Consider the following 115,343-nt stretch of genomic DNA (forward strand, 5'->3'; position numbering starts at 1 on the left):
ATGAGATACGGCCGGAACAAGACCTCTCCCTGAGCGGTTGAGCCCCCCATGAGCACCCTGCAGCCGCCACCGCCGTCCCTCGACGTACGACGTGCGGCGGACCGGTTCACGACGAGCGCGGGATGGCTCGACTCCAAGCACTCGTTCTCGTTCGGGCGGCACTACGACCCGAGCAACACCGGCCACGGCCTGCTGCTGGTGAACAACGACGACGTCGTGACGCCGGGCTCCGGGTTCGAGACGCACCCGCACAAGGACATGGAGATCGTGACCTGGGTGCTGCGGGGGTCGCTCGTGCACCAGGACTCGACCGGGCACTCCGGGATCATCTACCCCGGCCTGGCCCAGCGGATGAGCGCGGGCAGCGGGATCATGCACTCGGAGAAGAACGACTCGTGGCGGCTCGAAGGGGCCACCCACCAGGAGCCGGTGCGCTTCGTGCAGATGTGGGTCGTGCCGGACGAGAACCGGATCACGCCGGGCTACGAGCAGTTGGAGATCGACGCCGAACTGCTCGGCGGCGGACTGGTGCCGGTCGCGTCCGGAATGGACGCCCACGACGGGGCGTCGGCGATCCGGATCAAGAACAGGTACGCCGCGCTGCACGCCGCCCGGCTCCAGCCGGGCCGGTCGGTCGAACTGCCCGACGCGCCGTACCTGCACCTGTTCGTGGCGCGCGGAGCGGTGACGCTGGAGGGCGCAGGCCCACTGGCCGAGGGCGACGCGGTCCGGTTCACCGCGACGGGCGGCCAGCGCGTCACGGCGACCGAGGACGCCGAGGTGCTGGTGTGGGAGATGCACGCCACCCTGGCGAGCTGACTAGCCTTCGCGGCATGGTGAGGACGCGGCTGTACCGCCTGGGTGTGCTCGTGGCGTCGGACTTCCCGCTGGACGAGGTGTCGGACCACGTCGGGGACCCGGACTCGGTGGTGTGGGTGGACTTCCACCGCCCCACCGAGTCGGACCTGGCGACGGTCGCGGGCGAGCTGGACCTGCACGCCCTCGCCGTCGAGGACGCGCTGACCAAGCACGAGCGGCCCAAGTTCGACCAGTACGACGGCCACGCGTTCCTGACGGTGAAGGCCGTCCGGTCCGACGGCGAGGAGCGGCTCGCGCTGACGGAGGTGTCCGCGTTCATCACCGAGCGGGCGCTGATCACGGTGCGGGACGAGTTCGACGTCGACGACGTGGTGCGGCGCTGGGACGAACCGGGCGGTGTCGAGGCGGTCGGCGTCGGCTACCTGCTGCACGGGCTGCTGGACGTGGTCGTGGACGGCCACCTCGCCGCGGCGCAGCGGTTGGACGACGAGGTCGAGGCCCTGGAGGACGCGCTGTTCGAGGAGCGGCCGGACCACGGGGCGGTGCAGCACCGGACCCTGGGACTGCGCAAGGACCTCGTCGCGCTGCGGCGGGCCGAGCTGCCGATGTCCGACGTGGTGGGCAGGCTGCTGCGCGCCGACGGACCGCTGGTCACCGACGAGCTGCGGCCGTACTTCCAGGACGTCCACGACCACGTCCTGCGGGTGGCGGACTGGACGGAGTCGCTGCGGGAGATGACGGCGACGCTGCGCGAGACCCAGCTGACCGCGCAGGGCAACGTGATGAACATGATCATGAAGAAGGTGACGAGCTGGGCGGCGATCATCGCCGTCCCGACCGCCATCACCGGCTTCTACGGGCAGAACCTGCCCTATCCGGGCTTCGAGCGGGCGTCGGGCTTCTGGGTGTCCACAGTGTCCATACTGGTGCTGTCCGGGGTGCTGTACCTGACGTTCAAGAAGCGCGACTGGTTGTGAGTCCACAGTGGAGGAATTGATGAAGACGCTGGAGCTGGCCGTGGTGTCGGCCGGGCTGAGCACCCCGTCGTCGACGCGGCTGCTGGCGGACCGGCTGACCGGGGCCGCCCGCGCGCACCTGCCCGGCGCGCGGGTGCACGTGGTCGAGCTGCGCGACGTCGCGACCGACATCGCCCACCACCTCACCAACGGCTTCGCGAGCCCGAAGCTCCAGGCCGAGCTGGACGCGGTCACCGGCGCCGACGGCGTGATCGCCGTGACCCCGATCTTCACCGCGTCCTACAGCGGCCTGTTCAAGTCGTTCTTCGACGTGGTCGACACCACCGCCCTGGTGGGCAAGCCCGTGCTGATCGGCGCGACGGGCGGCTCGGCGCGGCACTCGCTCGCGCTGGAGTTCGCCCTGCGCCCGCTGTTCGCCTACCTGCGCGCCACCGTGGCGCCCACGGCCGTGTTCGCCGCTCCCGAGGACTGGGGCTCGGGCGACCTCGCGCGGCGCGTCGACCGGGCCGCGGGTGAGCTGGCCGCGCTGGTGGCGGGACGGCCCGCACCGTCCACACCGGACGAACCGGCCGTCGTCCCCTTCGAGGAGCAGCTCGCCGCGCTGCGCGAGCGCTAGTCAGCCCAGGACGAACGGGAGCCCGGCCGCCAGGTCGCCGAGCTCGGCGCGCTCGGCCGCGGTCGGCTCGCGCCGCCCGGTGCCGATCCGCAGCACGTCGGCGTCGGGGAGCGACGCGGGGAACGCGCTCCCGGCGATCTCCTCCAGCACCTCCCGCGAGCGTGCCAGCCCTTCGGCGGGCGGCGGGTCGACGTCCGGCAGGTCGAGGTGGTGCAGCGTCCACTCCACGACGTACGCGGACAGGAAGTCCCGCACCGTGAGGACCTGGTCGCGGGTGCCGACTCGCGAGTCCGGGTCGGCGAGCCGCGCGGCCCGGCCCGCGGCGGAGCCGACGTCGTCGAGGTGGAACTTGAGCAGCCACGGCTCGCCGTACGCGGCGGCCAGCCGGGTGGTCAGCGCGTCGAGCGGGTCGTCACCCGTCGGCGGCACCCCGGAGACCTCCCAGTAGGTCACCGCGTTCCGCGTCGGCTCGGCGTCGGTGGGCGTCGCGAGGGTGATCAGGACGTCCTGCGCGTCGATCACCAGGTGGCACACCAGGTCCCGCACGAGCCAGCCCGCGCAGCCGGACGGCCGGTTGAAGGCCTCGTCCGGCAGGTCGGCCACGGCCGCGAGCAACGCCGTCCACGATCGCGAGAACTCCTCCACGGCCCGCAAACTAGCAGTGCGCGCCGATCGGTGGAACAACGCGGACGCCGGAACGCGGGTGGGGCGTCCCACCCGCACCTGACCAGCCGGCGGAGTCCGCAACCCGGCCTCGTCGACGAGGACCGAACCGGTCATGACCCGCATCGCGAGAACATCGCTGATCACGGCCTCCGCCCTGCTGCCGGCGGCCTGCTCGGGCGGCCGGGGCACGACCGGCTCAGCCGCCACGGCCCCGCGGGCCGGGTCCACCGCCGCGAGCCCGACCGCCGCGGGTTCCGCCGCGGGGACGTCGGGCGCCGACGTGTGCGGCTACCTGCGCGGCCGGACCCCGGCGTTGCGGGGGACCGGCTCCGAGGTGGGCGCCACGGCGAACCTGACCACGAACCTCCACTCGTGGTACGAGGAGCGGGGCGCCGCCCCCGGCGGCGCGGTGATCGACCGGCAGCTCGCGCAGGAGTGCCCCGACGTCGCCACCCGGGTGCACGAGCTGGCGGGCACCACGGGCTTCGCCACGCCGTAGCGGGCGGCGGCCGTCAGAGCCAGCCCCGTTCGCGGGCGATCGAGGCGGCCTCGGACCTGTTGCGCGCGTTGAGCTTCGCCATCGCCGTGGACAGGTAGTTGCGCACGGTTCCCTCGGCGAGGTGCAGGCGGCGCGCGATCTCCGCGTTGGACGCGCCGTCCACGACCTCGCGCAGCAGCTCGCGCTCGCGGTCGGTCAGCGGGTCCGCCGAGTCCCACGCCGCCACGGCCAGTTCCGGCGACACCACCCGCTCCCCCGCGTGCACCCTGCGCAGCGCGGCGGCGAGCTCGGCGATCGGCGCGTCCTTCAGCACGTACCCGAGCACGCCCGCCTCCAGCGCCCGCCGGAGGTACCCGCCGCGGGCGAACGTGGTCACGATCAGCACCCGCGTCGGGTCCCCCCTGCGGTGCAGCTCGGCCGCCACGTCCAACCCGGACCGGCCGGGCATCTCGATGTCGGTCAGCAGCACGTCGGGCCGGTGCTCCGCGACGGCCGCGAGCGCCGCGTCCCCGTCGGAGACCCCGGCGACGACCTCGACGTCCGGCTGGAGGTCCAGCAGCGCGGCGAACGCCCCGAGGACCATGCCCTGGTCCTCGGCGAGCACGACCCGGATCACGTGGCCACCCGCAGCGGCACGGCGATCGTCACGGTCGTGCCCTCGGTGCCGGTGCGGTGCACCCGGCCGCCCAGCGCGGCGATCCGCTCCCGCATCCCCGACAGCCCGTTGCCGTCGACGTCCTGACCGCCCACGCCGTCGTCGGCCACCACGACCCGCAGCTCGCCGTCGACGGCGTGGATGCCGACGTGGCACTCGCGGGCGCCCGCGTGCCGGGCGACGTTGGTGATCGCCTCCCGCACGGCCAGCGCCAGCTGGTGCTCGGTGGAGCCCACCAGCTCCAGGTCCGGGTCGCGCGTCACGCGCAGCTCGACCCCGGCGCTCGCGAGCGCCCCTCGTGCGGCGTCCAACTCGGCCTCCAGGCTGGCCTGCCGCCAGCCGCTCACGGTGGCCCGCACCTCGGCCAGGGCGTCGCGGGCGGTGCGCTCGATCTCCAGCACCTCCGCGCGGGCCCTGACCGGGTCGAGGTCCACCAGTTCCTTCACCAGCTGGGCGCGCATCACCACGGCGGTCAGCGAGTGCCCGAGCAGGTCGTGCAGGTCCCGCGCGATCCGCTCGCGCTCGGAGACCGTGGCCAGGTGCTCGATGCGGGCGTTGGCCATGCGCAGCTCGGTGTGGTCCCGCGACCGGGCCGCCTCGGCGATCTGCACCAGCCCGATCACCCAGATGAAGATCACCGGCGGGATGACGTTCCACAGCAGGTACGGCATCGGCACCGGGGAGATCGTGGCGGAGAACAGCGTCAGCGCGGTGAGGAAGCCCATCCACCGCAGCGCCGTCCGCCGCGTCTCCGTCAGCCCCGCGCACGCCGCCGCGTAGACGAACAGGATCGCCGCGCCCGCGTTGAACAGGATCGTGGCCGCACCGAGCGCGGTCGCGGGCACCGTCAGCCACCAGCGGGCCTGCCACGGGCGCAGCAGCGACATCGCGTACATCGGCAGGAAGCCGCCGATGATGACGCCCACCAGCACCCAGTCGCCCACGCCCGCGTCCGGGTCGAACGCGGGCTGGAACGCGGGCAGCACGAGGTAGACCAGGTGCACCCAGGTCCACACGCGCAGTCGTGAAGTCGTCATGGTCGAGCGAAACGATAGGACAGCGCGGCCAGCGCGCCGGTGACGGCCGTCGTGCCGAGCAGCACGAGGGCGTGCGGGAGCACCTCGCCGGGGCCGATCTGGGCCAGCGCGAGCCGGGCCAGGTGGTACGGCGGCAGGAACGGGGCCACGTGGCCGAGGAACGCGGGCAGGAACTCCAGGGGCATCCACAGCCCGGAGACGACGGCCGACGGCATCAGGATCGCGTTGAGGATCGCCGCGGCGGCGTTGGTGCTCGCCTGGAACCCGATCGCGAGCCCGAGCAGGGCGAACGGGAACGCCCCCAGCACGAGCACCACGCACAGCCGGACGAGCTGCCAGGGCGTCACCACCAGCGATCCGGTGGCCGCGGCGGCACCGGCCATGGCGACCAGCACGCCGACCGCGTACGGGAAGGACGCCACGACCTTGGCCGCGAGCGTCACCCCCAGCGGCACCGCGGAGACCTGCTTGGCCCGCAGCCAGCCGCGCTCCCGGTCCTTGGCCACGCCCATGCCGGGGTTCATCAGCGTCACCGCCAGCACGCCGAAGGTGCCGAACGTCGCGAGCATGCCGCCGTTCTGCCTGCCGAACACGGACACGAAGAGCACGAAGAACCCGACCGGCATGACGATCGAGAAGAACAGCGCCGCGGGCTCGCGGACGACACCCCTCAGGTCGTCCGCGAGCTCCACGGCGAAGACGCGGGGCAGGGACACGCGACGGGGTCCCCCGACGGGCACGGGCGGGGACGGGACGGTGGTGGTGGTCATGGCGCGGCTCCTGGGAGAACGGGGGTCGGGGACGGACCGGTCGGTCTTCACGCGGCGGACGCGAGGCTCAGCACGGCCTCCTCCAGGCCGGCGTGCTCGACCCGGAGGTCGGCCAGCGCCGGGTCCTCGGCGAGCAGCACGCGGAGGGCGTCCTCGGGCGCACGGGTCCGCAACCGCACCCGGTCGCCCTCGCGGCTCATCGACAGCACCCCCGGCAGCGCCAGCAGCCGGGCGTCGTCCAACGCCGTGGTGGCGATGACGGTCCGGTCGGGCAGCAGACCGATCAGTTCGTCCGGCGTCCCCGACGCCACGACCCGGCCCCGGTCCACCACGACGACCCGGTCGGCCACCGCGGCGGACTCCTCGATCAGGTGGGTGGTCACGAGCACGCCCACGCCACGGGCCCTCCGGTCGGCGACGGTCGCCCAGAACGCCCGCCGCGCGGCCACGTCGAGCCCCACCGTCGGCTCGTCCATCACCAGCAGCGCGGGCGCCCCGACGAGCGCCATCGCGAGCTGCAACCGCTGCCGCTGACCGCCGGACAGCTTCACGGCCCGCCGCCCGGCCAGCTCCACGAGCCCCAGTTCGGCCAGGACCGGCCCCGCGGCGGACCGGGGCACCCCGGCCCTGACCGCCGCTCCCACGACCAGTTCCCGCACCTTCGCCGTCGTCGGGAACCCCAGCGACTGCTGCACCACCCCGAGCGAGCGCCGGGTGGCCGCCACCCTCGGGTCGCCCCCGGCCAGGGACACGGTCCCGCCCTGGCGGGCCAGCAGCCCGATCACCAGGTTGACCAGCGTGGTCTTCCCCGCCCCGTTGGGCCCGAGCAGCGCGACGCACTCCCCCGCGTCGACCGCCAGGTCCACCCCGTCCAGCGCGACCGTCCCGCCGTAGCGGTGGCGCGCCCCCTGAACCTCCAGCACCGGTGTCATGCGCAGAGCCTGGCCGGACGCCTCCGCGGGCAGTAGTGCACGCGCGTCACCGAACCCGGATGACAAATGTCAACTCAAGATCGACAGTGGTCCAAGCACCAGGACACGGCTCTGCATCGTAAAAGGCCGAGGTCGTGCGAAGTCGGGAATCGAAGTGGTACGAAGGAGGGGTGCGGTGCTAATTCCACCCGGCATCCCGATCACCATCGGTGAATTGAACTCCGAAGTAGCAATAAATAAAACTTGCTTGATCCTTAACGGCACTTTAAATGCCCACTCCGGGGCCCGCGGGACCGCTCACGATCCGTAGTTCCGCCATCTGGAGCGGTCCGAGGACCAAGAACCCCGAGACAGCTCGTTGCTGAGTCGTTACAGTGCTATGGCCTCAGCGATCCTGGAGGCCGCCGACACCCGTCGACCGCTGCGGAGCTACTGATGAACGACTTCCGGGTCCGTCCCTACGCCCTCACGGGTGGTCGTACCCGCTCGGCCATCACGCTGGACATCGAGACCATCGTGACCACGAACGAGCAGGTCTCCCCCGACCCCCTGACCGGCACCGCCGAGCACAGGAGCATCTCCACGCTGTGCCGCGACCCGCACTCCGTCGCGGAGGTCTCAGCCCGTCTGAGGCTGCCGCTGGGGGTCGTCCGGGTCCTGCTGGCCGACATGTCCGACCTGAGCCTGATCACCGTCCACCACAACGACCAGGTGCAGGACAACCGGCCGTCGACGGCGCTGATGGAGCGGGTGCTGGTCGGTCTGCGGAACCTCTGAACTGCGGGAAGCCGCAGTCCTAGGTGGGGATGTGGAGCAGCGTCGCTCCACCGGCGTCGCGGACGACGAAGGCGCTGATCTCGTTCCAGCGCATGCCGACCCCCGCGTTGAGCTCGACGGCGGGCTTGTCGCCGTTGAGCGCGGGGGCTCCCACCAGCCACGACGTGACGGGCATCGTCCCGCCGTCGCGCGTGAGGGCCACCAGGTCGCACCGGCCGGGGCCCTTGGCGCCCGCGACCTCGAACTCGATGGACGTGCCCCACGCCTCGGGACGCGCGTGGATCTTCGCGGTCAGCCCGGTCTTGGGGTCGGAGCGGCTGAGCTCCTGGAACACGTCGGTCTCGTTGTTCGCCACGTTCGACTGCTTCGGCGCGCTACCGGTGTTCGGGCTGGTCTGGGCCACCGTGGAGGCGGTTCCCGAGGTGAGCTTGACGGTGGCGGCGGCGGTGCCACCCATCAGCAGCACGGCCACGGCGGCCGCGGCGAGCGCGTAGTTGCGCCGCTTGCGACCGCGGTCGATCGACACCGAGTCCAACATCGCGCGAACCGAGCGACCGTCCGGGCGTTCACCCGCGGTCCCCCGAAGGAGTCCTGCCTGGTCAGCCTCGTCCAAGAGGTCCGGCAGCACAGCGAAGTCCTTCAGGTCCAGCGCGCACTTCCGACACTGGGCGAGGTGGTTCTCGAAGGCGTCTACCTCGTCCTCGTCGAGGACACCGAGGACATACGCCGCCACGTCGATGTGGTCCGGCAGCGCTGTCACCTGGTCAGCCCCGATCCTGCAGTGCCCGCCGAAGGGCGCGAAGTGCGTAGTAAACCCTGGACTTCACCGTACCCGCGGGCACGCCGAGCACCTCGGCGGCCTCGCCGACGGTCCGGTCGCGCAGGTACGTCTCGAGGATAGCCTCCCGGTGCTCCTCGGTCAGTCCGCTCATCGCCTCGGCGACCACGATCGCGGACAGCGTGCGGTCCGCCTCGTCGCGCACCGGTGCTTCGTCCGAGGGCGTCAACTGGGACTCCTGGGGTCGCACGCTGCGCTTCCGCCGGTCGTCGATGACCAGCCGTCGCGCCACCGTGAACAGCCACGATCGGAGCAGCACGGGGTCGCGTTCGAGCTTCTCCGCGTTGCGCCAGGCCCGCACGAGGGTTTCCTGAACGATGTCCTCTGCCCATTGCCGGTCGTGACCGGTCAACCGCATGGCGTGTCCCAGCAGGGGACTGCCGAATTCTTGGTAGAGCCGCCGGATCAGTTCGTCTTCCAGACTTCCGTCCGGTTGCCACATCTGATCGCGCTCAGTTTGCGTACGTCTGTGCCGCGCCACGTCACGCATCTTGGCTTGAGTTCGCCTTCTAGTCGAGAGTTTTGACGGAAGAAAAGTTTTCTAATCGTTTGTGAACCTTCATCCGAGGCGGACCGTACTCCTCTGTATCCGCTCCTTCGGGTTGGGGTGACACATGTCGCCACTGCTCCGAATGGCGGATCCTGACAGGAGAGAAAGGTTCTACGTGATGCTGAGCAAACGCACAGGGCGGGTTCTGGTCCTCATCCCCGCCGCCGCAGCAGCCCTCGTAGCGACCTCGGCCTGTGGCGCGGTCACAGCGGCCCCTCCCACCCAGGCCGCCGTCGAGGCGGGCTACGCGCAGGCGGGCAACGGCACCGGCACCGGCAACATCGCGGCGGCTCCCCCGACCGCCGCTCCCCCGGACGCCGAGACGCCCGCCGCGGACGTCCCCGCCGTCGAGCCCACCAACGACTCGGCGAACCGGATGCTGTCGGCCTTCGCGTCCGCGCAGCTGGGCACCGTGGTCGTCAACGCCCACGGCTTCGCGGTCTACCGGTTCGACAAGGACACGACGAAGCCGTCGAAGTCGAACTGCGAGGGCGAGTGCGCGAAGACGTGGCCGCCCGTGCTCGCGACCAACCGCACGATGGTGTCGGAGCTGGACGCGGCCCTGGTGGGCCAGGTCGCCCGCGCCGACGGCAAGCTCCAGGTGACGTTCGCGGGCTCGCCGCTCTACACCTACACCGGCGACCGCGCGCCCGGCCGCACCAGCGGCCAGGGCAAGGGCGGCACCTGGTGGGCCGTCACGCCCACCGGTGCGAAGGCCGCGGGCACGGCGGGCACCGGCACACCGCCCTCCAGCGCGCCCGCCTCCGGCCCCGGCACCGAGAACTGAGGAGCGCGAACCCGTGACGGTCACCCGCTTCCTCGGCGTCCTCGGCGCGCTGCTGTTCGCGTTCGCGGTCGGCACGACCGGCTCCGCGACCGCGCAGGGCGAACCGGACCAGCGCACCCCGCTCGGCACGATCACCGCGGCGGACAAGGACTTGCTCATCAAGGTGAAGCAGGCCAGTCTGTGGGAGGGTCCGGTGGGCGAGGAAGCCCAGACCCGTTCGCAGAACCAGCGGGTCCGCGAGGTCGGGCTCCAGCTGGCGGCCGACCACCGCAAGCTCGACGAGCGCCTGGCCGCACTGGCCGGGCAGATGGGCGTCGCGCTGCCCGCGACGGTCAACCCGACCCAGCAGGGCTGGATCGACGAGCTGCGCGGCCTGAACGGCAAGGCCTTCGACACCGCGTTCGCGAACCGGCTGCGGGCCGCGCACGGCCAGGGCTTCGCCGAGGTGGCCGAGGTCCGGATGGGCACCCGCAACCAGGCGATCCGCGACTTCGCCCAGGCCACCAACGACATCGTCGCCAAGCACATGACGATGTTGGAGAGCACCGGTCTGGTGACCCAGGCCGGGATGTCCGACCCCGTCCCGGCGGGCGGGATGCCCGGCATGGCGGGGGATCCGGCTCTGGCGTCGGCGCGGACGGGGCTGCTGGGCGGCCTGTCCTCCGGCGGCGGCCCCGACCTGCTGATGATCGGGTTGATCGTCCTGGTCGGAGTGATCGTCACGGTCACGCTGCTGCGCCTGGTGAAGCCCGAGCACCCGGCGGACTGACCGGTCCACGTCGTCGGGGTCACGACCCCGGCTCTCCCTCTACCGAGGAGGAGGTGGTACTAGAAGCACCAACGACTTCCATCGCGGAACTGTTTCCACCCGCCCGTCCGTCCTGGCGTGAACACTCCTGCACGCCAGGCCGGGCGGGTCCCCCCACCACGATCAACCAGCACCACCCGAGGTCTTCTCCTCCTCGCCGTTCTCGGAGGTTTTCCGTGTTCAACCAGGTCCCGCTCCTGCTCGCTCAGGCAAGCGCCGACCAAGACGCCGGGGTGAAGAGCGTTGCTCAGCTCTCGGCACGTCTTGCCTACGCGACCATGTGCGCGACCCTCGCCTGGGGCGTGCTCATCGCCACCGGCTGGGCGCACAAGATCACCGGCACCCAGGGGCTCCGCAACACCCACATGGTGCTCGCGACCCTGGCGCTGGCGTTCGGCAGCCTCCACGCGATCTGCTTCACGCTGTTGAAGACCGTCGACTTCGGACTGCTCAAGGTCCTCGTCCCGTTCGCCAACGGCGGCCTGGTGCGGCACGCGCTCGGCATCGTCGGGCTCGAACTGATGATGGCCATCGCCTTCACGGTGGGGTTGAGGAAGAAGGCCCTGTACCGCAAGTGGTTGCGGTTCCACCAGATGGCCTACGTGGCCGTCACCCTCACCGTCGTCCACTCGTGGTTCGGGGCCATCGCCAACGGCAACCTGGCGATCCTGTGGCTCGCGGGACTGACGATCCTCATCCCGACCGCTACGATCGCCATCGCGCGCTTCCTGCCGCCCGATGTCCTGATGCGACTGGGGATGATGGAGCCCGAGCCCGGCTTCGAACCCGAGCCGACGGGCGGCGGAAACGCCATGGATGTCAGCGTCGACAACCACCGGTGCCACAGGTACGGCGTGTGCCAGGCCGAGGCGCCGGAAGTGTTCCAACTCATCGAGGACAACAGGCTGACCTACGAGCGCAGGCCTTCGCCCGAGCTGTACGCGAAGGTCCGCACGGCGGCCAGGTCCTGCCCCATGCGGGCGATCGAACTGCGGGAGCGTGTGCGGTGAAGGCGGAAGAACGGGTGGTCATCGTCGGCGGTGGCCTAGCTGGGCTCCGGGCCGGAGAACGCCTGCGGGAGCTGGGTTTCAACGGCGAGCTGATGATCCTGTCGGCGGAGCGGCACAAGCCGTACCACAGACCCGCACTGTCGAAGGAGGTCATCACCGGCGAGCTGAACCCGCGCGAGCTGGGCTTCAAGATCAGCGACGAGATGGACGCGACCTGGCGGCTGGGCGTGCCCGCCGAGTCCCTGGACACCAGCAGGCGCGTCGTCGGCCTCCCCGGCGGCGAGGAGGTCCGCTACGACGGCCTGATCATCGCGACCGGCGTGGAGTCGCGGCACATGCCCGGCGCCCCGCGCCAGGACGAGCGCGTCCACGTGCTGCGGACCGTCGACGACGCCATCGCGATCCGCAACTCCATCGCCTCGACCCAGGGCCTCGTCGTCGTCATCGGCGGCGGCCTGATCGGCTGCGAGATCGCGGCCTCCGTGCGCGGCATGGGCCGCGACGTGGCCATCATCAACCGGAGCGACACGCTGCTGGGCGGCGCGACCGGCAAGGTGATCGGCGACTACATCACCGACACGCACCGCGCCAAGGGCACGCGCCTGGCGATGGGCGTGAAGATCCTGCACTGGATGCGCCAGGCCAACGGCATCGCGATCCACCTGTCCGACGGCCAGGTGCTCTTCGCCGCCGTCGTGGTGCTCGCGGTCGGCTCGGTGCCCTCGATCTCGTGGCTGCGCGGTTCCGGCCTGGTGCTGGAGGACGGCGTCATGTGCGAGACGAGCTGCCACGTGGTCGGCGGCACGGACGTGGTGGCCTGCGGTGACGTCGCCCGCTGGCCGAACCTGCGCTTCGGCGGCGTGCAGCGCCGCGTCGAGCACTGGCTGAACGCGGTGGAGATGGGCCGGGCGGCCGCGGAGAACCTGCTGGTGGGCCGGGAGAGCTCCCGCCCGTACACGCCGGTGCCGCGCTTCTGGACCGAGCAGTACGGCATGCGCATCCAGGGCGCGGGTCTGGCGTCGCTGGCGACGGACACGACGACGTTGTCGCAGCCGACCGGCGACCACCGCACGATCACCGGCTTCATCAAGGACGGCAAGCTCGTCGCGATGGTCGCGCTCGACTCCCCCGGCGCCCTGATCCGCCTGTCGCCCCAGCTCTTCCAGCAGAACACCGTCACCCGGCCCGACCGCCAGGAGACGCTCACGCAGCACCTCCAGCGGCGCGAGCAGCCCCAGCCGGTGGCCGAGCAGCCGCGCCAGGAGGTGCCGAGGCCCGCGCCGCAGCCCGTCGTGCAGGAGCCGCCGAGGCGCGAGCCCCCGCCGCGGTACGAGCCGCAGCCGGAGCCCCAGTACCCGCAGTACGCCGCCCCGGCGGCGGAGTACCACCCGGAGCTGGAGGACCAGGAGCAGGAGCGGGAGCTGGAGGCCGCGATGGCCGAGGCGTTCCTGCCGAGGCGCACGCAGGCCCCGCGCTCCCGGTCCGGCGGGCAGCCGAGGCTGCTGGTCCGCTCCGGCGGCGGAGGCGGTCGCAGCAGCGCCCGTCCACCCCGCTAGCACCACCGCCCGCCCGCTGCCCCGTGCCCCCGGTTCGTCCAGGGGCACGGGGCAGCGGTGTGTCCGGACCGGGCTGCGGCCGATGTGGACCGTGCCGCCCCCTGCGCGGCTCCGAGCCGCGCGGCCCACGATGATGGTGGACGGCGGAGGGACGCCGGACCACGCCGGTGCGGACACTGTTCACCCGCACGACCAACCGGGGTAATGAGGGGTCCTCAGCATTCCGGGGAACACTTGGCGCCGAACAGGCGAACGACCGCGGGGAGTTGTGGTGTTGATGCGGACGAACAGGACCGGGGCAGTCACCGTCGTGGGGATTCCCGCGCGCGACGAGGCGGCCACCGTCGCCGCGGTCGCCCGAGCCGCCGACGCGGGCCTGCGGGCGGCGTTCCCCGACGGCCGCAACGTCGTGGTGCTGGCCGACAACGGCAGCACGGACGGCACGGCCGAGCGCTTCGAGGCGACCGAGCTGGCCGTCGAGAAGGTCGTCGTCCGGTCCGGCGGGATCGGCACCGGCAAGGGCACCAACGTGTTCGAGATCCTCGACCAGGGCGCGCTGCACGGCGCCGACCGGGTGCTGCTGCTCGACGCCGACGTCCGGTCGACCGAACCGGAGTGGATCGACCGGCTGGCGTGCGCCGTGGACGGACCGGAGCCGACGATCGCCGTGCCCGCGTACCGGCGCAACCGGTTCGAGGCCAACACCACCAACCACCTCGCCAGCCCGCTGCTGGCCGCCGTGTACGGCGTGCACGTGCAGCAGCCCATCGGCGGCGAGTTCGCGTTCAACCGCGCGTTCGTCGAGCGCGCCAGGACGTGGGCGCGGCCCGCCAGCTCCTACCTGTACGGCATCGACGTGTGGCTGACGGCGAACGCGCTGCGGGAGGGCCTGCGCGTGGTCGAGGTCCCGCTGGGGCGCAAGCTGCACAACTCGCCGTTCCCGAAGATCCTGCGGCTGCCCCAGCAGGTGCTGGACTCGCTGTTCCACGTCCTGCGGCACACCGACGGCGTCCGTCCGCCCGAGCGGCGCGACCCGGTCGCCCGCGCGGCCGTCGACAGCGCGTCCGTGCGCCCCGATCCGGTCGTGGTGGCGCACGTGACCCACCAGGTCGGGCGGTACCTGGGCGACCACTGGGCCGGCGTGCGCGACCTGTTCCCGGCCGCGCGGGACCTCGGGGCCGCGCCGTGGGGGCTGCGGGTCGGCACGGACGAGTGGCCGCTGCTGCTGGCCGACGCCGTCGTCGGGGTCGCGGCGGGCGACCTGGAGTCCACCCGCGACCACCTGGTGGCGCTGTACGTGAACCGCGTGCTGACGTTCTGGGACGAGATCGAGGGCCTGGACGGGCCCGGGATCGACGCGCTGCTCGACCGGCAGGCCGCGGCGACGGTCGAGGCGGTGGGGGCGAGGGCCGTCGTGTTCGACCGAACGGCCGTGCCCCCGGTGTTCCACGAGAACCACTGGGTGGGGTACAACGAGGAGTCCGGGCGGCCCCTGGGGTGGAGCGTCCCGGCCTGACGTAACGGACCGGCGCGCGGAAGCGCTCAACAGGCATGAGCCAACGCGGCGGCCTGCCGAGCAGCGGGCGATCGAGGTGGCCCGTGGCCCTGCTGCTGCTGGCCGCGGTGTTCCTGGCGCTGGCCGTCTGGAACGGTGTGCTGGCCGTGGGCGACTCGGCTCTCTGGCGCAGCGTCACGGCGGCGGCGTGCGGACTGTGCGCCGTCGCCCTGGTGGTGATCGCCGTCAACGATCGGCGGAGGTGGCCCGGCGACCGATAAGGTCGACGGCATGGTCTTCTTCGGCGCCCTGCTGGCCCTGCTGGGCTTGGCGACGCTCGCGTTCCGCGACGCCGACGTCCTCGGCGTGCCCCCGCTCGGACTCGGGCTCGGGCTGCTCGTGATCGGCGCGGTCTCGATCGGGCTCGGCTTCCTCCGGCGCGCGCGAGCACGCCGCAGGCGCGTCGCGCGCGGCGAACCGGAGCCGATCGGCACCGTGTTCGACCGCGCGCGAGCCCTGCCCCGGCTGTTGAGGGCGGCGCGCAAGGACGGCTACCAGGGTCTGCCGAAGGGCCGCATGGCCCTCTGGGGCTTCGCGCTGGTGTACCTGGTCTCCCCGATCGACGTGATCCCGGAGCTGCTGCCGATCATCGGGGTGACCGACGACGCGGGTGTCGCCGTGTGGCTGCTCACCAGCGTGTCGGCCGCGACCGGGGTGTACCTGCGGTGGGAGAAGGACCGCAAGGGGCGGGCGGGGCTGCCGCCGAGCTAGTCGGCTCCCCGCTGTGCCCGCCGTCCGTAGACGGTGGCCCACTGGGAGAACACCCGGCGTGACCGCTCGACGTCGAGCGCCAGTTCGTCGAGGCACGCGCTCTTGTGCCGGAAGCGCTCGACGGCCCCCTCCTCCTCCGCGAAGACGGCCGACACGTCGTTCTCGGTGTAGACCACGGGAGCCAGCCCCCGGCCGAACGTCATCAGGTTGTAGGAGTGCCCGAGCGCCCAGTGCCCGCCCGCCGCCAGCGGGACGACCCTCGGGTGCAGGCGCTTCCACCCGCACATGAACACCAGCCGCATCATCTGGTCGTGCATGACCCGGTCGCCGCCGACGACCGACCGCAGCGCGGTCTCGTGGATGTAGCACGTCGTCTCGGGCGAGCGCTCGCCCGTGAGGACCGCCTGGCGCTCCACGCGGATCCGCACGACCGCGTCCAGTTCGGCGTCCGACAGGGCACCGGACGTGGCCACGACCGCGCGGGCGTACGCCTCGGTCTGGAGCAGACCGGGGACCACCATCGGGTCGTACCCCTGCATGGTCAGCGCGGCCCGCTCGTGGATCGTCACGCACGTCAGGCGATCCGGGACCCGGTCCTCCAACGGCCGGGCGAACAGCCCGACGTCCTGTTCGGAGGCGATGCGCCGGACCCGGTCCCTGGTCCGCCGGTCAGCGCCCAGCCTCCCCAGCAGCGTGCCGTAGTCCCAGGGGTCGGCGCCGCGCCACCCGTTCTCCAGCTTGGAGAGCTTGCCCAGCGACCACCCCAGTTCCTCGGCGACCGCGGTGGCCGTCAGGTTGGCGCGCTTGCGGGCCAGGTGGAGTTCCCAGCCCAGTTCCCTGCTGCGCGCGGTGGTCGGCCGGGCGTGGCGCTCGGCGTCGAGAGGTGCGTCCATGGCAGCCGAAGTTAACGCCAGGTGCGCCCGGAACCGTTGTCCAGAGCGACATTCCACTCCAAGGGGTCACTTTCAGGGGGTGTGTGGCCACCGGCCAAGAGTTGTCGGAGCACCCCGATCCACCAGATGACCGTCAGCGCGATCACGGTGGGGTTCTTGACGAACAGCAGCAGCGCCAACCCGTCCCGCCCGACGAGCGCCTCGGCGGCGACGTCGAACACCAGGAACGCCGCCGAGAGCAGTCCGGCCTGGAGCACGAGCGCCCGCCACCGGGTCCGGACGAACCGCCGAGCGTTGCCCCACCTCCACTCCAGGCCGCGGAAGGCGACCCGCCACACCAGGACGACGAGCAGCACGCGCGCGACCACCACCACCCCTTCCGACACGAGCGCCCACGGAGCCGGGAGCGGGGTAACGACTCCCGCCATCGGCCTCAACACGAGAACCCACGGCACCCGGAGCGGCGCCAGGAACGCAACCGGGAACGCAACCGGGAGCGAAGTCGGGGACGGGAGCGGCAGCGATGCCAGGAGCGAGAGCGAGGTCGGGAGCGGCAGCGAGGTCGGAAGCGGCAGCGAGGTCGGAAGCGGGAGCGGGAGCGGCGCAAGTGTCCACAGCGCGGGGATCGGTGTGTCCCAGCCGATCACCAGCAGTCGTTGCACGGACGCCACCAACGACAGGCCCACGATCGGCGCGAAGTGCCGGAGGTAGCAGTGCCACACCCACCTCGGCACTTCCGACGACCGCCGGACCTCCTCACCCCAGGTGCTCGCCATGACCTTTCACCCCTCTCAAAGTTTTAGTTGAGTATAGTAAAATGTCGACCTGGGTAAAGTACTGGTTCATGGACAGGGACGCGGAGGCCGGACGTGAGCTGAGCACGGCGGTGGTGATGTTCCACGAGGCCGTCGGTCAGCGGCTCGGGGTGAGCGCGGGCGATCAGCGGGCGCTGACGCTGCTGCGCGGCGGCCCGATGTCCGCCGGGGCGCTGGCCAAGGAGATCGGCCTCACCCCCGGCGCGGTCACCGGCATGGTCGACCGCCTGGAGCGCGCGGGTCTGGTGCGGCGCGAGGTGGACCCGGACGACCGCAGGCGGGTGGTGATCACCCCCACCGAGTCCGGTCGCGGAGGGCACAGCGGGGTGTTCGCCGACCTGGGTGCCGCGATGGCCGCGATGATGACCCGCTACTCCCCCGAGGAGCAGCGGGTCATCTCGGACTTCGTCTCCCGCACGGTCGACGTGCTCAAGGAGCAGACGGCCAAGCTCACCAGGGATTCCCCGCCGAACTGACCGACTCCGGCAGGTCGCGCCGACCGACCCCGGCAGGTCGCGGAACGACCGGGCAACCACGCCGATCACCCCGACGACCCGGCGGGCCGCACTGCCGGCCCCGGAAGCCGCCCCGGCCAACCGGGGAACCACGCGACGACGCCACCGCAGCGGTCGCTCGACGACCGCGCTCACCCGCAACCGGCCGAAACATCCACTGTGGACAGTCACGTCGGGGGTTTCGCGGCCAGCACGTCCACCGACGTGATGACCGGTCGCGCGCTGAACAACCCACCGCCCCTGGCCACGATCGCCTGACGCACCCCACCCCGCGGAAGAACTTGGCGCGCCTCCCCCGCCTCGACCGCGCCGAAGATCCGTCCCACCACGAAACCGGAGCCGGAACCGGAGCCGGAACCGGTGCTCGTCCGCCGCTCGGACGAGCACCACCCGCCGGGAAACTCGACCAGCCGACCAAGGCCTCCCAGCGCCGCCACCCGACCGTCACGGGGCGTGGACACCCCCGCACGGGACGCGCGGGGTCGTTCGAGCAGCTGCTCACGGCCCCACGCACCAGACGGCCGAACGAGCCGGGATCGCACACATCGCGCCACGATCCGCACGCCGAACGCCAACCCCGCCAACGCGGCATCCCCACCAACGCGCCAACCCCACCGACGCGCCAACCCCGCCAACGCGGCGTCCCCGCCCACACCGTGCCCCCGCCCACACCGGGCCCCGTGCCGTCCAGCGACCGCCCCGACGCCGCACTACCGTCGACCGCGTGACGGTGACGGGTGCGGTGGACTGGGTGATGGACCGGACGATCGGTCCGGGGTACTCGCGGCTGGGGTTCGAGGCCCGCAGGCACTTCTGGCCCGCCGACCCGCCGGAGGGCGCGCTCGCGGGCCGCGTGGCGCTGGTGACCGGGGCGAACTCGGGGCTGGGCAAGGCGGCGGCCGAGGGGCTGGCGCGGCTCGGCGCGGTCGTGCGCCTGGTGGTGCGCGACGCGGCCAGGGGCGAGCGGGCGAAGGCGGAGATCCAGGCGGCCGTGCCCGGCGCGGAGCTGCACGTCGACCGCTGCGACCTGAGCGACCTGACCGACGTGCGGAAGTTCGGGGAGGCCTTCACCGGGCGGCTCGACGTGCTGGTCCACAACGCGGGTGTCCTGCCGCCCAGGCGCGAGGAGACCGCCGACGGCCACGAGGTGGCCCTGGCGACGGCCGTGCTGGGCCCGCACCTGCTGACCGGGCTGCTCTCCCCCGCGCTCACGGCGTCCCCGGACGGCCGCGTGGTCTTCGTGTCCTCCGGCGGCATGTACAGCCAGCCGCTGCGGGTGGACGACCCGGAGTACCGCGAGGGCGCGTTCTCGGGCGCGAAGGCCTACTCCAGGGTCAAGCGGATGCAGGTCGTGCTCGCCGAGCTGTGGGCGGACGAGCTGGGGGGCGACGGCGTGGTCGTGCACAGCATGCACCCCGGCTGGGCGGACACGCCCGGTGTCACCACGTCGCTGCCGACGTTCCACCGGCTCACGAAGCCGCTGCTGCGCTCCCCGGAGCAGGGCGCGGACACGATCGTCTGGCTGGCCGCGTCGGTCGAGGCGGGCCGGGAGAACGGGAAGTTCTGGCACGACCGCCGGGTGCGGTCGACCCACTACCTGCCGTGGCGGCGGGAGTCGGAGGCCGACCGGCGGGCGCTGTGGGCGTTCTGCGAGTCCGCTACCCGGTAGCCCGCCGCCGGTACCGGCCGGGCGCCAGGCCGTACTCGCGCTTGAACGCCTTGGCGAAGGCGAACTCCGAGCCGTACCCCGCCCTGCTCGCCACGGCGCTGAGCGGCGCGTCCGTCTCGCGCAGCAGCCTGGCCGCCCCGGTCATGCGCCAGCGGGTCAGGTAGGTCAGCGGCGGTTCGCCGGTGAGCGCGGTGAACCGCCGGGCGAACGGGGCGCGGGACAGGCCGGAGAGGGCGGCCAGCGACCGCACGGTCCACGGCGCGGCCGGGTCGTCGTGCATGGCCGCCAGGGCCGGTGCGACGGCCGGGTCGCGCAGCGCGGCGGCCCAGCCCGCCGCCGCGCCCTCCGGCCGCCCCTCCTCCAGCCACGCCCGCAGGATGTAGAGGAGCAGCGAGTCGACCAGTGCCGTCACGATCCCGTCCGAGCCGCCGCGCGGGTGCTCCAGCTCGGAGCCGAGCAGCGCGACGGCGGCGGTGAGCTGCGGGTGCTCGCCGGTCCGCAGGTGGATGACCGTGGGCAGGTGGCCGACCAGCGGGTGGGGTCGGGCCCGGTCGAGGTGGTAGGTGCCGCACAGCAGCCGCGTCCGCGGCCCGTCGGCGCCGACCCGCAGCGAGCGGATCGGCGAGGGCCCGTCGAACCGCTCCTCGGCGACGTGCTCGCCGGGGGTGCGCGGGTCGTCGGCGAGCACGTGGTCGCTCGACTCCGACAGGAACACCACGTCGCCCTCGGCCAGCCGGACGGGCGGGGCGCCGCCCAGGTCGACCAGCCAGCAGGAGCCGTGCAGCACCACGTGGAAGCCCGTGCCCCGCATGTGCAGGCCCCACGGCGCGCGGGCGTCGGTCCGCACCGACGACGGACGCCCGGTCCGCACGGACTCCACCACCTCGGTCAGGACGTCCACGGTCAGACCACCAGGACGATCTTGCCCCTGGTGTGCCCGGACTCGACCAGCTCGTGCGCCGCCGCGACGTCGGCCAGCGGGAACGTGCGGCTCACGTGCGGCCGGACCAGCCCCCGGTCGACCAGGTCGGTGATCGCCTCCAGGCCCGCTCGGTCCGGGGCGACCGTCAGGCCCTCGAACCGCCGCCCGGCCGCGACGACCCTCTCGGCGAGCGCCTGGTCGTGCTGCTCGTTGACGGTGACGAGGACCCCGCCGGGCCGCAGCACGGTCAGGGAGCGGTCGGACTGGCGGACCGAGTCGAACACCACGTCCAGGCCGCTCAGGACGGTGGTGAAGTCGGTGGCCCGGTAGTCGACCACCTCGTCCGCGCCGAGGCCGCGGACGAACTCGTGGCCGGACGCGCCCGCGAGGGCGGTCACGTGCGCCCCCAGCGCCTTCGCGATCTGCACCACGAGGTGCCCGACGCCGCCCGCCGCGCCGTGCACCAGCACCCGCTGCCCCGCCGCGAGCCCCGCCCTCGACAGCGCCTGCCACGCGGTGAGCGCGGCCATCGGGAGGGCCGCGGCGTGCACGTGGTCCAGCCGGGCGGGCTTGGGCGCCAGCTCGTCGGCCCGCGCCGCGACGTGCTCGGCGTAGGCGCTCGCGGCGGCGGGGAACGCGGGCATCCCGTAGACCTCGTCGCCGACCGCGTACCCGGCGTCGGGACCGACCTCCTCGACCTCGCCCGAGACGTCCCAGCCGACGGTGAACGGCGGCGTGCCGAACGACGGGAAGTCACCTCGGCGGACGATCGCGTCAGCCGGGTTGACCCCGCTCGCCCGCACCCGCACCAGCACCTCTCCGGGACCGGGCACCGGCCGGGCCGCCTCCACCAGCCGCAGCACCTCGGGACCGCCGAACTCGGTCTGGACCACCGCGCGCATGACCTGCTCCTCCGTCGTCGTCGTTCTCGTCGAGGACAACGCTAGGCACGGGTTCGGAGACGAACAATGTCCTGTCGTCCGCCGCACATGTCCGATCGTCTCGCTCACGGCGCGGCGGCCGGGCCACTGCGGGGACCGCCGAGTTGTCCACCGGTTGTCAGGCATCCACCGCGCGGCGGCGTTCGGACACGACCGTGCACTACAACGGGTAGCGGTGACCGGTGCGCGCCGGCCGGGTGGTCCGGTCACCGGTCGGGCCCGACCTGGAGCGGCCGGAGGCCGTGCAGGGGGGTCTCCAGGTCGGGCTCGACCGCTCACGCGGCCCGGATGCCCGCCAGGAGGTCGGTGATCGCGGCCATGATGCGCGCGGTCGCCTTGTCCAGGACCTCCTTGGACAGCGGCAGGTCGTAGAGGTCGGACAGGTCGACCTCCGGTCCGGCGACGACGTCCACCCGCTTGCGGGGCAGCGGCCGGGGCAGGAAGGAGCCCCTGGGCAGCAGGCGCTGGGTGCCCCACTGCGCGACGGGGACCACCGGCTTGCGGCTGATCAGGGCCGCCCGCGCCACGCCGGACTTGCCCGCCATCGGCCACCCGTCGGGGTCGTTGGTGAACGTGCCCTCGGGGTACACGGCCACGCACTCGCCCCTGGCGACCGCTCCCCGGGCGCCGCTGAGGGCCTCGCCCGCGCGGTTCGTGCCGCGGTCGACGGGCACGTGCCCGCCCGACCGCATGATGGACCCCACCAGCGGCAGCCGCCACAGGCTCGCCTTCGCCAGGTAGCGGGGCACCCGGCCGGACACCAGGGCGAACACCGTCGAGCTGACCGGGTCGGCGAACGAGATGTGGTTGAACGCCAGCAGCACGCCACCGGTCTTCGGCACGTGCTCGTGACCGGTCATCCGCATGGGGATGAACAGCACCACGACCGGCCACAGGACGTCGATGGCGAGCCCGAACCAGAACCCGCGGCCACGCCTGGGCAGGGTGCGGGTCAGCGCGGCCATCCGGCGCACGGTCAGCGCCTCCGAGGACTCGTTCACACCAGGATCTTCGGTGGTGGTCAGGAAGCGGTTCCAGCCGGGTCCTGGTCAGGCGCTTGCCGGGGCGCCACGGGGGGTAGTGAACGCTCGCCTTCGCGGCCCCGCTGATCTCGGTCGACTACTCTCCCCGCTCGTGCCCAGCCTCACCGAAGCGGAACCGGTCGCCATCGCGACCCGGCCGGTCCGCGTGCTGCTCGTCGAGGACGACGAGGGGGACGCGGTCCTCGTCGAAGCCCTGCTGGAGGACGTCGACGCACCGGTCGAACTGTCCCGCGCCCGCAGCCTCCAGGAAGCCGAGAAGCTGCTCCCGTCGGCCGACTGCGTCCTGCTCGACCTGGGCCTGCCCGACACGACCGGGTTGGACGGCCTGCGCCGCCTGCTCGTGCTCTCCGCCCCCGCGGCGATCATCGTCCTCACCGGCCTCACCGACGAGCAGCAGGGGACGCGGGCGGTCGCGGCGGGCGCCCAGGACTACCTGGTCAAGGGCCAGGTCGACGGTGAGATGCTGATCAGGGGCATCCGCTACGCCGTCGAGCGCAAGCGCGCCGAGGAGGTCACCCGGCAGCTGCGCGACGAGCAGCTCCACGCGGCCGAGAAGACCCGCCTGGAGCGCGGCCTGCTGCCGTCGCCGATCATGCACGGCGAGGACCTGGCGATGGAGTCCCGCTACCGGCCCGGCGGCAGCCGGATGCTGCTGGGCGGCGACTTCTTCGACGCGGTCCGGATGCCCGACGGCACGCTCCAGCTCATCATCGGCGACGTCTGCGGCCACGGGCCCGACGAGGCCGCGCTGGGGGTGTGCCTGCGCATTGCGTGGCGCGCGCTCGTGCTGGCCGAGCAGGAGCCGTGGAAGGTGCTGCGCACGCTGCACCAGATCCTCGTGCACGAACGCCACCAGCCCGGCCTGTTCACCACGGCCTGCATGGTGACGATCTCGCCGGACCGCCGCTGGGCGCGCGTCTACCTCGCGGGCCACCCGGAACCGATGCTGCTCGTCGGCGACAGCGTCGTGGAGCTGCCGCGCGACCGCGCGGGCCTGCCGCTGGGCGTGCTCCCCGACAGCACGTGGAGCGGCCTGGACGTGCCGCTGCCGCCGAACTGGACGCTGATGCTCTACACCGACGGACTCGTCGAGGGACGGGTCGTCGGCGACACCGAGCGGCTCGGCTCGGAACGACTGATCTCGATCATCGAGGGCATGGCCGGGAACGACCCGGACTGGCCGCGTCGGCAACGCTGGCTCCTCGACACGCTCATCTCGCGCGTCGAGGACCTCAACGGAGGCGAGCTCGACGACGACATGGCCGTCCTGCTGCTCTCGGAAAGGACCTGATGACCTCGCCGGACCACACCACCCGGTGGCCAGCCAAGCGGTTGCTGTTCGCCGCCGTGGCGATCCTGATCCTCGTGTCCGGCGGCGCCGTGGGCGCCATCGCCCTGTCGCTGTCCCAGCTGACCGACGCGCGCGTGCTCGTGCTGGAGCAGATCGGCCCGGCCAGGCGGCACGTGCAGGAGCTGTCGACCGCGTACGTCAACCAGGAGACCGGGGTGCGCGGCTTCGCGCTGAGCGGCCGGGACGAGTTCCTGGCCCCCTACCTCTCCGGGCAGGCGGACGAGCGCGCCGCCTTCGGGTCGGCCCGCTCCCGCCTCGGTGACGCGTTCCCCCGGTACTCCGCCGAGCTGGACCGGATCCAGGGGCTCGCGGTGACGTGGCGCACGTCCTACGCCGAGCCGGTGGTCGCCCAGATCCGCGCCACGGGCCCCAGCCTGGAGTCCGCGTCCACCGAGCAGGGCAAGACGCTGTTCGACGGTGTCCGGACCGCGGCCAAGGACCTGGAGTCCAGGCTGGCCGTCGAGGTCGACGGCGCGCGGGCCCGGCTCGACCGGGCGGCCGACACGCTCCTGTGGCTCGCCATGGGCGTCGGCCTGCTGATGGTCGTGCTCATCGCGGGCGTGGCCGTCGTGCTGTACCGGATCCTGATCATGCCGCTGGCGGGCCTGGCCGAACAGGTCCGCACCGTGGCCTCCGGTGAGTTCCAGAGCGAGGTCGACGTCACCGGGCCGCGCGAGATCGTGATGCTCGGCCACGACATCGACGGGATGCGCCGCCGGATCGTGCAGGACCTGGACTCGGTCAGGACGGCCCACGAGCAGCTGGACGCCCAGTCCACCGAGTTGCAGCGGTCCAACGCCGAGCTGGAGCAGTTCGCCTACGTGGCCTCGCACGACCTCCAGGAGCCGCTGCGCAAGGTCGCGAGCTTCTGCCAGTTGCTGGAGCGCCGCTACGGCGGCCAGCTCGACGAGCGCGCCGACCAGTACATCGGCTTCGCCGTCGACGGCGCCAAGCGGATGCAGGTGCTGATCAACGACCTGCTGGCGTTCTCGCGGGTCGGCCGCATGGCGCGCGAGCACACCCTGGTCGACGTCGGGGAACTGGTGGACCAGGTGGTCGGCACGCTGTCCCCCGCCATCCAGGAGTCGGGGGCGGTGATCGACGTCCCCGAGGACCTGCCTACTGTGCGCGGTGAGGCGTCGCTGCTGGGCGGGGTCTTCCAGAACCTCGTGGGCAACGCCCTCAAGTTCCGCGGCGACGAACCGCCGGTCGTGACGCTCACCGTCGAGCGCACGGACGACCTCTGGACGTTCACCTGCCGCGACAACGGCATCGGGATCGACACGGAGTACGCCGAACGGATCTTCGTCATCTTCCAGCGGCTGCACCACAAGGACGCATATCCGGGTACGGGTATCGGCCTGGCCATGTGTCGCAAGATCATCGAGTACCACGGTGGCACCATCTGGCTGGACACCAGCCAGGACACCGGCACCACCTTCAAGTTCACGTTGCCCGTCGTCGAGGAATCCGAGACCCCCCATGAGTGACTCACTGAGCGTGATCGACGTCCTGCTGGTCGAGGACGATCCCGGCGACGCGTTGATGACGCAGGAAGCCTTCGAGCACCACAAGATCCGCAACTCGCTGCACATCGTCCGCGACGGTGTCGAGGCGCTCCAGTTCCTGCGCCGCGAGGGCGAGCACGCGAACGCCCCCAGGCCGGGCCTGATCCTGCTCGACCTGAACCTGCCGCGCATGGACGGCCGCGAGGTGCTGGCCGAGGTCAAGGCCGACGAGCGCTTCCGGTCCATCCCCGTGGTCGTGCTGACCACGTCGGAGGCCGAGGAGGACATCCTCCGCAGCTACAACCTGCACGCCAACGCCTACGTGACCAAGCCGGTGGACTTCGACCGGTTCATCGAGGTCGTGCGGCAGATCGACGACTTCTTCGTCACGGTCGTCAAGCTTCCTCGTTGACCCTGGTTTGGCCCGTCGCCGCGTCGGGTAGTTGACCTTCATGAACAAGGGGTCCAGCGCGCGCGGCAAGTTCGACACCCTCCGTCCTCCGGGTCGGTCGCGACGGGGACGGCCGTCGCAACCGGCCCCCCGTCGCTGACCCCTCAGCGCAGCCGGTGGACGCTGACCGCGTAGTCACCACCGGTGTACGGCTCGCGGTCCCACGTGGACCAGCGGTCCTCCCGTTCCAGCCCGGCCTCGGCGCACCACGCGTCGTAGTCGGGCAGTGACGGCCAGGTCGGACGCAGGCTGAACCCCGCGACCAGCCTGCCGCGGGGTTCGAGGTGCGCGGCGCAGGACGCGACCAGGGCCGCGCGGACGTCGGCCGCCGCGTACGGGATCACGTTGCCCGCGAGCACGACCACGTCGAACCGCTCGCCGAGGTCCATCACGTCCAGGCCCACGTGCTCCCAGCGCAGTCCGGGGGCCTTGGCGCGGGCGGCGGCGACCATGTCGGCGTCCACGTCCACACCGACCACGCGCACCCCGCGCCGGTCCAGCTCGACGCCGACGCGGCCGGTGCCGCAGCCGCCGTCGAGCACCGCCGAGGGCGCGTAGGCCATGACGAGCGCGACCTCGCCGTGCGGGTCCTGGCCCGACTCGGCCATGCGCGTCCAGCGGTCGTCGTAGGTGCCGAGGTCGACCCGGTCGCGCCAGCCGGACCAGTCCTCGGGCGGTGTGGTGGTCATTCCGGCGAGACTAGTGCCGCGACCGGCGGCCTGATGCGACCACGAGCGGCAGTTGTCGCACACGACTCGTCACGACCCGCGCTTCCGTTCGCGGGTTCCAGCGCTGTCCACCGCCGTGTGCGGGTCCTGCTCGTCACCTGGCCTCGGCGCGGACGTGGTCGTCACGAGGTCGAGCGGTGACGGTGCGGGCCCTTCTCCGGACCGAGCCGCCACTGCTGACCGGAAACGACATCAAGAACGCTCCGACGACCGCCTTGAGCACGACCACGTCCTGGCTGCACCCGATCACGTCGCGTGCCGCCGTGCCACGGCGGCACGCGGTCGGGGTGACGGGTCAGCGGTGGGTGGCGGTGCCTCCGGGGTTGGTGCCGTCGCCTTCGACGTCCTCGTCCGTCCTACTGGCTCGGGGAGACGTTGGTCTGGTAGCCACCCGCCATGTTGCCGGGCGGGGAGAAGACCAGGGCGATGTAGGTCTCGTACCAATCTCCGCCCTTGCCGTACACGCGGCCGGCACCGACCTTGGTGCTGCCCTTCCAGACGAGCTGGGTGAAGTGGCCGGTCTTGGAGGAGTCGGTGGGGGCGGGCAGGGTGAAGTCGTAGTCCTTGATCTCGCCGTACCAGCTGCCGGTCGCGCCGGTGGCCGCTCCCACGGTGGGCGCGGAGGACGCCTGCCAGGACAGGTTCTCGCCCAGCCCGTCGCGCAGGCCGGCGTGTCCGTGGTTGAGGTAGGGCTCGGTGGAGACCGCCGCGGCGCGGGACTTGGCGTACTCGACCAACTCCGGGTCGAGCTGGACGGGCGGCGCGCCGTGCTTGGCGCGGTACTGGTTGACGCTCTCCAGGATGCTGTCGAGGAATTCCTGGTCGGTGTGGTCGGGGAACGCGGCTCTGGATCCCATGGCGGTGTTGTCCTCTCCTTCAGCGGTGCGGCCGTCGGACGGCGATGCCGTCCGGGGAGCGGTGAGGTCGATGCCGGTCCGGGTGTTGACGAAGATCGTCGGCTCACCCACCGGCGGGCAACGGGTTCGGGCGGTCCTGGATCGCGAAGCCCTGGCCGGAGAGCGGCCCTGCCCAGACGGGTGGCGCGCCCCCGACGCGGGCCTGCACCAGGAACGGCACCGGAACCACACGACGCCGGGAAAACACGGTTCGACTTCCTTTCGGGTCGGTTCGAAACGGCAGGCGAAGACGGCGGAACGCGGTCGCGTCGCGCGGTGGTCGGCATCAGGCTTGCTTCTGTGAGGTCGACCACTGCGGTCGGCGCGTTACTCCCGAGAACTCGCTGGACGCACGCAGGACGGAGTTGTCCAATACCTCCCATCGCCCTGATCAATGGCGCGCTCGGCATCGCCAGCAGGCAAAACGGCCAACCGGACATGCCTTGACCACGCACGAACAACCAGGGCGCCGCCATCCAGTCCCGTCGACGTCGCCCGATCGGCGCTTTCCTGACAAATGTCGCGAAAATTGCGGATATCTAGATCGATGCACTCACTCCCACGCAGTCCGAATGGCTCAACTCTTTCCGAGTCGCGCATTTTCTGACACGGGGTTGGCGTTCTCCGGCGACGTTCCGAACCGCTCCCCGGTGGCCGGGACGACGCTCAAGCGGGCGGACCCGAGAGCCCGCGGCCGCCGTTCCGCGGCGCGCGGCTGTACGCGGAAGCCGGTGCCGTGCGGTTGCCGGACTTCTTCCCGATGGCGCTGGCGGACGAGCTCGGTCTGCGGCGCAGGCTGTTCTTCAACGCCGACGTGGGTGAGCCACCGGTCGTTCACCGGCGAGGTGTGGCGCAGCGGTCCCGCGAACGACGACGCGAACTCGGGCACGCCCAACCGCGAGGTCGAGACGTTCACCGCCGACGTCGCCGTCGCCACGATCCCGTTCCCAGCCCTGCGGCACGTCGCCGTCGAGCCCCTGATGTCCTCCCCCAAGCGGCGGGCGGTCATCGAACCGCGCTACGACTCGGCGACCGAGGTGCTGCTGGAGTTGGCCGCGGGCGTGGGACCCTGCTCTGAGCGCCGAACACGGGGCGCACCGGATCACACCTTCAGCGACGCGCTCAGCCTGGTGTCTCCGTAGTCGTGGCCGACCTCGACCGTGTAGCCGCCGGTCATCGTCACCCACGCCCCGTCCTCCCACGCCTCCACGGCGCGCCTCGGCAGCTCGACCACGGCCTCCGCGGTCTCCCCCGCCCCGGCCTCGACGGAGGCGAAGCCCGCCAGCCAGCGGGTCGGGCGGTCGGCTGCGGGCGCGTCCGGCACCAGGTACACCTGCACGACCTCCCGGCCGGACCGCGTCCCCGTGTTGCGCAGGAGGACCGTCACGGTGGCGAAGGCGTCCGACGGCGTGACGGTCACCGACGTGTACTCCCACGTCGTGTAGCCGAGCCCGGCGCCGAACCAGAACGCGGGCGCGACGGGGCGGCCCTCCCACGCCCGGTAGCCGATGAACAGGCCCTCCCGGTAGGCCAGGACGCCGTCCACGGGGTCGACGTCGAGGACGGGGCAGTCGTCCATGCGGGCTGGCCAGGTCGTGGGCAGGCGGCCCGCGGGTTCGGTGCGGCCGAAGAGGACGTCCGCCAGCGCGGCGCCCGCCTCCTGGCCGGGGAACCACGTGAGCAGCACGGCGGCCACCTCGTCGATCCACGGCATCTCCACCGGGGAGCCCGCGTTGACGACCACGACGGTGCGGGGGTTGACCGCGGCGACGGCGGCGACCATGTCGTCCTGCCTGCCGGGCAGCGCGAGGGAGCGGCGGTCGAAGCCCTCGGACTCGACCTCCTCGGTGGTGGCGACGACCACGACGGCGACCTGGGCCGCCGCCGCGGCCACGACGGCCCGCTGGATCAGCTCGTCGTCGGTGGGACCGGGTTCGGCGTGGCCGAGGGTGATGCCGACGACCGCGCCGATGCCCTTGCGGACCCAGGTCTTGTGCTTCAGCGTCACCAGGACCGGGCCCTCGACGACGGTCGCCACGCGCGTCTCCGGGTGCAGCAGGATGCCCGCCGCCGGGTCGTCGTCGTAGGCGACCTGCCTGTCGTCGTGGAGGACCTCGCCGTCGACGGTCAGGACGAACTCGCCGACACCGCCGACGCCGAAGCTGTGCTCGCCGAACACCAGCGGGCGGAACCAGGCGCTCAGTTCGACCGAGTCGAGCAGCGCGCCGTCGACGCCGTCCGGCATCTTGCCGGTCCAGCCCGTGACGGCGGCCTCCAGCAGCAGCCTGCCCAGCTCCGCGCCCGAGGCGTCGCGGAAGACGATCCGGAACCCCGCCTCGCCGGTCTCCGGGTCCGTCCACTCCGGACCGCGGGCGGGCGGGAGCTTGGTGCGCGGGTCGACGCCGGGTTCGTAGGTCAGCTCGACGCCCCGTGCGCGCAGACCGTCCAGCGGGGACACGACGTGCGGCGGGAACACGGTGACGCTGCCGCCGCCGAGGATGCGGGCCTCCTCGGCGGCCACGCCGATGAGCGCGACCGTCGGCGAGGCGAGGGGCAGGGTGCCGTCGTTGCGCAGCAGCACGAACGAGCGCTCGGCGACCTCCTTGGCCAGCGCGTCGCCGTCGACCACGGCCTCCGGCCGCACCGGCACGGCGGGCTCGACGCCCTCCAGCAGCCCGACGCGGCCCGCCAGGCGCAGGACGCGGCGGACCATCTCGTCCACGACGGACTCGGGGACCTCACCCGCGCGCACCGCGTCGACCAGCTTGGCGCCCCACGGGTTGCCGGGGCCGGGCATGGCGACGTCGAGGCCGCCCAGCGCGGTGCCGACGGTGGTCTTCGCGGCGGTCCAGTCCGACACGACGACGCCGTCGAACCCCCACTCCCCCTTGAGCAGACCGTTCTGGAGGGCGTCGTTCTCGGACATGGTGCGGCCGTTGACGCCGTTGTAGGCGCACATGACGGCCCACACGCCGGCGCGGTGCACGATCGCCTCGAACGGCGCCAGGTACACCTCGCGCAGGGTGCGGTCGTCGACGGCCGCGTCGAGGACGAACCTGGCGGTCTCGGAGTCGTTGGCCACGAAGTGCTTCACGGTCGCGCCGACGCCGCCGTCCTGCACGCCGAGGACGTAGCCGACGCCGATCTCCGCGGTCAGCAGCGGGTCCTCGGAGTAGCACTCGAAGTGCCTGCCGCCCAGCGGGGTGCGGTGCAGGTTCACGGTCGGCGCGAGCAGCAGGTGCGCGCCCTTGCGCCGGGCCTCCTGGGCCAGCAGGCGGCCGACGCGGCGGGCGAGGGCCGGGTCCCAGGTGGCGGCGAGCGCGGTCGGGCTGGGGAGCACGACGGCCGGGTCGTCGGGACCCCAGCCGGTGCCGCGGACGCCGATCGGCCCGTCCGACATGACCAGCGAGCCGAGGCCGATGGCGGGCACGGCGGGCAGCGACCACACGTCCTGGCCCGCCAGGAGGCTCACCTTGGTCTCCAGGTCCAGCGCGGCCAGGGCGGTCTCGATCGGGCTCACTTGTTCTCCTACCGAGCGGGCGGTCGGTTCGTTATCCGCACGTTACCCGCAGCAGGCGGCCAGCGGTACCGGTACCGCCGAGGCCAGCAGGGCCACCACCGGCTCGGGGTCGAGCGCGGTCGACCGGACGAGCCGGGTGGCGTAGTCGCGGAACGCGGCCACCATGTCCACCTCGTCCGGCCGCAGCAGCCACTGGAGCTGGAGGCCGTCCATCACCGCGACGACCTCGGTGGCCAGCAGGGCGCAGTCGACGCCGGGGCGCATCGCCGCGGCGCCCGCGAGCAGACCGGCCTCGACGGACGCCGTGACGCGCCCGTACCGGTCGGTGAACCAGGCCCTCGCCGGGTGGCCGTCGGTGACGCTCTCCCCGGACAGCGCGGTGTAGATCTGCACCAGGCCGCCGAGCCTGCGGTTGCGGTCGACCAGCCGGAGCAGGCTCACCAGCAGCCGGGGCCCGGTGCGGCCGTCCGGGTCGAGTTCGGCCAGCCACTCCCGGTCCAGCCGGTCGCGGGCCTCCAGCACGGCCGTCAGCAGGTGCCGCTTGGTCGGGAAGTGGTGCAGCAGCCCGGTCTGGCTGATGCCCACCTGTTCGGCGATCCCGGCCAGCGAGGCCCGGTGGTAGCCGTGGTCGGCGAAGACCACCATCGCCGCGTACAGGATCTGCTCACGGCGGGCGTCGCCCCGTGTCACCATCAGGCCAGCGTAGCGCTGTAGTGCCCGACTCCGTCCACAGTGGACGCGGTGAGCCGTCCGTCGCGCACCAGCACGTCGAGGTGCGCCGCCGTCTCGCCCACCGCCAGCACCTGGTTGAACAGGTTCAGCTCGTCGAACCTCCGCTGCCTGCCGGTCCAGCCGAGCCGGCGGGCGGTCTCGTGCGCGGTGGCCGTGCCGCCCGCGACCGACTCGACCGTGGCGTCCAGCCGGTCGGCGTGGTGCTGGAGCAGCTCGTCCACGCGGGCGTGGACGCTGCCGGTCACGGGGCCGTGCGCGGGCAGCAGCCGCAGGTCCGGGTACTCGCGCACCAGGCGGAGCGAGTCGAGGTAGTCGCCGAGCGGCAGCGCGGGGCGCGCGGGCTCGAAGCCGATCGACGGGGTGATGTGCGGCAGGACGTGGTCGCCCGCGAACAGCAGCGACGACTCCCGGTCGACGAACACCACGTGCCCGGCCGTGTGGCCCGGCGTCGGCACGGTCTCCAGCACCCGCTTCGACAGCTCGACCGGGGTCGCCCCGGTCAGCCACTCGTCCGGTGCCTCGTAGTCCGCGGACGCCCTGACCTCCATCGGCACGGCCAGCGCGGCCCACCGCTCGGCCAGGTCGGGAGCGCCCCAGCGGCGCAGGTTCCGCACCTGCCCCCCGGCCCGGCCCGAGATCACCCGTTCGATGGACGGCTGCTCGCCGAGCCCCAGCGCGACGTGCGTGCCGAACCGCCTCCGCAGCGCCACGGCCATCGTGTAGTGGTCGCGGTGCATGTGGGTGACGAGGAACCGGCGGACGTCGGCGAAGTCGTACCCGAGGGTGCCGAGCGAGACCTCCAGCAGGTCGGTGGCCTCGTCCAGCGCCCACCCGGCGTCGATCATCACGACGCCGTCCCCGTCGTCGATCGCGTACACGTTCACCGTGTGCAGGCCGTCGTTCGGCAGCGGCAGCGGGATCCGGAACACGCCCGGCGCCACCTCGAAGACACCCGGCTCCGTCCAGTCAGTCATGGTTACCGGACGGTAGCACGTGGTCAGAGGCCGAAGTGGGCCCTGCGCCCCTCGGGCACCAGGTCCAGGTACTCGGGGTGCTTCGCGATGTAGCCCTTCACGAACGGGCACTGCGGCAGCACGGCGACCCCCGCGCCGCGGGCGTCGTTCAGCACGTGCTTGACCAGCGTGGACGCGAGCCCCTTGCCCGCGAACGCGTCGTCGATCACGGTGTGCGTGAACATGATCGAGCCCTCGGAGCGCCGGTACTCGGCGTACCCGGCGAGCGCGCCGTCGTGCACGACCTCGTACCGGTGCAGTTGCACGTTGTCCACCACGGTCGCCATCGGTTGACCTCCACCTCGTCGCGGATACCTCGGAGCTGTACACGCGACCCGTCGGCGATCGGGTCGACGGTGTGACGGTGATCATCTCCACTGGCCGGTCCGCCCACCGTAGTCCGGCGGGGCAGGATGGCACGATGGACGTCTACCTGCTGATCCTCGGCGACCACCTGCCCGACCCGGTGACCGGGGTCGTCGTCAGCGAGGCCTCCCGGCTCCAGGCCGTCGTGGAGCAGGCCGTCGTGGCGGAGGGCGCGGGCTTCACCGGTGTCGCGATCGGCGAGCACCACTTCACCCGCTACATCGTGTCCGCGCCGGAGCTGCTGCTCGCCACGATCGCCGCCCGCACGACGACGCTGCGCCTGTCGACCGGCGTGACCCTGCTCGCGCACCGCGACCCGGTGCTCGTCGCCGAGGAGCTGGCGACGCTGGACGTGCTGTCGCTCGGCCGCGCGGAACTGGTCGTCGCGCGGGGCGTGTCGCCGCGCACGGACGCGGTGTTCGGCATCCAGTCCGACGAGCTGCGCGTCCGGTTCGACGAGAACCTGCGGCTGCTGCTGCGGCTGCTCGCGGAGCCGGACGTCACGTGGGAGGGCCGGTTCCGGCCGCCGTTGCAGGGCGTGACGACGACGCCGAGGCCGTTGCAGCGCCCGCACCCCCCGGTGTGGATCGGCAGCGGCTCCGCGGTGTCGGCGGACCTCGGTGCCGAACTCGGGATGCCGCTGATGCTGCCGAGCACGCTGCGCGACCCCGGCACGCACGTGCCGGTCGTGCGGCGGTACCGGGAAGCCATGGGGGACAACGGTCGCGTCGCGCTGCCGAGCCACGTGTTCGTCGCGCCGTCGTCGGCGGACGCCCGCCGCCGGTGGCGGCCCTACCTCGGCGGCTACGCGCGCTTCGCCGACCCGTGGCGCGGTGACGGCGACGTGGACGTGGACGCGCTGATGGAGGGCGCGGCCGTGTGCGGCGACCCCGGCGAGGTCGCCGACCGGCTCAACGAGCTGGCGGGTCTGCTGGGCCTCGACGCGCACCTCGTGATGGTGGACGTCGGCGGTCTGCCGCACGGCGAGGTCCTCGACGCCATCCGCCTGTTCGGAGCCGAGGTCCTCCCCCGTTTGCACCGCGCTGCTCCACCGGACGGAAGGACCAAAGACTCTGTGGCACAAGGCTTTCCGGGAGGAACATAGCGCGCGGAGCGTCCCTCGGCCGAGGAGGTTCGTCTCTGCCCTGCGTCACCTCCTCGTACCGGGACGCCGAACCTCCGTCCCGAGGAGCTGACGCAGATGACCGTGATGGAACCGAACGCCGCGTACGCGGGCCAGGAACTCCCGTACGACCTCCAGGTGGGCGCCGACGAAGCGGTCAGGGAACACCACCAGTCCCCGGTGGTGACGGCGGACCCGAGTGCCCCGTCATCGGCCGCCGGACTGGACGAACGACCTCCCGAACCGCACCTCACCGCCGACGAGGTGCTGCAGCGCATCGAATCCCGGACCCTCGAACCCGAGGCCGCCCCCACGCCGATCGTCCTGCCCACCAGGGCGGCCAGCGGCCGGTACCGCTCCCCCGCCCTCGGGTTCCAGCTGGAGATGCGCGTCGACATCGACGGCAGGCGCCCGCTGCGCAAGCTGAGCGGCGACTACTACAGCGTTTCCGGTGCCACGACGACGTACTTCGGCTCGTGGACGGTCGACGCCGTGACGATCACGTCGACCCCGACCCTGGTGACCGTCGTCGGCACCGCCCGCACCACGTGGACCACGACCTACACCGTCGCGAGGGTGACCATCCCGCGCGTCACCATCTTCCAGCCCGCGCCCGCCGCGACCATCCGCTGGTCGACCCCGACCGGGACGGCGGGCGCAACCTACGTGTGCGCGTGGGAGTCCGGCGCCTTCCGGACCGTCGAGCTGGAGCAGGACTGCGAGGCGGGCGTCACCGCCTTCACCTCGTACAACACGGGTTCGCTGCCCAGCGGCGGGCCCGCGCGCACGCTGAGCGTCGCGGGCGCGTACGCCGAGGCGGGCGTGCAGATGGTCGACACCGGCGCGACGAACGCGATCGCCACGTCGAGCAGCCACATCTGGACGAACGCGAGCCTGCACAACGCGATGGTCACCCACTTCTCGCGCTACCAGGAGCAGTCCCAGTTCAAGGTGTGGCTGCTGCACGCCATGCGGCACGAGCTCGGTGTCGGGCTTCGCGGCATCATGTTCGACCAGCAGGGACTCCAGCGCCAGGGGTGCGCCAGCTTCTACCAGGCCATCTCGGCGGGCACGGCCGCGAACCTGCGCGAGCAGCTGTACGTGCACACCCACGAGCTGGGCCACTGCTTCAACCTGTTCCACTCCTTCCACAAGACGTTCATGACGCCGCCGCTGCCGAACCGGCCCGGCAGCCTGTCGTGGATGAACTACCCGCAGAACTACGCCCCCGGCGGCGGAGCCCCCGGCGGTTCCGCGGCGTTCTGGGGCGCGTTCCCGTTCCAGTTCGACGACCTCGAACTCGCGCACGTGCGGCACGGCTTCCGCAACAACGTGATCATGGGCGGCAACCCGTTCGGCACGGGCGCGGCGCTGGAGGTCGACAACGGCTTCGCCGACCCGGTCGTGGACACCAGCGGGCTGGAGCTGCGGATCGCGGTCACCCCGGACCGGCCGGTGCTCGGCACGCCGGTGGTGCTGGAGATCAAGCTCGTCGTCGAGCGCAGGCAGCTCGTGCACGAGCGCCAGCAGCTGCACCCGAAGTACCGCTTCGTGCAGGTGGCGATCAGCAGGCCGCGCGGCGACGTGGTCGTGCACCAGCCGCCCGTCAGCCACTGCGCGCTGCCCGACCTGGTGGTGGCCGCGCACGGCGAGGTGCAGCCGATCAGCGCGTACATCGGCTACGACGCCGCGGTGGGGCAGGTCTTCGAGGACCCCGGCACCTACCGGATCCGCGCCTCCTACGTGGCGCCCGACGGTTCGCTGATCGTGTCGAACGCGACGTCGGTGCGGATCGCCGCCCCGCGCACCGAGCAGTCCGAGCAGGTCGCCGACCTGCTGCTCACCGACCAGGCGGGCATGGTGATGACGCTGCTCGGCTCCGACTCGCCGCACCTGGAGGAAGGCAGGCGGGCGCTGGAGGTCGTGTCGTCCGACCACCCCGACCACCCGGCCGCGCTCTACACCAAGCTGGCGATGGGCATCAACGCGTCGAGGCCGTACACCGAGGTGCTCGACAACGGCGAGGTGCGCGTGCGGGACCGCGACGTCGCACGGGGCGAGAACCTGCTGCGGCAGGTCGTCGACGCCTCGCGCGGCGACGAGGGCGTGGACGACCTCACGGTCTACCAGGCCCTGGCGTACCTGTCCGACGCCTACCTGGCCGAGGGCGACGACGGCCGGGCTCGGGCTCTGCGCGACGACGCGAGGCAGCTCGCCGAGTCCAAGAACGAGCCCGCGTCGGTGCTGAGGTCGTTGGGGTGACCGGGCAGGTCGAGGTCGAGCTCGGCACCGGGTTCAGCGACGACGCCGTCGTCGTGCTCCTGGACGGAGCGGAGGTGTGGCGGAGCGACGGGGTCACGACGAACTACTCGGTCGGACTGGCCGGCGTCGTGCGCCTGCCCGACGACGTGGCCGGGACGCTGGAGGTCCGCGTGCGGAACGAGGCGCGGAGCACGCGGATCGAACCCGGTGAGCACCGGCTGCGCGTCGACCTCGACCCCTCCGGGGCGCCGCGGTTGCGCGACGCCCCGGAAGGCCCGGTCTTCTAGCCGGGTCTCACGGGCGCGGCTCGGTCGCCGCGCCCGTGAGACCCTCGGCGGTCCGCCGCGCCCGCGGGCGCGGCGGCCGTCGGGCACCGCTCACCGCCGCGCGAGACCGCGCAGCGGTTCCGGCAGCGGCTCGGTGTGCAGCACGCCGAGCCGCTGCGTCGCGCGCGTGAGCGCCACGTACCGCTCCCCCGGTGTCATCCGGTGCGGCTCCACCACCAGGACCGTGTCGAACTCCAGCCCCTTCGCCTCGCGCGGCGTGATCACCGGGCCGTCCAGCTCGACGTCCTCCGGCGCGATCACGGTGACCGTGCCCTCGTGCGGCTCGGCGAGAGCGCGGGCCACCGCGGCGGGCAGGTCGTCGACGAGTTCGGCCCAGGGCGCGATGCCGTTGTGCCGCACGGACTTCGGCGGGATCGCGCTCGGGTCGACCTCGGCCAGCGCGGCCGTGGCGACGTCCATGATCTCGGCGGGCGTGCGGTAGTTGACCGCCAGCCCGCGGTAGACCCAGCGGTCGGCGGCGTACCGGTCCAGCGCCTCCGACCAGCTCCGCGCGCCCGCGGCGGACTGCCGCTGCGACAGGTCGCCGACGATCGTGAAGGACTTGCTGGGGCAGCGCCGGAACAGCAGGCGCCAGTCCATTTCGGACAGTTCCTGCGCCTCGTCGACGACGACGTGCCCGTAGGTCCACTCGCGATCGGCCGCGGCGCGCTCGGCGAGGTAGCGGTGGTCGCGCTCGGTGTGCCGCCGCGCCAGGTGCTCGGCGTCGATGAGGTCGACCGCGCGCAGCAGGTCCGGGTCCATCGTCGGGTCGGTGTCCAGGATCTCCAGCACGCCCTTGGCGTACTCCTCCTCGGCCTTCTCCTCCTTGGGCTGCAACGGCTTCTCACCCAGCAGCTCGGCGGCCTCGCCCAGCAGCGGCACGTCCGACACCGTCCACGCCCTGCCGATCTCGCGGTGCAGCTCCGGCACGCCCAGCTCCGCGCAGCGCTCGGCCGACTCGTAGAACTCGGCCAGCAGGCGGCGCGGGGTGAGCGCGGGCCACAGCACGTCGACCGCGGCGCGCAGGTCGCGGTGGGCGAACAGCTCCCGCCGCACGTCGCGCCGGACGGCGTCCCACGGCTCGTCGATGGCGGCCAGCGCCACCTCCAGCAGGACGTCCACCAGCGCCTCGTGGAACACCGCCCTGGTGTGGTTGTGCAGCATCCCCGCCGCGCGGGCCGTCGCGCGCGCCTTGGCCGTCAGCTCCGCGTCCAGGTCGACGACGGCGTGCTCCAGCTCGATCGGGATCGGCTCGTCCGGCAGCTCCTGCCGCTGCGCCACGGCCGCGGCCAGCACCTCCAGGACGTCCAAGCTGCCCTTGATCCGCTGGATCTCGGGCACGTCCTCGCGCACGGTCCGCAGCTTCGGCATCAGGTCGCCGGGCGAGGCGAACACCACGTCGGTCTCGCCGAGCGACGGCAGGACGTTGCCGATGTAGCTCAGGAACCCCGAGTTGGGGCCGACGATCAGCACGCCGCGCTTGGCGAGCCGGTCGCGCTGGGTGTAGAGCAGGTACGCGACGCGGTGCAGCGCGACGGCGGTCTTCCCGGTGCCGGGGCCGCCCTCGACCACCAGCACGCCGGGGTGGTCGAGCCGGATGATCTCGTCCTGCTCGGCCTGGATCGTCGCGACGATGTCGCGCATGACCTCCGCGCGCGGCGCGTCCAGCGCGGCGTTCAGCGCGACGCCGTCCAGTGCCAGCTCGTCGTCGTGGAAGTCGTGCAGCCGCCGACCGCGCGTGTGGAAGTGCCGCCTCCTGGTCAGGCCTTCCGGCGCGGCGGCCGTGGCCACGTAGAACGGCCGTGCGGCGGGAGCGCGCCAGTCGGTGAGCAGCGGCTCGTACTCGTCGCCCTCGTCGAACAACCCGATCCGGCCGATGTAGGTGCGACCGCCGTCGGCGTGGTCGGTCCGACCGAAGCACAGCCCGTCGTCGGCGATGCGCAGCCTGCTGAGCTGGTCGGACAGCGTCCGCACGGCGACCTCGCGCCCCCAGCGCTGGGCGGTCGTGTCGGAGAGCGCCTCCTCCAGCGCACGCAGGGCGACGGCCCTCTGCGCGTCCAGCTTCTCGTACAGGAATGCGACGCGTTCGCGTTCCGCGAGCAATTCCTCCATGTGCCGCCCGATCCTTCCGTGCTACAATGAATGCATAAGTCGACGGATTTCAAAAATGAGCCGACTTTCTATTCTCTCCCCTTTGTCAAGCGAGCACGGGCATCGTGAGAACGCCGCGCCCGGCGGTGGCGGGGGCAGGTCAGCGCGGTCGTGGGGCGGTGCCCGTCACAGGGCGGTCAGGGATTCGGCCACCGGTACGCGCTGGCGCTTGAGCGGCACGATCAGCGGTGTCCCGGTCTCCGGGTCGGGCACGACCCGGCACGGCAGGCCGAACACGTCCTCCACCAGGTCGGCCGTGACGATCTCGGACGGGTCGCCCTGCGCCACGATCCCCTCGCCCGGCTTCATGGCGATCAGGTGGGTCGCGTAGCGGCACGCCTGGTTGAGGTCGTGCAGCACCGCCACGAGCGTGTGGCCGTTCTCCTCGTGCAGGTCGGCGCACAGGTCGAGCACCTCGATCTGGTGCGCGATGTCGAGGAACGTCGTCGGCTCGTCCAGCAGCAGGATCGCGGTCTCCTGCGCCAGCACCATCGCGAGCCACACCCGCTGCCGCTGGCCGCCGGACAGCTCGTCGAGCATCCGGCCGGCCAGGTCGAGCACGTTGGTCAGCCGCATCGCCTCGGTGACCACCTCCTCGTCCCGCACCGACCACTGCTTGAGCAGCCGCTGGTGCGGGTACCGGCCACGCGCGACCAGTTCGCCGACGGTGATGCCGCCGGGCGCGATGGACGTCTGCGGCAGCAGGCCGAGCCTGCGCGCGACCTCCTTGGACCGGTAGGTCGTGATGACCTCGCCGTCGAGGTACACCGCGCCCGAGGTCGGCTTCAGCATCCGCGCCAACGCCTTCAGCAGCGTCGACTTGCCGCACGCGTTCGGGCCGACGATGACCGTGAACGACCCGTCGGGGATGACGACGCCGAGCCCCTCGGCGACCGTGCGCTCGTCGTAGGCGAGCGTCAGGCCCTCCGCACGCAGTCGCGTCATCGTGCGATCCCCCTTCGCCATTCGTGCGCCAGCAGCCAGATCAGGTAGAGCCCGCCGATGGCTCCGGTCGCGATGCCGACCGGGAGCTGGGCGGGGGAGAAGAGGCGCTGCACCGCGAGGTCGCCCGCGACGAGCAGCAGCGCGCCCATGAGCGCCGCCGGGACGAGCCCGGCGCCCGCGGACCCGGTGAGCCTGCGGGCGAGCTGCGGCGCGGCCAGCGCGAGGAACGACACGGGCCCGGCGGCGGCGGTCGCCACGGCGGCCAGCCCGACGCTGATCGCGATCAGCGCGAACCGGGTGCGCTCGGCGTCGACGCCCAGGCCGCGCGCGGTGGCGTCGCCCATCTCCAGCAGCGCCAGCCGCCGCCCGAAGTACAGGGCGAGCGGCAGCAGCACGGCGACGGCGGAGCCGACCACCCGCACGTGGTCCCAGCCGCGGCCGTTGAGCCCGCCGACCTGCCACGCCTGGGCGGCGATGGCGTCCGACAGCGACGCGCGGGTGATCAGGTACTGGTTGAGCGACAGCATGATGAAGCTGACCCCGATGCCGATGAGGATCAGCCGGAAGCCCTGGACGCCCTGCTTGAACGCCAGCAGGTAGACGACGACCGACGTGGCCACGCCGCCGACCAGCGCGCCCGCGCCGACCTCGGCCATGCCGCCGTCGACCAGGACGATCACCAGGATCGCGCCGGTCGCCGACCCCTGGACGAACCCGAGGATGTCCGGGCTCGCGAGGGGGTTGCCGGACAGGCCTTGCAGGATCCCGCCGCTGACCGCGAGCGCGATCCCGACCAGGATCCCGGTCAGCAGCCGGGGCAGCCGCAGCGTGAGGACGATGAAGTCCGACGCGCCGTCGCCCCGGCCGATCAGGGAGTTCGCCACCTCCGCGACGGTCAGCTCGAAGTCGCCGCTGGTGAGCGTCACCAGTCCGACGCCGATGACGGCGAGGAGCAGGGCGAGGCTCACCAGGACGGTGCGGTCGGCGAACCGGAACGAGACGTGCCTGGTCCGGACGACCCTGCCGCGCACCTTCACGGGCGCGCTCACAGGTGGGCCAGCTTGCGGCGACGGCACAGGGCGATGAACACCGGGGCGCCGAGGAACGCGGTGACGATGCCCACCTGGAGTTCGGCGGGCGCGATGACGACGCGGCCGACGACGTCCGCGCCGATCAGCAGGATGGGCGCCAGCACGATCGAGTACGGCAGCACCCACCGCTGGTCGGACCCGGCGATCATCCTGGCCACGTGCGGGATGGTGAGCCCGATGAACGCGATGGGGCCCGCGGCGGCCGTGGCCGCGCCGCACAGCAGGGTGACCGCGAGCGCGCCGAGCGCGCGGGTGCGGCCGAGGTTCGCGCCCAGCGCCTTGCCGGTGTGGTCGCCGAGCGCCAGCACGTTGAGGGACCTGGCGAGGCCGAGCGCGAGCCCGACGCCGACCAGGATGAACGGGGCGACCTGCGTGACGGCGTCCATCTTGCGGCCCGCCAGCGCGCCGACGTTCCAGAAGCGGAAGGAGTTGAACGCCTCGGCGTCGAGCACCAGCACGGCGGAGACGAACGCCACCAGGACGGCGGTGATCGCCGCGCCCGCCAGCACGAGCCGTTCCGGCGTCGCGGCGGAGCGGCCGGACGAGCCGAGCACGTAGACGACGACCGAGGCCGCGGCGGCACCCGCGAAGGCGAACCAGATGTAGCCGGTGACGCTCGTGACGCCGGTGAACGCGATGGCGACCACGACGGCGGCCGACGCGCCCATCTCGACGCCGAGCAGGCCGGGGTCGGCGAGCGGGTTGCGGGTCAGCGCCTGCATCAGCGCGCCCGCCAGGCCGAGGGCCCCGCCGACGAGCAGCCCCATCAGTCCGCGGGGGACGCGCAGGTCGTGGATGATGACGGCCTCGTCGGAGCCGTCGTCGTGCAGCAGCACCTGCCAGGTCTCGGCGAACGGGATGTCGCGCGTGCCGACCCACAGGCTCAGGACGAAGACGAACACCAGCACGCCGACGGCGACGAGCAGTCCCGCCGCGCGAGCCACGTGGCTGGTGCCACCTCGTGGCCGGACCTGCTCCGCGGTGCCCACCGCACCTCCCCTGTGTCGAGGCCGACCTCCTGGCCACCCGCCAGATTAGCGTAGCCTTACCTACCGTCCCGTTCGGCCGTCCGAATGCATGAGGTGGGGTAGTGCGCGCCGGAGAACCTACGGGTCGCGACGTCCTGAAGTCCGCGATCAAGGGCCAGTGGCGCAACGTCACCGCGGCGTCGGTGGCCGGAGCGGGCCACCAGGCGGGTGAGGCGCTCGTGCCGGTGATCATCGGCGTGGTGATCGACCGCGCGGTGTCGACCGGCGCCACCGCCGAGCTGGTGTGGTGGCTGGTGGCGCTCGGTGTGGTGTTCGCGGTGCTGTCGTTCAGCTTCCGCGTCAGCCTGCACGCCGGGGAACTCGCCTCCGAGCAGGCCGCGCACGCACTGCGCCTGCGGGTGACCGAGCGGGTGCTCGACCACCGCGGCGGCGCCGAGACCGGGAGGCTCGCGGGCGGGCTGGTCACCATCGCGACCAGCGACGCGCTGCGGGTCGGCCACGTGAACCGCGCGCTGCCCACGGCCGTCGCGGCGGGCACCGGCCTGCTGGTCGGCGCGGTCGCGCTGCTGCGGGTCTCCCTGGTCCTGGGCCTGGTCGTGCTGATCGCCACGCCCGTGCTCCTGGGTCTCGCGCACCTGCTCGGCAAGCCCCTGGAGCGGCGCAGCGAAGCCGAGCAGGAACGGGCCGCGAACGCGTCCGGCATCGCTGCCGACCTGGTCGCGGGCCTGCGGGCGCTCAAGGGCATCGGCGCCGAGCGCGCCGCCGTCGACCGCTACCGCGGCACCAGCCAGGGCTCGAAGAGCGCGGCGATCCGCTCGGCCACCGCGCAGGCGTGGCTGGACGGCTCGATGCTCGCGGTCACCGGGCTGCTGCTGGCGCTGATCGCGCTGGTCGGCGGCACGCTCGCCGCCAACGGCTCCATCACGGTCGGCGAGCTGGTCGCCGCCGTCGGCCTCGCCCAGTTCCTGCTGTGGCCGCTGAACGTCATCTCGTGGGTCAACGGCGCGCTGGCGATGGGTCGGGCCTCGGCCGACCGGATCGCCTCGGTGCTGTCCGCGCCCTCCGCCCTGGGGGCCGGGTCCGCCGACGTGGCCACGCCGGTCGCGGGCGGCGTCCGGCTGCGCGGCCTCACGCACGGCACGCTGCGCGGTGTCGACCTGGACATCGCGCCGGGTGAGCTGGTCGGCGTCGTGGCGGCCGACCCGGCCGACGCCACGGCGCTGCTGCACTGCCTGGGCCGCGAGGTCGACCCGGTGTCGGGGTCGGTGGAGCTGGACGGCGTCCCGCTGTCCACGGTGGACCCGGCGAACGCGAGGGCGGCGATCCTCGTGGCCGCCCACGAGGCGGACCTGTTCTCCGACAGCGTGGTGGACAACATCCGCGCCGTGACGGCCCGGCAGGCCGACGTCGAGCTGGCGATGACCGCCGCGGCCGTGGACGACGTCGTCGAGGCGCTGCCGCAGGGCGCGGACACGGTCGTGGCCGAGCGCGGCAGGTCGCTGTCCGGCGGGCAGCGCCAGCGGGTCGCCCTGGCCCGCGCGCTGGCCGCCGCTCCCCCGGTGCTGGTGGTGCACGACCCGACGACCGCGATCGACGCGGTCACGGAGATGGCGCTGGCGCGGGGGATCCGCGAGGTGCGGCTCGGCCGCACCACCATCGTCGTGACGACCAGCCCGGCGCTGCTCGCCGTCGCGGACCGGGTCGTCGTGCTGACCGGCGGCGAGCTGACCGCCGAGGGCACGCACGCGTCCCTCGTGGCGCACGCCGACTACCGCGCCGCGGTGCTGTCGTGACCCCTCCCACCGGACCCGAGACCGAGGCGGCACCCCGCATGGACGACCGCGAACTCCTGCCCACCGCGAGCGCCGCGCGGACGTGGGCCGCCGTGCGGGCCCTGCTGCGCGAACGCCGCCTGCTCGCCGCCGCCACGATCACCGTGCTGCTCGCGGGCACAGGCGTGGGCCTGGCCACCGCGCCGCTGCTGGGCGACATCGTCGACCTGGTCGCCACCCGGCAGCCGTCGACCGCGATCACCGCGCCCGTCGTGCTGCTGGCGCTGGTCGCCGTCGCCCAGGGCGTCGCGACCGCGGTCGGCGCGGCGCTGATCTCCCGCCTCGGGGAGGGGATGCTGGCCCAGTTGCGCGAGCGGTTCATCGACCGCGCGCTGAACCTGCCGCTGGAGCAGGTCGAGCGGGCCGGGTCGGGCGACCTGACGGCGCGGGTGACCGGTGACGTCACGAAGATCGCCGAGGCCGTGCGGCAGGCGCTGCCGCTGATGGCGCGGTCGGCGCTGACGATCGTGCTGACGCTGGGCGCGCTGGCCGTGCTGGACTGGCGGTTCGCGCTGGCGGTGCTCGTCGCCGCGCCCGTGCAGGTCCTCACGCTGCGCTGGTACGGCCGCGGCGCCAGGACCATGTACGGCGCCGAGCGGATCGCGATCGGCGAGCAGCAGCAACAGCTCCTGGAGACCATCGGCGGCTCGTCGACCGTGCGCGCCTTCGGGTTGGCCGACGACCACGTGCGGCGGGTGACCGAGCGGTCGAGCCACGCGGTCGGGATGACCATGCGGTGCATCAGGCTGCTGGGCGGGTTCTTCAGCAGGCTCAACCTGGCCGAGTACGTCGGCCTGTCGGCGCTGCTGGTCACCGGTTTCTTCCTGGTGGGCAACGGCTCCGCGACCATCGGCACCGCCACGGCCGCCGCGCTGTACTTCCACAGCCTGTTCAACCCCATCAACGCGGCCCTGTCGCTCGCCGACGACGCCCAGTCCGCCGCCGCCAGCCTGTCGCGGCTCGTCGGCGTGGCCGACCGGCCCGAGGTGGCGCCGGACGACACCGGCGAGGCGCTGACCGACACGACCGTCAAGGTCTCCTCCGTCAGCCACGCCTACGAGACCGGCCACGAGGTGCTGGTGGACGTCTCGGTCGACGTGGCGCCCGGTGAACGGGTCGCGCTCGTCGGCGCGAGCGGCGCGGGCAAGACCACCCTGGCCAAGCTGATCGCGGGCGTGCACCAGCCGACGCGCGGCACGATCACGTTCGGCGGCACCGACATCGTCGACCTCGGTCCGGCCACGACCCGGCGGGCCATCGCGCTCATCACGCAGGAGGTCCACGTCTTCTCCGGTCCCCTCAGCGACGACCTGCGCCTGGCCAAGCCCACCGCCACCGACGCCGAGGTGGACGCCGCGCTGGACCGCGTCGGCGCGCTCGCGTGGGCGCGGGCGCTGCCCGACGGCCTGGCCACCGTCGTCGGCGAGGGCGGCCACCGCCTCACCGTCGCCCAGGCCCAGCAGCTCGCGCTGGCCCGCCTCGTGCTGGCCGACCCGCCGATCGCCGTGCTGGACGAGGCCACGGCGGACGCGGGCAGCGCGGGTGCGCGCGTCCTGGAGACCGCCGCCACGGCCGCCCTGGAGGGCCGCAGCGGCCTCCTCGTGGCCCACCGCCTGACGCAGGCGGCCGGCGCGGACCGGATCGTGGTCCTGGACCACGGCCGCGTGGTGGAGAGCGGAACGCACGCCGACCTCGTGGCGGCGGGGGGCCGGTACGCGGAGCTGTGGGCGGCCTGGTCGGACCAGCGCTAACCGGCCCTCGGGTCCGCGAGCTGCCGCGGCCACGCGTGGGACACGTGCGCGGCGAGCACCGGCACCTCCCGCCGTGCACGGCCCGAGCGGCTCGGGTCTCACCACCAGCGCCACGCCGTGCCCGCCCGCGACGGGCGCTCGCCGCCCCGAGGCGGACCTCGACCCGCTCGACCAGGGCGGTGACGTTCAGCCCGACCACCCTGGCCGGCAGGCGCAGCAGCAGCACGACGTCGGAGGGAACCTCCGGGTGTCGTCCACTAGCCGCCCGCGATCCTGGTCGCCAGCTCCGTGGCGGACGTTCGGTCCATCGTGCCCGAGGAGATCTCGAACGTGGTGCCGCGCAACGGCTCCCGCACCACCGGTGCGGACACGACGGCGCCGTCCACGAGGATCGCGACGCGCTGGTCGACCGCGGACCCGGTGAGCGCGGCCCAGCGGTTCGCGCCCTCCCCGGTCAGCACCACCTCGACGACGAAGGCCGAGCCCGTCCCGCCGAAACCCACCTCGGCGGTCTCGACGTCGACCCCGGTCAGGGCGGCCGGTCCGAGGACGAACCTCTCGCCCCCGCCGACGTCGCAGGCGGTGCGGTGCTCGGTCGGCCCGGCCGGGGCGGTGGTCGCGCAGTCGAAGTCCAGCGCGGGGTCCGCGGTGCTGTCCCGGACGACCGCGCGGATCTCCAGCGTCGACACGCCCGCGCCCGCCCAGTGCCACAGGCCGAAGAGCCCGACCGCCGCGACCACCACGGCCGCGGCGGCGGGCACGGCCGCTCTCGGCTCGACCACCCGAGGGCCCAGCGCGGTCACCGCGACCACCACGAGCACGAGGACCGGCGTGACGCCGAACGCGAAGTCCTCGCCGACCGACCGGGCGACCGCCGTCGGCGAGCACGGGTCGTCCGCGCAGGACGTCAGGCGCACCACCCACGCCCACAGCACGGCGAACAGCCAGCCGCCGACCAGGGCCGCGGCGGGCACGGCGTAGGCGAGGAAGCCGGGCACCCGCCGGGCGCGCGGGTCGACGCGGTACCGGGCCCGGCCCACCGCCGCGAGCCACAGGCAGAGCAGCACCGCCCCGAGGACGAGCGCGACGAGCGGTGACGGCCGCAACGGGACCGCGCCCGCGCCGAAGGTGAACACGGCCGGGAACAGGGCCAGGTAGCTGCCGAGCACCAGCCCGACGGCCAGCGCGGCGGCCGACCGGAACGGGCGGGCTCCGCCGAGCCAGGTCGACCGCCAGATCCCGAACGCCGTGAACAGCGTCACCAGGAGACCCACGACGGCACCGGTGACGACGGGCGTCGAGTCGGCCGGTCCCAGGATGCCCCGCAGGGTGACCAGCGCCGACCCCGCGGCGGCGGCACCGAGCAGCAGCCGGGTCGGGGCCGCCACCAGCAGGCGTCCCGGATCGGCCAGCACCGCGGCGCGCGCGGCCCCGCCGGGGTGGCGGCGCAGCCACGGCCGCACGCCGGGGGCGTCCCCGACGGCGGTGAGCAGTCCTTCGACGCCGTACCGCGCGGCCAGCAGGTCGGCCTCGTGCTCGCGCGCCCGCAGGAACGCCCGCGCCACCAGCTCCACGACCAGCACCTGGCCCAGCACGACGAGCGCGGCCAACGCGGACGAGCCGGTGGAACGGTTGCCGTGCACCAGGTCCAGCACGACGGCGAACAGCACGAAGAACCCGATCGGCAGGTTGCTCGTCCGCAGGAGCCTGCCCAGCTGGGCCCAGCCGACGTCACCCGCGCGCAGGTGCGCGAGCTCGTGCCGGACCACCGCCGTGAACACGGTCCGGCCCTCGTCGCTCACGGTGCACAGGCCGAGCAGTTCGGGGCCCAGCAACAACAACGGCCTGCCGCGACCGCTCGCGACGAACGCGCGACTGCCGAGCCCAGGACCGAGCCGGACGTCCGGCGGATCGTCCAGCCGAGCCTCGCGCACCAACCGGTCGAGCAGGCGCGCGGCGTCGGTGAACGGTGTCCCGCCCACCGGCACCGACCGCCGCAGCCGCCACCAGATGCCGAGCGACCAGCCCGCGAGTCCGGGCACGAGCACGATCTCCAGCTTCCAGACGACGCCGAGGACCGTCACGCCGCCCGCGTCGAACCCGGCGAGCCAGAACGCGGTGAAGACCGCGTTCAACGACACCACCGCCGTCAGCAGGAGCAGCAGGAGCGTCGTGTCCGAGGGGAACGCCCGGACGTCGACGCGGCGCGGGGCACTCACCGCGGGTCGTCGCGTTCGAGCAGCAGCGCCACGACGATCGCGTCCGCCAAGGCCTCCGCCCGTCGCTCCTCGACACCCAGCGCCTTGGCCCGCACCAACGCCGTCGCCCGAACCCTGGCCAACTCGTCGGCGGACCACTCCTGCACGGGCGCCTCGACGGCGCGGCGCTTGACGAGCTTGCGGAACACCTTGCCCGCGCCGTTCTTCACCGCCTCACCGACGCCGTCGGACAGCGCGGTGATCACGCTGCCCGAGACGAGCGCGACCACGGGCGTGATCATCTCGACCGCGTCGCCCAACCCGAAGCCGAGGGGGTCGTCGTGCGAACGGCGGAACGCGCGCTCGGCCCTGGCGGGGTGGTCGAGGTACGGCGCGGCGACCAGGGCGAAGGAGGGGAGTTCGGCGGGGGCGACGGCTTCGACCACTCGTTTGGCCAGGTCGTGGACGGTCACGGTGGTCATCGGCGGCTCCCCTGTGCGGATCAGCGCTGTCGTAGGGGAGACGGTAGCGGGCCGACGGGTCCGGGCCGGGTGCTTCGCGAAGTTCGGGACGGGTCTGGTCCCACCGGCCGTCCGGTGTTGGGAAGCTCTCGCTCGCCGTCGTGCTGTGGCCGGTTTGGCACGGGGCCCGACAAATGTCAGGGGGCGAACCCCCCGAGTAGAATCGGCCACGTTCTCGAACCTCGCCCACGCGGGCAGAAGGTCGGGTGCGGAACTCGGTTCCTGGGCGCCTGCTTTTGTCGACGCGACCGCCGAACGCACTCAGGTGTTCCCCCGGACCCAGCTCCACCCCGTCCGCCAGCAGAGTCCGCACGACGGGGAGCCTGAACGGACGACGACCGGTGTCGCCGAGCGCGTCCACCCGCACGTGGCGGTCTAAGTGACCGGGACCTCGCCGACGGCGCACCGGCAGACCTCCTCGGGACGCGGCGGGACCCGCCCGGTGCTACGTGCGACGCCCGAGCGGCGCCCCGACGTCCCGCTCACGCCGCCTCAGGCGGGGTGCTGCCGCGCGCCCGGCACGTCGACCAGTTCACGACCGGGCAGCCAGCCGTTCGGGATGTCCGTGGCCCGCCACGCCGACACCCTCAGCCGCACGGCCTCGATCGGCGCGTCGAGGAACGGCTCCGCCTGCGGCACCTTCGCGAGCAGCACCCGGCGCACCTCGTCGGCCTCCTCGCCCGTCACGACGCGCGCGGTCGCCTGCGCCTGGAGGAACGGCTGCGCGGGCGAGCCGGTCGAGATGATCACCGACACCAGCGGCTCCCGCCGGATCGCGGCGAGCGTCCGGCCGCGCTGCTCCAGCACCAGCGACAGGGTGAACAGGCCGGTCTCGGCGAAGTAGGCGCCGTTGACCCACGGGCCCCGGTCGCCGCTGGTCGCCAGGAAGAAGGACTGGTGCGCGGCCAGGGTGTCGCGGACCAGGTCCTCCACCTCGGACGTCGTCTCTAGGGTCGTCATGCCGCGAAAGGTATTCACCGGCTTTCGCGAGATCCCCCCGGTGAGCCGGTTCTTGCCCGTTCGAGGGACACGATCCCGCTCGAACGGGTGTCAGGCGTTCATCGCGTCCCGCAGGCTCTTGGGCCTCAGGTCGGTCCAGGTGGACTCGACGTAGGCCAGGCACGCCTCGCGGGTGTCCTCGCCGAACACCCGGCGCCAGCCCGCGGGCACGTCGACGAACGACGGCCACAGCGAGTGCTGCTCCTCGTCGTTGACCAGCACGAAGAAGCGGCCCTCGGTGTCCTCGAACGGGTTGCTCATGACTCGATCCTCCTGACGTGAACGGACGGGTCGGCGCAGGCGGCGGCCAGCACCTCGACGAGTTCGGCCGCCAGCCCCTCGACCGTCGCGCGGTCGAACAGGTCGGTGGCGTAGATCAGTTCGCAGGGCACGGGTCCGTCGCCCCGCGGCTCGTACAGGCTGAGCACCAGGTCGACGTCCGTGGTCGTGATCGGGACGGCGTCGAACGTGCCGATCCCGCCGTCGAGCACGTCGGCGCGGGCGCGCTCGTGGTGGATCAGCATCACGCTCGGCCGGGGTGCTCCGGCGGCCAGGACGTCCGCGAACGGCACGTCCTGGCGGTCGAACGCGCCGAGGTCGGTCTCGCGGACCCTGGCCAGCAGCTCCGTGAAGCTCGGGTCGCCCGCGGTGTCGGTGCGCAGCAGGACGGTGTTGAAGAAGCAGCCGACCAGGTCGGCCAGCGCCTCGTCGCCCCGCCCCGCGACCAGCGTGCCGATCGGCAGGTCCTCCCCGGCGCCGTGCCGGGTGAGCAGCACGGCCAGCGCGGCCTGCACGACCATGAACAGGCTCGTCCCGGTCTCGCGGGCCAGCCGGTCGATCCCGTCGTGCAGCACCGGGTCCAGCTCGAACTCGACGATGCCCGCGCCACCGGTCGGCGACGCCGGACGAGGCCGGTCGAACGGCAGCGCCAGCGTCTCCGGCGCGCCGCGCAGGACCGTGCGCCAGTGGTCGAGCTGCTGCGCCGCGGCGGTGTCGAGCCAGGCCCCCGCCCACGTCGTGTAGTCGGCGTAGGTGACGGGCAGCGGCGCCCATCCCGGCGCGCGCCCGGCGAGCCGGGCGGTGTAGGCCGTGGTCAGGTCGCGGAGCAGCGGCACGACCGACCACTCGTCCAGCACGAGGTAGTGCGCGGTGAGCAGGAACGCCTGCGCGCCCCCCTCGTCCGTGACCAGGGTGGCCCGGAGCGGGAACGCGCCGTCGCGCGCCAGTTCCGCGAGCCGGGTGTCCAGGTCGCCGGTCACCCGCTCCAGCGCGGGCACGGCGCCGGGGCGCTGCTCGGTGGCCGAGTAGGCGGTGCGCAGCGGCTCGTGCCGCTCCACGACGTCCGCCCACGCCCGCGCCAGCACCTCGGCGTCGAAGCCGTCGGGCGAGCGCAGCGAGAGCGCGTGGTCGTTGGCGCGCCCGCGTTCCCACTGCCAGCGCTGCGGCGGAGCCAGCGGCAGCACCTCGGGTCGGGCCGAGGGCACCAGCGGCGGGCGGGCGTCCGACGCGCCGTCGAGCCGCGCGGCCAGCCCCGCCACCGTCGGCGAGTCGAAGACGTCCCGGATGGACAGTTCGACGCCGAGCGCGGCGCGCACCTGGCCGACGAGCCGCATGGACGACATGGAATGCCCGCCCAGGGCGAAGAAGTCGTCGTGCACGCCGACCGACGGCAGTTCCAGGACGTCCGCGAACAGCTCCGCGACCACCCGCTCGTTCGGCGTCGCCGGGCGGTCGTCGCCGGTGAGCGCCGACCAGTCGGGCCTGGGCAGCGCCTTGCGGTTCAGCTTGCCGTTCGGGGTGAGCGGCAGCGGGCCGTCCAGGGTGAGCACGGTCGCCGGGACCATGTACTCGGGCAGCCGTTCCGCCACGAAGGCCCGCAGTTCCACCGGGTCCGCCTCGCCGACGACGTAGCCGACGAGCCGGGTGATGTCGCCCTCGCGGTCGGCCAGCACCGCGGCCTGGGTGATCGCCGGGTGCCGGGTGAGAGCGGCCTCGATCTCGCCCAGCTCGATCCGGAACCCGCGGATCTTGACCTGGTCGTCCACCCGGCCGAGGAAGTCCAGCGAACCGTCGGCGCGCCACCGCGCCCGGTCGCCCGTGCGGTACATGCGTTCGCCCGGCTCGCCGAACGGCGAGGCCACGAACCGCTCCGCCGTCAGGGCGGCGCGGTTCAGGTAGCCGCGGGCGAGGCCGCGACCGCTGACGTACAGCTCCCCCACCACACCGGGCGGAACGGGCCGCAGCGCGTCGTCCAGCACGTAGACCGTGGTGTTCGGGTCGGGGACGCCGATCGGCACCGCTCCGGACCAGCCGGACCTGGCGCGCCACAGCGTGGAGTTCACCGTCGCCTCGGTCAGGCCGTAGGCGGCGAGCAGGTTGAGCCTGCCCGCCCAGCGGCCGATCACGTCCGGCGGCACGGTCTCGGTGCCGACCAGGATCGTGGACCCGGCGGGCAGTTCGCAGTCCTCCGGCAGCGCGGCGACCAGCGACGGCGGCAGGATCATGTGGGTGATCCGCCGTTCCCGCAGGAAGTCCGTGAGCGCCGGGCCCGCGACCCTCACCTCGTCGGGCGCGAGCACGAGCCTGCCGCCGACGGTGAGCGCCATGGTCAGCTCGAACACCGCCACGTCGAACCCGACGGAGGCGAACTGGAGCACCCGGCTGTCGGTCCTGAGGTCCATCCGGTCGATCGCCGTCGCCGCGAGGCTCGCGATGCCCTCGTGCGGCACGACGACGCCCTTGGGCTTGCCGGTCGACCCGGACGTGTAGATCACGTACATCGCGGAGTCCAGCGCCACCGGCCCGGTGTCCACGGTGGACTCGTCCAGCCCCGCCAGTTCCGCCGCGGTCCCAGGGTCGTCCAGCAGCACCCTCGGCAGGCCGTCGACGGACGGCACCCGCGCGGCCTCGTCCGCCGTGCCGACCAGCAGCGCGGCGGCGGAGTCGGTGAGCATGAACGCGATCCGGTCGGCCGGGTGGGACAGGTCGAGCGGCAGGTAGGCCGCGCCGAGCTTGAGCACGCCGAGGATCGTGGCGACCATCTCGATCGACTTCGGCACCGCGATGCCGACCACGCTCTCCGCACCGACCCCGCGAGCCGCGAGCAGCCGGGCGATCCGGTTGGACAGCGCGTCGATCCGCGCGTAGCTGATCGACCGCGACCGGTCGACCACGGCGACGGAATCCGCGAACTCGGCCACCCGTCGGGCGAACAGGGCGGGGAACGTCTCCTCGGGCACGTCCCGGACGGTGGCGTTGAAGCCGTCCACGACCAGCGCGCGCTCGTCGGCCGACAGCACCTCGATCGCGCTGACCGGGGCGTCCGGCGCGGTGGTGACGGCCTCGACCACCGCGGTCAGCCGTTCGCCGAAGCGGGCGGCGGTCGCCGGGTCGAACAGGTCCGTCGCGTACTCCAGCGCCAGCACCACCGCGCCGGTGTCGACGTGCTCGGTGAAGCTGAACACCAGGTCGAACTTGGCCGAGCGGGTGGTGACCGGCTCCCAGTCGACGTCGAGGCCGGGCAGCTCCAGCCAGTCGCCGGACCGGTTGTGGTAGCCGACCATCACCTGGAACAGCGGGTTCCGGGCGGTCGACCTGGTGGGGTTGACCCGCTCCACGACGGCCTCGAACGGCACGTCCTGGTGCGAGAACGCGGCCAGGTCGGTCTCGCGCACCCGTGCCACCAGCTCGGTGAAGCTCGGGTCGCCGGACAGGTCCGTGCGCAGCACCAGGGTGTTGACGAAGAACCCGACCAGGTCGTCCAGCGCCTCGTCGGTGCGGCCCGCGATGGGCGCGCCGAGCGGGATGTCCACGCCCGCGCCGAGCCGGTGCAGCATCGTGGCCACGGCGGCGTGCAGGACCATGAACATCGACGCGCCGGTCCGCTGGGCGAGTCCGCGCAGGTCGTCGGCGAGCGGGCCGAGGTCGACCTCCAGCTCCGCGCCGCGGAACGACGGCCGCGCCGGGCGGGGTCGGTCGGTCGGCAGCTCCAGCTCCTCGGGCACGCCGTCCAGCGCGGTGGCCCAGTGGTCGAGCTGCTCGGTGGCCAGGTCGCCCTCGCCGAGCAGCTTCCGCTGCCACAGCGCGTAGTCGCCGTACTGCACGGCCAGCGGCGGCAGTTCCGGGTCGCGCCCCTGCGACCTGGCCGCGTAGGCGGCGGCGAGGTCGGCCAGGAACGGCCGGTCGGACCACTCGTCGGTGGTGATGTGGTGCAGCAGCAGGACGACGACGTTCTCCCGAGCCGACAGCCTGCCGACGGTGGTGCGCACCGGCAGTTCGGTCGACAGGTCGAACGGGCGGTCCACGGTGGACGCCACGAACTCCTCGACGTCGAGGACGTCCACCACCTCGACCACCGGCTCGGCGACCGGCACGACGCGCTGGAACGGCACGCCGTCCCGCTCGCCGAACACGGTCCGCAGCGCTTCGTGGCGGGCCATCACATCACCCAGCGCGGCTCGCAGCGCGGCGATGTCCAGCGCGCCCCTGAGCCGCAGCACCAGCGGGAAGTTGTACGCGGAGGATGAACCCTCCAGCTGCTGCACCAGCCACAGCCGCCGCTGCGCGAACGACAGCGGCAGCTCGTCCGGCCGGTCGAGCGGCACGACGGCGGGTCGGGCCGCGGCTCGTGACCCGCCCGCCCGCACCGCGAGTTCCGCGACGGTCGGGGCCTCGAACAGGTCGCGGATCGCGAGTTCGGTCTCCAGCGCCGTCCTGGCCCGGCTGATCAGCCGGGTCGCGAGCAGAGAATGCCCGCCCAGCTCGAAGAAGTTGTCGTCCACCCCGACCCCCGGCACGCCGAGGACGTCCGCGAACAGCGCGCACAGCACGCGTTCCTGGTGCGTCTCCGGGTCACGACCGCTCGCGGCGGAGGTGATCTCCGGCGCGGGCAGCGCCCGCACGTCCAGCTTGCCGTTGACGGTCAGCGGGAACGACTCCACGGCCACGATCGCGGTCGGCACCATGTACTCCGGCAGCCTCGCCTTGAGGGCGGCCCGCAGCGCGGCCGGGTCGGCGGTGCCGACGACGTACCCGATGAGCCGCTTCTTCCCGTCCACCACGACGGCCGCCTGCGCCACGTCCTCGTGCTCGCCCAGCGCCGACGAGATCTCGCCCAGCTCCACGCGGTAGCCGCGGATCTTGACCTGGTCGTCGGTGCGGCCGAGGAAGTCGATGATGCCGTCGGGACGCGACCGGACCAGGTCGCCCGTGCGGTACATCCGGGTGCCGGGCTCGCCGAACGGGTCGGCGACGAACCGCTCGGCGGTCAGGCCGAACCGCTCGTGGTAACCCCGCGCCAGCCCGATGCCCGCGATGTACAGCTCACCGGGGGTGCCCGGCGCGGCCGGTCGCAGGTTCGCGTCCAGCACGTAGGCGCGGGTGTTCCAGATGGCCCGGCCGACCGTGGGCGTCGCGCTGTCCTCCGTGGACGCTCCCAGGGTGTTGATCGTGTACTCGGTCGGCCCGTACAGGTTGTAGCCGTAGGTGCCGGGGGTGTCGCGCAGCCGGTTCCACACGGCGTCGGACACGGCCTCGCCGCCGAGCAGCACCAGCGCGGGCACGTGCCCGTCGAGCAGGCCCTCCTCGATCAGCAGGTGCGCGTAGGTCGGCGTCACGTTGACGACGTCGATCCGGTGCTCGTCGCAGTAGGCGACCAGCGCTTCGGCGTCCCGCCGCAGCTCCTCGTCGCACACGTGCACCTCGTGGCCCTCCACCAGCCACAGCAGTTCCTCCCACGACATGTCGAACGCGAACGACACGGTGTGCGCGATCCGCAGCCGCCGCCCGCCCGCCGCCTCGATGGCCGGGGCGAAGATCGCGCCCTGGTGGTTGAGGTGCATGTTCGTCAGGCCGCGGTACGGCGTGACGACGCCCTTCGGCTTGCCCGTCGAGCCGGACGTGTAGATCACGTACGCCGGGTGCTCCAGGCTGAACGAGACCCCCGGCCGCGTCGTCGGGTACTCCTCCGTCACGGCGGGGTCGTCCAGCCGCACGGTCGGCGCGGTCAGCGCCGCCCCCGTGGACAGCAGGACCACCGGGTCGGTGTCGTCGATCATCAGCTGGAGCCGGTCCAGCGGGTGGTCCAGGTCGAGCGGCAGGTAGGCGGCGCCGGTGCGCAGCACCGCGAACAGCGCCACGACCATCTCGGTCGACCGCGGCAGCGCCAGCGCCACCACGCGCTCCGGGCCCGCGCCGCGCGCGAGCAGCAGGTGGGCGAGCTGGTTGATCCGCCCGTCCAGCTCGGCGTAGGTCAGCCGCTGCTCGCCGAACACCAGCGCGACCGCGTCCGGGGTGCGGGCGACCTGGGCCGCCAGCAGGTCCGCGATCGTCTCGTCCGGCACCGGGTTCGCGCTCGCGCCCCACTCGGCGGCCAGCAGCGCGTTCTCGTCGTCGGTCAGCAGGTCCAGCGTGCCGACCGGGGCCGACACGTCGGCCAGCAGCCGTTCCAGGGCCGTGGTGAAGCGGGTCAGCGCGGTCGACGCGCGGTCGGCGTCGATCAGGTCGGGTCGGTGGTCGAGCGCGATCCGCACCCGGCGCCCCGGCGTGACGACCAGCGTCATCGGGTAGTGCGTCGAGTCGACGCTGCCCACGGCCGTGATGCCGTGGCGTGCCTTGAGCTGTCCGAACCCGTCCTCGTCGGCGAAGTTCTGGAGCACGTACAGCGTGTCGAACAGGGTGGTGTGCCCGCTCTCGCGCTGCACGTCGCCGAGCCCGAGGTACTCGTGGCTCATGAGCGCCGCGCGCTCGGACTGGATGCGCCGCAGCAGCTCCAGCACGGACTCGCGCGGGTCGAGCGCGACCCGCACCGGCACGGTGTTGAGGAACATGCCGATGGCGTTCTCGACGTTGCGGACCTCGGCGGGCCGTCCGGCGGCCGTGGTGCCGAACACGACGTCCTGCCTGCCGACCTCCGCCGACAGCGCCAGCGCCCACGCCGCGTTGAGCACGGTGTTCAGCGTGACGCCGTGCCTTCGTGCCTCGGCCCGCAGCCGATCGCCGACCTCGTCGGACAGCTCGACGTGGCACCGGTCGGGGATCGCGGGCCCGGCGCCGCGGTTCGCCGGGCCGACCAGCGTCGGCTCGGCCAGCCCGGACAGCGCCCGGCGCCACGCGGCCCTGGCCTCGGTGACGTCCTGCTCCCCCAGCCAGGACAGGTAGTCGCGGTAGGTGCCGGGCTCGGCCAGGCTCGTGGCGTCGCCGCCGGTCTCGTAGAGGCCGAGCAGCTCCTCCAGGAACAGGCCCTGCGACCAGCCGTCCCACAGCACGAGGTGGTGGCTGAGCATGAGCCGGTCGCGGTCCGGCCCGAGCCGGATGACCTTGAGCCTGCACAGCGGCGGGTGCGCGAGGTCGAACCGCCGCCTGCGGTCCTCGGCCTTGAGCTCCTCCATCCGCCTGTCCACATCGGACAGTCCGGTGAAGTCGAGCACCTCGATCGGCACCACGGGCGCGCGGCCGACGAACTGCACCGGGCCGGGCAGGCCGTCGCTGGTCAGACCGGCCCGCAGGCTCGGGTGCCTGGCCAGCAGCGCGGCGCACGCCGTCCGCAGCCGGTCGACGTCGAGCCGGTGGTCGAGGTCGAACGTGTCCTGCGCGGTGTAGACGTCCAGCTCGCTCGTGTCGTAGCTGGCGTGGAAGTAGATGCCCTCCTGCAACGGGGCCAGGGGCCAGACGTCCTCCACCGGCACCGGGCTGACCTCGGCGATCCGGTCGATCTCGGCCTGGGTCAACGTGATCGTGGTCAGGTCGGACGGCGTGAGCCCGGCGGACGTGCCCGCCAGCTCGCGCAGCGCGACCACCCACCGGTCCACCAGGCCGTCGTCCACAGCGGACGGACAGAGCCAGGTCGCGACCAGTTCGGGACCGCGCGGCGTCTCCTCGCACACGACGTCGAGCTGAACCTGGTACGGCAGGGCCAGGTCGTCGTCGTAGCGCGTGGACACGGTCTCGCCGGACGGCCGCCAGTCGGCGGCCTGACCGGCGCTGAACCGGCCGAAGTAGTTGAACAGCACCTGCGCCTGGGCCGAGGTCGCCAGCAGCGGGGCGACCTGGGCGTTGAGGTAGCGCAGCATGCCGTAGCCGAGACCGTTGTCAGGCGCGGCGCGCAGGCGTTCCTTGATGGTCCGCAGGTCGCCGTCCGCGGGCAGCCGGACGGGTTGGACGCTGGTGAACCAGCCGACCGTGCGGGTCAGGTCCACGTCGGGCGCGATCTCCTCGCGGCCGTGGCGCTCCACGTCGACCAGCAGGTCACCGCCCGCCGCGCGGGCCAGTGCCGCCAGCAGGGTCTCGGTGATCTCCGCGCCCAGCAGCGGGGTCGTGTCGGCGGTCGACAGCCTGACCTCGCGGCGGTGCGCGGAGCCGACCGTGCCGGTCCGCGGAGCACCGGGCACGAGGTCCGCGCCGGGCTTGAGCGTCTCGACCCAGTGGGTCAGCTCGCCGAGCCGCTCCGGGCTCTGCGCCTGCTCGGTGACGGCCTTGGCGTAGCGGCGCAACGACGTCCGCACGGGTTCCAGGGGCACGCCGTTCCACGCAGCTTCCAGGTCCTCGAACAGGATCCGCCACGAGACGCCGTCGACGGCGAGGTGGTGCGCGGCCAGGAACAGCCTGCCCGGCTCCAGGGGGCCGCCGTCGAACCACACGGCCTGGAGCACCACGCCCGCGTCCGGGTCCAGCCTGCCGACGGCCGCGTCGGACTCGGTCTCGTAGTCCTGGGTCTCCACCCGCCGCAGCAGGTCCGCGGCGCGCACCGAGCCCACGGGCTGGGTCTCCAGCGACCACAGCACCCCGGCGATGCGGGTCAGCTTGAGCCGCAGGGCGTCGTGGTGGTCGACCACGGTCTGCAACGCGGCGGTGAGGCGGTCCACGTCCGCGTCGACCGGCGTCCGCACGATCATGGACAGGTTGAAGCGGCCGATGGACCCGCCGTCGGTGCGCAACTGGTGCACGATCGGCAGCTGCGGCACGTCGCCGACACCGTCGGACACCACGGCGGGCGCGGCTTCGGCGGGCACGAGCGCCGCCAGCGCGGCGGGCGTGCGGTGCTCGAACACCTCGCGCGGGCTGATCCTCAGCCCGTCCTTGCGGGCCCGGCTCGACACCGAGATGGACAGGATGCTGTCGCCGCCCAGCGCGAAGAAGTCCTCGTCCGCGCCGACCTCCGACAGGCCCAGCACGGCCGCGAAGACGTCGGTGAGCTTCCGCTCGCGGTCGTCGCGCGGGCCGGTCAGCGCGGCGCGCTCGACCACGGGCTCCGGCAGCGCCGTCACGTCGACCTTGCCGCCCACCGTGAGCGGCAACGCGTCGAGCACGACGATCGCGCTCGGCACCACCGGCTCCGGCAGCGCCGCGATCAACGCGGTCCGGAGCTGTTCGCCCCCGACGGTTCCGACCACGTACGCGACGAGCCGCTTGCCGCCGCGCTCGTCCTCGCGGGCGACGACGAAGACGTCCACGACACCGCTCTGGCGACGAACGGCGGCCTCGACCTCGCCGAGTTCGACGCGGTTGCCGCGGATCTTCACCTGGTGGTCCGTGCGACCGAGGTAGGTCACCACACCCGGTTCGGCCCACCTCACCAGGTCGCCGGTGCGGTACATGCGCGAGCCGGGCTCACCGAAGGGGTCGGCGACGAACCGGTCCGCGGTCAGGTCGGGACGGCCGTGGTAGCCGCGGGCGAGCTGGGAACCCGCCAGGTACAGCTCACCGGGCACCCCGGCCGGAACGGGCCGCAGCGTCGGGTCCAGGACGTAGAGGCGGGTGTTCCACACCGGCCGCCCGATCGGCACGGCGGTGTCGGTCGACCCGTCGTACTCCCACGACGTCACCTGCACCACGGCCTCGGTGGGCCCGTAGACGTTGACGATCGGCACGCCGGTCGCCGCGAGCCAGCGGCCCGCGAGGTCACCGGTCAGCGCCTCGCCACCGCTGAACGCCCGGCGCAGGCTCGCCGCCCACCCGGACGGCGGTTCGGAGCGCAGCAGGGCCGCGTACATCGACGGCACGAGGTCGACCGTCGTCACGCGTTCGCGGCGGACCAGCTCGGCCAGGTAGCCGGGGTCGCGCTGACCGCCGGGCTTCGCGACCACCACGGTGCCACCGCTGAGCAGCGGCCCGAAGACCTCCTGCACCGACGGGTCGAAGCTCGCGGAGTACTGGTGCAACACGCGTTCGCCGACGTCGAGGGAGAACCGGTCGCGCAGCCAGGCCAGCTGCCCGACGACCGCGCGGTGCGTGATGAGCACGCCCTTCGGCCACCCGGTCGAGCCGGAGGTGTACATCAGGTACGCGGGGTGGTCCGGCCCCGCCGGACGAGGCTCGCGGTCCGCGGGCTCGGCGCCCAGGTGAACCCGCCGCGCGCCGCCGACCGCGGGCAGCACCGCGTCGGCCGTGGTGAGCACGGTCCGCGCGCCGGAGTCCTCCAGCAGGAACGAGATCCGGTCGGCCGGGTGGTCGAGGTCGATCGGCAGGTAGGCGGCACCGGCCTTCAGGACGCCGAGCAGCGCCACGACCAGGTCGGCCGACCGGGGGACGGCCACGGCCACGACGTCCTCGGGCCCGACGTCGAGCGTCCGGGCCACGGCGTCGGCCCGCCGGTCGACCTCCCGGTAGGTCAGGGAAACGCCGTCGTCCACGACGGCGACCGCGTCCGGTGTGCGGGCGGCCAGGGCCTCGAACGCGGCGGACAGCGTCGTCGCCGGGACGTCACGGGTCTCACCGGCCAACGACTCCAGCGCCCGTCGGGCCCGCGCGCCGCCGATGTCGCCGACGCGCTGCGCGGGATCGGTGGCCAGGGCTTCCAGGACGCCGACCAGGTGCTCCCCGAGCTGGTGCACCAGCTCCGTGCCGAGCCGGGTGGCGTCGTGCTCGAAGACCAGCCCGATCGTGCGGCCGGGCGTGATCGTCAGCTCGACCGGGTAGTGGCCGGTCTCCGACGTCCCGGTGCCCACCACGGACAGCGTGCCGCCGGGCGCGGTGGGCGTGCGGTCGAGCTGGTAGTTCTCCACCACGACCAGGGTGTCGAACAGGTCGCCGGCGCCCGCCGCGCGCTGCACGTCGGACAGCCCGAGGTGCTGGTGGTCCAGGAGTCCGGCCTGCTCGTCCTGGAGCCGGGCGAACACGGCGGCCACGGACTCGTCGGCCCGCCAGCGCACGCGCACCGGCAGCGTGTTGATGAACAGGCCGACCATGGACTCGATGCCCGCGACGGCGGCCTCGCGACCGGACACCGTGCTGCCGAACACCACGTCGTCGCGGCCGGTGAACCGGCCCAGCACCAGGCCCCACGCGCCCTGCACGATCGTGCCGAGCGTCAGCCCGTGCTCGCGTCCCCGTGCCACGACACCGCTCGTGACGTCGGCGGGCACCTCGACGCGGACGAACTCCTGCCGTGCGGCGGACACGGCCTCCGGCGCCAACCGGGTCGGCTCGTCGATCCCGCGCAGCACCGCGCCCCACGCCTCGCGGGCCGCGTCGCGGTCCCGTTCGGCCAGCCAGCCGAGGTAGTCGCGGTACGGCGCGACCTCGGGCAGCCGCGGCAGGTCCTCGCCCGGCGCGTACAGCGCGAGGAGTTCCTGGAACAGGATCGGCTGCGACCAGCCGTCGGCGACGATGTGGTGGACCGTGAGCAGCAGCCAGTGCCGCTCGGGGCCACCGCGCACCAGCGTGGCGCGCAGCATCGGCGGGCGCGCGAGGTCGAAGCGCTGGGCGCGTTCCCCCGCGACCAGCTCGGCCACGCGGGCGACCTGCTCGTCGGCGCCCAGCGTCGAGACGTCCAGCTCGCGCCACGGCAGCTCGACGTCGGCGACCACCTGCACGACCCGGCCGTCGGGGAACTGGCGGAACCCGGCCCGCAGCGGCGCGTGGCGGTCCAGCAGCCCCTGCGCGGCCCGGCGGAGGGCGGCGGGGTCGACCGGTCCCGCGAGTTCGAGGTGCTGGCCGACGACGTAACCGTCCACGGCGGACTCGTCGAACACCGAGTGGAAGAAGAACCCCTCCTGCAACGGCGACAGCGGCAGCACGTCGACCAGGCCGGGAGCGGACAGCTCGTCCACCTCGGCCTGGTTCAGCGACACCAGCGGGAAGTCCGACGGCGTGTGCCCGCCGACGCCCTCGTGCCGGGCCAGCGCGTCGAGCGCTTCCAGCCAGCACACGGCGAACCGGGACACCTCGTCCTCGGCCAGCACGCCGCCGGGCCAGGTGAAGGTGGCGCTGAGCCGGGGCCCGGCCTCGTCGTCGCGCACGACGGCGTCGATCTCCAGCGCGTGCCCGAACGGCATCCGCGGGTCGCGGTCCTCGCCCAGCGGCGGCGCCTCCGGCGCGGTGCCCCAGTCGGTGCCGCCGGTCGCGGTGAACCGGCCCAGGTAGTTGAACAGCAACTGCGGAACGGGCGCGTCGGCCAGCCCGGAGCCGGGGTCGAGGTAGCGCAGCAGGCCGAAGCCGATGCCGTTGTCCGGGATCTCGCGGAGCTGCTCCTTGACCCGCTTCAGGGCCTCGTCCAGGTCACCCGTGCCGGGGTCGAGCCGGACGGGGAAGATGCTGGTGAACCAGCCGAGGGTCCGGGCCAGGTCCACGCCGGGCACGATCTCCTCGCGGCCGTGGCCCTCCAGGTCCAGCACGAGTTCGCCGCCACCGCGCCACTTCGCGGCGGCCAGGGCCAGCGCGGTGAGCAGCACGTCGTTGACGGACCCGTGCACGGCGGCCGGGACGGTGGTCAGCAGCGGCGCGGTCTGCCCGGCGGGCAGCGTCACGGTCAGCCGCCGCGCGGTGGACACCAGGTCCACGGCGGGGTCGAGCGGACGGCGGGTGAACGGCGTGTCGACGCCGGACAGCATCCGCCGCCACACCGGGAGCTCCGCGCGCCGCGAGACCCCGGGCAGCGCGGCGGCCCAGCGCTGGAACGACGTGCCCACGGGCGCGAGGTCGCCGCCGGACCAGGCGCGGGCGAGGTCGGTGGACAGGACGCGCCACGAGACGCCGTCCACGATCACGTGGTGCAGCACCAGGAGCAGCCGCCGCTCGGGCGCGAACCACACGGCCCGCAGCATCCCGCCGTCGTGCGGCGCGAGCTGTCCGGCGGCGCGGGCGGTCCAGGCGTCCACGTCGAGCCCGGTGTCCACGCGCTCGACCACGTCGGCCGCGCGCACGCTGCCGGGCGCCGAGACGTCGAGCGTCCAGTCGGGGGTGATCCTCGACCGGAGCAGGTCGTGGTGGTCGATCACCTTCCGCAGCACGGTGTCCAGGCCGGGGCCGTCCAGGTCGGCCGGGACCTGGAACAGCATCGACTGGTAGAACGCGTCGACCTCGCCGCCGAGTTCGGCCAGCCAGCGGATGATCGGGGTCGCGGCCACCTCGCCGGTGCCGGCGTCGTGCGTCCGCGCGGCCTCCCGCCGGGCCACGGCGGCGAGCGCGGCGGGCGTGCGCAGGCGGAACACCTCGCGCGGTGTGATGGCCAGCCCGGCGGCGCGGGCGCGGCTGACCAGGCCGATGGCGACGATGCTGTCGCCGCCCAGCTCGAAGAAGTTGTCGTGGACGCCGACGGTCGGCAGGCCCAGCACGTCGGCGACCAGCTCGACGAGCGTGCGCTCGGTCGGGGTGCGCGGCTGGGCGTGGCCGGCCAGCGCGGTCCAGTCGGGCTCGGGCAGCTTCGCCCGGTCGAGCTTCCCGTTGGGCGTCAACGGGAGCGGCCCGTCGTGCACGATCACCACGGACGGCACCATGTACTCGGGCAGCGTGTCGGCGACGTGCGCGCGGGCGGTGGCGGGGTCCCCGCCGACCACGTACCCCACGAGCCTCTTGACCCGGCGGTGGTCCTCGCGCACCACGACGGCGGCCTGCGAGACGTCCGGGTGGGACATCAGGACGCTCTCGACCTCGCCGGGCTCGATCCGGTACCCGCGGATCTTGACCTGGCCGTCCGCGCGGCCCAGGAAATCGAGGACGAGTTCCCGCGTCCGATTGTCGGCTCCGCCGACGGAAGCCCGCCACCTCGCCCGGTCGCCCGTGCGGTACATGCGCGATCCGGGTTCGCCGAAGGGATCGGCGACGAAGCGCTCCGCGCTCAGGCCGGGGCGGCCGAGGTAGCCGCGGGCCAGGCCGCGACCGCCCACGTACAGCTCGCCCTCGACGCCGACGTCCACCGGCCGCAGGTCGGGGTCCAGGACGTAGCAGCGGGTGTTCGGGTCGGGGACGCCGATCGGCACGGGGCCGACCCAGTCGGCCTCGGCGCGCCACAGCGTGGAGTTCACCGTCGCCTCGGTCAGGCCGTAGGCCGCGACCACGGTCAGCCTCTTGGCCCAGCGGGCGATCAGCTCGCTCGGCACGGTCTCGGTGCCCACGACCAGCACCGCGCCCTCGGGCAGTTCGCAGTCCGGCGGCAGTGCCGCGACCAGCGACGGCGGCAGGATCATGTGCGTGCCGCCGTGGTGCGCGATGTACTCGGTCAGCGCCTCGCCCGCGACCCGGCGCTCGGTCGGCACCACGATCACCCGGCCGCCGACGCCCAGCGCCATCGTCAGGTCCCACACCGCCACGTCGAAGCCGACCGACGCGAACTGCACGACCCGGCTCTCCGCCGTGACGCCGATCCGGTCGGTGGCCGTGGCGATCAGGCTGCCGATGCCCTCGTGCGACACGACGACGCCCTTGGGCCTGCCCGTCGAGCCGGAGGTGTAGATGACGTACGCGGCCTGGTGCAGGCCGATCGGCACGTCGAGGTTCTCGGGAGACCCGTCGGAGGACTCCCGGTCCAGCAGCACGACGTCGTGCCCGGAGGGCAACTCGCCAGCCGTGTCCGACACCGACAGCACGACCCGCGCCCCGGCGTCGGCCAGCATGAACGCCACCCGCTCGCGCGGGTGGTCGAGGTCCAGCGGGAGGTAGGCCGCGCCCGCCTTGAGCACCGCGAGCAGCGCCACGACGAGGTCGACCGACCGCGGCAGGGCGACGCCCACCACGTCCTCCGCGCCCACGCCGCGAACCGCCAGGGCACGTGCCAGGCGGTTCGCGGCGGCGTTCAGCTCGCCGTAGGTCAGCGAATCGGACTCGCAGACCACGGCGACGGCGTCGGGCGTCCGACCGGCCTGCCTCTCGAAGACGGCGGGCCACGACAGCTCGTCGACCTCGCGCACGGGCCAGGTACCGGTCGGGATCATCACGAACGCCTTTCGGGGTGTTCTACTTCGCGGACAGCAGGGGGAGCATCTGGTCGAGCGCGTACGGAATGCTCAGGACCGTGTTGAACGACATGGCGGCACCGACCGGCGGCTCGTCGTAGGGCACGAACAGGTCGCGCTTCTCCTGCACCACCTTGAGGTTCTTGTAGAGCGCCTCGTTCTTGATCTGGTCGGTCGAGGCGGGGTCGGCGATGAGCCAGACCAGGCGGTCGACGTCGATCACGTCGAAGCGCTCGTAGGACAGGTCGACGACGTTCTCCGTGCCGACGGCCTCCTTCAGCTTCTCCGGCACCGTGAACCCGAGCTGCGTCAGGAACAGCATCTTCGGGTCGTTGGGCGAGAACACCGAGTAGGTGCCGGGCTGGTAGGCGTCGGCCACGACCGCGGTCTTGCCCGCGAACTCGGGGTGCGCGGTCTTGGCCGCGGCGAACTTGGCGTCGACGTCCGAGATCAGCTCGTCGACCTGCTCGGCCTTGCCGAGGGCCTTGCCCGCCAGGCGGGCGCTGTCCTGCCACGGCGCCTGGTAGTCCTCGAAGCCCTTGGGCTGCGCGACGACGGGCGCGATCTTCGACAGGGTGTCGTACTGCTCCTGCTTCATGCCCGAGTACTGGGCGAGGATCAGGTCGGGCTTGAGGCCCGCGATCTTCTCCATGTTGTACTCGTCGCGCTCGCCCACGACCTCGGGCGGCGTGTCGCCCCACAGGGACTTGGTCCACGGCCACTTGCCGTACGGGGTCTCCTTGAACCAGTCGATGGCTCCGACGGGCTTGGTGCCCAGCGCGAGCACGACGTCCTGGTCGGACAGCCCCAGCGTGACGACGCGCTCGGGCTCGGCCTTGACCTCGGTGGTGCCGTACTTGTGCTCGACCCGCACCGGGAAGGCGCCACCGCTGGACGCGGGGGTGCTCGATCCGCCTGCGGTCGTAGCACCGCCGCCGCAGGCCGCGAGCAGCAGCGTGGCGACGAGCGCCACCGCTGCGAGCGGCAGACGGCGCACGGCACCGGCCGTGGGCATGGACATGCTGGACATCGGGGTGTTCCCTTCGGGGGGTTCCTGTTCGGGCGAAACCGGGCGGATGATCGCTGACCCGTTCTGGTGCGTCAGTGCGACGCGGTGGCGCTCACGGCGTACTCCGGCTGCGCGGGGATGCTGGGGCTCCTGCGGCCGACGACCGATTCCAGGATCTCCCCCACCCGCACGGCCAGGTTCGACAGCAGCGACGAGGTGATGCCGTGGGAGTGCTCCGTGCCGCCCTGCAGGTAGATCCCCCCGAGGACCTGCCCGTCGGTGTCCAGCCGGTAGTCGCGGCCGACGCGCAGCCGCTGCCGCTCGTCGCGGCGGCAGTGCTCGGCGACCTCGCCCAGCACCTCGGTCGGATCGGCCTCGCGGTACCCGGTGGCGTAGACGACGGCGTCGGCGTCGAACACCGTGAGCTCGCCGGTCGTCAAGGACTCCACGGTCACCCGCACGCCGTCCTCGGTCTCCACTACCTCGGCGGGGCGGGACACGTTGACCAGGCGCAGCCGCTGCGTGCCGAGGACCTTCTCCTGGTACACGCGGCGGTACAGCTCGGCGATGAGGTCGTGGTCGACCACGGCGTAGTTCGTGTTGCCGTGGTACGCCATCAGCTTGTGCTTCACGGCCTCGGGCGCGTGGTAGAACTCGTCCACGGCGGCCGGGTCGAAGATGCGGTTGGCGAACGAGCTGTCGTCCGCGGGGCTGTAGCCGTAGCGGGCGAAGACCGCGCACACCTCGGCGTTGGGGAAGCGCTCGTGCAGGTGCGCCGCCACCTCCGCGCCGCTCTGCCCGGCCCCGACGACGACGAACCGGCGCGGCGCCTCGGGGTCGAGCCCGCGGACGCGGTGCAGGAAGTCGCTGTTGTGCCAGATGTGCTCGGAGGAGGAGATGCCCTCCGGGAGGTTGGCCCGCAGACCCGTGGCCAGCACGAGGTTGCGCGCGCGGCGGACCTCGACGGTGCCGTGCGCGTCGCGCGCGCTCACGTCGAAGTAGGTGATCACGCCGTCGTGCAGGACCGGCTGGACCGAGACGACCTCGTGGTCGTAGGACACGACGTCGTCGACCTTCGCCGCCGCCCACTCGAAGTAGTCGTGGAACTCCACGCGCAGCGGGTACATGTTCTTGTGGTTGATGAAGTCCACCAACCGGTCCCGGTCCTTGAGGTAGGACAGGAAGCTGAAGCCGCTGTTGGGGTTGCGCATGGTGACGAGGTCCTTGAGGAACGACACCTGCATGGTGGCGTCGTCCAGGAGCATGCCCCGGTGCCAACCGAAGGTCTTCTGCTTCTCGAAGAAGTGGGCCGTCACCACGTCGTCGGCACCGGCGATGGCGTTGTGCTCGGCTACCGCGATCGCCAAAGCCAGGTTGGCGGGTCCGAAACCCACTCCGACGAGGTCGTAGACCGGAACGTCACCATCGGTTCGTGCCTGTGGCATAGCAGTCCCATCACGCGGCAGGAGGAAGGTCGACTAAAGTTAGCCTAACTTAACTTAGGCGATACTCAACCGGCTACTGGCGTGACGTGATCTGCGCCGCTCTGAACCTAGCCTGCCCTAACCTGTGGTGGGAAGCCCTTTCGCCTCAGACCGGCCGCTCGTCGATCACCCTCAGCGACTTCCCGGTGCGCGGGTTGGCGGCCGGTTCCGCCCGGTCGACCGCGACCGCAGGCGCACCCCCTGCCGGACCTGATCGGCGAACCGGGGGCCGATCCCGTCCACCCCGGTGGCGATGACCTGCTCGATCGCCGCGCGGCCGGTGGCATCGCACGCCAGCCGCAGCACCAGTTCGCCCAGCGCGCCCCGGCGCCGCAGCACCACCCGGAACCCCGCGAAGCGGTGTCCCCGCGTCGCGGCGTCGACCACGGTCCGCAACGGGTCGAGGTGCAGGGTCACGCACCCCCTCCCCGGCCCGTCCCAGCAAGCGGAACGCGCCCGCGTCGAATTCCACCCATTCGGCCAAGTCCCCAACGGGGTACCGCGGCACCGGGAGCAGTCCGCGGGTCAGGTCGGCGACCAGCAGCCCGCCCGGTTCGTCCGGTTCCCCGATCGGCCCGCCGGGCCGGAAGGCCCGCACCAGGACGTCGTGGCCGAGCCCGTGTCCCGCCTCCACGCGCAGCACGAGCCGACCGAGGTCGCCGACCGTAGCGGTCCGAGCGGACGCACGCGACCACTCCGACACGGACCCCCTCCGCCACCCCGATCCGAAGCGCCCTCCTCTTCGAGACAATCGCGCGAGCGGGGTGTCGGAGCACCCACACCCACCCCGCACCCACGACCCCCCGAACGCACACCGCCCGGCGGACCGAAGTCCACCGGGCGGCGATCACCGAACGAGCGTCCCTACTTCTCCCTGGTGCTCGCGATCGTGTCGCGGTACCACTCAGCGGACCGCTTCAACGTCCGCACCTGCGTGTCGTAGTCGACCCGCACGATCCCGAACCGCTTGTCGTACCCGTACGCCCACTCGAAGTTGTCCATGAGCGACCACGCGAAGTACCCGCGCACGTCAGCGCCCTGCGCCACGGCCCTGCCCACGGCGGCGATGTGGTCGCTGATGTAGGACAGGCGGTCCTCGTCGTCCACCACGCCGTCGGTGTCGACGGAGTCGTCGAACGCCGCACCGTTCTCCGTGATCACCATCGGCAGGCCGGGGTAGTCCTTCGAGATCCGCACGAGCAGCTGCGTGAACCCCTCCGGCACGATCTCCCAGTCCATCGCCGTCACGGGCCGGTTCTGCGACACCGCCACGGGCGCGTGCGGCTCCTCACCGCCCTCGAACACGTGCGACGAGTAGTAGTTCACGCCCAGCACGTCGATCGGCGTGGAGATGATCTCCAGGTCACCCGGCTCGACGGGCAGCAGCGCCCCGCGGGCCTCGATGTCCGCCACGACGTCCTCGGGGTAGTGCCCCTTCACCAGCGGGTCGAGGTAGATCCGCGTGCCGAGGCCGTCCGCGCGGCGAGCGGCGTCGACGTCCTCGGGCTTGTCCGAGGCGGGCGAGGCCGTCCCCATGTTCAGCGTGATGCCCAGCTCGATCGGCTCCGCGGCGGCGGCGCGCAGCGCCTGCCCCGCCAACCCGTGGCCCAGCAGCAGGTGGTGCACGGCCCGCATCGACGCGCCGAAGTTCTGGATGCCCGGCGCGTGCTTGCCCTGGTCGTACCCGAGCATCGCCGAGCACCACGGCTCGTTCAGCGTCGTCCACGTCTTGACGCGGTCACCGAGACCCGCGTGCACGAGCGACGCGTACTCCGCGAACCGGTAGGCCGTGTCGCGCTCCGGCCAGCCGCCCGCGTCCTCCAGCTCCTGCGGCAGGTCCCAGTGGTACAGCGTGACCCACGGCTTGACGCCCTTCTCCAGCAGCTCGTCCACGAGCCGGGAGTAGAAGTCGAGGCCCTTGACGTTCACCGGGCCGCGACCGCCGGGCTGGACGCGCGGCCAGGAGATGGAGAACCGGTAGGAGTCGACACCCAGACCGGCGATCAGCTCCACGTCCTGCGGCATCCGGTGGTAGTGGTCGCACGCGACGTCGCCGTTCTCCTGCCGGATCACGGCTCCCGGCACGCGGCAGAAGGTGTCCCAGATGGACGGTGTGCGCCCGTCCTCGGCGACGGCTCCCTCGATCTGGTAGGCAGAAGTGGCCACTCCCCAGAGGAAGTTCGCCGGCAGCTCGGCGGTCGCTTCGGTGGCACGTTGCCCGACAATCGTCATGTCGCTCCAACTCCTGGATGTCCCGATAGGGAAGGGGTGTTCAGCCAGCAGGCGACGCTGCGGCTGCTGTCGCCGTTGGCGCCCGAGAGCTTTTCGAGGACCGGGATCTCCCGCTCGCACACGTCGAAAGCACTGGGGCACCGCGGGTGGAAGGGACAACCGGACGGCACTGTCCGCATGTCCGGCGGTGAGCCGGGGATACCGGTCAGCGGACGGCGAGGGCCGTGCAGCGCGGGGAACGACCCGAGCAGGCCCTTGCTGTACGGGTGGCTGGAGGCGCGGTACATGTCCTCCGAGGCCGCCTGTTCGACGATCCGGCCCGCGTACATGATCGCGATCCGGTCGGAGAACTCCACGAGCAGCGAGATGTCGTGGGTGATGAAGAGGACGGAGAAGCCCAGCTCCTCGCGGAGCCGCATCATCTGCTCCAGGATCTGCCGCTGCATCACCACGTCCAGCGCGGTGGTCGGCTCGTCCATGATGATGATCTCGGGGTCCAGGGCCAGCGCCATCGCGATCATCACGCGCTGGCGCATGCCGCCGGAGAGCTGGTGGGGGTAGCTGCCCAGCCGGTCGGCGGAGATGCCGACCAGCCGGAGCAGCTCCGCGCTGCGCTTGGTCCGCTGGGCGCGGGACATCTCCGGGCGGTGGGCCCGGTAGATGTCCTCCAGCTGCGCGGCCACCGTCGAGACGGGGTTGAGCGAGTTCATGGCGCCCTGGAACACGATGGCGATGTCGTTCCAGCGGAACGAGCGGAGCTGCTTCGGCGTCAGGCCGAGCACGTCCACCGGCTCCGGCTTGTCGCGGCCGTGGTGCAGCACCTCGCCGCCGGTGATGAGCCCCGGCGGCGGGAGCAGCCTGGTCATCGCGTAGGCGAGCGTGGACTTGCCGCTGCCGCTCTCCCCCGCGAGGCCGAGGACCTCGCCGCGGTTCAGCACGAGGTTCACCGAGCTGACCGCGTGCACCGCGCCCTCGCCCTGCCCGTAGTCGACCGAGAGGTCGCGGATCTCCAACACGGGGGTCACGACCGCCCGCCTTCCTGCCTCAGCACGGGCGTGAAACCGACGCGCATCTTGACCTTGCTGCCGCCGGCGGACGTCCGCAGCCGGGGGTTCACGTACTCGTCGATCCCGAAGTTGATCAGTGCGAGGGCGGTGCCCAGGAGGGCGATGCACAGACCGGCCGGGATGAACCACCACCACGCGCCCTGGGCGAGCGCCTGCGCGTTCTGGGCCCAGAACAGGATGGTGCCCCAGTTCCAGTTCGACACGCTCGCGACGCCGATGAACGACAGCGTGATCACCGACAGCACCGCGAAGATGACCGTGCCGACGAAGCTGGACGCGATGATCGCGGTCAGGTTCGGCATGACCTCGAACACGATGAGCCGCCACGTGCGCTCACCCGTCGCCCGCGCCGCCTCGACGTAGTCGCGCTGGCGCAGCGACAGCGTCTGGGCCCGCAGGATCCGGGCGCCCCACGCCCAGCCGGTCGCGCTGATCACGAAGGCGATCAGGAAGTCGCCCGCGTCCGGCAGGAACGAGGTCACGATGATGATCAGCGGCAGAGCGGGCACCACCAGGAAGATGTTGCTCAGCGCGGAGAGGAACTCGTCGGCCACACCGCCGAGGAACCCCGCGGTGACGCCGATGAGCACCGAGAGCAGCGTGGCGATGGCACCCGCCACGAGCCCGACGATCAGCACGCCCCTGGCCCCGACGAGCACCTGGGAGAAGATGTCCTGACCGGTCTGCGTCGTGCCGAACCAGTGCGCGCCGGACGGCGGCGACATGATGTCGCCGCTCATCGCGGACGGGTCGTACGGCGCGATCCACGAGCCCACGATCGCGATCAGGACGAAGAAACCCATGATCGACAGACCGGCGATCGTCTTGCCGTTCAAGGCAGACTTCATGATCAGGCCGCCTTTCGGGTGCGCGGGTCGAGGACCAGGTAGACGACGTCGGCGATCAGGTTCGCCACCAGCACCGCCATCGTGATGATGAGGAAGATGCCCTGCATCAGCGGGTAGTCCTTGGCGTTGACACCGGTGAAGAGCACGTAGCCGATGCCGGGGTAGGAGAACACCATCTCCACCAGCAGCGTGCCGCCGACGATGAAGCCCAGCGACAGCGCGAAACCGGAGATGCTGGGCAGCACCGCGTTGCGGGCGGCGTAGCCGAGCATGACGCGCTTCTCGGGCAGGCCCTTGGCGTGCGCGACGGTCACGTAGTCCTCGGAGGACACCGTCACCATCATGTTGCGCATGCCCAGGATCCAGCCCGCGATCGAGCTGATGAGCACGGTCAGCGCCGGCAGCACCGAGTAGTACAGCGCGCTGGAGATGAACTCCCAGCTGAAGCTCGGGATGAGGCCGGGCTCGTAGCCGCCCGCCGCCGGGAAGGCACCCCAGCTGACGGCGAACACGGAGATGGCGATCAGGCCGAGCCAGAAGTACGGGATGGCCGAGAAGAACGTGGTGATCGGCAGCAGCGAGTCGATCCACGAGCCGCGCTTCCAGCCCGCGTAGACACCGATCATGGTGCCCAGCACGAAGCTGATGATCGTGGTGACGCCCATGAGCGCGAGCGTCCACGGGATGCTCTGCGCGATCACCTCCGACACGGGGGTCGGGAAGTAGGTGAACGACAGACCCAGGTCGCCCTGGAACAGGTTCCCCCAGTACGTGACGTACTGCGAGAACATGCTCGACTCGGTGTCCAGCCCGAAGAGGACGTACAGCGAGGCGATGGCGTCCGTGCTCAGCCGACCCTGGAACCGGGCGATCATGGCCTGGACCGGGTCGCCGGGCAGCATGCGCGGGAGCATGAAGTTGATCGTGATCGCGGCCCAGGCCGTGACCAGGTAGAACAACGCCCGCCGGAGCAGGAACCTCATGCCCCGACCTCCACGGTGTCGCGACGCGGGTGCTCGTCCGAGGTCTCCGCGTCGTAGAGCCAGCAGGCCGCGTAGTGCGACTCGGTGAGGTCGAACCTCGGCGGGGTCGCGGTGCGGCACTTCTCCGCGGCGTACGGGCACCGCGGGGCGAAGCGGCAGCCCGGTGGCGGGCTGATCAGGCTGGGCGGCTCACCGGGGGCCGTGGTCACCGCGGGCACCCCGTTGTGCGACCGCTCCGGGTCCGGGGCGGACCTGATGAGCAGCTGCGTGTAGGGGTGGGCGGGCTCCTGGGTGACGGTCTCGCTGTCACCGCCCTCGATGACCTGGCCCGCGTACATCACCATCGTCGTGTCGGCGAAGTAGCGCGCCGACGCGATGTCGTGGGTGATGTACAGGATGGCCAGGTGGAGCCGTTCCTTCAGGTCCCGCAGCAGGTTCAGCACGCCGAGCCGGATCGACACGTCGAGCATCGACACCGGTTCGTCGGCCAGCAGGACCGTCGGGTCGGCGCCCAGCGCCCGCGCGATGGCCACGCGCTGGCGCTGGCCGCCCGACAACTCGTGCGGGTACTTGTCCAGGAAGCGCTCCGGAGGGGTGAGGTTGACCCGCTCCAGGAGCGAGGCCAACCCCTTCTCCAGCTCTTCTCCCTTGACCCGCCCGTGGTGCACCCGAAGTGCCCTCGTGAGGTGGTAGCGGATGGTGTGCACCGGGTTCAGCGACGCGAACGGGTCCTGGAAGATCATCTGGACCTGCTTGCAGTAAGCCCGGAACGACCTCCCCCGCTTCACCTTCGTGGGCACGTCGTTCAGAACGATATCGCCCGAGGTCAGCGGGTACAGCTGCGCGAGCAGCCTGGCCACGGTGGATTTTCCCGAGCCCGACTCGCCGACCAGCGCGGTCACGTGTCCCCTGCGCAGGTCGAACGAGACGTCGTCCACCGCGTGTACCGCGCGCGGCTGGCGGGTGAGCACTTGACGGCCCTTGCGAGCGACCGGGAAGTGCTTGGTGACACCACGTGCCGCCAGCACGACCTCGCCGGTCACGCGGTGGCCGGCTTCAAGCGGAGGACCACCTGCAGCGCGTTGGTCTGCGTCGGCTGCGGCGGCGCGTACGGGTCGGCCTCGGTGGGCCAGCCCACCCAGCTCTTCGTGCTGTACTCGGCACCCACCGGCGAGGAGACCAGCGGGATCGCCGGGACCTGCTCGACGAAGATCTTCTGGAGCAGGTCCAGGTTCGTCTTGCGGGCGGCGTCGTCCGGCGCGGAGGCGTAGGCGGCCAGCGCGGCGGTCGCGGCGGGGTCGTTGAAACGGCCCTGCGCGTTGGCGGCGGGCTCTCCGAGCGGCTTGCTGGCCGCGGCGTCCATGATGTTCTGGTAGCCCTCGAACGGCGTCGCGCCGCTGTTGGTCCAGTGCATCGTGGCGTCGAACGCGCCCGCGTTGAAGTCCGTCGTCCACTGGTCGACGGTCTGGGTCTTGACCTCGGCGGTGATGCCCAGCGCCTTGACGGCGTTCTTGATGATGTCGAGGTCGGTCAGGTAGTCGGACCAGCCCGCGGGGTCGGTCAGCGCGAAGGTAACCGGAGCACCGGACGGGTCCTTCAGCACGTCGCCGTCGAGCTTGTAGCCCGCCTCGGCCAGCAGCTTCTTGGCGCCCTCGACGTCGACCTTGGCGGTCTTGCCCTTGTACTCGGCGGCGATGAACGGGTCACCGGCCGGGCTGGGGATGCCCGTGACGTTGTCGACCTTCGGGAACAGCTTCGAGTGGCCCTGCTGGAAGATGACCTCGCGGTCGATCACCATGTTCAGCGCCTTGCGCAGCGCGACGTTGTTGAACGGCGCCTTCGCGGTGTTCAGCCACAGGGCGTGGATGCCGAGACCGGCGGGCATCCAGATCTTGTGGTTCTGCGGGTCCTTGTTCACGTACAGGGTCTCGAAGTTCGGCATGAACACGTAGGACCACTGCGCCGCACCGCTCGCGAGGGCGGTCGTCTGCGCGCTGTTGTCGTTGTACGACGTGTACTGGATCTCCGGAACCTTGGGGAGTTCCTGCCAGTAGCTGGTGCGCACCGACAGCGTGACCGTCTGCGGGGTGAAGGTCTTCAGCGTGTACGGGCCGGTGCCGACGGGCTTCTCGTTGGTGAAGGTCGTCGGGTCCGGCACGTCCTTCCAGATGTGCTCCGGCACGATGAACGAGTTGAGGATCTTGTTCTCGTTCACGAACTGGGGCTTGCTGAAGGTGATCTCGGCGGAGGTGTCGCTGACCTTGCTCGCGCCCGCGATCGGCAGCCCGTTGGTGTTGAGGGCCGACTTGTCCTTGAGCAGGTTGAACGTGTAGGCGACGTCACCCGCGGTGAAGGGCTTGTCGTCGTTCCACTTGACGTCGGCCCGCGTGGTGAGGGTGAGCTTCTGGTAGTTGTCGGCCCACTCCCACTTCTCGGCCAACCACGGCGTGCCCTTCTCGGACGGCGCGATGGGGTTGGTCTGGACGAGGGGCTCGTAGATCATGAAGCGGTAACCCAGCGACGCGCCCGCCGAGGTGGCGAGGAACGGGTTGCTGTTGTTCGTCTGCGGCCCGTTCGGCATGCCCACCGTCAGGACGCCGCTCGCGGCGGTCTTGGTGGCACCACCCGATGAACACGCAGCGGCCACGAGCGCGACGGCCATGGTGCCGATCAGCGCGAGTGTGGTCCTGCGGCGTATGCCTTGCATGGAATTCTCCCGGCGGGTTATGAGAGAGCGCTCTCAGGAAGGTAGAACGGGTGGCCCACCCTAAACAGCGGGCACGGTGGAAAACAGGGGTGTTGGCCTAGATCTGTGGAGCTGACTGTCGGACCACGAGCGAGGTCGGCAGCACGAGTGGTTTCTCCGGCAGCGCTTCGCCGCCGAAGTGGGAGAGCAGCATCCGCGCGGCCGCCACGCCCATCTCCTGCAACGGCTGCCGAACGGTGGTGAGCGAGGGCTCGGCGTGCGAGGCGATCGGCACGTCGTCGAACCCGACGACGGACACGTCGCCCGGCACGTCGCGGCCCGCTTTGCGCAGTGCGCGCAGCACACCCATCGCGGAGAGGTCGTTGTGCGCGAAGACGCCGTCGAACGGGATGCCCGCCGCCAGCAGCTTCTCGGTGGCCACCGTACCCCCGTCGGTGGTGAAGTCGCCGTCGACGACGAGACGGGGGTCGACGGACAGCCCGGCGGAGGCGAGGGCGTCGCGGAAGCCGTCGAGCCGTTCCCTGGTGCAGCCGAACTGCATCGGGCCCGTGACGACGGCGAACTTGGTCCGCCCCGCGGCGAGCAGGTGGCGCGCGGCGCCCTGCGCCCCCTCGCGGTTGGTGGTGGCAACCGAGGGGAACTGCGGGTGCGAGCCGCGGTCGTCGATCATGACGACCGGCAGGCCCTGCGCGTAGAGCGTGGCGATGTAGTTGAGGGTGTCCGGCGGCTCGATCACCAGCAGCCCGTCGAAGGCGTTGGCCGAGACGTGGCTGGCGAACTGGCTGAGCGAGTCGGGACCGCGGTTCACGGTGTAGAGCAGCAGGCCGTAGCCCTCGGCCTCCAGCGAGTCGACGACCCCCTGGAGCACCTCGCCCATCCACGGCCAGGTCAGCGACGGGGCCAGCATCCCGACGGTGCGCGCCCGGCCGCGAGCGAGTCCGACGGCCCGAGCGCTGGGCACGTAGCCGATCTCGTCGATCACCTGCCGGACCCGCTCCGCCGTGGTCACGTCCACATCGGGCTTGCCGTTCAGCACGCGGGACACAGTCGCCTTGCTCACCTGGGCGCGGAGGGCGACCTCGGCGATCGTGACCCGCATCTGGCACTCCCTCGTCATGCGGTCCGCTGTCGTCTGCTCCCCTCGCGGAACCGGTACCGAAACCGGTTCCGGGAGAGGTGTGGTGCAGTTAACATGGCCGAAACCCCAGGGGTCAATACCTCGTTCGGTAACGAAAAGGCGACGCACGGTCGACTACGTCAAACGGCCGCTGGCCTGCGGCGGACATGGGTAGGGTCGCCTCCATGGGGATTGTCGAAGCGGTCAGCCGCAGCTCGGAGTACACGTTCACGAAGCCCACCCGAACCGAAATCCGCTTGCTCGCGGGCCTCGGCGTCGAGGGTGACGTCCACCAGGGCACGACGGTCAAGCACCGGTCGCGGATGCGGCGCGACCCGTCCGCGCCGAACCTCCGCCAGGTCCACCTGATCCACGGCGAGCTCCAGGACGAGCTGCGCGCCGCCGGGTTCGAGGAGGTGCGGCCCGGATCGGTGGGCGAGAACGTCACCACGCGGGGTGTCGACCTGCTCGGCCTGCCGACCGGCACCCGGCTCCACCTGGGCGGGGAGGCCGTCGTCGAGGTGACCGGACTGCGGAACCCGTGCGCGCAGCTCGACGGGTTCCACAAGGGACTCATGAAGGCCGTGCTGGACCGGGACGCCGAGGGCAACCTGGTCCGCAGGGCGGGGGTGATGGCGGTCGTGCTGGTCGGCGGCCCGGTCCGACCCGGCGACGCCATCCGGGTGGAACTGCCCGCCGAGCCGCACAGCGCGCTGGAACCGGTGTAGTGCTCCTACCGATGGGAGCGCTCTCACGGTAACCACGTCCATGGGCACCTCTTCGTGAACTCGGGTGCTGGAAAGGTGCCACGGGTCACAGGCCTCGGTCAATGGGAGCGCTCTCACGGTTAGGTCACGGTCGTGACGACGGCGTTACCGGCAGAAGTCGACCTCGATGGCCCGAGCCGTCGAAGTCAAGTGCGGCAACAGGTCCTCGCGGATGGTCGCGGCGTCGCCCCGACCGACGTGCGCGGAGAGGTTGACCGCGGCGACGACGCGGCCGTCGGCCCGGCGGATGGGCACGGCGATGGACCGCAGCCCCTCCTCCAGCTCCTCGTCCACGAGGGACCACCCCTGCTCCCGGACCACCCGCAGCTCCTCGCGCAGCGCCTCCGGGTCGACGATCGTGTTGCGGGTCAACGGTCGCAGCCGCGCCGACGCGAGGTAGGAGTCCAGCCACTCCCCCGGACGGCCCGCGAGCAGCACCCGGCCCATCGCCGTGGCGTAGGCCGGGAACCGGGTGCCGACGCTGATCGACACCGCCATGATCCGCTTGGTCGGCACGCGCGCCACGTACACCACGTCCCCGTCGTCCAGGACCGACACCGACGACGACTCGTGGACGGTGGCGACGAGGTTCTCCAGGTGGGGCAGGGCGATCTCGGGCAGGCCGAGCCCGGACAGGTAGGCGTAGCCGAGCTCCAACACCTTGGGGCGCAACGTGAACAGCCGCCCGTCGGTGCGGACGTAGTCCAGCTCGACCAGGGTGCGCAGGAACCGCCGGGCGGCGGCGCGGGTCAGCCCGGTCCTGCGCGCCACCTCGCTCAGCGTCAGCTCGGGGTGCCCGGCGTCGAACGCCCTGATGACCGCGAGGCCCCGCTCCAGCGACCGCACGAAGTCGGCGGAGCGCCCCGTCCCGGTCACGGCTCCAACGTGGCGAACGTCCGCTGCGCCACGGCGAACGCGCGGTTGGCGGCGGGCACCCCCGCGTAGACGGCGACCTGGAGCAGCACCTCGCCGATCTCCTCGCGGGTGAGCCCGTTGCGCAGCGCGGCCTTCACGTGCATCGCCAGTTCGTCGTCGTGGTGCAGGGTCGCGAGCACGGCCAACGTGATGCACGACCGGGTCCTGCGGTCCAGCCCCGGCCGGGTCCACACCTCTCCCCACGCGTAGCGGGTGATCAGCTCCTGGAAGTCGGCGGTGAACTCGTCGGTGCGCTCCACCGCGCGGTCGACGTGCTCGTCGCCGAGGACCTCCCGGCGGACCGCCATGCCCTCCTCGAAGGACATCAGCGGGCCCCCGCGGTGGTCAGGTGCCCGTGCAGGATCACCGAGACGGCGTCGGCCGCCTCGACGTTGGCCAGGTGGGCCGCGTCGCCGACGATGTACAGCTCCGCGTCCGGGATCGCCTCGGCGATCACCCGCAGGAACTCCGGCGGCGTCGCCTCGTCCTGCGCCCCGGCGATCACCGCGGTCGGCGCCTGGATCGCGGGCAGCAGCGGCGTGAGGTCCATCGTCGCGAGGGCGTCGCAGATCCCGGCGTAGCTCTCCCGGTCGACAGCCGAGAGCCCGTCGCGGTAGTCCGCCACGAGTTCGGGATCGCGTTCGGCCATGCCGTGGGTGAACCACCGGCCGACGACCGCCTCGGCGATGGCCGCCGTCCCGTACGCCCGCACGGTCGCCGCGCGGTCGAGCCACGGCCGCGGCGACGGGAACGACGCGGTCGTGCAGCACAGCGCCAGCCGGTCGACCCGCTCCGGCGCGCGGGCGGCGAGCCACATGCCGATCATGCCTCCGAGCGACAGCCCGCAGTAGGAGAACCGTTCCACGCCAAGGGAGTCCGCCAGGTCCAGGACGTCGTCGCCCAGCTCGTCGATGGTGAACGGTCCGGTGGCGGTGGGGCTGCCGCCGTGCCCGCGGTGGTCGTAGCGGAGCACCCGGAAGAACTCGTGCAGCACGGGGAGCTGCGGCTCCCAGAGCGAGGAGGTCGTGCCGAGTGAACTACCCAGCACGAGAACGGGGGCGTTCTCCGGTCCGCTCAGTTCGTAGTGCAGTCTCACCGCTCCGCCTTTCGTTGGTGTGCGGTCAGCGCGCGGTCCACGAACGCGGCCGCGCTGCCGACGTACCCCGACGGGTCAAGTGCCTCATCAATCTGCGCGGTTGACAAGTGCTCCAAGACCCTGTTGTCGGCGGCGAGAGCGTCCCCCAGTTCGACCCCGCCCGCCACCGCGGCGCGGCAGACCTCGGCGACGAGGTCCTGCGCCGCGGCGCGCCCGAGCGCGGGTGCGAGCCTCGTCGACACGTTCTCCGCGAGCGGGAGGCCCCCGGTGAGGTCCAGGTTGCGGCGCATCACGTCGGGGTGGACCTCCAGGCGCTCCAGCAGCTCGCGCGTCCCGTGCACGGCTCCGCCGACGAGCCGGAGCAGGTCGGTGGACGTCTCCCACTCGGCGTGCCAGGCCCCGGCGGCGCGCTCGTGCTCGTGCGCCATCGACGCCAGCACCGTCGCGACCAGTCCGGGCACCCGGCGGGTCGCCGCCGTCACCAGCACCGCCCGGACGGGGTTCCGCTTGTGCGGCATGGCCGACGACGTGCCGCCGTCGGCCTCGGTCACCTCGGCCACCTCGGTCTGCGCCATCAGCAGGACGTCCTGCGCGATCTTCGCCAGGACGCCGGCCGCGGACCCGAGTGCGCCCGCCAGTTCGGCGAAGCGGGTGCGGTCGGTGTGCCACGGGAGCACGGGCGCCACCAGGCCCAGCTCGTCGGCGAGCCGCTCCACCAGCGGCGCGCCCGCGTCACCGAGCGGGGCCAGCGTGCCCGCCGCTCCCCCGAACTGCACCGCCAGGCGTTCGGCGCGCACCGCGTCGAGCCGGTCGCGCACCTCGTCCACGGCGACCAGCCAGCCCGCGCACTTGAGCCCGAACGTGGTCGGCACGGCCTGCTGCGTCAGCGTCCGCCCGGCGATCAGCGTGTCGCGGTGCCGGACCGCCAGCCGCTCGCACTCGTCCGCGACGCCGGCGAGCCCGTCCAGGATCGGCCGCAGCGCCCGGAACGCGACCAGCGACGCCGCGGTGTCCAGCACGTCCTGGCTCGTCGCGCCGTGGTGCACGTACGCCCGCGCCGACGGGGGCACCACGTCGACGAGGTCGCGCACCAGCGGCACGACCGGGTTGCCGGACGCCGTGGCGCGGGCGCCCAGCGACACCGGGTCGAGCACGGCGGAGTCGATCGCCGCCACGACGGCGCGGGCGGCGTCGAGCGGCACGAGCCCCGCTCGCGACTGGACGACGACGAGCGCGCGCTCGAAGTCGAGCATGGCGCGCAGCCACGCCCGGTCGCCCAGCTCCGCGTCGACGATCGGGTCGCCGAACAGCGGGCGGAACAGCTCAGAGGTCGAAGAAGACGGTTTCATCGTCGCCCTGGAGGTGGATGTCGAAGCGGTAGCCGAACGGGGTGGGCTCCGCGACGAGGGTCCGGCGCCGCTCCGGGTCGCGGATCGAGGCGAGCACCGGGTCGTCGGCGTTGGCAGGCTCGTCGGCGAAGTAGATCCGGGTCACCAGCCGCACCAGCAGACCCCGGCAGAACACCGACACGTTGAGGTGCGGCGCCTGCTCGCCGTCCTCCCACGGCAGGGGGCCGGGCTTGGCGGTGCGGAAGCGGAACCGGCCGCCCTCGTCGGTCGGGCACCGGCCGAAGCCGCGGAAACCGGGGCGCGCCACCGCTCCGCGCGGGTCGTCCGGGTGGTCGAACCGGCCGTCCGGGTCGGCCTGCCAGACCTCGATCAACGCGTCCGGCACCGGGTCGCCCGCACCGTCGAACACCTCGCCGACGAGGTCGAACGCGCCGGGCGTGCCCTCGTCGACGACGAGGTGGCCGTCCTCCCACGGCAGGCCGATCGCGAAGAACGGCCCCACCGTCTGGGACGGCGTGGTGCGCTGGTCACTCATCGTCGTGGTCCTCCTCGTCCTCGAACGGCGTCGGGTCGGTGCCGCGCAGGACGATGTCCCAGCGGTAGCCCAGCGCCCACTCGGGGACCGTGCTGTCGAGGTCGAAGTCGGCGACCATCGCCCTGCGCGCCGCGGGCCTGGCCGAGTTGAAGATCGGGTCCTGGTCGAACAGCGGGTCGCCGGGGAAGTACATCTGGGTGATCAGCCGCTGGGTGAACGCGGTGCCGAACACCGAGAAGTGGATGTGCGCCGGGCGCCAGGCGTTGTGGTGGTTCCTCCACGGGTACGCGCCGGGCGCGATGGTGATGAACCGGTAGTTGCCGTCGCCGTCGGTCAGTGCGCGGCCGACGCCGGAGAAGTTGGGGTCCAGCGGGGCCGGGTGGCGGTCCAGGTCGTGCCGGTACCGGCCGCCCGCGTTGGCCTGCCAGATCTCCACGAGGGTGTTCGGGATCGGCCGCCCGTCGCCGTCCTTGACCTTGCCGGTCACGATGATCCGCTGCCCCAGCGGCTCCTCGGGGTGCTGGACGGTGAGGTCGTGGTCGGTGCGGCCCACGCGGCCCTCGCCCAGCAGCGGGCCGGTGATCTCGCCGAGGCGCTGGGGCAGCAGGACGAGCGGCTGCTTCGGGGCGCGGGCGACGTTCGACCGGTAGTCCGGGTAGGACACCGGCGGGTGCGATTCGGGGTCCGGCCGGTAGTGCGCCAGGCGCTTGGTGTCGGCGGGCACTGCTACTCCTTCAGGCGGTGAGTGCGCGGAGGGCGGCGAGTTCCTGGTCCGTGGGTCGCTCGGTGGTCGTCAGGTCCGGCGAGACCTTCAGGTCCCAGCCGGTCTTCGCCTTCGCGGTGGCCAGGTCGACGCCGGGGTGGAGCTGGGTCAGCGTGAGCTCGCAGGTGTCCGGGTCGGGGCGGAGCACGCCGAGATCGGTGATCACCAACCGCGGCCCCCTCCCCTTGAGGCCGAGCTTCTCCCTGTCGCCCCTGCCTCCGCCGAAGCCCATCGAGGTCACGAAGTCCACGCGCTCGACGAAGGCCCGCGGGTTCTGCCGGACGATCATGTAGACCTCACCGCAGGACGCGGCGATCTCGGGGGCGCCGCCCGCGCCGGGGAGGCGGACCTTCGGGTCGCGGTAGTCGTCGCCGATGACCGTGGTGTTGATGTTGCCGAACCGGTCGAGCTGGGCGGCGCCGAGGAAGCCGACGTCGACGCGGCCCGGCTGGAGCCAGTAGTTGAAGATCTCCGGGACGCTGACGAGGCTGTCGGCCGAGTCGGCGAGCACACCGTCCCCGATGGACAGCGGCAGCGTGGCGGGCTTCGAGCCGATGGTGCCGGACTCGTAGACGAGGACCAGGTCCGGGGCGTGGGTGCGCCGCGCGAGGTTCGCGGCGGTGCTGGGGAGGCCGATGCCCACGAAGCAGACGGTGCCGTCGGAGAGGGCTCGCGCGGCGGCGATCGTCATCATCTCGTCGGCCGTGTAGTCGGCGGGAGGGTGGTCGGCGGGAGGGTGGTCGGCGGGGGTGCGGTCGGCGGGGGTGTCGGTCATGCCACGGTCTCCAGCCAGGTCCGGAAGGACTCGCGGTCCTTGCTGATGGTGTCCCAGCGCTGGTAGTAGTCGTTGTCGCGGGTCGAGTAGTCGTGGGCGTAGGACGGGTGGGCGCCGCCGGGCACCTCGGCCACGTAGTCCACGACCCAGGACGGGAGGACGACCGCGCCCGGTCGGGGTTCCAGCTCGTCGACCACCTCCTCCACGGTGACCAGCGATCTCCTCGCCGCCAGGACCGCTTCCTTCTGCACGCCGGTGATGCCCCAGAGCTGGACGTTGCCCCTGCGGTCCGCCCGCTGCGCGTGGATCACGGCGGAGTCGAGGTCCAGCGCCGGGACGGCGGTGAGGACCTCCCCGGTGAACGGGCAGGTGATGGGGGCGATGGTGTCGGTCTGCTTCGGCAGGTCGGTGCCCACGTAGCCGCGCAGGACGGCGAACGGGAGGCCCGACGCGGCGGCCACGTACCTGTTGGCCATGCCCGCGTGGCTGTGCTCCTCGATCTCCAGCGCGTTCGGCCAGCCGTTCTGGACGGCGTCGCGGAAGCGGTGCAGGGAGCCGACGCCGGGGTTGCCTCCCCAGGAGAAGACGAGCTTGCGGGCGCAGCCCGCGCCGATGAGCTGGTCGTAGATGACGTCCGGGGTCATGCGCACGAGGGTGAGGTCGCGCTTGCGCTGGCGGATCACCTCGTGGCCCGCCGCGAAGGGGATCAGGTGGGTGAAGCCCTCGAAGGCGACCGTGTCCCCGTCGTGGACCACCTGGGAGACGGCCTGCGCCAGGGGCGCGATGGTTGCCATGGGGTGCTCCTCCGTGGCGGGTGCCTTGTGTTCGCTGAGCGAACTTGTATCCGTAGGGCGAACGCTACCTGGGGTCGGGTGGGGTGGCCAGTGGTGTATCCGCTGAGTGGAAGGGTGGTTGGGGCATTTGTTGGTCGACGGGGTTGCTGGGGCGTTCCGCTTCCGGCGGTCCCGGCGGTTCCGGCGGTCCCGGCAAAGGCTGCTGCCGGTTCCAGCGCATACCTCTCCAGCGAGTTCCAGCGCACAGCGATGCTGTTCGTCCCAGCGCAGCGATACTGCGAGTCCCAGCGCACACCGCTGTCTCAAGTCCCAGCGTGCTGTGGCCGATTTGACTTGGGGACCCCTCTTTTGAGCCTTTGATCGGGCTAAAAGGGCAGTCCGAAGGCCTACCCGATCACTAATTTTAAGGCTCAAAACCCCAAGTCAAATCGGCCACGTTCCGTGTCCGGTCGGGTTGGGTCGGGTTGGGTCGGGGTTGGGGCTGGGTCAGGTTTGGCTGGGCTGGGCTGGGCTGGGTCAGGTTTGGTTGGTTGGGCTGGGTCGGTTTGGTTGGTTGGGTTGGGCTTGCTGGTTAGCCCGTTGGTGCTGCTTGTAGTGCCAGGAGGGTGATGTCGTCGTGTTCTGACGGGCCCAGCCAGTCGAAGACCGCTCTGCGTATCGTGTCGATCGTGGCGTCTGCTCGTTGGCCTGCGCATTCGGCCAGTACCGCTTGCAGGCGTTCTTCGCCGAAGAGTTCTTCTCGGTTCGATTCCGCTCGCGCTTCCGTTATTCCGTCGCTGTAGAGCAGCAGGGTTTCGCCTGGTTTCACCGTTGTTGTTGTTTCTTGGAAGCGGACGTCCGACAGCACGCCTACGATGCCGCCGCGTGCCACTACTTCCTCGACCGTGCCTGCCGCGTGCAGGAGCATGGGTGGGGGGTGGCCGCCTGAGGCGATCGTGAGGTTGAGGCCGCCGTCCGCCAATTGGGTCAGGGTGCCCACCACCAGGGTGGTGAAGAGCTTGCTGCCCGCCGCCACCAGTGCGGCGTTGAGCAGGTAGAGGAGTTGGGCCGGGCGTTGTTCCACCAGCAGGAGGGTGTGCAGCGACCTGCGGACTCGACCCGAGTGGACCGCTGCTTCCAGGCCGTTTCCGCAGACGTCGCCCAGCACGAAGGTGGCGGTGCCGTCTTCTCGCAGGTGGACGTCGTAGAAGTCGCCGCCCACCTCCGTTCGCCTCGCGGCCGGGTGGTAGGCCGTTGCCAGCAGGGTGCCCGGCACGTCCGGTAGCGGTTTGGGGAGCAGGTCGGCTCGGAGCACGTCCACGACCCTGGACTGCTCGCCGTGGCGGATGGCCGTTTCCAGGGCGCGGGCGGCGTGGTCGCCGTAGCGGCGGATCGAGTCCAGTTCCACCGCGGTGAAGGGTTCGCGCGGTACTCGGCGCACGATCACCAGCGCGCCCAGTGAGGTGCCGCCCTTGATCAGCGGTACGGCGTGGGCCGAGCCCGGTTCGCCGAAGTCCACCGGGAGGTCCGGGGTGCTCTCGCCGCCGAACTCCGCGTGGGTGGTGGTGCCGTCCAGGACGTCCAGCAGGCCGGTGACCACGCCTGCCGACTGGCGGGTCGTGCGGGAGCGGACGACCTCCGTCGAGCCCTTGGCCCCGTGCCACCACTCGACCCTGCCGCGCGGGGCCGGGACGATCACGGCGCACTGGTCGCCCAGGTGGGCCAGGGCGAGTTCCACGATGGCGCGCAGGGTGTCCGCGCGGTCCGTCACCGCGGACAGGCGGTTCAGCGCCTCGTCCAGGAACGCCGCGCCCCAGGCCGAGGGCGGGTCGAGGTAGCAGGCGGTCCAGCCGTCGCCCAGCGCCTGGCGGCGGGCCGGTGCGGTCAGCGCGGTGCCGGGGAGCAGGGCCGGGTAGAGGGACCGCGCCGCGGGGTTGACCAGGACGACCGTGTCCGCTTCGTCCACGATGGCCACCGCCTCCTGGAGGCCGTCGACCAGGCGGCGCCACGCGGGCAGCGCGATTCCCGGTGCCTCCGTGTCCACACGGTGCCCCTGGGCCATCGGTTGCGCTCCTGGAGTTGGGGGACGGTGGTGGCGCGGCCTTCAACTTATCGGACCGGCTCGTGGGAGGCTTGGGGTAGATCGCCGATTCTCGCGGAGGCTGTAGTGACGACGGGGCTGGACGATACCGACGTGACGGGCGACGCGGCGCTGGAGCGCGTGCTCGCCGCGATGCGGGACATGCGCGACGGCAACTTCCGCCGCAGGCTGGTGCCCGCGGGCGGTGGTGTGGCGGCGGAGCTGGCCGAGGTGTTCAACGAGATAGCCGGGCGCAACCAGTGGCTGGTGGGCGAGCTGGTGCGGGTGCGGCAGGCCGTCGGGCAGGAGGGGCGGCTGGACGAGCGGATCGCGCCCGACGACGGGCAGGCCGGGTGGGCGATGGCCGTCGAGTCGGTGAACGGGCTGCTCGAAGACCTGATGCGCCCGACGACGGAGCTGAGCCGGGTGCTCGCCGCGGTCGCGGACGGCGACCTGACGCAGCAGATCCAGGTGACCGCGCGCGGTGACCTGGCGGCGCTGGCCGAGACGTTCAACTCGATGACGGCCACCCTGCGGACGTTCGCGGGCGAGGTGACGCGCGTGGCGCGCGAGATCGGCACGGACGGGCGGCTGGGCGGGCAGGCCGAGCTGCCGGGCGTGGCGGGCATCTGGAAGGACCTGACGGACTCGGTCAACTTCATGTCCGGCAACCTCACGGCGCAGGTGCGCGACATCGCGCAGGTCGCGACGGCCGTGGCGCAGGGCGACCTGACGCAGAAGATCACCGTGACGGTCGCGGGCGAGATGCTGGAGCTGAAGGACACCCTCAACACGATGGTGGACCAGCTCTCCTCGTTCGCGGGCGAGGTGACGCGCGTGGCGGTCGAGGTCGGCACGGAGGGGCGGCTCGGCGGCCAGGCCCAGGTGCCCGGCGTCGGCGGCACGTGGCGCGACCTGACGGACTCGGTGAACTTCATGGCGGGCAACCTGACCAGCCAGGTCCGCAACATCGCCCAGGTCGCCACGGCGGTGGCGCGGGGCGACCTGTCGCAGAAGATCGACGTCGACGCCCGCGGCGAGATCCTCGAACTCAAGACGACGCTCAACACGATGGTCGACCAGCTCTCCTCCTTCGCGGGCGAGGTCACGCGCGTCGCCCGCGAGGTCGGCAGCGACGGACGGCTCGGCGGTCAGGCGACGGTGCCCGGTGTCGCCGGGACGTGGCGCGACCTCACCGACTCGGTGAACTCGATGGCGGGCAACCTGACCAGCCAGGTCCGCAACATCGCCCAGGTCGCCACGGCGGTGGCGCAGGGCGACCTGTCGCAGAAGATCACGGTGAACGCCAAGGGCGAGATCCTGGAGCTGAAGACGACCCTGAACACGATGGTCGACCAGCTCTCCTCGTTCGCCGACGAGGTGAACCGGGTCGCGCGCGAGGTCGGCACCGAGGGGCGGCTGGGTGGGCAGGCGCAGGTGCCCGGTGTCGCGGGCACGTGGAAGGCCTTGACGGACAACGTGAACTCGATGGCCGACAACCTCACGGCCCAGGTGCGCAGCATCGCCCAGGTGACGACGGCGGTCGCGGGCGGCGACCTGTCGCAGAAGATCACCGTGGACGCGCGCGGCGAGATCCTCGAACTCAAGAGCACGATCAACACGATGGTCGACCAGCTCTCCTCGTTCGCCGACGAGGTGACGCGCGTGGCGCGCGAGGTCGGGACGGACGGGCGGCTCGGCGGGCAGGCGAAGGTGCCGGGCGTCGCGGGCACCTGGAAGAACCTCACCGACAACGTGAACTCCATGGCGGACAACCTGTCCGGGCAGGTCCGCAACATCGCGACGGTCGCCACGGCGGTCGCGAACGGCGACCTGTCGAAGAAGATCACCGTCGAGGCCAAGGGCGAGATCGCCGCCTTGGCCGAGACGATCAACGGGATGGTCGACACGCTGCGGTCGTTCGGCGACGAGGTGACGCGCGTGGCGCGCGAGGTCGGCACCGAGGGCATCCTCGGCGGCCAGGCCCGCGTGCCGAACGTGGCGGGCACCTGGAAGGACCTGACCGACAACGTCAACTTCATGGCGGGCAACCTGACCAACCAGGTCCGCAACATCGCCCAGGTCACCACGGCGGTGGCGCTCGGCGACCTGTCGAAGAAGATCGACGTCGACGCGCGCGGCGAGATCCTGGAGCTGAAGACGACCATCAACACGATGGTCGACCAGCTCTCCTCGTTCGCGGGTGAGGTCACGCGCGTCGCCCGCGAGGTCGGCACGGAGGGCCGCCTCGGCGGTCAGGCCGAAGTGGACGGTGTGTCCGGCACGTGGCAGAAGCTGACCGAGAGCGTGAACCAGTTGGCCAGCAACCTGACCACGCAGGTGCGCGCCATCGCGGCGGTGGCGACGGCGGTGACGGCGGGCGACCTGACCCGCCAGATCACCGTGGAGGCGTCCGGTGAGCTGGCGGAGCTCAAGGACAACGTCAACCAGATGATCGGCAACCTCAAGGAGACGACCCGCACCAACCAGGAGCAGGACTGGCTGAAGACGAACCTGGCCAGGCTCTCGGGGTTGATGCAGGGCCACCGCGACCTGGACGCGGTCGCGTCGCTGATCATGAGCGAGCTGACGCCGCTCGTGTCGGCGCAGCAGGGCGCGTTCTTCCTGTTCCAGCAGGAGGGTTTCGAGCTGACCGCGAGCTACGGCTACGGCAGGCCGGACGGCCGCGTGGTGCGGTTCGCGCCGGGCGAGTCGCTGGTCGGCCAGGCGGCGCTGGAGAAGAAGACCATCCTGGTGACGGGGGTGCCGCCGGGCTACCTGACCGTCTCGTCGGGACTCGGCTCGTCGACGCCCGCGAACCTGATCATCCTGCCGGTGCTGTTCCAGGGCGAGACGCTCGGCGTGATCGAGCTGGCCACGGTCAACGAGTTCACCGACGTGCACCTGGACCTGTTGGAGCAGTTGAAGGAGAACATCGGCGTCAACGTGAACACCATGCTGGCCAACGCCCGCACGGACGCGCTGCTCGCCGAGTCGCAGCGCCTGGCGCAGGAGCTGCGGGCCGGGTCGGCGGAGCTGGAGGACCGGGCGAAGCAGCTGTCGTCGGCGTCGAAGTACAAGTCCGAGTTCATGGCGAACATGTCGCACGAGCTGCGGACCCCGTTGAACAGCCTGCTGATCCTGGCGAAGCTGCTGGCGGACAACCTCGACGGCAACCTCAACCCGAAGCAGGTCGAGTTCGCGCGCACGATCCACTCCTCGGGCAGCGACCTGCTCCAGCTGATCGACGACATCCTGGACCTGACGAAGGTCGAGGCCGGGCACATGCAGGTGCAGGCCGAGCCGGTGCGGGTGGCCGAGCTGGTCCGCTACGTCGAGGCGCTGTGCCTGCCGCTCACGGCGGAGAAGGGCCTGGAGTTCCACATCAGCGTGGAGCCGGACGTGCCCGTCACGCTGCACACCGACGAGCACCGGCTCCAGCAGATCCTGCGCAACCTGCTGTCCAACGCGGTCAAGTTCACCCACGAGGGCGGGATCGACCTGCACATCCGGCACGCGCAGCCGCAGGAGGCGCCGGACATGGCGTGGCCGCGCACGACGTCGATGCTCGCGTTCGACGTCCGCGACACCGGCATCGGCATCCCGGCCGAGAAGCTGTCGGTGATCTTCGAGGCGTTCCAGCAGGCCGACGGCACCACGAGCCGCAAGTACGGCGGCACGGGCCTCGGCCTGTCGATCAGCCGGGAGCTCTCGCAGCTGCTCAACGGCAGGCTCAACGTGCGCAGCGAACCCGGCGTCGGCAGCACGTTCACGCTGTACCTGCCGCTGACGAAGACCGGGCAGCCCGCCGAGATCCCGGCACCGCTGCCGGACCTGACCTCGCCGTCGGTGTCGGTGACCCGCGGCAGGCCCGCGCAGGCCGCCGTGGCCACCGCGCCCGCGACGCTGGTCGCGCCGGACCCGCTGCCCGCGGCGCCGACCCGGTTCCACGGCGAGAAGGTGCTGGTCGTGGACGACGACCTGCGCAACGTGTTCGCGCTGACGAGCGTGCTGGAGCTGCACGGGCTCCAGGTGATCTACGCGGACAACGGCATCGCGGGCGTGCGGGCGCTGGAGCAGTACGACGACGTGACGCTCGTGCTGATGGACATCATGATGCCGGAGCTGGACGGCAACGCGACGATGGCCGCGATCCGCGCGATGGAGCACTACGAGGACCTGCCGGTCATCGCGGTGACCGCCAAGGCCATGAAGGGCGACCGGGAGAAGAGCCTGGCGTCGGGCGCGACGGACTACGTGACCAAGCCGGTCGACACCGACCACCTGCTGCGGCTGATCGCCTACTACCTCGGCATGGGCGAGGGGGCCTAGTGCGGTGACCGCAATCCTCACCGGGTCTCGCGCGGCTCAGGTGGATCCCCCGCCCTGAGCGGCACGAACCCCGGCAGGGGTTCGCGGCCACTAGACCGCTTTGAGCGGGCCGGTGGTGGCGTCGGTGATGACCACCAGGAGCTTCGCCACGACCGGCACGAGGTCCGGCGGGACGTGGTCCAGGACGCGGCGGCGGGCGATGGCCAGGTGAGCGGGCGCGGCTGAGGCGAGCCGGGCGCGGCCCGCCTCGGTGAGCACGGCGACGTTGCCGCGCGCGTCCGCCCCGTGCCGCTCCTTGTCGACCAGGCCGTGGGCGCGCAGGGCGTCCACGACCCTGGTGACGCGCGACGGCGTGAGCCCGATGGCCGTGGCCAGCTCCGACATGCGCAGCCGCCGGTCGGGGGCCCGGTCGAGGGTCAGCAGGGTGGCGAAGTCGGTCATGGACAGGCCGGTGGCGCGCCCCATGTCGTCCTCCAGCACCCTCGGCAGCGCGTGGACGAGCCGTCCCAGCGTCGCCCACAGCAGCATCTCGTCCGCGGCCAGCGGCTCCTCGTCGGTCACCCGGCCATTCTGCCCTTCTTTGCTTGACCAGGCAAAGTTTTTCGACTACTACTTGCCTGGGCAAGCAAAGTTCACTGCTGGAGGAGGACGTCATCACCACACCACCACCGGGCGGCCCCGTCGCGGGTCTCCCCGGTTTCACCCACCGCTACGCCGAGGTCAACGGGGTGCGGCTGCACCACGTGGTCGGCGGCAGCGGCCCGGCCGTGCTGCTCGTGCACGGCTGGCCGTTCACCTGGACCGGGTGGCGGCCGACCATGCCGCCGCTCGCCGCCGCGGGCTTCACCGTGATCGCGCCGGACCTGCGCGGCTCCGGCGACTCGGGCAAGCCCGCGGGCCGCTACACCAAGCGCGACGAGGCCGAGGACCTGCACCACCTGGTCGCGCACCTGGGGTTCACCGAGGTCGACCTGGTGGGCACCGACATCGGCTCGATGGTCGCCCACGCCTACGCCGCGGCCCACCCGACCGAGGTCCGCCGCCTGGTGCTCAGCGAGGCGGCCCTGCCGGGGTTCGGCCTCGAACGGCTCATGGACGTCGCCGCGGGCGGCTCGTGGCACTTCGGCTTCCACGCCCAGGTCGACCTCGCCGAGATGCTCACGGCGGGCCGGGAGGACGCCTACCTCGACGGCTTCTGGTCGATGATGACCGCCGGGCGGATGACCCCCGCGCACCGCGAGGAACTGCTGCGCGCCTACCGCGCGCCCGGCGGGATGCGGGGCGGGTTCGAGCACTACGCCACGCTGGTCGAGGACGGTCGGGCGGCCCGCGCCGCCGCACGGCTGGAGATGCCGGTCCTCGTCCTCAACGGCGAGCACGGCCTGCCGCAGCGGATCCTGCTCGACGGCGCCCGCGAGGCCGCGACCGACGTGCGCGCGGACGTCGTACCGGGCAGCGCCCACACCATCGGCACCGACAACCCCGGCTGGCTCGCCGAGCGGCTCGCCGACTTCTTCCACGGGAGCGGAGCATGAAGGTCCTCGTCACCGGCGCCACCGGCTACGCCGGTTCCCGGATCGCCGCCGCCCTCAGCCGCGACGGGCACACCGTCCTGGGCCTGACCCGCTCGTCGGCGGGCGAACGCGCCCTGGAGGCGGTCGAAGTCACGCCGGTGCTCGGCGACCTCGCACAGCCGGACTCCTGGCGCTCGCACCTGCGCGACTCGGACGCGGTCGTGCACACCGTGCTCGACCTCGGCGACCCCGTCGGCAGCGACCGGCGGCTGTTCGCCGAACTGCTCGCCGCGCGGCAGGACGACGGCCGAGGGCGCCACCTCGTCTACACCACCGGCATCTCCGCCTACGGCCGCACCGGTCTGCCGCTGATGGACGAGACCACACCCGGCAACCCCGCCAGCCCGCTGCACTTCCGGTTCCAGCTCGAACGGGAACTCGCCGACTCGGGCCTGCCCCACACGGTCGTCCGGCCCGGTTTCCTCTACGGCGGGGCGGCGGGCACCTCGATGCTCGGCCAGTGGTTCGCGGGGCTGACCGCCTTCTACGGCGACACGGCCAAGCGGTGGAGCTGGGTGCACGTCGAGGACCTGGCGGACGCCTACACCGCCGTGCTGCGCGACCCGGCCCGCTACGACGGCGAGACCTTCGTCCTCGCCGACGACCAGCGGCTGCGCGCGATCGACGTGCAGCGGGAGGCGCTGCGCGCGGCCGGGCACACCGCGGAGGTCAGCCTGGAACCCGCCGAGGCTGGCGGGGTGCTCCAGGTGGCCGCCGACCAGGACGAGCTGGTCACCAGCGCGAAGGCCCACCGCCTGCTGGGGTGGCGACCGCGCCACCTCTCCCCCACCGACGCGATCGAGGTGCACTTCCGCGCGTGGCGGGCGGCCCGGCCGGTGGGCTAGTGCGGTTCGGCGGTCGCGTCGCCGACGGTCTCGTGGATGCTCATCACGCCCGTGAGGTCGGTCAGGCGGAACAGCTTGTGCACGGCGGGGCGCATCGAGGCCAGGCGGAGCCCGCCGCCGAGCCTGCGGTGCCAGTCGACCATGAGCGCCAGTCCCGTGGAATCCATGAACTGGAGGTCGGCCAGGTCGAGGACGACCCGGTCGGTCCGGCGGACGGGGCCCGCGACCGCGCGTTCGAGGTGTTCGGACAGGGTGGGCACGGTCTCGGCGTCGAGTTCGCCGGACACCACCACGACCTCCCACTCGCCGCGGGCCTCACTGCGCACCTGCAAGTCCATCGTCCCGAGTCCTTCCGCACGACCGATGCCGTGACCCAGAGATCGTGCAGCAAGGACCGGCCCGGCGCGAGCACCGGGTGGCCGAAGCGGCGGACCGTCCGGTGGATGTGCGACGATGCGGTCCGGCCGATCAAGGGCGAGCGGGGAGCGGGATGTGCTGAACGAACCAGCGACACCCGTCGCCGTTGAGCTCCCGGCGGAGTCCGGTTCGTGCTCGCGGGCTCGACGTCTGGTCGACGAAGCGGTCACGAACTGGGGCCTGCCGGAGGAGTTCGCGGACGACGCCGCGCTGGTGGTCACCGAACTGGTGTCCAACGGCGCGGACCACGCGGAGGGGCCGCTGCGGCTCACGGTGAGCCGCACGGACGACGGTGTGCGCATCGAGGTGCACGACCGTTCCTCCGCCCTGCCCGTGGTGAGACCGGTCAGCCCGGAGTCCCCCAGGGGTCGGGGGATGATCATCGTGAACGCGCTCAGCGAGAGCTGGGGCGTCGAGCCGGACGGGAACGGCAAGACCGTCTGGGCCGAGCTGGCCGTCGCGCGCTGACGGGGCGCCCCGCACCGGGGCCCTCGGCCGGGGTGCGTCCGCTGGTCGGCGTCGCGCGCGGATCTCCTCCTGCTCGGCGTCCCCGCTGCTCCCGTCCCGCGCGCGGGAGGACGTGGCCGGTTCGCCGTCGCGCTCCGCGTAGGCCGCCGGACGGGCCCCGGTCCGTTCCGCGCGGGTCGTGGGTCGGACCGCGGCACCCGTCGGACGGGTGCCGGACCGCGTCACGGACGGTCCAGTTCGCCCTCCTCCCAATGGCCCAGTGCGCTACCGCCGCCACGGTGACATTTGCCCTACCTGGGACACTGTGGGTTTGATCGAGTGCCCCAGCGGGCATGAACCCGGTCCCCGCACGACTTCAGGAGGCGCAGGAATGCCCGGTAGACCCGAGCGGGTCGGAGTTCTCGACGTCGGCTGTTTCAGCGCTCAGCTCGTCGTGGTGGACCGGGCACAGGGGTCGCTCCTGCACCCCGAGGTGTCGCACAAGGTGCGGCTGCGGATGGACCGGACGCTCGACGACCGGGGGCGCATCTCGAAGGCGGGCGTGGACCAGTTGGTGTCCGCGGTGCGCGAGGCCCGGCGGCTGGCCGACCGGGCCGAGGTGTCGACGCTGGTGCCGTTCGCGACCTCCGTCATCCGCGACGCCGCCAACGGCGCCGACGTGATGGAGCAGGTCGCCGTCCGCGCGGGCGTCGGGCTCGGCGTGCTGTCCGGGCCGGAGGAGGCGCGGCTGTCGTACCTGGCCGCCCGCCGCTGGTTCGGCTGGTCGGCCGGGCCGCTGGTGGTGCTGGACGTCGGCGGCGGCACGGTGGAGATCGCCGCGGGCGTGGCGGAGACGCCGGAGTTCGCCCGGTCGCTGCCGCTGGGCGCGCGCACCCTGACCAGGGAGTGGCTGGACGACGCCGCGACGACGCCGCGCAGGCTGCGCGAGCTGCGCGACCACCTGGTCGAGCGGATCGAGACGGTGCTGCCCGTGACGGCCGAGGGCCGCGCGGTCGGCTGCTCCAAGGTGTTCGAGCAGCTCGCCAGGCTCGCGGGCGCCCGTCCCCAGCGCGAGGGCCCCGCGGTGGCGCGGCAGTTGACGCTGGCCGACCTGCGCTCGTGGATCCCGCGGCTGGCCTCGCGGTCGGCGCGGCAGCGCGCGCGGCTGCCGGGGATCTCCGCGCACCGCGCCCGCCAGTCGCTCGCGGGCGCCGTCGTCGCGGAGGCGCTGATGTCGACCGCGGGGCGCGACGTGGTCGAGATCTGCCCGTGGTCCACCAGGGAGGGCCTGTTGCTGAGCCTGATCGAGCACCGCGGCCGTTCCGACGGCCGGGTCAGGGTCGCCTGACGTGCCTCGCGAAACGATGACGCTCGCGGTCGAGACCGACCGCGCGGGGCGCGTGGTGGTGGCCGTGCGGGGCGAGGTCGACCAGGCCGCCGCGGTGAAGCTGATGCACAAGCTGGACCGGTTGGTCACCGAGGGCCGGGCCAGGATCGTGCTGGACATGTCCGGGGTCAGGTTCTGCGGCGCGCAGGCGTTGAGCGCGCTGGTGCGCACCCGTGCCCGCGCCGACCGGGCAGGCGGCTGGCTGCGACTGGCGGGCACCCCGCCGCACGTGCGGAAGGTGATCGCCGTGACGGACCTCGACCGGCTGCTGCCGAACCACGAGGACGTGGCGTCCGCGCTGCTGGGCAGACGGGCCCCGGCGGACACCAAGAAGTAGTCGCGGGCGTGCGGGGGCGGGGGCGGCGTACGTTGCCCCCGTGGAGATCCGCCTCGCACGCCCGGACGAACTCGTCGCGCTCCAGGGCATCGAGATCGCCTCCGGCGAGCCGTTCCGCGCGATCGGGATGCCGGAGATCGCCGACGACGACCCGCTCCCCCTCGCCGTGCTCACCCACCTGCGGGCGCTCGGGCAGGTGTGGGTCGCGGCCGACCCCGAGCCGGTGGCGTGGATCGCCGTGGAGGAGGTCGACGGCTTCGCGCACGTCGAGCAGGTGAGCGTCCACCCCGACCGCGCGCGGCGGGGCGTCGGGCGCGCGCTGCTCGACCACGTGGACCGGTGGGCGGCCGAGCGGGGTCTGGGCGGCCTGACGCTGACCACGTTCCGGGACGTGCCGTGGAACGGGCCGTACTACGAGCGGCTGGGGTTCCGGCCGGTCGAGGACCTGACGCCGGGGCTGGCGGAGGTCGTGGCGCGGGAGGCGGCCCACGGGCTCGACCCGAGGACGAGGATCTGCCTGCGCCGCAAACCATGACGAGCGTCTCAGATCATTGTGGTTTCACGGCCACCGCGAGCGGGAACCACACCGGTGACCCGCCACGGGAGGTTGCTCGATGGTCGACTTCGTACACGAAGCGCTGTTCTACCAGGACCGGGACCAGTACCTGGCCGCGACGGTGCCGTTCGTCCTGGACGGACTCGCGGGCGGCGAGCCGGTGCTCGTGGCGGTGCCGTCGTACAACGTCGACCTGATCCGCGACGAACTGGGCGCCAAGTCCGAGCACGTGCGCTTCCTGGACATGACGCAGGGCGGTCGCAACCCCGGCCGGATCATCCCCGGCGTGCTGACCCCGTTCTCGAACGAGCACCCGTCGCGCGTGCGCATCATCGGCGAGCCGATCTGGGCCGGCCGGTCGGTGACCGAGTACCCGGCCTGCGTGCAGCACGAGGCGCTGATCAACACCGCGTTCAACGGCGTCGACGCGACGATCCTGTGCCCGTACGACACCTCGGGGCTCGCACCGGACGTGCTGGTCGACGCCGAGCGCACCCACCCGGTGCTGCTCGCCGACGGCGACCGCCGCCCCAGCCCCCGCTACGACGACCCCCGGCGGATCGTCACCGACTTCAACGTGCCGCTGCCCACGCCCCCTCGTTCGGCGGTGGCGTACTGGTTCGACATGCACAGCCTGCCCGCGACCCGCAGGCTCGTCACCGACTACGCGACCACCGCGGGCCTGACCGAGGACCGGGTGGACGACCTGGTCCTCGCGGTGAACGAGCTGACCACGAACAGCATCGAGCACGCGAACGGCGGCGGTGAGCTGCTCGTGTGGCAGGAGGGCGACGCCGTCGTGTGCGAGGTGCGCGACCAGGGCACGCTGCGCGACCCGATGGTCGGCAGGCTCAGGCCGTCGGCGAGCGCGCAGGGCGGGTACGGCGTCGTGATGGTCAACCTGCTCTGCGACCTGGTGCGCGTGCACTCGGGCGACTCGGGGACGGCCATCCGCGTGCACGTCGGCTGACGCATCACCCGATCGGTCCTGCGCGACGGTCTCCTGTCACGTGGTGGCCTCACCGCCGTCATCCTCGCCTGGTTGTCTGGACGCGTTCCGGACGCCGTCGGCGGAGGACCTCCACACATGACCGCACACCAGTTGAGCCCCCTGGACGTCGCCTTCCTCTGCCTGGAGGACGGCAGGAACCCGATGCACCTCGGCGCGGTGGCGACGTTCTCGCCGCACCAGCCGGTGCACCCGGCGCGGATCGTCGCGCTGCTGTGCGAACGGGCGCAGGAGATCTCCCAGCTGCGCAAGAGGACCAGGGCGTCGTGGCTGCCGCCGGGCGGCGCCTCCTGGGTGGACGACCCGCGCTTCGCGGTCGAGGACCACGTGACGGGGCACCACCTGCGCCCCCACGGCGGTGAGGACCGGTTCGCCGAACTGGTGTCCGCGCTCATGGCCCAACCACTGGACCTCGGCCGTCCGCCGTGGGAGCTGCACGTCGTCACCGGCCTCGCGGGCGGGCGGTTCGCGGTCGTGGTGAAGCTGCACCACGCGCTGTGCGACGGCACGAAGGCGGTCGGCCTCGGCCTGCGGCTGCTGGACGACCTGGGCCGCGACGTGCCCGTCGCGCGGGAATCGGAGCCGGGCCCCGTCGGCTTGGCCACCACCGTGGTCGACTCGCTGAGGGAACTGGCGAGCACGGCCACCATCGCCTCCGCGGTGCTGCGCAGCGCACGCACGCCGGGCACCCGGTCGCCGGTGCTGACCCGGTCGGCCCGGCCGCGCCAGGTCGTGATGGCCCGGCTCGGCCTGGACGAGGTGCAGCGGGTGCGCAAGCGGCACGGCGGCACGGTGAACGACGTGCTGCTGGCGCTCGTGACGGGCGCGTTGCGGCAGTGGCTGGTGGCGCACGACAGCGCGGGCGAGGGGGCGACGGTGCGCGCGCTGATCCCGGTGAGCAGGCGGGGCCGCGACCCGAGGGGCGGTGGGGGCAACCAGATCTCCGGTTTCCTGTGCGACCTGCCGGTCGGCGAGCCGGACGCGCGGCGCCGTCTGCGGGCGGTGCGCGCGGACATGGACCGCAACAAGGCCGTCGGCCCTGACCGGGGCGCGGGCGCGCTGCCGCTGCTGGCGGACCGCATCCCGGCCGCGGTGCACCGCCTGGCGACACCGCTGGCGGGCCGCTGCGCACCCCTGCTGTTCGACGCGCTCGTGACGAGCGTCCACCTGCCCGCGCTGCCGCTGCGGATGGACGGCGCGGACCTCAGGGAGGTGTACCCGGTCGCGCCGGTGGCGGCGGGCCACGCGGTGGGCGTCGCCCTGTCGGTGTACCGCGGCGGCGTGCACGTCTGCCTGCACACCAACCAGCCGTGGATGTCGGGGTCGCGCTGGCTGCTCGGCGCGCTGCGGCGGGAGCTGGCGGCCCTCGACCACGCCGAAGCCCGTGTAGACGGCGCATAGAAATCGTCCGTACCGTCCGGAAGACCTCCAGAGCCCACGGGAGTCACGATGGAGCTGACGTCGACGCAGGAACCCGAGACGCGAGAATTCCAGGTCCCCCCGCGCGAGTGGTGGGACGAGGAACCGACCATCGTGCGCGGTGAGGACTAGCGGCGCGGTGGGAGTCGCCGGGGCCCACCGGGACGAGCGGCGGACCCCGGCGACGGCTCAGAGGCGTGCCTTCGCGAACAGCTCCTCGTAGGCGTCGAGCACGGCGGGCACGCTGTAGCGCTCGGCCGCCGCGGCCACGCCCGCGGCGCGGTCCGGCGGGCTGTCGCGCAGGTCGCGCAGCCGGTCGGTGATGTCGCTCGCGACGCCGGGCCGCACGAGCGCGCCGAACCCGGTCTCCCGCACCGGGATGCGGACGCCCGGCAGGTCGCTGGCGAGCGCGGGCACGCCCGCGAGCATCCCGACGACCTGGACGATGCCGAAGGCCTCGAACGCGTTGACCGACGGCAGCGCGAACACGTCGAGCGAGGCGTAGAAGTCGCCCAGCGACTCGTCCGGGACGAACCCGAGCAGCCTGATGCGCGGGTCGCCGTCGATCCGTTTCCGCACGCGGTCGATGACGCTGCCGCCCGCGACGTTGCCGAACTCGCCGCCGATCAGCAGGCGGGCGTCCGGGTCGTCGAGCGCGCGGAAGCCGTCGACCAGGAACTCGACGCCCTTCTCCTCCACGATCCGGCCGAGGAACCCGACGTGCGGGCCGTCGCCGTCGCGGAACGACGGCTCCCCGGCGGGCACCGGTCGGCAGGGCGGCGGCACGGCGGCCATCGCCGGTCGGATCGACGGCCACAGCCTGCTGTGCTCGGCGTAGTCCTCGCTGGTCACCGCGACGATCCGCGCGTGCTTCATGGCGAGCCTGCTGGACGCGTCGACGACCTTGCCCTGCACGGTGTTCAGCACGCCGGGCGGCAGGCTGACGTCGCAGTGGTAGGTGAGCACGACCGGGCAGCGCGCGCCCTTCGCGACCAGGCCCGCCTCCAGCATCGGCAGGTGCACGTTGAGCACGCGGGCCGTCCTGGACGCCCGCACGACGGCGCGGGTGAACTCGGGGCTGATGGTGCCCTTGCCCAGCTTCGCCAGCACGGGGGCGCGGGTCACGCGCACACCGTTGACGACCTCCTCCGCGGGCAGCGACGGGTCGTGCCGGGTGGTGACCACCCTGACCCCGCGCCCGCGTTCGGCCAGGCCCTCAGCGACGTCCCTGGCGAAGTTGGTCAGCCCGGACACGTAGGGCGCGTAGTAGGTCAACGCGATGACGAGGTCGTCGTGCACGACTGTCCTCTCCGGAGGTGATGAGCAGGAGCACGCCGGTGATCCAGCCGAGGCCGGACCCGACGAGGAACGAGAGCTCGGCGCGCAGCAGCAGGTCCGGCACGAGCGCGAACACCGCGGCGGCCGAGGCGATGCCGACCAGCCAGGCCCGTGCGACCTCGGCGTGCAGCGCGGACGCGACCAGCGCCTGGGTGGTGGTGATGAGACCGAGGTGCGCGACGACGCCGACCGCCATCAGCGCCAGGTCGCCGCCGGCGAGCACGTAGGACGCGCCGAACACCAGGCGCACCAGCCACGGGCCGAGCAGGGCCGCGAACACCGCGCCCAGCACACCGAGCGCGGCCAGGGCGGCGGTCAGCTTCACCAGCGTCCGCACCAGGGTCCGGCCGCCCTCCCGCGCCAACCGCGTCAGCGACGGGAGCAGCGCGGTCTGGAGCGGCACCGCCACGAACAGCGGCACGCGCACCAGCAGGAACGCCGCGAGGAACCGGCCCGCGGTGTCGGAGTCGGTCGCGGTGGCCGCGACGACGACCGGCAGGCCGTTCAGCAGCAGCTGGGCGCAGACCGAGCCGAACAGCAGCGGCAGCAACGACCTCAGGAAGTCCGAAGTGGACACCTCGCCCGCGCCGCGGGGCAGCGTGAGCAGGAGCGGAAGGTGCGCGAGCGCGATGGCGGCGACGAGGGTCCACGCGAACCCGGCGCTGTCCGTCACCACGGCGTAGCCGAGACCGAGCGCGAACAGCACCCGCAGCGCGGTGTCGACCACCAGCAGGCCGCCGTGCCACGCGAGCCGCCCGCTGCCGATGAGCGCGCCCCGGACGAGGAACTGGCCCGCGGACACCAGGCACAGCGCTGCGACCGCCACCACCGCCCACGGCTCGCCCCCGAGCGGGTCGAGCAGCAGCGGTGACGCCGCCGCGACGAGCAGGAGTTCGACGGCGGCGAGACCGAGCGCGACGCGGGTCGCGGCCCTCATCGCCGTGTTCGGCGACAGCCTGGCCAATTCCTGTTCCACGGGGAGGAACGCGCCGAATCCGATCAGCAGGGAAAGCGACCAGAAAGCGCCGAAGTACCCGTACTCGGCGGGCGTGAGATTCCTCGCGACCACGGCCAGGTAGGCGTTCACGAGCAGCCCGGACGCCACGACGCAGGCGCCGACGAGACCGATGGACCTCGTTCCGCCGCTGGTGGGAGCGCTCAGGACGGTTCACCTCACACGACGCGGACACGGGGATCGCCGAACCATAACGGCAACCGGCAGGGCGGAACGCCCCTGTTCCCGGCCCGTAACACGCTGCTCACGTGGTTAACGCAAACGTTGCAGCGGAAGGCGCGACCACGTCCTCCACGTAATTGAGCGGCACTACGTTCACGGCTCGTCGATGAATACCCAGCCGACTGAGGACCACCACGAGTGACGACAACGATTACCCCTGCGCCCGAGGTCGAGTCCACTCCGCCGCCCCGTCGGCGCGGACCGGCTCTCCGCACGATCGTCCTGGTCGCGGGTCTGCTCACCGTGGTGTTCGCGGGTCTGCTCCCGCTGGCCCCGGTGACGGTCAACGACCCCACCGTCCAGTGGCCGGAGGACGTCTCGGCGCCCCGGTCCACCAGTCTCGCGCTGGGCGCCTACAAGCCGCTCGGCCTGGACGTCCGGTTCAGCTGCGACACCGCGCGCGCCGCCGGTGGCGCGGGCGTCGTCGTGTCCACCATGGACCCCGGCGTACCGGCCGTGGACGAACGGGGGCTGAGCGTCCGCACGGTGGGCGACCGGCTGCTGATCCGGGCCACCGGCACGACCCTGCTGGACTCCCCGCTGCCCGCGGGCGACTGCGCCTACCGGGTGCGCGGCGACCGGAACGGGCTCGCGGTGCTGCTGGACGGCACCGAGATCAGCCACGGCGGCGTCCTGCCGGACGTGCACTCGCTGGCGACCACGCTCACCGCGCTGGACGGCGCGACCGCCGACGACCTGTCGGTGTCGGTGCGGGTGGACGACCAGTTCACCACCAGCCCGTCGACCGCGAAGGTCGTGCTGATGGTCCTGCTGGCGCTGGCCGCGCTGGTCGCGGTCGCCGGCCTGGTGCGGATGGACACGCGGATCTCGTTGCCGCGCACCGGGTTCCGGCCGCGGCTGGTCGACATCGTGGTGCCCGCGGTCATGGTGCTGTGGGTGTTCCTGGCCCCGATGTCCGACGACGACGGCTACTACAGCGCGATGGCGCGCAACGTCGACGTCACCGGCTACGTCGGCAACTACTACCAGCTGCTCAACCAGGGCTTCACGCCGTTCGCCTGGTTCTACTACTTCCTGTCCGAGTGGCAGGTGCTGTTCGGCACGGCCCCGGTGGTGCTGCGCGTCCCGGCCCTGCTGTTCGGCCTGGTGACGTGGTTCGCGGTCCGCTGGTTCGTCGCGCGGGCCGGGGTGCTCCCCGCCGCCTGGTCGCGGCGCGGCCCGTGGGTCGACCGCGGCGCGCGGGTCGTGCTCGCGTCGGCGTTCCTGGTGTGGTGGCTACCGCTGGACATGGGCGTGCGGCCCGAGGGCGTCGTCACGATGTGCGGTGCGCTCACGCTGCTGGCCGTCGCGAAGGCCGTGGAGTCGCAGCGGCTCACGCCGCTCGCCGCGGGCATCGGCGTCGCGGGCGTCGGGTTCTTCGCCCACCCCACCGGTTTCACCGTGCTGGCACCGCTGGTCGCCGGGCTGCCGCTCCTGATCCCGCTGCTGCGCAAGGACACCGACGGCACGGCGGACTGGAAGACCGTGCTGGCGCGGACGCTCGGCGTGCTCTCACCCGGCGCGGTGGCCGTGGTCTTCGCGTTCTCGGACGGCACGCTGCGGGACTTCGTGCACGCGCAGGACATCTTCCTCCGCATCGCCGGGCAGGACAGCTGGTACACCGAGATCTCCCGGTACACGTTCCTGCTCAACACGAGCGACCCGATGGCGAACTACGCCAAGCGCGCTCCCGTGCTGCTGTGCCTGGTCGCGCTGGTGTGGTTCGTGGTGCTGGTGACCTCGGCGCGGGCGCGGCGCGTGCCCGTCCCGCCCCGGCTGGCGCTCGCGGGCTGGTCGACGCTGTTCGCGTTCCTGCTGCTGTGGTTCACGCCCAGCAAGTGGACGCACCACTTCGGCAGCTTCTCCGGCATCGGGTCGGCGTTCCTGGCGCTGCTGCTGGTCGGGTCGGTACCTCTGGTGCGGGAGCTGACGCGCGACCGGAAGCTGTCGGTGCCGGTCGTGCTGGGCGCGGTGGTCAGCGTGTCGGCGATGATGGCGCTCGCGTTCCACGGGGCCAACAAGTGGCCGTACTCGTGGCTGCTGGGCATCCCGAACCCGAACGTCTCGCCCGGTGTGTCGGTGATCAGGTTCGACAAGCCCTACTGGGGTCTGATCGCCATCGGGGTGGTGGCGTTCCTGGTGGCCCGCACGCTGCCGCACTGGCGGAAGCTCGCGGTCGTCGTGGCCGTCCCGGTCGTGGTGGTGCTGTTCTTCCTGGCCAACATCACCTACCTGGTCGGCGGTTTCTCCTACGCCACCGTGCAGACGCTGGGCACGTGGTCGCCGTGGGCGGCAAACGTCCGCGACCCGCTCGCCACGAACTGCGGGGCGGCGGAGGCGATCGACGTGCTGGACGTGCGCGGCGCGCAGCCGCTCGCGGAGCTGGCGGGCCAGCCCCCGGTCGACGGGTCCGCGTTCGCCCAGGGCCGCGGCTGGTTCCCCTCCGCTCCCCCGCCCGAGGGCGGAGCGGGGGAGACGGCGTGGGGCAGCCTGGTCGACCGGCCGGGCCAGGAGTTCCCCGAGCAGACCGTCGGGAAGCTGACCACCCCGTGGTTCGTGCTCGACGGCGGCCCGGACGCCACGGCCGTCCTGGTCTCGGGGCTGCTCGGTCAGGGCAACACGCTCACCGTCGAGTTCGGCACGGCGACGGGCAGGGTCCTGGGCACCACGCCGATCACCGACCAGCAGGACAGCGTCATCTGGCGCAACCTCGTGCTGCCGCCCGCGCCGTCGGGCGCGGAGACCGTGCGGCTGGTGGCGGCCGACGGCTCGATGGGCTGGGGCGGCTGGCTCGCCGTCACGGCCCCGTCGGTGCAGCGCGCGGTCCCGCTCAAGGACTACGTGCCGAGGGACGCCGCCGTGGCGGTCGCGTGGCAGTTCGCGTTCCTGTTCCCCTGCCAGCGCCAGCCGGAGCTGCGCGACGGGATCATCGAGCCGGTCTCCTACGCCGTGCAGTGGGGCGACACCGCCACCGGGGGCATCTCCGACGCCACCTGGCAGCCCGTGCGCGGCGGCCTCTTCGGCGACGTTCTCGTGTCGCAGTCGATCACCGCGCTCACCGCCGGGATGCGCGACTTCCCCGGCGCGCACTCGACCCAGGTCTACCAGACGGAGGCCCGCTACCCCTCGGGCCGGTACACCCTCACCCACCAGCGCAAGACCCTGTTCGGCTGGGAGGCCATGCGATGACCGGCTCGATGAGCGCGCGGGAAGCCCTCGCGCTGAGCGCGGTGCAGTCGGCGATCGGATCACCACCGGTGGTGCGCGCGGCGAAGGCGCTGTCCCTGTTCGGCGAGCACAGCGCGGGCTGGTTCGCGCTCGGCCTGGTCGGCGCCGCCGTCGACCGCGAGCACCGTCGCGAGTGGACGGTCGCGGCCGGGTCGGTGGTCGCCGCGCACGCCGCGTCCATCGTGGTGAAGCGGGTCGTGCGCCGCGGGCGGCCCGACCACCCGGACGTGCGGGTGCTGGCGGGGACGCCGAGCGGGCTCAGCTTCCCCTCCTCGCACGCCACGTCCACGACCACCGCCGCGATCCTCTACGGCGCGTTGACCAAGCAGCCCCTCACCCCCCTGCTGGTGCCGCCGATGGTGCTCAGCAGGCTCGTGCTGGGCGTGCACTACCCGAGCGACGTCATCGCGGGATCGCTGCTCGGTGCCCTCGTCGCGGGCGGCGTGCGGCGCCTCACCTCCCGCCGACCCGGACCGGAGGAGCGATGACCGTGGCCGCGACAGCCGACGTCCGTCCCGCGCCGTGGCGCACGTTCCTCGGCCTGGTGCGGACCGCACGCCCGCACCAGTGGACGAAGAACGTGCTGGTGCTCGCCGCGCCGTTCACCTCCACCCGGATCTTCGAGGCCGACGTGCTGCGCTCCGCGGCGCTCGCGTTCGCCGCGTTCTGCCTGGCCGCGTCGTCGATCTACCTCGTCAACGACGCCAAGGACGTGCTGGCCGACCGGGAGCACCCGAGGAAGAGGCTGCGGCCGATCGCCGCGGGCGTCGTGCCCGTGCCGCTCGCCCACGGCGCCGCGGTGGTGCTGGCGCTCGGGTCGCTGGGCGTCGCGGCGGCGGCCAACTGGACGCTCGTCGTGATCATGGCCGTGTACCTGGTGGTGCAGCTCGGCTACTGCTTCGGGCTCAAGCACCAGCCCGTGCTGGAGCTGTGCGTCGTCGCCTCGGGCTTCCTGCTGCGGTGCATCGCGGGCGGGGTCGCGGCGGACATCGTGCCCTCGCAGTGGTTCCTGCTCGTCACCGCGTTCGGCTCGCTGTTCATCGTGGCGGGCAAGCGGTACGCGGAGATCAAGCTGTACCAGTCGACCGGCGCCGCGATCCGGCACTCGCTGACGAAGTACTCGGAGACCTACCTCCGGTTCGTCTGGGCCACCTCGGCGGCCGTCATGAACATGACGTACGGCCTGTGGGCGTTCGAGATCAGCCAGCGCACGCACAACAGCTGGGGCGCGCTGTCGATGGTGCCGTTCGTCATCGCCGTGCTGCGCTACGCCGTGGACGTCGACAGCGGCAAGGCCGGTGCCCCGGACGACCTCGCCCGCACCGACCACGTCCTCCAGGTGCTGGGCCTGGTCTGGCTCGGGACGCTCACGCTGGCGATCTACGTCTAGCCTGGTCGCTCGTGCGCCTGCTCTCCCACGACGACCCGCTCCCGCTGGAGCACCCCCGCCGCTTCGCCGTGGCGGGACCAGCGGGGGCGGGCAAGTCCACGCTCGCCGAACGGCTCTGCGGCCCGCTGGGCGTGCCGTTCACGCAGTTCGAGTCGTTCTACCACGCTCCGGGCTGGACGGTCCGGGAGACGTGGCGGCAGGACGTGCTCGCGTTCGTCGCGGGCCCGGTGTGGGCGATCGAGTGGCAGGGCGAGGAGGTCCGCGAGGAGCTGACCGCCCGCACCCGGGTGCTGGTGTGGCTGGACCACCCGCGAGCGCTGACCGTCGGCCGCACCGTCGTGCGGACGGTGCGGCGCAGGCTCGGCGGCGGCACCCCGATCCCCGGCGGGAACGTCGAGGGGCCGCTGCGGACGTTCTTCACCGACCCCGACCACATCGTCAGGGAGGCGTGGCGGCGGCACCCGACCGTGCGGGCCGGGGTTCGGCGCCTGATCTCGGAGGACCGGCACCCGGACCTGGTGGTGGTGCGGCTGCGCGGGCAGCGGCAGGTGCGGGAGTGGGTGCGCGGACCGTTCACCGCGGCGGTGTGACCAGGATCCGGTCTCACGGCTTCCGGGCTCCTCCGGGACGCGCCCGCTGCCCCGTCGACACCGGCCCGCACGGCCTCAGCGCTGGACCAAGGCGGCCGACGAGCACGGCCGGGACATGATCTCCACGGCCCTGGTGCGTGCGGCCTCGGCGCTGGACCGCGGACACCGCCGTGGCGGCCACGGCCCGGCACCGACCCAGCGCCGGACCGAGGACACACCCGCAACGCACCCCGCAGCCCCCTCGACACCGGCCCGCGCGGCCTCGGCGCTGGACCGCGGAGACGGCCGTGGCGTCCACGGCCCGATCGGCGCAGCGCCGGAACGCACCCCGCAGCCCTCTCGACACCAGCCCCCGCGGCCTCAGCGCTGGACCGCGGAGACGGCCGTGGCGTCCACGGCCAGGTAGGTGTCCTCGGTGGCCGCCTCCAGGAATCCCGGCCGAGGATCGGGCGTGAAGGTCACCGGGCTCTGGAGGAGGTCCTCCCAGCTGCGGTCCGCGCCCTCCTCGAACCCCTCCCTGGTCCGCTCGACGGCGTCGGACCAGCGCCGCCGCTCCACCTGCCGCTGGATCAGCCGCCGCTCCTGCTCGGTCCGCTCCACCTCGTCCTCCGGCGCGCCGACCCTCGGCCTCGGCAGCTCGTCGTCGACCACCGACGCCACCTCGGCCTCGACCCGCGCGAGGGCGGCGCACGCGCCGAACAGGCGTCGGGACATGCCGACGACGAGGTCGGTGCCGGGCACCCGGCCGGTGAGCATGTCGAGCCGCCGGTCGCGGTGGCCGTCCTCGCGGCGGGCGGTCTCGCGCTCGTCCATGGTGGAGCGGTCCTCCTCCAGCAGCGTGACCAGGCCGATCCCGCCGCGGCGGGTGCCGCGCTCGGTCACGCCCGCGCCGACCGGCAGCACGCTCCACTCCCGCCTCGGCATGGCGACCAGGGCCAGGTGGACCAGCATCCGGGACAGGGCGAGGGTGAGCAGCCGATCGTCGTCGGCGGCCGTGGCGGACGCCGGGGCACCGGAGGCCTCCTCCACGTCCAGCGTCACGAACACGCGGTCGGTCAGGCTGGTGCCGCACAGCACCTTCACGTGCGGTCCGTCCATGAGTCCCGGCCTGCGGAGCTGCTCGGCGCCCTTCGCCAGCCCCGTCCTGCCGAGCCGCTTGGCCCCCTTCGCCTCGACCAGCCACGGCAGACCGGTCCGGGGGTGGTAGCCGACGAGGTCGGGGAGCCCCGTCGTGGACGACCAGGCCCACCCGGCGCCGGTCGGCGAGTGCTCCTCGGCGTGCACGGTGGCCCCCAGCCCCATCAGGCCGCGGCACGCCCACTCGGCCATCGTCATTCCGGCGCGGTAGCCGAACGCCGCCCTGGCCGTGACCTCCGTGCCGTCGGTGTAGACGACGTTCGGCTCCAGCGTGAACCCGGTGCCGCCGGTGGACGACCGGTGGCGGGTGCGGACGAGGTACGCCGACAGCGGTGACCTCCGCGCGAGGATCTCCGCCCACGCCAGCGACGGCACGGCGGCCAGCCAGGCGGTCCGGTCCCGGCCCACCGAGGTCGCCGCGTCGATGACGTCGCGCCACGTCGTGCCGACCCGGTACGCGCCGGAGGCGGGCACCACCCCGGCTCTGGGCCACGGTGTGACGACGCCCGCCACGACAGCGGGTTTGGGGCGCACGTCCGGCGTGAGCGGCGTCGACCGGCGCACGAACACGGGCACGTCGAAGGCGTCCGAGATGCCGATGAGCGAACTCGTGGCTCCTCGTGGAGGCAGCATGTGGTCGAGCGTCCCAGAACCGGGGTGGAGCTGACCAAGGTTGACCGCTCAAGAACGGTACCGCCGGGTGATCCCCGTCGGACTCGTGTTTCACCCCGGAGGGGCGGGGGAAACCGCCGTGGCATGACGAACACGCTGCTACTGGACGTCGACGGCACGCTGGTGGACACGAACTACCACCACACGGTGGCCTGGCTGCGCGCGTTCCGGTCGGTCGGGCTGACGGTGCCCGCGTGGCGGGTGCACCGGGCCATCGGCATGGGCGGCGACCGGCTGGTCGAGGCGGTCGCGGGCGAGCACGCCGAGGCCGAGCACGGCGACGCGGTCCGCAAGGCGTGGAAGGACGAGTTCGACGGTCTCCTGGCCGAGGTCCAGCCGTTGGAGGGCGCGCACCGGCTGATCACGTCGGCGGCGACCGAGCACGGCTTCGCCGTGGTGCTGGCGAGTTCCGGCAAGCGCGAGCACCTGGAGCACTACCTCGACCTGCTCGACGTTCGCGACGTGATCGCGGGGTTCACCACGTCCGAGGACGCGGAGGACTCCAAGCCCGCTCCCGACCTGCTCCAGGCCGCCCTGTCCACAGTGGACTCCGAACGGGCCGTCGTGGTCGGCGACTCGGTGTGGGACTGCGACGCGGCCCGGCGCACAGGGCTCCCGGTCGTGGGCCTGCTGACCGGCGGGTTCAGCGAGGCCGAGCTGCGGGAGCACGGCGCGTCCTCGGTGTACGTGGGGCTGGACAACCTCCGCTCCGACCTCGTCGACCTGCCCTTCGCCGCCGTCTAGGAGGACCACCATGCGCATCGGCTACACCCTGATGACCGAGCAGGCCGGGCCGAGGGCCCTCGTCGAGCACGCCGCGAGCGCCGAACGCGCCGGCTTCGACTTCGAGGTCATGAGCGACCACTACTTCCCCTGGCTCGACGAGCAGGGGCACGCGCCCTACGCGTGGAGCGTGCTGGGGGCGGTGAGCGTCGCGACCGAGCGGATCGACCTGATGACCTACGTGACGTGCCCGACCATGCGCTACCACCCGGCGGTCGTGGCGCAGAAGGCCGCGACGGTGCAGGAGCTGAGCGGCGGCCGGTTCACCCTGGGCCTCGGCTCGGGCGAGAACCTCAACGAGCACGTGATCGGCCGGGGCTGGCCGCCGGTGAACGTGCGGCACGAGATGCTGACCGAGGCGATCGAGATCATCTCCCAGCTGTTCGACGGCGGGTACGTCGACTACGTGGGGCAGCACTTCCGGGTCGACTCGGCGAAGCTGTGGGACCTGCCCTCCACCAGGGTGCCGCTCGCGGTCGCGGTGTCGGGCAAGCAGTCCGTGCAGGCGTTCGCCCCCGTGGCGGACACGATGGTCGCGGTGGAACCGGACGCGGACCTGTGCCGCCAGTGGGACGTGTTCAAGGGCGACGGCGGGCCCACGCGCAAGGTGGGTCAGCTCCCGGTGAGCTGGGGGCCGGACCGCGACGAGGCCGTGGCGCGGGCGCACGAGCAGTTCCGCTGGTTCGCGGGTGGCTGGAAGGTCAACGCGGAGATCCCCGGCACGGCCGGGTTCGCGGCGGCGAGCCAGTACGTGACGCCGGAGGACGTGGCGGACAACATCCCGTGCGGGCCGGACGTCGAGCCGATCGCCGCCGCGGTCGCGAAGTTCCGCGACGCGGGCTTCACCGACCTCGCGCTGGTGCAGGTCGGCGGCGACCACCAGGAGGACTTCCTGGACTTCGCGAAGGGCGAGCTGCTGCCCGCGCTGCGCGCGGTCTGACCCGCTGGCGCGGTGGCCGCGTGACCCCCGGCGGGGATCGCGGTCACCGCGCTAGGACTGCGGTGCCACGGCGTCCGACCGGGGCGGCGGGCACGGCGGCGGGCTGCCGTTGGGCAGCGGCGGTGGCGGCTCCACGCCCTCGGGCAGCGGCGGGCAGCCGGGTGGTGGCTGGCGGCGCGAACCCGGCGGGGGCTTCACCACGGTGACCGTCTCGGTGGACTGCTTCGCGCCGCCCGAACCGCCCGATCCCGGCAGGTCGCCCGGATCCTCGTCCTTGGTGGTGGTCGCGAGCGCCACCGCGACGGCGATCAGCGCCGCGGCGACCGCGCCCGCGAGCACGACGCCGACCCTGGCGGGTGCCCGCTTGGTGATCGGTGTGCTGCTCGTCGGCTCGTCGTCGAAGGCCGCTTTGATGTCCGTCAGCGGCGGCACGCCGACGCTGGCCGCCTGCGCGGCGCGCAGCAGCTCCGCGCACTGGGCGGCGCGCGGGCGGCGGCTCGGGTCGGAGTGGGTCATGGACACCAGGACCTCGGTCCACGGCTCCGGCAGTCCCGCCGGGACGCGCGCGGGCCGGGACAGCCTGGCCAGTGCGGCCTCCGTGTCGCCGCCGGGGTACTCGGCCTGGCCGGTGAGGCACTCCAGCAGCACGAGGCCGAGCGCGTAGATGTCCGTCGGGGGCGCGACCTCCCGGCCGCGCAGCTGCTCCGGCGCGAGGTACCCGGCGGTGCCGACGAGCAGCCCGGAACGGGTCACGCGGGTGGCGTGGGCCTGCAGCGCAAGGCCGAAGTCGGCGAGGTAGGCCTGCCGCCCGGTGTCGTCCAGCAGGATGTTCGACGGCTTGATGTCGCGGTGCACGATCCCCCACGCGTGGACGAAGTCCAGCGTGTCCGCGACCTGCGCGCCGATGCGCGCGACCAGCGACGGCGGGAGCGGGTGGCGCATCCGCTGGCGCAGCGTGCCGCCGTCGACCACCTGCATCACGTAGTACGGCCGCCCGCGGTGGGAGCCGGTGTCGAACACCGTGACGACGCCGGGGGTGTGCAGCGCGGCGAGCATCTGCGCCTCGCGGTCGAGCCGGATCTGGTCCTCCGGCGTGGCACCGCTGAGGAAGAGCTTGATGGCGACCGAGCGGTCGAGGCGGACGTCCCTGGCGCGGTACACCTCGGCCATGCCGCCGGTGCCCAGCAGACCGCCCAGTTCATAACGGCCGCCGATGACCTTGCCACTCTGATCGCCGTCCCAGACGGCGGTCGCTTCACTGCGGCTGGTCATCCCCGGCCGGCCCTCCCGCTTTGCCCGTCACACACGAGCAACCTACCCGCCACAGGGCGAAGTTGCCCGTGTGGGGTCGAATCAGCGATCTTCGTCGCACGCGTCCCCACGCACCCCTCAGCGCGCAGATGCACGTGCATCTGCATGGAGGTCGTTCGTCGGCCCCCCGGTGTTACTCGCCGAGGGCCAGCCACAGCTCGGCGCGCACCCCCGGCGCGTCGAGGGACCTCCCGAGCAGGGATTCCGCTCGGCGAACCCGGTTCCGGAGGGTGTGCCGGTGGATGCCGAGCCGGGTCGCGGCGGGGTCCCACTGGCCGTGGTGGGCCAGCCAGACGCGCAGCGACTCGCGCAGCTCCGCGGAGAGCGGGCGCAGCAGCGAGTCCGCGAACGCCCTGCCCGCGCCCTCGGGCAGCAGGGCCATCAGCCCCGCGCCCGCGAGGTCCGCGAACCGCACCACGGGCGCGGACGGCCGCGCCGCCGCCAGCGCGTCCAGCGCCTGCCGGTAGCCCTCCGCCACGTCGGACACCTCGACCGGCAGGGAGATCCCGACCGACGCACCCGGCACGGCGGGCACCTCCTCCGCCACCACGACCACGCGACCGTCGACCTCGGCGGCGAACCCCGGCACGTCCTGCACGGCCACGCCGTCCAGCGCCGCCACGTGCAGCGGGCCGGCGGGCAGGTCGGGCACCAGGTCGCCGCGGCCTGCCAGCAGCAGGTGGAACTCCGCGGTCCGCGACCGCCGCCGCGCGGTGTCGGACTGGGCCAGCGCCAACGTGAGCAGGGACGCGGCCGTCGTCACGATGCCGCGGTCGGCCGGGTCCCACGGCCTGTCCCGGCCCACGGCGAGGAACCCCCGGCCGCGTCCGCCGAGCACCTGCATGACGACGTGCTCGCCGCCGGTCTCGAACGCCGAGCTGGCCAGTCCGCCGGACGTCCTGAGCCGCGCCAGCTCCGGCTCCAGGTCCGGCAGCGGGCGGAGGCCGAACGCGTGCACGGGCCGCCCGGCCGGGTCGAGCAGCACGACCCGCGCGTCCACCCACTGCCCCAGCCGCCGCACCACGGCCGCGACGCCGTCCCGGCCGACCGCGGCGCGGGTGAGCGCCCGCTGGGCCTCCCCGGCACGAGTGAGCGCGGCGTACTCGTCGGCGGCCACGGCCCGCGACACCGCCTTGCTCAGCGCGATGAACGGGGTCTCGCGCGGCACCTCCAGCAGCGGCAGGCCCGCGCGGGCGGCGGCGGCCACCAGACCCGGCGGCACGACCGCGTGGCTCAGGCCGGTGCCGAACCCGAGCCCCACCACGCCGACGGCCGCGAGCCGGTCGACGTACGCGCGGAAACCCCGCCGCACGGCCAGACCGGTGGTCAGCAGCAGCTCGCCGCCCCCGAGGAACGGCGTCGGGTCGACCAGCTCGGTGCCGTGCACCCAGGACACGGCGCGGTCCAGCCCCTGCGCGCCCGCGAGAACCGGCAGGCGCAGGTCGTCGACCAGGGAGCGCAACGTCGGCGGCACACTCCAGTTTGTACAGCAGGGACGCCGGAACGCGCCAGATCCGACACTGCGCCCCCGCTCGCGCGCCACCATGCTGGAGCCATGACGCGACTGCGCACCGCACTGCCCGGACCCCGGTCACTGGAACTGGCCTCGCGCCGCACGAGCGCGGTGGCCCAGGGGGTCGGGTCGACCCTCCCCCTCTACATCGAGTCGGCCGAGGACGGGCTGCTGGTCGACGTCGACGGCAACCGGCTCATCGACCTCGGCTCGGGCATCGCCGTGACGAGCGTGGGCAACCCGGCGCCCGCGGTCGCGGAGGCCGTGCACGCGCAGATCGACAGGTTCAGCCACACCTGCTTCATGATCACGCCGTACGAGGGCTACGTCGAGGTCTGCGAGGCGCTCAACGAACTGGTGCCCGGCGACCACGAGAAGCGGTCGGCGCTGTTCAACTCCGGCGCGGAGGCGGTGGAGAACGCGGTCAAGATCGCCCGGCACGCCACCGGGCGGACGGCCGTCGTCGTGTTCGAGCACGCCTACCACGGCCGCACGAACCTCACGATGGCGCTGACGTCGAAGAACATGCCGTACAAGCACGGTTTCGGGCCGTTCGCGCCCGAGGTCCACCGGGTGCCGATGTCGTACCCGTACCGCGACGGCGGCCTGAGCGGTGCCGAGGCCGCCGCCCGCGCGATCGACCTGGTCGAGAAGCAGGTCGGCGCGACCAACGTGGCGTGCGTGCTCGTCGAGCCGATCCAGGGCGAGGGCGGCTTCGTCGTGCCCGCGCCCGGTTTCCTGGGCGCTCTGTCCGCGTGGTGCACCGCGACGGGCGCGCTGCTGGTCGCCGACGAGATCCAGACCGGCTTCTGCCGCACGGGTTCCTGGTTCGCGAGCGACCACGAGGGCCTCGTGCCGGACCTGGTCACCACCGCCAAGGGCATCGCGGGCGGCCTGCCGCTGGCCGCCGTCACGGGCCGCGCCGACCTGATGGACTCCGTGCACGTCGGCGGGCTGGGCGGCACGTACGGCGGCAACCCCGTCGCGTGCGCCGCCGCCCTGGGCGCGATCCGCACCATGCGCGACCTCGACCTGTCCGCCGCCGCGCGCCGGATCGAGGGGGCGGTGCTGCCCAGGTTGAGGGCGTTGGCGGAGAAGACCGGATCCTCCGCGGCCTCCGCGGGGAGCACCTCGACCGGTCTGATCGGCGACGTCCGAGGCCGGGGCGCGATGCTGGCGATCGAGTTCGCCGAGCCCACGCCGGAGATCGCGGGCCGGGTCGCGAAGGCCTGCCACGCCGCGGGCGTGGTCGTGCTGACGTGCGGCACCTACGGCAACGTCGTCCGCCTGCTGCCGCCGCTGGTCATCCCGGACGACCTGCTGGCCGAAGGCGTGGACGTGCTCGAAGAGGCCGTCCTGGGGGTGATCGCGTGAGCACGCCGTACTGGGTCGCGGGCTCCGCGACGACGAGCGGGACCGAACTGGCCGTGCACAGCCCCTTCGACGGCGCGCTGGTCGGCACGACCTCGCAGGCGACGGCGGACGACGTCGAGCGCGCGGTGGCCGCGGCCGAGGCGGTCGCACCGGACCTGGCCGTGCTGCCCGCGCACGCCCGCGCCGCCGCGCTCGACCACGTGTCCCGGCGGCTGCTGGAGCGCGCGGACGAGGTCGCGGCGCTGATCACCGCCGAGGCGGGCAAGCCGGTCAAGTGGGCGCGCGTGGAGGTCACCAGGGCGGCCTCGACGTTCCGCTGGGCGGCCGAGGAGGCCCGCCGCTTCTCCGGCGAGCTCCAGCGGCTCGACACCGACCCGACCGCGAGCGGTCGGATGGCGCTCGTGCGGCGGGTGCCGCGCGGCCCCGTGCTGGGCATCGCGCCGTTCAACTTCCCGCTGAACCTGGTGGCGCACAAGGTCGCCCCGGCCATCGCGGTCGGCGCGCCGATCATCCTCAAGCCCGCGCCCGCGACCCCGCTGACCGCGCTGCTGCTGGGCGAGCTGCTGGCCGAGACCGACCTGCCCCCCGGCGCGTGGTCGGTGCTGCCGGTGCCGAACGAGGTCGCCGCCGAACTGGTGACCGACCCGCGCCTGCCGGTGGTCACGTTCACCGGCTCGGGCCCGGTCGGCCACGGCATCCTGGACCGCGTGCCGCGCAAGCACGTGGTGCTGGAGCTGGGCGGCAACGCCGCGGCCATCGTCTGTCCTGATTGGACGGACATCGACTGGGCGGCGCAGCGGATCGCCACGTTCGCGATGTACCAGGCGGGCCAGTCGTGCATCTCCGTGCAGCGGGTGTACGTGCACCGCTCGGTCTACGAGGAGGTCGCCGCGGCCGTGGTGGCGCACGTGCGCGAGCTCGGCACCGGCGACCCCGCCCTGCCCGGCACCGACGTGGGCCCGCTGATCACCCTGCCCGCCGCCGAACGCGTGCAGGAGTGGGTGTCCGACGCGGTCGCCGCGGGCGCGACCCTGCTGACCGGTGGCGACCGGGACGGCTCGACCGTCGCGCCCACCGTGCTGGCGGGGGCGCCGGAGGAGTCGAAGGTCGTCGCCGAGGAGGTCTTCGGCCCGGTCGTCGCGCTCCAGGTGGTCGACAGCGTCGAGGAGGCGTTCGACAAGGTCAACGCCTCGCGCTTCGGCCTCCAGGCGGGCGTCTTCACCCACGACGTGCGGATCGCGTTCCAGGCGTCGGCGAGGCTCGCGGTCGGTGGCGTGATCGTCGGCGACGTGCCGAGCTTCCGCCCGGACCAGATGCCCTACGGCGGCGTGAAGGAGTCCGGGACCGGCCGCGAGGGCGTCAGGTCGACGATGGACGACCTGACCGAGCCGCGCGTGCTGGTGCTGACGGGGCTGACCATCTGACCGCGCGGGCGAGCTGGCGCCCGGAACGGCGGTGGTCCAGACCAAGTGTCACCGCCACGTCCACTCCCGACAACAGATACCTCCAGGTAGCACACACCTTGTGAGGAACCCTCAAACCTCCGAGGCGTTCCCAGTTTTACGAATCTGGTGTGCTCCACAGGCTTGTCTCCCCGATCTTGACGGCTCGCCGGATCCGTGTGCATCCTGCATGGCCGCCACGACGAGAGGAGCCGCCGTGCCGGTCACCATCAGGGACGTCGCACGCCAGGCCAGGGTGTCGGTGTCGACGGTGTCGCGGGCGATCAGCGCACCGGACCTGGTTCGAGCCGACACCAGGGAACGCGTGCTGGAAGTGGTGCGCGGACTGGGCTACCAGCCCAACCCCGCCGCCAGGAGCCTGATCACCGGGCGCACCGGGAACCTGGGCATCGTCGTCCCGGACCTCGGCAACCCGTTCTTCCCGTCCGTGCTGCTCGGGGTGCAGGCCAGAGCGCGCGAGTCGGGCAACTCGGTGTTCTTCTGCGACAGCGGGCAGGACGGCGCGACCGAGGAGGAGCTGATCCGCACGATGGCCCGCCAGGTCGACGGCGTGGTCGTGTGCGCGTCGGCCCTCGACGACGAGACGCTGGCCGAGCTGTCGACGCTGACCACGATGGTGCTGGTCAACCGCGTGCTGCCCGGCGTGCCGTCGGTGCTGCTGGACAGCGCGGCGGGCATGGCCGCCGTCGTGGAGCACCTGGCGGCGCTGGGGCACCGGCACTGCGCGTACCTCAACGGCCCCGTGCGGGCCTGGTCGAACCAGTTCCGGCGCACCGGGCTGCGGGAGGCCGCGTGCCGCACCGGGATGTCCCTGCACGAACTGGGGCCCTACGAGCCGACGTTCCAGGGGGGCGCGCTGGGCGTCGACGCGGCGCTCGCGGCCGGGGTCACGGCGATCATCGCCTACAACGACCTCATGGCGCTGGGAGTCCTGACCAGACTCGCGGAACTCGCCGTGTCGGTGCCGGAGCGCGTCAGCGTCACCGGCTTCGACGACATCCTGTACGCCTCGATGTGCGGCCGCCCGCTCACGACCGTGAGGATGCCCGCCGAACTCGCGGGCCGCGCCGCCGTCGAACTCCTGCTCGACCGGCTCGACAACGCCAACGGCACGGCGGAAGTGCTGCTGCGGGAACTTCCGACCACATTGGTCATCCGGGCTACCACCGCTCCCCCTGCCGGGCTAGCCCACCTCTGAAGACCTCCGACCACCGTTCCCCGCTCCCGGACCCCGCCTCCGGGAGCGCCTCGGCGGGCAGCCGT

Annotated in this window: 96 protein-coding genes; 42 read left to right on the forward strand and 54 right to left on the reverse strand. The window is 72.5% G+C overall.

The window, feature by feature from the left end:
* The first annotated feature begins 48 nt into the window (after window positions 1–48).
* The 3 genes from VFZ92_RS25560 to VFZ92_RS25570 are packed head-to-tail and all read left to right on the forward strand — an operon-like array spanning window position 49 to window position 2,412.
* A complete protein-coding gene (locus tag VFZ92_RS25560; RefSeq protein WP_330878568.1) occupies window positions 49–819 on the forward strand; it encodes a pirin family protein in 771 nt (256 codons plus the stop codon).
* Between the two features lie 14 nt (window positions 820–833).
* Window positions 834–1,796, forward strand: coding sequence for a magnesium transporter CorA family protein (locus tag VFZ92_RS25565; protein WP_330878569.1), 963 nt, complete (start codon window positions 834–836; stop codon window positions 1,794–1,796).
* A 19-nt stretch (window positions 1,797–1,815) separates the two neighbouring features.
* Window positions 1,816–2,412, forward strand: coding sequence for an FMN reductase (locus tag VFZ92_RS25570; RefSeq protein WP_330878570.1), 597 nt, complete (start codon window positions 1,816–1,818; stop codon window positions 2,410–2,412).
* Here the strand turns inward: VFZ92_RS25570 and VFZ92_RS25575 are convergent, their stop codons facing one another.
* Window positions 2,413–3,057 (reverse strand): maleylpyruvate isomerase N-terminal domain-containing protein, encoded by a 645-nt coding sequence (locus tag VFZ92_RS25575; RefSeq protein ID WP_330878571.1) that lies wholly within the window; start codon window positions 3,055–3,057, stop codon window positions 2,413–2,415. It abuts the gene before it with no gap.
* A gap of 133 nt (window positions 3,058–3,190) precedes the next feature.
* On the opposite strand from VFZ92_RS25575, the gene VFZ92_RS25580 reads away from it, so the two are divergent.
* Complete coding sequence (locus VFZ92_RS25580) at window positions 3,191–3,577, forward strand: hypothetical protein (RefSeq protein ID WP_330878572.1); 387 nt, start codon at window positions 3,191–3,193, stop codon at window positions 3,575–3,577.
* Between the two features lie 13 nt (window positions 3,578–3,590).
* On the opposite strand, the gene VFZ92_RS25585 is transcribed toward VFZ92_RS25580, so the two are convergent.
* From VFZ92_RS25585 to VFZ92_RS25600, 4 genes are read right to left on the reverse strand one after another with little or no spacing between them, the layout of a single operon-like run.
* Window positions 3,591–4,193 carry a response regulator transcription factor gene (locus VFZ92_RS25585; RefSeq protein ID WP_330878573.1) on the reverse strand — a complete coding sequence of 201 codons (603 nt, stop codon included), beginning with the start codon at window positions 4,191–4,193 and terminating at the stop codon, window positions 3,591–3,593.
* Window positions 4,190–5,269: a sensor histidine kinase gene (locus VFZ92_RS25590; RefSeq protein WP_330878574.1), complete on the reverse strand. Its 1,080-nt coding sequence runs from the start codon at window positions 5,267–5,269 to the stop codon at window positions 4,190–4,192. Before VFZ92_RS25590 ends, VFZ92_RS25585 begins: the two co-directional genes overlap by 4 nt.
* Window positions 5,266–6,039 carry an ABC transporter permease gene (locus tag VFZ92_RS25595; RefSeq protein ID WP_330878575.1) on the reverse strand — a complete coding sequence of 258 codons (774 nt, stop codon included), beginning with the start codon at window positions 6,037–6,039 and terminating at the stop codon, window positions 5,266–5,268. The genes VFZ92_RS25590 and VFZ92_RS25595 overlap by 4 nt, the downstream gene beginning before the upstream one ends.
* Window positions 6,040–6,086: 47 nt before the next feature.
* Entirely contained in the window at window positions 6,087–6,971 is an 885-nt protein-coding gene (locus tag VFZ92_RS25600) for an ABC transporter ATP-binding protein (protein ID WP_330878576.1), read from the reverse strand.
* A gap of 435 nt (window positions 6,972–7,406) precedes the next feature.
* Here VFZ92_RS25600 and VFZ92_RS25605 point away from each other — a divergent pair, with 435 nt between their 5' ends.
* Entirely contained in the window at window positions 7,407–7,748 is a 342-nt protein-coding gene (locus VFZ92_RS25605; protein ID WP_330878577.1) for a DUF742 domain-containing protein, read from the forward strand.
* Between the two features lie 19 nt (window positions 7,749–7,767).
* Here the strand turns inward: VFZ92_RS25605 and VFZ92_RS25610 are convergent, their stop codons facing one another.
* Both VFZ92_RS25610 and VFZ92_RS25615 read right to left on the reverse strand, forming a co-directional pair.
* Entirely contained in the window at window positions 7,768–8,508 is a 741-nt protein-coding gene (locus tag VFZ92_RS25610) for a zf-HC2 domain-containing protein (protein WP_330878578.1), read from the reverse strand.
* Window positions 8,509–8,512: 4 nt separating this feature from the next.
* Window positions 8,513–9,076: a sigma-70 family RNA polymerase sigma factor gene (locus tag VFZ92_RS25615; RefSeq protein WP_106191637.1), complete on the reverse strand. Its 564-nt coding sequence runs from the start codon at window positions 9,074–9,076 to the stop codon at window positions 8,513–8,515.
* A 178-nt stretch (window positions 9,077–9,254) separates the two neighbouring features.
* Between VFZ92_RS25615 and VFZ92_RS25620 the strand changes: the two genes are divergently transcribed.
* From VFZ92_RS25620 to VFZ92_RS25650, 7 genes are all read left to right on the forward strand, one after another.
* Complete coding sequence (locus VFZ92_RS25620) at window positions 9,255–9,923, forward strand: hypothetical protein (RefSeq protein ID WP_330878579.1); 669 nt, start codon at window positions 9,255–9,257, stop codon at window positions 9,921–9,923.
* 13 nt (window positions 9,924–9,936) lie between these two features.
* On the forward strand, window positions 9,937–10,692 hold the full coding sequence (locus tag VFZ92_RS25625) for a DUF4142 domain-containing protein (RefSeq protein WP_330878580.1): 756 nt from the start codon (window positions 9,937–9,939) through the stop codon (window positions 10,690–10,692).
* Window positions 10,693–10,964: 272 nt separating this feature from the next.
* Window positions 10,965–11,741, forward strand: coding sequence for a ferredoxin (locus tag VFZ92_RS25630; RefSeq protein ID WP_330878582.1), 777 nt, complete (start codon window positions 10,965–10,967; stop codon window positions 11,739–11,741).
* On the forward strand, window positions 11,738–13,297 hold the full coding sequence (locus tag VFZ92_RS25635; RefSeq protein ID WP_330878583.1) for an FAD-dependent oxidoreductase: 1,560 nt from the start codon (window positions 11,738–11,740) through the stop codon (window positions 13,295–13,297). Before VFZ92_RS25630 ends, VFZ92_RS25635 begins: the two co-directional genes overlap by 4 nt.
* A gap of 277 nt (window positions 13,298–13,574) precedes the next feature.
* Entirely contained in the window at window positions 13,575–14,813 is a 1,239-nt protein-coding gene (locus VFZ92_RS25640) for a glycosyltransferase (protein WP_330878584.1), read from the forward strand.
* A gap of 83 nt (window positions 14,814–14,896) precedes the next feature.
* Entirely contained in the window at window positions 14,897–15,073 is a 177-nt protein-coding gene (locus tag VFZ92_RS25645) for a hypothetical protein (RefSeq protein WP_330878585.1), read from the forward strand.
* 10 nt (window positions 15,074–15,083) lie between these two features.
* Window positions 15,084–15,563 carry a YkvA family protein gene (locus tag VFZ92_RS25650; RefSeq protein WP_330878586.1) on the forward strand — a complete coding sequence of 160 codons (480 nt, stop codon included), beginning with the start codon at window positions 15,084–15,086 and terminating at the stop codon, window positions 15,561–15,563.
* Here the strand turns inward: VFZ92_RS25650 and VFZ92_RS25655 are convergent.
* Window positions 15,560–16,456, reverse strand: a complete 897-nt coding sequence (locus tag VFZ92_RS25655; RefSeq protein ID WP_330878587.1) for a helix-turn-helix transcriptional regulator — start codon at window positions 16,454–16,456, stop codon at window positions 15,560–15,562. The genes VFZ92_RS25650 and VFZ92_RS25655 overlap by 4 nt on opposite strands.
* A gap of 11 nt (window positions 16,457–16,467) precedes the next feature.
* Window positions 16,468–17,232: a hypothetical protein gene (locus VFZ92_RS25660; protein ID WP_330878588.1), complete on the reverse strand. Its 765-nt coding sequence runs from the start codon at window positions 17,230–17,232 to the stop codon at window positions 16,468–16,470.
* A gap of 41 nt (window positions 17,233–17,273) precedes the next feature.
* Here VFZ92_RS25660 and VFZ92_RS25665 point away from each other — a divergent pair, with 41 nt between their 5' ends.
* Window positions 17,274–17,747 (forward strand): MarR family transcriptional regulator, encoded by a 474-nt coding sequence (locus VFZ92_RS25665; RefSeq protein ID WP_330878589.1) that lies wholly within the window; start codon window positions 17,274–17,276, stop codon window positions 17,745–17,747.
* Between the two features lie 206 nt (window positions 17,748–17,953).
* On the opposite strand, the gene VFZ92_RS25670 is transcribed toward VFZ92_RS25665, so the two are convergent.
* Window positions 17,954–18,247, reverse strand: a complete 294-nt coding sequence (locus VFZ92_RS25670) for a hypothetical protein (RefSeq protein ID WP_330878590.1) — start codon at window positions 18,245–18,247, stop codon at window positions 17,954–17,956.
* A 293-nt stretch (window positions 18,248–18,540) separates the two neighbouring features.
* Between VFZ92_RS25670 and VFZ92_RS25675 the strand changes: the two genes are divergently transcribed.
* Window positions 18,541–19,455, forward strand: coding sequence for an SDR family NAD(P)-dependent oxidoreductase (locus VFZ92_RS25675; RefSeq protein ID WP_414720014.1), 915 nt, complete (start codon window positions 18,541–18,543; stop codon window positions 19,453–19,455).
* Here the strand turns inward: VFZ92_RS25675 and VFZ92_RS25680 are convergent.
* From VFZ92_RS25680 to VFZ92_RS25690, 3 genes are all read right to left on the reverse strand, one after another.
* A complete protein-coding gene (locus VFZ92_RS25680; protein WP_330878592.1) occupies window positions 19,445–20,356 on the reverse strand; it encodes an AraC family transcriptional regulator in 912 nt (303 codons plus the stop codon). The two genes, VFZ92_RS25675 and VFZ92_RS25680, sit on opposite strands and share 11 nt — an antisense overlap.
* A gap of 2 nt (window positions 20,357–20,358) precedes the next feature.
* Window positions 20,359–21,279, reverse strand: a complete 921-nt coding sequence (locus tag VFZ92_RS25685) for an NADP-dependent oxidoreductase (RefSeq protein ID WP_330878593.1) — start codon at window positions 21,277–21,279, stop codon at window positions 20,359–20,361.
* Window positions 21,280–21,593: 314 nt separating this feature from the next.
* Window positions 21,594–22,283 (reverse strand): lysophospholipid acyltransferase family protein, encoded by a 690-nt coding sequence (locus tag VFZ92_RS25690; RefSeq protein ID WP_330878668.1) that lies wholly within the window; start codon window positions 22,281–22,283, stop codon window positions 21,594–21,596.
* Window positions 22,284–22,452: 169 nt separating this feature from the next.
* Here VFZ92_RS25690 and VFZ92_RS25695 point away from each other — a divergent pair, with 169 nt between their 5' ends.
* Genes VFZ92_RS25695 through VFZ92_RS25705 form a run of 3 tightly spaced genes read left to right on the forward strand, consistent with a single transcriptional unit; the run spans window position 22,453 to window position 25,632 of the window.
* Window positions 22,453–23,652, forward strand: a complete 1,200-nt coding sequence (locus tag VFZ92_RS25695; RefSeq protein WP_330878594.1) for a PP2C family protein-serine/threonine phosphatase — start codon at window positions 22,453–22,455, stop codon at window positions 23,650–23,652.
* The gene (locus tag VFZ92_RS25700) at window positions 23,652–25,202 is read left to right on the forward strand and encodes a sensor histidine kinase (protein ID WP_330878595.1); all 1,551 of its coding nucleotides are present in this window, start codon (window positions 23,652–23,654) and stop codon (window positions 25,200–25,202) included. Before VFZ92_RS25695 ends, VFZ92_RS25700 begins: the two co-directional genes overlap by 1 nt.
* Entirely contained in the window at window positions 25,195–25,632 is a 438-nt protein-coding gene (locus tag VFZ92_RS25705) for a response regulator (RefSeq protein WP_330878596.1), read from the forward strand. The genes VFZ92_RS25700 and VFZ92_RS25705 overlap by 8 nt, the downstream gene beginning before the upstream one ends.
* Before the next feature lie 143 nt (window positions 25,633–25,775).
* Here VFZ92_RS25705 and VFZ92_RS25710 read toward each other — a convergent pair whose 3' ends face one another.
* Together VFZ92_RS25710 and VFZ92_RS25715 are read right to left on the reverse strand one after the other, a co-directional pair.
* Complete coding sequence (locus VFZ92_RS25710; RefSeq protein ID WP_330878597.1) at window positions 25,776–26,360, reverse strand: class I SAM-dependent methyltransferase; 585 nt, start codon at window positions 26,358–26,360, stop codon at window positions 25,776–25,778.
* Between the two features lie 395 nt (window positions 26,361–26,755).
* A complete protein-coding gene (locus tag VFZ92_RS25715) occupies window positions 26,756–27,256 on the reverse strand; it encodes a CAP family protein (RefSeq protein ID WP_330878598.1) in 501 nt (166 codons plus the stop codon).
* An 857-nt stretch (window positions 27,257–28,113) separates the two neighbouring features.
* Between VFZ92_RS25715 and VFZ92_RS25720 the strand changes: the two genes are divergently transcribed.
* Entirely contained in the window at window positions 28,114–28,437 is a 324-nt protein-coding gene (locus tag VFZ92_RS25720; RefSeq protein WP_330878599.1) for a hypothetical protein, read from the forward strand.
* Here VFZ92_RS25720 and VFZ92_RS25725 read toward each other — a convergent pair.
* From VFZ92_RS25725 to VFZ92_RS25740, 4 genes are read right to left on the reverse strand one after another with little or no spacing between them, the layout of a single operon-like run.
* Window positions 28,398–30,815, reverse strand: a complete 2,418-nt coding sequence (locus VFZ92_RS25725; protein ID WP_330878600.1) for a beta-glucosidase family protein — start codon at window positions 30,813–30,815, stop codon at window positions 28,398–28,400. The two genes, VFZ92_RS25720 and VFZ92_RS25725, sit on opposite strands and share 40 nt — an antisense overlap.
* A 42-nt stretch (window positions 30,816–30,857) precedes the next feature.
* A complete protein-coding gene (locus VFZ92_RS25730) occupies window positions 30,858–31,508 on the reverse strand; it encodes a TetR/AcrR family transcriptional regulator (protein WP_330878601.1) in 651 nt (216 codons plus the stop codon).
* Entirely contained in the window at window positions 31,508–32,521 is a 1,014-nt protein-coding gene (locus VFZ92_RS25735; protein ID WP_330878602.1) for an MBL fold metallo-hydrolase, read from the reverse strand. The genes VFZ92_RS25730 and VFZ92_RS25735 overlap by 1 nt, the downstream gene beginning before the upstream one ends.
* A 23-nt stretch (window positions 32,522–32,544) precedes the next feature.
* Window positions 32,545–32,847, reverse strand: a complete 303-nt coding sequence (locus VFZ92_RS25740; protein ID WP_330878603.1) for a GNAT family N-acetyltransferase — start codon at window positions 32,845–32,847, stop codon at window positions 32,545–32,547.
* A 134-nt stretch (window positions 32,848–32,981) separates the two neighbouring features.
* Between VFZ92_RS25740 and VFZ92_RS25745 the strand changes: the two genes are divergently transcribed.
* The 3 genes from VFZ92_RS25745 to VFZ92_RS25755 all read left to right on the forward strand — a co-directional run bounded on the left by VFZ92_RS25745 (window position 32,982) and on the right by VFZ92_RS25755 (window position 36,598).
* Window positions 32,982–34,031, forward strand: coding sequence for an LLM class flavin-dependent oxidoreductase (locus VFZ92_RS25745; protein WP_330878604.1), 1,050 nt, complete (start codon window positions 32,982–32,984; stop codon window positions 34,029–34,031).
* A gap of 96 nt (window positions 34,032–34,127) precedes the next feature.
* On the forward strand, window positions 34,128–36,311 hold the full coding sequence (locus tag VFZ92_RS25750) for a hypothetical protein (protein WP_330878605.1): 2,184 nt from the start codon (window positions 34,128–34,130) through the stop codon (window positions 36,309–36,311).
* Window positions 36,308–36,598, forward strand: coding sequence for a hypothetical protein (locus tag VFZ92_RS25755; RefSeq protein ID WP_330878606.1), 291 nt, complete (start codon window positions 36,308–36,310; stop codon window positions 36,596–36,598). The genes VFZ92_RS25750 and VFZ92_RS25755 overlap by 4 nt, the downstream gene beginning before the upstream one ends.
* Window positions 36,599–36,688: 90 nt before the next feature.
* On the opposite strand, the gene VFZ92_RS25760 is transcribed toward VFZ92_RS25755, so the two are convergent.
* From VFZ92_RS25760 to VFZ92_RS25775, 4 genes are all read right to left on the reverse strand, one after another.
* Entirely contained in the window at window positions 36,689–38,749 is a 2,061-nt protein-coding gene (locus VFZ92_RS25760; protein ID WP_330878607.1) for a helicase, read from the reverse strand.
* Between the two features lie 165 nt (window positions 38,750–38,914).
* Window positions 38,915–39,733: an ABC transporter ATP-binding protein gene (locus VFZ92_RS25765; RefSeq protein ID WP_330878608.1), complete on the reverse strand. Its 819-nt coding sequence runs from the start codon at window positions 39,731–39,733 to the stop codon at window positions 38,915–38,917.
* Entirely contained in the window at window positions 39,730–40,782 is a 1,053-nt protein-coding gene (locus tag VFZ92_RS25770; protein WP_330878609.1) for a FecCD family ABC transporter permease, read from the reverse strand. The genes VFZ92_RS25765 and VFZ92_RS25770 overlap by 4 nt, the downstream gene beginning before the upstream one ends.
* A complete protein-coding gene (locus tag VFZ92_RS25775; RefSeq protein ID WP_330878610.1) occupies window positions 40,779–41,813 on the reverse strand; it encodes a FecCD family ABC transporter permease in 1,035 nt (344 codons plus the stop codon). The genes VFZ92_RS25770 and VFZ92_RS25775 overlap by 4 nt, the downstream gene beginning before the upstream one ends.
* Window positions 41,814–41,914: 101 nt before the next feature.
* Between VFZ92_RS25775 and VFZ92_RS25780 the strand changes: the two genes are divergently transcribed.
* Together VFZ92_RS25780 and VFZ92_RS25785 are read left to right on the forward strand one after the other, a co-directional pair.
* A complete protein-coding gene (locus VFZ92_RS25780; RefSeq protein WP_330878611.1) occupies window positions 41,915–43,606 on the forward strand; it encodes an ABC transporter ATP-binding protein in 1,692 nt (563 codons plus the stop codon).
* A gap of 38 nt (window positions 43,607–43,644) precedes the next feature.
* Window positions 43,645–45,396 carry an ABC transporter ATP-binding protein gene (locus tag VFZ92_RS25785; RefSeq protein ID WP_330878669.1) on the forward strand — a complete coding sequence of 584 codons (1,752 nt, stop codon included), beginning with the start codon at window positions 43,645–43,647 and terminating at the stop codon, window positions 45,394–45,396.
* Window positions 45,397–45,653: 257 nt separating this feature from the next.
* Here the strand turns inward: VFZ92_RS25785 and VFZ92_RS25790 are convergent, their stop codons facing one another.
* From VFZ92_RS25790 to VFZ92_RS25860, 15 genes are all read right to left on the reverse strand, one after another.
* Window positions 45,654–47,615 (reverse strand): SecDF P1 head subdomain-containing protein, encoded by a 1,962-nt coding sequence (locus tag VFZ92_RS25790; protein WP_330878612.1) that lies wholly within the window; start codon window positions 47,613–47,615, stop codon window positions 45,654–45,656.
* A complete protein-coding gene (locus VFZ92_RS25795; protein ID WP_330878613.1) occupies window positions 47,612–48,076 on the reverse strand; it encodes a hypothetical protein in 465 nt (154 codons plus the stop codon). The genes VFZ92_RS25790 and VFZ92_RS25795 overlap by 4 nt, the downstream gene beginning before the upstream one ends.
* A gap of 531 nt (window positions 48,077–48,607) precedes the next feature.
* Window positions 48,608–49,075 (reverse strand): pyridoxamine 5'-phosphate oxidase family protein, encoded by a 468-nt coding sequence (locus tag VFZ92_RS25800; RefSeq protein ID WP_330878614.1) that lies wholly within the window; start codon window positions 49,073–49,075, stop codon window positions 48,608–48,610.
* Between the two features lie 90 nt (window positions 49,076–49,165).
* Window positions 49,166–49,375, reverse strand: a complete 210-nt coding sequence (locus VFZ92_RS25805) for an MbtH family protein (protein WP_330878615.1) — start codon at window positions 49,373–49,375, stop codon at window positions 49,166–49,168.
* Entirely contained in the window at window positions 49,372–64,260 is a 14,889-nt protein-coding gene (locus VFZ92_RS25810) for an amino acid adenylation domain-containing protein (protein ID WP_330878616.1), read from the reverse strand. Before VFZ92_RS25810 ends, VFZ92_RS25805 begins: the two co-directional genes overlap by 4 nt.
* Before the next feature lie 22 nt (window positions 64,261–64,282).
* Window positions 64,283–65,311, reverse strand: coding sequence for an iron-siderophore ABC transporter substrate-binding protein (locus tag VFZ92_RS25815; RefSeq protein ID WP_330878617.1), 1,029 nt, complete (start codon window positions 65,309–65,311; stop codon window positions 64,283–64,285).
* Window positions 65,312–65,382: 71 nt separating this feature from the next.
* Complete coding sequence (locus VFZ92_RS25820) at window positions 65,383–66,735, reverse strand: lysine N(6)-hydroxylase/L-ornithine N(5)-oxygenase family protein (RefSeq protein ID WP_330878618.1); 1,353 nt, start codon at window positions 66,733–66,735, stop codon at window positions 65,383–65,385.
* A gap of 171 nt (window positions 66,736–66,906) precedes the next feature.
* Entirely contained in the window at window positions 66,907–67,191 is a 285-nt protein-coding gene (locus VFZ92_RS25825) for a hypothetical protein (protein WP_330878619.1), read from the reverse strand.
* Between the two features lie 447 nt (window positions 67,192–67,638).
* Window positions 67,639–69,006 carry a GH1 family beta-glucosidase gene (locus VFZ92_RS25830; protein ID WP_330878620.1) on the reverse strand — a complete coding sequence of 456 codons (1,368 nt, stop codon included), beginning with the start codon at window positions 69,004–69,006 and terminating at the stop codon, window positions 67,639–67,641.
* The gene (locus VFZ92_RS25835; protein ID WP_330878621.1) at window positions 69,003–70,031 is read right to left on the reverse strand and encodes an ABC transporter ATP-binding protein; all 1,029 of its coding nucleotides are present in this window, start codon (window positions 70,029–70,031) and stop codon (window positions 69,003–69,005) included. The genes VFZ92_RS25830 and VFZ92_RS25835 overlap by 4 nt, the downstream gene beginning before the upstream one ends.
* On the reverse strand, window positions 70,028–70,921 hold the full coding sequence (locus VFZ92_RS25840; RefSeq protein WP_330878622.1) for an ABC transporter permease: 894 nt from the start codon (window positions 70,919–70,921) through the stop codon (window positions 70,028–70,030). Before VFZ92_RS25840 ends, VFZ92_RS25835 begins: the two co-directional genes overlap by 4 nt.
* A gap of 2 nt (window positions 70,922–70,923) precedes the next feature.
* Window positions 70,924–71,904, reverse strand: coding sequence for an ABC transporter permease (locus VFZ92_RS25845; RefSeq protein WP_330878623.1), 981 nt, complete (start codon window positions 71,902–71,904; stop codon window positions 70,924–70,926).
* Entirely contained in the window at window positions 71,901–72,947 is a 1,047-nt protein-coding gene (locus VFZ92_RS25850) for an ABC transporter ATP-binding protein (protein WP_330878624.1), read from the reverse strand. Before VFZ92_RS25850 ends, VFZ92_RS25845 begins: the two co-directional genes overlap by 4 nt.
* The gene (locus VFZ92_RS25855; RefSeq protein WP_330878625.1) at window positions 72,944–74,611 is read right to left on the reverse strand and encodes an ABC transporter substrate-binding protein; all 1,668 of its coding nucleotides are present in this window, start codon (window positions 74,609–74,611) and stop codon (window positions 72,944–72,946) included. The genes VFZ92_RS25850 and VFZ92_RS25855 overlap by 4 nt, the downstream gene beginning before the upstream one ends.
* Before the next feature lie 97 nt (window positions 74,612–74,708).
* Complete coding sequence (locus tag VFZ92_RS25860) at window positions 74,709–75,710, reverse strand: LacI family DNA-binding transcriptional regulator (RefSeq protein ID WP_330878626.1); 1,002 nt, start codon at window positions 75,708–75,710, stop codon at window positions 74,709–74,711.
* A gap of 203 nt (window positions 75,711–75,913) precedes the next feature.
* Here VFZ92_RS25860 and VFZ92_RS25865 point away from each other — a divergent pair, with 203 nt between their 5' ends.
* On the forward strand, window positions 75,914–76,456 hold the full coding sequence (locus VFZ92_RS25865) for an MOSC domain-containing protein (RefSeq protein WP_330878627.1): 543 nt from the start codon (window positions 75,914–75,916) through the stop codon (window positions 76,454–76,456).
* A 144-nt stretch (window positions 76,457–76,600) separates the two neighbouring features.
* Here the strand turns inward: VFZ92_RS25865 and VFZ92_RS25870 are convergent, their stop codons facing one another.
* From VFZ92_RS25870 to VFZ92_RS25910, 9 genes are all read right to left on the reverse strand, one after another.
* Window positions 76,601–77,371, reverse strand: coding sequence for an IclR family transcriptional regulator domain-containing protein (locus VFZ92_RS25870; RefSeq protein ID WP_330878628.1), 771 nt, complete (start codon window positions 77,369–77,371; stop codon window positions 76,601–76,603).
* Window positions 77,368–77,736 carry a 4-carboxymuconolactone decarboxylase gene (pcaC, locus tag VFZ92_RS25875; RefSeq protein WP_330878629.1) on the reverse strand — a complete coding sequence of 123 codons (369 nt, stop codon included), beginning with the start codon at window positions 77,734–77,736 and terminating at the stop codon, window positions 77,368–77,370. Before pcaC ends, VFZ92_RS25870 begins: the two co-directional genes overlap by 4 nt.
* The gene (gene pcaD / locus VFZ92_RS25880; protein WP_330878630.1) at window positions 77,736–78,506 is read right to left on the reverse strand and encodes a 3-oxoadipate enol-lactonase; all 771 of its coding nucleotides are present in this window, start codon (window positions 78,504–78,506) and stop codon (window positions 77,736–77,738) included. The genes pcaC and pcaD overlap by 1 nt, the downstream gene beginning before the upstream one ends.
* Window positions 78,503–79,855 (reverse strand): 3-carboxy-cis,cis-muconate cycloisomerase, encoded by a 1,353-nt coding sequence (gene pcaB, locus VFZ92_RS25885; RefSeq protein ID WP_330878631.1) that lies wholly within the window; start codon window positions 79,853–79,855, stop codon window positions 78,503–78,505. Before pcaB ends, pcaD begins: the two co-directional genes overlap by 4 nt.
* The gene (gene pcaG, locus VFZ92_RS25890) at window positions 79,830–80,390 is read right to left on the reverse strand and encodes a protocatechuate 3,4-dioxygenase subunit alpha (protein ID WP_330878632.1); all 561 of its coding nucleotides are present in this window, start codon (window positions 80,388–80,390) and stop codon (window positions 79,830–79,832) included. Before pcaG ends, pcaB begins: the two co-directional genes overlap by 26 nt.
* Entirely contained in the window at window positions 80,383–81,114 is a 732-nt protein-coding gene (pcaH, locus tag VFZ92_RS25895) for a protocatechuate 3,4-dioxygenase subunit beta (protein WP_330878633.1), read from the reverse strand. The genes pcaG and pcaH overlap by 8 nt, the downstream gene beginning before the upstream one ends.
* A 10-nt stretch (window positions 81,115–81,124) precedes the next feature.
* Entirely contained in the window at window positions 81,125–81,847 is a 723-nt protein-coding gene (locus VFZ92_RS25900) for a CoA-transferase subunit beta (protein ID WP_330878670.1), read from the reverse strand.
* 77 nt (window positions 81,848–81,924) lie between these two features.
* A complete protein-coding gene (locus VFZ92_RS25905) occupies window positions 81,925–82,722 on the reverse strand; it encodes a CoA transferase subunit A (protein ID WP_330878634.1) in 798 nt (265 codons plus the stop codon).
* Window positions 82,723–83,293: 571 nt separating this feature from the next.
* Entirely contained in the window at window positions 83,294–84,763 is a 1,470-nt protein-coding gene (locus tag VFZ92_RS25910; RefSeq protein WP_330878635.1) for a SpoIIE family protein phosphatase, read from the reverse strand.
* A 171-nt stretch (window positions 84,764–84,934) separates the two neighbouring features.
* On the opposite strand from VFZ92_RS25910, the gene VFZ92_RS25915 reads away from it, so the two are divergent.
* Complete coding sequence (locus VFZ92_RS25915; RefSeq protein WP_330878671.1) at window positions 84,935–89,113, forward strand: HAMP domain-containing protein; 4,179 nt, start codon at window positions 84,935–84,937, stop codon at window positions 89,111–89,113.
* Window positions 89,114–89,203: 90 nt separating this feature from the next.
* Here the strand turns inward: VFZ92_RS25915 and VFZ92_RS25920 are convergent, their stop codons facing one another.
* Window positions 89,204–89,674 (reverse strand): MarR family winged helix-turn-helix transcriptional regulator, encoded by a 471-nt coding sequence (locus VFZ92_RS25920; RefSeq protein ID WP_330878636.1) that lies wholly within the window; start codon window positions 89,672–89,674, stop codon window positions 89,204–89,206.
* Window positions 89,675–89,697: 23 nt separating this feature from the next.
* Here VFZ92_RS25920 and VFZ92_RS25925 point away from each other — a divergent pair, with 23 nt between their 5' ends.
* Together VFZ92_RS25925 and VFZ92_RS25930 are read left to right on the forward strand one after the other, a co-directional pair.
* Window positions 89,698–90,648, forward strand: a complete 951-nt coding sequence (locus VFZ92_RS25925) for an alpha/beta hydrolase (protein WP_330878637.1) — start codon at window positions 89,698–89,700, stop codon at window positions 90,646–90,648.
* Window positions 90,645–91,532 carry an NAD-dependent epimerase/dehydratase family protein gene (locus VFZ92_RS25930; protein ID WP_330878638.1) on the forward strand — a complete coding sequence of 296 codons (888 nt, stop codon included), beginning with the start codon at window positions 90,645–90,647 and terminating at the stop codon, window positions 91,530–91,532. Before VFZ92_RS25925 ends, VFZ92_RS25930 begins: the two co-directional genes overlap by 4 nt.
* On the opposite strand, the gene VFZ92_RS25935 is transcribed toward VFZ92_RS25930, so the two are convergent.
* Window positions 91,529–91,870: an STAS domain-containing protein gene (locus VFZ92_RS25935; protein WP_330878639.1), complete on the reverse strand. Its 342-nt coding sequence runs from the start codon at window positions 91,868–91,870 to the stop codon at window positions 91,529–91,531. The two genes, VFZ92_RS25930 and VFZ92_RS25935, sit on opposite strands and share 4 nt — an antisense overlap.
* A gap of 154 nt (window positions 91,871–92,024) precedes the next feature.
* Here VFZ92_RS25935 and VFZ92_RS25940 point away from each other — a divergent pair, with 154 nt between their 5' ends.
* From VFZ92_RS25940 to VFZ92_RS25965, 6 genes are all read left to right on the forward strand, one after another.
* On the forward strand, window positions 92,025–92,417 hold the full coding sequence (locus tag VFZ92_RS25940; protein WP_330878640.1) for an ATP-binding protein: 393 nt from the start codon (window positions 92,025–92,027) through the stop codon (window positions 92,415–92,417).
* Window positions 92,418–92,787: 370 nt separating this feature from the next.
* Window positions 92,788–93,744 carry an exopolyphosphatase gene (locus tag VFZ92_RS25945; protein ID WP_330878641.1) on the forward strand — a complete coding sequence of 319 codons (957 nt, stop codon included), beginning with the start codon at window positions 92,788–92,790 and terminating at the stop codon, window positions 93,742–93,744.
* 1 nt (window position 93,745) lies between these two features.
* The gene (locus VFZ92_RS25950) at window positions 93,746–94,120 is read left to right on the forward strand and encodes an STAS domain-containing protein (RefSeq protein WP_330878642.1); all 375 of its coding nucleotides are present in this window, start codon (window positions 93,746–93,748) and stop codon (window positions 94,118–94,120) included.
* Window positions 94,121–94,160: 40 nt separating this feature from the next.
* On the forward strand, window positions 94,161–94,655 hold the full coding sequence (locus VFZ92_RS25955; protein ID WP_330878643.1) for a GNAT family N-acetyltransferase: 495 nt from the start codon (window positions 94,161–94,163) through the stop codon (window positions 94,653–94,655).
* A 79-nt stretch (window positions 94,656–94,734) separates the two neighbouring features.
* Complete coding sequence (locus VFZ92_RS25960) at window positions 94,735–95,646, forward strand: sensor histidine kinase (protein WP_330878644.1); 912 nt, start codon at window positions 94,735–94,737, stop codon at window positions 95,644–95,646.
* A gap of 117 nt (window positions 95,647–95,763) precedes the next feature.
* Complete coding sequence (locus tag VFZ92_RS25965) at window positions 95,764–97,086, forward strand: wax ester/triacylglycerol synthase family O-acyltransferase (RefSeq protein ID WP_330878645.1); 1,323 nt, start codon at window positions 95,764–95,766, stop codon at window positions 97,084–97,086.
* A gap of 207 nt (window positions 97,087–97,293) precedes the next feature.
* Here VFZ92_RS25965 and VFZ92_RS25970 read toward each other — a convergent pair whose 3' ends face one another.
* Window positions 97,294–98,403: a glycosyltransferase family 4 protein gene (locus tag VFZ92_RS25970; protein ID WP_330878646.1), complete on the reverse strand. Its 1,110-nt coding sequence runs from the start codon at window positions 98,401–98,403 to the stop codon at window positions 97,294–97,296.
* A complete protein-coding gene (locus VFZ92_RS25975; protein ID WP_330878647.1) occupies window positions 98,321–99,547 on the reverse strand; it encodes a hypothetical protein in 1,227 nt (408 codons plus the stop codon). Before VFZ92_RS25975 ends, VFZ92_RS25970 begins: the two co-directional genes overlap by 83 nt.
* 270 nt (window positions 99,548–99,817) lie before the next feature.
* Here VFZ92_RS25975 and VFZ92_RS25980 point away from each other — a divergent pair, with 270 nt between their 5' ends.
* The 4 genes from VFZ92_RS25980 to VFZ92_RS25995 are packed head-to-tail and all read left to right on the forward strand — an operon-like array spanning window position 99,818 to window position 104,887.
* The gene (locus VFZ92_RS25980) at window positions 99,818–102,868 is read left to right on the forward strand and encodes an arabinosyltransferase domain-containing protein (protein WP_330878648.1); all 3,051 of its coding nucleotides are present in this window, start codon (window positions 99,818–99,820) and stop codon (window positions 102,866–102,868) included.
* Window positions 102,865–103,395: a phosphatase PAP2 family protein gene (locus tag VFZ92_RS25985; protein WP_330878649.1), complete on the forward strand. Its 531-nt coding sequence runs from the start codon at window positions 102,865–102,867 to the stop codon at window positions 103,393–103,395. Before VFZ92_RS25980 ends, VFZ92_RS25985 begins: the two co-directional genes overlap by 4 nt.
* Window positions 103,392–104,297, forward strand: a complete 906-nt coding sequence (locus tag VFZ92_RS25990) for a decaprenyl-phosphate phosphoribosyltransferase (protein WP_414720013.1) — start codon at window positions 103,392–103,394, stop codon at window positions 104,295–104,297. The genes VFZ92_RS25985 and VFZ92_RS25990 overlap by 4 nt, the downstream gene beginning before the upstream one ends.
* An 11-nt stretch (window positions 104,298–104,308) precedes the next feature.
* Window positions 104,309–104,887: an adenylate kinase gene (locus VFZ92_RS25995; RefSeq protein WP_330878651.1), complete on the forward strand. Its 579-nt coding sequence runs from the start codon at window positions 104,309–104,311 to the stop codon at window positions 104,885–104,887.
* A 360-nt stretch (window positions 104,888–105,247) separates the two neighbouring features.
* Here the strand turns inward: VFZ92_RS25995 and VFZ92_RS26000 are convergent, their stop codons facing one another.
* Window positions 105,248–106,657, reverse strand: a complete 1,410-nt coding sequence (locus tag VFZ92_RS26000; protein WP_330878652.1) for a hypothetical protein — start codon at window positions 106,655–106,657, stop codon at window positions 105,248–105,250.
* 123 nt (window positions 106,658–106,780) lie between these two features.
* Here VFZ92_RS26000 and VFZ92_RS26005 point away from each other — a divergent pair, with 123 nt between their 5' ends.
* The gene (locus tag VFZ92_RS26005; RefSeq protein ID WP_330878653.1) at window positions 106,781–107,440 is read left to right on the forward strand and encodes an HAD family hydrolase; all 660 of its coding nucleotides are present in this window, start codon (window positions 106,781–106,783) and stop codon (window positions 107,438–107,440) included.
* A gap of 10 nt (window positions 107,441–107,450) precedes the next feature.
* The gene (locus VFZ92_RS26010) at window positions 107,451–108,419 is read left to right on the forward strand and encodes a TIGR03557 family F420-dependent LLM class oxidoreductase (protein WP_330878654.1); all 969 of its coding nucleotides are present in this window, start codon (window positions 107,451–107,453) and stop codon (window positions 108,417–108,419) included.
* A gap of 51 nt (window positions 108,420–108,470) precedes the next feature.
* Here VFZ92_RS26010 and VFZ92_RS26015 read toward each other — a convergent pair whose 3' ends face one another.
* On the reverse strand, window positions 108,471–109,691 hold the full coding sequence (locus VFZ92_RS26015; RefSeq protein WP_330878655.1) for a serine/threonine-protein kinase: 1,221 nt from the start codon (window positions 109,689–109,691) through the stop codon (window positions 108,471–108,473).
* Window positions 109,692–109,863: 172 nt separating this feature from the next.
* Window positions 109,864–111,204 carry a PucR family transcriptional regulator gene (locus VFZ92_RS26020; RefSeq protein ID WP_330878656.1) on the reverse strand — a complete coding sequence of 447 codons (1,341 nt, stop codon included), beginning with the start codon at window positions 111,202–111,204 and terminating at the stop codon, window positions 109,864–109,866.
* An 81-nt stretch (window positions 111,205–111,285) separates the two neighbouring features.
* Between VFZ92_RS26020 and gabT the strand changes: the two genes are divergently transcribed.
* From gabT to VFZ92_RS26035, 3 genes are all read left to right on the forward strand, one after another.
* Window positions 111,286–112,617, forward strand: coding sequence for a 4-aminobutyrate--2-oxoglutarate transaminase (gene gabT / locus VFZ92_RS26025; protein ID WP_330878657.1), 1,332 nt, complete (start codon window positions 111,286–111,288; stop codon window positions 112,615–112,617).
* Window positions 112,614–114,041 carry an aldehyde dehydrogenase family protein gene (locus VFZ92_RS26030; protein ID WP_330878658.1) on the forward strand — a complete coding sequence of 476 codons (1,428 nt, stop codon included), beginning with the start codon at window positions 112,614–112,616 and terminating at the stop codon, window positions 114,039–114,041. The genes gabT and VFZ92_RS26030 overlap by 4 nt, the downstream gene beginning before the upstream one ends.
* 235 nt (window positions 114,042–114,276) lie before the next feature.
* Window positions 114,277–115,278: a LacI family DNA-binding transcriptional regulator gene (locus VFZ92_RS26035; RefSeq protein ID WP_330878659.1), complete on the forward strand. Its 1,002-nt coding sequence runs from the start codon at window positions 114,277–114,279 to the stop codon at window positions 115,276–115,278.
* Window positions 115,279–115,343 lie beyond the last annotated feature (65 nt).

Source organism: Umezawaea sp. (genome assembly GCF_036375055.1).
In the GTDB taxonomy this organism is placed as follows: Bacteria; Actinomycetota; Actinomycetes; order Mycobacteriales; family Pseudonocardiaceae; genus Umezawaea.

What these genes read in the sequence shown, in the direction of transcription:
- VFZ92_RS25675 (WP_414720014.1), top strand. Translation starts at nt 18,541, where the DNA reads ATGGACCGGACGATCGGTCCGGGGTACTCGCGGCTGGGGTTCGAGGCC.
- VFZ92_RS25985 (WP_330878649.1), top strand. Translation starts at nt 102,865, where the DNA reads ATGACCGGCTCGATGAGCGCGCGGGAAGCCCTCGCGCTGAGCGCGGTG.
- VFZ92_RS25705 (WP_330878596.1), top strand. Translation starts at nt 25,195, where the DNA reads ATGAGTGACTCACTGAGCGTGATCGACGTCCTGCTGGTCGAGGACGAT.
- VFZ92_RS25760 (WP_330878607.1), bottom strand. Translation starts at nt 38,749, where the DNA reads ATGGAGGAATTGCTCGCGGAACGCGAACGCGTCGCATTCCTGTACGAG.
- VFZ92_RS25685 (WP_330878593.1), bottom strand. Translation starts at nt 21,279, where the DNA reads ATGCGCGCGGTGGTCCAGACCGAGTTCGGCGGTCCCGAGGTGCTGCGG.
- VFZ92_RS25690 (WP_330878668.1), bottom strand. Translation starts at nt 22,283, where the DNA reads ATGGCCGCGCTGACCCGCACCCTGCCCAGGCGTGGCCGCGGGTTCTGG.
- VFZ92_RS25905 (WP_330878634.1), bottom strand. Translation starts at nt 82,722, where the DNA reads ATGGCAACCATCGCGCCCCTGGCGCAGGCCGTCTCCCAGGTGGTCCAC.
- VFZ92_RS25565 (WP_330878569.1), top strand. Translation starts at nt 834, where the DNA reads ATGGTGAGGACGCGGCTGTACCGCCTGGGTGTGCTCGTGGCGTCGGAC.
- VFZ92_RS25595 (WP_330878575.1), bottom strand. Translation starts at nt 6,039, where the DNA reads ATGACCACCACCACCGTCCCGTCCCCGCCCGTGCCCGTCGGGGGACCC.
- VFZ92_RS25665 (WP_330878589.1), top strand. Translation starts at nt 17,274, where the DNA reads ATGTCGACCTGGGTAAAGTACTGGTTCATGGACAGGGACGCGGAGGCC.
- VFZ92_RS25855 (WP_330878625.1), bottom strand. Translation starts at nt 74,611, where the DNA reads ATGCAAGGCATACGCCGCAGGACCACACTCGCGCTGATCGGCACCATG.
- VFZ92_RS25910 (WP_330878635.1), bottom strand. Translation starts at nt 84,763, where the DNA reads ATGGCCCAGGGGCACCGTGTGGACACGGAGGCACCGGGAATCGCGCTG.
- VFZ92_RS25820 (WP_330878618.1), bottom strand. Translation starts at nt 66,735, where the DNA reads ATGCCACAGGCACGAACCGATGGTGACGTTCCGGTCTACGACCTCGTC.
- VFZ92_RS25860 (WP_330878626.1), bottom strand. Translation starts at nt 75,710, where the DNA reads ATGCGGGTCACGATCGCCGAGGTCGCCCTCCGCGCCCAGGTGAGCAAG.
- VFZ92_RS25900 (WP_330878670.1), bottom strand. Translation starts at nt 81,847, where the DNA reads ATGATGACGATCGCCGCCGCGCGAGCCCTCTCCGACGGCACCGTCTGC.
- VFZ92_RS25735 (WP_330878602.1), bottom strand. Translation starts at nt 32,521, where the DNA reads ATGACTGACTGGACGGAGCCGGGTGTCTTCGAGGTGGCGCCGGGCGTG.
- VFZ92_RS25605 (WP_330878577.1), top strand. Translation starts at nt 7,407, where the DNA reads ATGAACGACTTCCGGGTCCGTCCCTACGCCCTCACGGGTGGTCGTACC.
- VFZ92_RS25600 (WP_330878576.1), bottom strand. Translation starts at nt 6,971, where the DNA reads ATGACACCGGTGCTGGAGGTTCAGGGGGCGCGCCACCGCTACGGCGGG.
- VFZ92_RS25590 (WP_330878574.1), bottom strand. Translation starts at nt 5,269, where the DNA reads ATGACGACTTCACGACTGCGCGTGTGGACCTGGGTGCACCTGGTCTAC.
- VFZ92_RS25750 (WP_330878605.1), top strand. Translation starts at nt 34,128, where the DNA reads ATGACCGTGATGGAACCGAACGCCGCGTACGCGGGCCAGGAACTCCCG.
- VFZ92_RS25710 (WP_330878597.1), bottom strand. Translation starts at nt 26,360, where the DNA reads ATGACCACCACACCGCCCGAGGACTGGTCCGGCTGGCGCGACCGGGTC.
- VFZ92_RS25810 (WP_330878616.1), bottom strand. Translation starts at nt 64,260, where the DNA reads ATGATCCCGACCGGTACCTGGCCCGTGCGCGAGGTCGACGAGCTGTCG.
- gabT (WP_330878657.1), top strand. Translation starts at nt 111,286, where the DNA reads ATGACGCGACTGCGCACCGCACTGCCCGGACCCCGGTCACTGGAACTG.
- VFZ92_RS25650 (WP_330878586.1), top strand. Translation starts at nt 15,084, where the DNA reads ATGGTCTTCTTCGGCGCCCTGCTGGCCCTGCTGGGCTTGGCGACGCTC.
- VFZ92_RS25740 (WP_330878603.1), bottom strand. Translation starts at nt 32,847, where the DNA reads ATGGCGACCGTGGTGGACAACGTGCAACTGCACCGGTACGAGGTCGTG.
- VFZ92_RS25800 (WP_330878614.1), bottom strand. Translation starts at nt 49,075, where the DNA reads ATGACGACCCTAGAGACGACGTCCGAGGTGGAGGACCTGGTCCGCGAC.
- VFZ92_RS26005 (WP_330878653.1), top strand. Translation starts at nt 106,781, where the DNA reads ATGACGAACACGCTGCTACTGGACGTCGACGGCACGCTGGTGGACACG.
- VFZ92_RS25830 (WP_330878620.1), bottom strand. Translation starts at nt 69,006, where the DNA reads ATGACGATTGTCGGGCAACGTGCCACCGAAGCGACCGCCGAGCTGCCG.
- VFZ92_RS25965 (WP_330878645.1), top strand. Translation starts at nt 95,764, where the DNA reads ATGACCGCACACCAGTTGAGCCCCCTGGACGTCGCCTTCCTCTGCCTG.
- VFZ92_RS25785 (WP_330878669.1), top strand. Translation starts at nt 43,645, where the DNA reads ATGGACGACCGCGAACTCCTGCCCACCGCGAGCGCCGCGCGGACGTGG.
- VFZ92_RS26000 (WP_330878652.1), bottom strand. Translation starts at nt 106,657, where the DNA reads ATGCTGCCTCCACGAGGAGCCACGAGTTCGCTCATCGGCATCTCGGAC.
- VFZ92_RS25660 (WP_330878588.1), bottom strand. Translation starts at nt 17,232, where the DNA reads ATGGCGAGCACCTGGGGTGAGGAGGTCCGGCGGTCGTCGGAAGTGCCG.
- VFZ92_RS25700 (WP_330878595.1), top strand. Translation starts at nt 23,652, where the DNA reads ATGACCTCGCCGGACCACACCACCCGGTGGCCAGCCAAGCGGTTGCTG.
- VFZ92_RS25570 (WP_330878570.1), top strand. Translation starts at nt 1,816, where the DNA reads ATGAAGACGCTGGAGCTGGCCGTGGTGTCGGCCGGGCTGAGCACCCCG.
- VFZ92_RS25620 (WP_330878579.1), top strand. Translation starts at nt 9,255, where the DNA reads ATGCTGAGCAAACGCACAGGGCGGGTTCTGGTCCTCATCCCCGCCGCC.
- VFZ92_RS25930 (WP_330878638.1), top strand. Translation starts at nt 90,645, where the DNA reads ATGAAGGTCCTCGTCACCGGCGCCACCGGCTACGCCGGTTCCCGGATC.
- VFZ92_RS25580 (WP_330878572.1), top strand. Translation starts at nt 3,191, where the DNA reads ATGACCCGCATCGCGAGAACATCGCTGATCACGGCCTCCGCCCTGCTG.
- VFZ92_RS26015 (WP_330878655.1), bottom strand. Translation starts at nt 109,691, where the DNA reads ATGACCAGCCGCAGTGAAGCGACCGCCGTCTGGGACGGCGATCAGAGT.
- VFZ92_RS25765 (WP_330878608.1), bottom strand. Translation starts at nt 39,733, where the DNA reads ATGACGCGACTGCGTGCGGAGGGCCTGACGCTCGCCTACGACGAGCGC.
- VFZ92_RS25805 (WP_330878615.1), bottom strand. Translation starts at nt 49,375, where the DNA reads ATGAGCAACCCGTTCGAGGACACCGAGGGCCGCTTCTTCGTGCTGGTC.
- VFZ92_RS25935 (WP_330878639.1), bottom strand. Translation starts at nt 91,870, where the DNA reads ATGGACTTGCAGGTGCGCAGTGAGGCCCGCGGCGAGTGGGAGGTCGTG.
- VFZ92_RS25615 (WP_106191637.1), bottom strand. Translation starts at nt 9,076, where the DNA reads ATGCGTGACGTGGCGCGGCACAGACGTACGCAAACTGAGCGCGATCAG.
- VFZ92_RS25845 (WP_330878623.1), bottom strand. Translation starts at nt 71,904, where the DNA reads ATGAGGTTCCTGCTCCGGCGGGCGTTGTTCTACCTGGTCACGGCCTGG.
- VFZ92_RS25915 (WP_330878671.1), top strand. Translation starts at nt 84,935, where the DNA reads ATGCGGGACATGCGCGACGGCAACTTCCGCCGCAGGCTGGTGCCCGCG.
- VFZ92_RS25715 (WP_330878598.1), bottom strand. Translation starts at nt 27,256, where the DNA reads ATGGGATCCAGAGCCGCGTTCCCCGACCACACCGACCAGGAATTCCTC.
- VFZ92_RS25655 (WP_330878587.1), bottom strand. Translation starts at nt 16,456, where the DNA reads ATGGACGCACCTCTCGACGCCGAGCGCCACGCCCGGCCGACCACCGCG.
- VFZ92_RS25745 (WP_330878604.1), top strand. Translation starts at nt 32,982, where the DNA reads ATGGACGTCTACCTGCTGATCCTCGGCGACCACCTGCCCGACCCGGTG.
- VFZ92_RS25640 (WP_330878584.1), top strand. Translation starts at nt 13,575, where the DNA reads ATGCGGACGAACAGGACCGGGGCAGTCACCGTCGTGGGGATTCCCGCG.
- VFZ92_RS25840 (WP_330878622.1), bottom strand. Translation starts at nt 70,921, where the DNA reads ATGAAGTCTGCCTTGAACGGCAAGACGATCGCCGGTCTGTCGATCATG.
- VFZ92_RS26010 (WP_330878654.1), top strand. Translation starts at nt 107,451, where the DNA reads ATGCGCATCGGCTACACCCTGATGACCGAGCAGGCCGGGCCGAGGGCC.
- VFZ92_RS25990 (WP_414720013.1), top strand. Translation starts at nt 103,392, where the DNA reads ATGACCGTGGCCGCGACAGCCGACGTCCGTCCCGCGCCGTGGCGCACG.
- pcaG (WP_330878632.1), bottom strand. Translation starts at nt 80,390, where the DNA reads ATGAGTGACCAGCGCACCACGCCGTCCCAGACGGTGGGGCCGTTCTTC.
- VFZ92_RS25815 (WP_330878617.1), bottom strand. Translation starts at nt 65,311, where the DNA reads ATGTCCAGCATGTCCATGCCCACGGCCGGTGCCGTGCGCCGTCTGCCG.
- pcaB (WP_330878631.1), bottom strand. Translation starts at nt 79,855, where the DNA reads ATGAAACCGTCTTCTTCGACCTCTGAGCTGTTCCGCCCGCTGTTCGGC.
- VFZ92_RS25960 (WP_330878644.1), top strand. Translation starts at nt 94,735, where the DNA reads ATGGTCGACTTCGTACACGAAGCGCTGTTCTACCAGGACCGGGACCAG.
- VFZ92_RS25730 (WP_330878601.1), bottom strand. Translation starts at nt 31,508, where the DNA reads ATGGTGACACGGGGCGACGCCCGCCGTGAGCAGATCCTGTACGCGGCG.
- VFZ92_RS25795 (WP_330878613.1), bottom strand. Translation starts at nt 48,076, where the DNA reads ATGACCACCGTGACCGTCCACGACCTGGCCAAACGAGTGGTCGAAGCC.
- VFZ92_RS25945 (WP_330878641.1), top strand. Translation starts at nt 92,788, where the DNA reads ATGCCCGGTAGACCCGAGCGGGTCGGAGTTCTCGACGTCGGCTGTTTC.
- pcaC (WP_330878629.1), bottom strand. Translation starts at nt 77,736, where the DNA reads ATGTCCTTCGAGGAGGGCATGGCGGTCCGCCGGGAGGTCCTCGGCGAC.
- VFZ92_RS25865 (WP_330878627.1), top strand. Translation starts at nt 75,914, where the DNA reads ATGGGGATTGTCGAAGCGGTCAGCCGCAGCTCGGAGTACACGTTCACG.
- VFZ92_RS25560 (WP_330878568.1), top strand. Translation starts at nt 49, where the DNA reads ATGAGCACCCTGCAGCCGCCACCGCCGTCCCTCGACGTACGACGTGCG.